Source organism: Dyella lutea, assembly GCF_024158035.1.
In the GTDB taxonomy this organism is placed as follows: Bacteria; Pseudomonadota; Gammaproteobacteria; order Xanthomonadales; family Rhodanobacteraceae; genus Dyella_A; species Dyella_A lutea.
In genome coordinates this window covers 725,029-840,371 of record NZ_JAMZEK010000002.1, presented here as the reverse complement: position 1 = coordinate 840,371, position 115,343 = coordinate 725,029, and the positions used below count along the sequence as shown (strand labels likewise).

Sequence of the window (115,343 nt, the reverse complement as noted above, 5' to 3'; positions counted from 1 at the left end):
TGCCGTCGGCCGCGCGGATCGGCACGGCGATCGAACACAGCCCATGTTCCAGCTCGCGCGACACCAGCGCGTAGCCCTGCTTGCGCACGCGCGCCAGCTCGGCCTTCAGCGCGCTGACCGTGTGCAGGGTCTGCGGCGTGTAGGCACGGAAGGTCTGGCCCTTCATCCACGCGGCGAGCGCGTCGTCGGCGAGGTCGGCCAGGATCGCCCGCCCCATCGAGGTGGCAAACGCCGGCAGCCGCGCGCCCACGCCCAGCGCCACGCTCATCACCCGACGCACCGGCACGCGCAGCACGTAGACAATGTCGGTGCCGTCGAGCACGGCCATCGAACAGCTTTCGCCGATGCGATGCGACAGCTGCTCCAGGCTCTGCTGCGCCAGCTCGGTGAGATCCAGCGAGGTGAGGTAGCTGTAGCCGAGCTCCAGCACCCGCGGTGTGAGGAAAAAGCTGCGCCCGCGGCTGCCTACGTAGCCCAGGTGCTGCAGCGTGAGCAGCAGCCGGCGCGCCACCGCGCGCGACAGTCCGGTGCGCTCGGCCACCTGCGACAGGCTGGGGCTGGGCAGCTCGCGATCGAACGCGCGCAGCACCTGCAGGCCGCGCGCCAGCGACTGCACGTAGTCGGGACTTTCCTCGAAGGATTCGGAGGCCATCGGCTCGCTTGGGTCCATTGACAGGTCGAGCGTAGAAGCATTCCAATGAGTTCGCAATACGAATTCTTGTTCGATTATCGAACATTTCTCCTGGGGGAGGATGCGCGTGAGCAACGAACGCGACAGCGTGCTGCACAGCTGGTGCGTGCCATCGACGTGGCAGGCGCCGACCGTGGTCGGCGGCCGCGGCGCCCACCTTGAGCTGGCCGACGGCCGGCGCGTGCTCGACATGAGCAGCCTGGCCGAGTGCAGCAACCTCGGTCACCAGCATCCGGCGGTGGTGCAGGCGATCCGCGAGCAGGCCGAGCAGCTCTGCTTCGTGACGGCCGCGTGGGGTGCCGAACCGCGCAAGGCACTGGCCGAGGCACTGCTGGAGAAATCCGGCTTCGAGGGCGGGCGGGTGTTCTTCACCCTGGCCGGCGCCGACGCCAACGAGAACGCGGTGAAGTTCGCGCGCCTGGCCCGCGGGCTGCCGCGCGGACGCATCGTGGCGCGCGATCGCTCCTACCACGGCGCCAGCTACGCCGGCATGGCGCTGTCCGGCGACGCCCGCACCAGCGACCAGGTCGACGCCGAGGCCTTCGGGGTGATCCGCGTGCCGGCGCCGTACGCCTATCGCTGCCCGTTCGGCAGCACCGACGACGACAGCTGCGGCCGGCTCGCCGCCGACGCCGTGGGCGAAGCGATCGATCGCGCCGGCGCGGACACCGTCGCCGCCGTGCTGATGGAGCCGAACGCCGGCACCAACGGCATCGTCGCCCCGGACAGCTACTGGCCCGCCCTGCGCGCAGCGACCCGCGAGCGCGGCGTCCATCTGATCGCCGACGAGGTGATGAGCGGCTTCGGCCGTTGCGGCGAATGGTTCGCCTGGCAGCGCCATGGCGAAGCCGGCCGGCCCGATCTGATGACGCTGGCCAAGGGCCTCACCGGCGCGCACCTGCCGCTGGGCGCGGTGGTGCTGTCGGCCGAGGTCTATGCCCGCCTCGCCGACCACATGCTCTACACCGGCCTCACCTACTGCGGCCATCCGCTCGCCTGCGCCGCCGGCCTCGCCGCCGTGCGCGCCTACGAGGACGAGCAGCTGATCGAACGCTCGCGCCGGCTCGGCGCCACGATGTTCGCCGAGCTCAAGGCGATGCAGGCACTCCACCCGGTGATCGGCGACGTGCGCGGCGGCCACGGCCTGTTCGCGGTGGTCGAACTGGTCGTCGACCGCGCCAGCCGCGCGCCGCTGGCGCCATGGCCGCAGTCGTCCGCCACGCTGGGCGCCCTGCTGCGCGAGGCGATGGACGAGGGCGTGTCGCTGGCCGCCCGCGGCAACCTCTTGATCCTCGCGCCGCCGCTGGTGATCGAGGAAACCGCACTGGCCGACGCGCTGGCGCTGATCGACCGACTGCTGGGGAAGCACTTCCCCACCCACGCCTAACGAGGTCCCCATGAGCTTCCGCCTGACCTACGCCACCATGTACGACCCGCCGGAAGCCATGCACGAACGCTTCGAGGCGGCGCTGGCCCGCGTCTCGGCCACGCTCGGCGCGCAGCACGGCCTGTTCATCGACGGCCGCGATGTCGAGGCGGAGCACTCGGCCGACCGCCGCGCCCCGTTCGACAACGCCCTGCACCTGGGCCACTTCGCGCTGGCCGACGAAGCCGATGCCGACCGTGCCATGCGCGCGGCCCAGGCGGCCTACCCCGCCTGGCGTGCCACGCCGGCGGCCGAACGCGTGCGGCTGATGCGCCGCGTCGGCGACCTGCTGGAGGAGCGCGTCTACGACATCGCCGCCGCGCTGTTGCTGGAGGTCGGCAAGAACCGCATGGAGGCGCTGGGCGAGGCGCAGGAGACGGTGGACTTCTTCCGCCACTACGCGGACGACTTCGAGAGCCACGCCGGCTACCACCACACGCTGCCCGACGACCCGATCGACGGCGTCGTCTCGCACAACGCCAGCGTGATGCGGCCGTACGGCGTGTGGGTGGTGATCGCGCCGTTCAACTTCCCGCTGGCGCTGGCCGGCGGCCCCACCGCCGCGGCCCTGGTCACCGGCAACACGGTGGTGGTGAAAGGCGCCAGCGACACGCCGTGGGCCGCGCGCCTGCTGGCCGACTGCATGCGCGATGCGGGCCTGCCGCCGGGCGTGTTCAATTACCTCTCCGGCAGCAGCCGCGAAGTCGGTGCGGCGCTGGCGCAACACCCGCGGGTCGCCGGCATCACCTTCACCGGCTCGGTGCCGGTCGGCCGCCAGTTGATGCAACAGATGGCCGGCGGCGCCTGGCCGCGGCCGTGCGTCGCCGAGATGGGCGGCAAGAACCCCTGCATCGTCACCGAGCATGCCGACCTCGACGACGCGGCCGCCGGCATCGTGCGCTCGGCCTACGGCATGAGCGGGCAGAAGTGCTCGGCGCTGTCGCGGCTGTACGTGCACGAGCGCGTCGCCGACGCACTGATCGAACGCCTGCGCCAGCGCATCGGCGCCCTGCGTATCGGCGACCCGCGCCAGCGCGATCACTGGATGGGCCCGGTGGTCAACGCCACCGCCTACGGCCATTACCGCCAGTACATCGACGAGCTGGAGGCCGGCGGCGCGACCGTGCTGGCCGGTGGCCGCCGGCTGGGCGAAGGCACCGGCGGCCCCGCGGAACTGGCCCGCGGCTTCTTCGTCGAACCGACCCTGGCCGAAGCGCCGCTGGCGCACCCGCTGTGGCAACAGGAAATGTTCCTGCCGATCCTCACCCTGCACCGCGTGCGCGACCGCGACGAGGCGATGCGCTTGGCCAACGACACCTCGATGGGCCTCACCGCCGGTTTCTACGGCGGCGCCGACGAAGTGCCGTGGTTCCACGAGCACATCGAGGCCGGCGTGACCTACGCCAATCGGCCGCAGGGTGCCACCACCGGCGCCTGGCCGGGCTACCAGCCGTTCGGCGGCTGGAAGGGTTCGGGCTCCACCGGCAAGGCGATCGCCTCGTTCTATTACCTGGCGCAGTACCTGCGCGAGCAGTCCCGCACGGTGGTCGAGTGAGCGCACACGGATGAGCTGCCAGCACCTGCAACTTGCCGAGGCCATCGAGCTGTTCGTGCACGACGGCGCCAGCGTCGCGCTGGAGGGCTTCACCCACCTGATCCCGTTCGCGGCCGGCCACGAGATCATCCGCCAGCGCAAGCGCGACCTGCACCTGATCCGCATGACGCCGGATCTCATCTACGACCAGCTGATCGGCATGGGCTGCGCGCGCATACTCACCTTCTCCTGGGGCGGCAACCCAGGCGTGGGCTCGCTGCACCGCCTGCGCGACGCGGTCGAGCATGGCTGGCCACGCCCGCTGGAGATCGACGAACACAGCCACGCCGGCATGGCCGCGGCATTCACCGCCGGCGCGTCGCGACTGCCGTTCGGCGTGCTGCGCGGCTACATCGGCACCGACCTGCCCGCGCACAACCCGAACATCCGCCGCGTCGCCTGCCCGTTCACCGGCGAGGCGCTGGCCGCGGTGCCCGCGCTCAATCCCGACGTCACCATCCTGCACGCACAGCGCGCCGACCGGGCCGGCAACGTCGCCATCGACGGCATCGTCGGTGCCGCGCGCGAGGCGGCACTGGCGGCGAAGATGCTGATCGTCACCGTCGAGGAGATCGTCGACGCGCTGCCGCCGGCCATGAACGCCATCGTGCTGCCGCACTGGACGGTGGGCGCGGTGGTGCATTGCCGCGGCGGCGCCTACCCGTCCTACGCGCAGGGCCACTACGCCCGCGACAACGCCTTCTACCAGCGCTGGGACGCGATCGCCCGCGATCGCCAGCGCTTCCTCGACTGGATGGACCACCACGTGCTCGGCACCCGCGACCACCGCGCCTTCCTGGCCTCGCTGCAGACGGAGGCCACCGCATGAGCGCCTGTACCCGCGACGAGTGGATGACCGTGGCCGCCGCACGCCTGCTGGCCAACGACAGCGTCTGCTTCGTCGGCATCGGCCTGCCCAGCGCCGCCTGCAACCTGGCCCGCCTCACCCACGCGCCGGAGATCGTGCTGATCTACGAGTCCGGCACCATCGGCACGCGGCCGGACGTGCTGCCGCTGTCGATCGGCGACGGCGAGTTGGCCGAGACCGCCGCCTGCGTGGTGCCGCTGCCGGAGATCTTCAGCTTCTACCTGCAGGCCGGGCGCGTGGACGTCGGCTTCCTCGGTGCCGCGCAGATCGACCGCTTCGGCAACCTCAACAGCACCGTGATCGGTCCGTACGAGCTGCCGTCCACGCGACTACCCGGCGCCGGCGGCGCACCGGAGATCGCGCTGCATGCCAGGCAGGTGTTCGTGATGGCGCGGGCCACGCCGCGCAGCTTCGTCGAGCAGCTGGATTTCCGCAGCAGCGCCGGCTACCTCGACGGCCACGGTGCCCGCGCCCGCACCGGTGCCCCCGGCGGTGGTCCGCGTGCGGTGATCACCGACTTCGGCATGCTCGCCCCGCACCCCGAGAGCGAGGAGCTGCAACTGGTCGCCCTGTTCGAGGGCGTCACCGTGGACGAAGCCCGCGCCGCCATCGGCTGGCCGCTGCTCGTCGCCGACCGGCTGGACACCATCGCCCCGCCCAGCGCGCACGAACTGGACACCCTGCGCGCGCTCAATACCCGCACCCGCGAGGCACACGCTCGCCCCGTGCACATTCCTCTCTGACAGCCAAAGGTTCTGCCGTGAACGCCCACATCAAGACCGCTCTCCCCGGACCCAAGGCGCAGGCGATGATCGCCCGCGACGCCGAAGTGATCTCGCCCTCGTATCCGCGCGACTACCCGTTCGTGATGTCGCACGGGCGCGGCACCGAGGTGTGGGACGTGGACGGCAACCGCTTCCTCGACTTCATGGCCGGCATCGCGGTGTGCGCCACCGGTCACGCGCACCCGCAGGTGGTCCAGGCGGTGCAGGGCGCGGCGGCGAAATTCCTGCATATCTCCAGCGATTACTGGCATGAGGAGATGACCGGCCTGGGCGAGCGCCTGGCCGCGGTCGCGCCGATGCAGACGCTGGCCGGCGAGCCGGCGATGAGCTTCATCTGCCAGTCCGGCACCGAGGCGGTGGAAGGCGCATTGAAGCTGGCCCGCTACGTCACCGGTCGGCCGCGCTTCATCGGTTTCCTCGGCGGCTTCCACGGCCGCACCTTCGGATCGCTGTCGTTCACCTCGAGCAAGTACACCCAGCAGAAGGGCTTCTCGCCCACCCTGGCCGGCGTCACCCACGTGCCCTACCCCAACCCGTACCGGCCGCTGTTCGCCGGCGACGACCAGGGCGCGGCGGTGCTCGACTACATCCGCATGCTGTTCCAGCGCAGCGTGCCGCCGAGCGAAGTGGCGGCGATCCTGGTCGAGCCGATGCAGGGCGAAGGCGGTTACCTCACGCCGCCGGACGGCTTCCTCGCCGGCCTGCGCGCGCTGTGCGACGAGCACGGCATCCTCTTGATCTTCGACGAGGTGCAGTCGGGCATCGGCCGCACCGGCAAGATGTTCGCCTGCGAGCACTGGGGCGTGGCGCCGGACATCCTCACCTCGGCCAAGGGGCTGGGCTCGGGCCTGCCGATCGGCGCGGTGATCGCGAAGAAATCCATCATGTCGCAGTGGAAGCGCGGCGCCCACGGCAACACCTACGGCGGCAACCCGGTCACCTGCGCCGCCGCCAACGCCACGCTCGACCTGGTACGCGGCGGCCTGATGGACAACGCGGCCCAAGTCGGCGCGCACTTCATCGCCCGCCTGCGCGAACTGCAGAAGGACTACCCGTGCATCGGCGAAGTGCGCGGCAAGGGCCTGTGGATCGGCATGGAGCTGGTCGAGAACGACGCGAAGAAGACCCCCGCCACCGCGCTGTGCGATGCGGTGATCACCCGCGCCTACCACAACGGCCTGTTGCTGCTCTCCTGCGGCACCAGCACGGTGCGCTTCATGCCGCCGCTCACGGTGAGCGCGGAGGAAGTGGACGAGGCGATCACCCTGCTGCACGCCAGCCTCGACCAGGCGCTGGCCGGGGCCTGAGCATGACGCGCCGCGCGAACGCCGCACCGATCGCTGCCGACCTGCCGGCGGCGATGTCCGGTGCGGCATCCGCGCAGGCCACCCCCGCCGGACGCCGGCTACGCGCCTGCGCTCCCATGCAAGGAGATCGCCGATGATCCGACGCCTGCCCGGATTCGCACTGCTGGCGCTGCTGGCACTGCCGCTGGCCGCACACGCCGCCGAGAAGACCCCGTTTACTCCGGCCGACATCAACCGGCTCGTCGCACTGTCCGACCCGGCCCTGTCGCCGGACGGCCGCTGGCTGCTCTACACCGTCACCACGAACAATCCCGACACCGACCAGCCGCAGTCGGACCTGTGGCGGGTCGGCTTCGACGGTCGCGGGCGCACCCAGCTCACCCACACGCCCGAGGCCGACGAATCGCAGGCGGAGTGGTCGGGCGACGGCAAGCTCATCGCCTTCCTCACCGACCGCAAGACCGGCACGGACAAGGACGACGAAGACAGCGGCTCGCAGGTCTGGACGATGCCCGCCGACGGCGGCGAGGCGCACCAGGTCACCCATCTCCCTGCCGGCGTGGAGGAGTTCGCGCTGTCGCCGGACGGCAAGCGGCTGGCGGTGATCGCCTTCGACCCCGAGCGTCCGCCGGGTGCGAAGAAGCCGAAGAACCCGCCGCCGATCGTCACCGAGCGCTTCCAGTTCAAGGACGACGACTCGGGCTGGCTGGGTACGCGCCACAAGCACCTGTACATGGTCGACATCGCCAGCGGCCAGGCCACCGAGCTCACTCCCGGCACGCACGACGAGCAGTTGCCGGCGTGGTCGCCGGACAGCCGCCGGATCGCCTACGTCACCAAGCGCGGTGCCGACCCCGATCGCCATCTCGACTACGACATCTACGTCATCGATGCCCGCGCCGGTGCCATGGAGCGCCAGCTCACCACCTTCCCCGGCGCCGACCTCGATCCGTACTGGGTCTCGCGCCCAGCCTGGTCGCCGGACGGCAAGCGCATCGCCTACCTGCAGGGCGGCGATGACCACTGGATCTACTACGCGCCCTGGCAGCTGGCAGTGATCGACGTGGCCAGCGGCAAGGCGACGATTCCCGCACCGATCGACCGCTGCTTCACCCATCCGACCTGGGCACCGGATGGGCGCAGCGTCTACGCACTGATCGAGCAGGCCGAGGTCACCCACCTGGCGCGCATCGACGTGGCCAGCGGCAAGGTCACCGAGCTGACCCACGGCGACCGGTTCGATGTCGACCTGTCGGTGTCGCGCAACGGCCGCATCGCCGTGCTCGGCGGCGACGACCTGCACCCCTACAACATCAGCGCACTCGACGGCGGCCACCTGCGCCTGCTGGCCGACCACAACGAGTGGCTGGCCGGTAAGCAACTGGCCGGCACCGAGACGCTGCACTTCACCGGCGCCGACGGCACCAAACTCGACGCGCTGCTGGTGAAGCCGATCGGCTACGTCAAGGGCCAGCGCTACCCCACCATCCTGCGCGTGCACGGTGGCCCGGTGTACCAGTTCAGCCATGAATTCATGGAGGACTGGCAGGTCTACGCGGCCAACGGCTTCGCCGTGCTGGCGGTGAACCCGCGCGGCAGCTCCGGCCGCGGCTTCGACTTCGCCAGGGCGATCTACGCCGACTGGGGCGACAAGGACATGCAGGACCTGATGGCCGGCGTGGACCATGCGATCAAGCTCGGCGTCGCCGATCCGGAGCACCTGGGTATCGGCGGCTGGAGCTACGGCGCCATCCTCACCGACCAGGTGATCGCCCGCACCACCCGCTTCAAGGCGGCGATCAGCGGTGCCGGCACCGGCAACATGTACGGCATGTACGGCGATGACGAATACGCCCGCGAGTACGAGCTGGAACTGGGCACGCCCTGGGACCACCGCGCCGCCTGGGACCGCGTCAGCTACCCGTTCCTGCACGCCGACCGGATCACCACGCCCACGCTGTTCCAGTGCGGCCAGGTCGACTTCAACGTGCCATGCATCGGCGCCGAGCAGATGTACCAGGCATTGCGTTCGCGCAACCTGCCGACCGAGCTGGTGGTCTATCCCGGCCAGCACCATGAGATCAGCGTGCCGAGCTACCTGCTCGACCGCATGCGCCGCAACCTCGCCTGGTATGAGCGCTTCCTCAAGCCCGGGGACAAGGCGCCGTGAACCGGGCTCCCTCAGTGCGGCGGCTGGTAGCGACCGAAGCGCTTGAGCAGCGCGACCAGCTCCGCATGGGGGATCGCCTTCACGCAGTGCCCGCCCTCGCCGCACATGTCCTTCGCCGCGATCATCGCGTTGACGATGGCCTCCTCCGCGGCCTGCACAGTGGCCTCGAACAACGGGTCGATGTGGTCGTTGCCGATGAAGCTGGCCTGCTGCAGCGGCCGGTCGTGCAGCGCATCGGCGTTGGCGGTGGAAAACGCCACGAAGATGTCGCCCGAGCCGTTGCCGGAGTAGCTGCCCATCCGCGCCAGCCCCATGCCGGCGCGCCGGGCTATGCGCTTCAACTGGTGCGGCAGCAGCGGCGCGTCGGTCGCCACCACGATGATGATCGAGCCGGTGTCCACCGCCGCCGGGTTGGTCGCGCTGTACAGGCGGTCCTCGCGCAGGTACTGGCCCACCGGCACGCCGGCGATGCGCAGGCTGTCGCGCAGCCCGTAGTTGGCCTGCACCAGCACGCCCAGGGTGTAGGTCGCCCCGCCGATGCGCACCCGCCGCGAGGCGGTGCCGATGCCGCACTTGAACTCGTGGCAGATCATGCCGGTGCCGCCGCCAACGTTGCCTTCGGCGACCGGCCCGCCCTTCGCCTCGTGCATTGCCTGCGCGGCGTCCGCGGCGTGCACGTGGAAACCGTTGATGTCGTTGAGCTCGCCGTCCCAGGTCTCGGCCACCACCGGCAGCGACCACCAGTAGCCCGAGGCGTCCGCGCCGCCGGCATGCACGCGCTCGGCGATCACCGCGTCGCGCACCACGCCCACGCTGTGGGTGTTGGTGAGCATCACCGGCCCCTCCAGCTGGCCGGACTCCTCCAGCCAGGTGGTGCCCGTCATTTCGCCATTGCCGTTGAGCGCGAACCAGCCGCCGAACGCGGGGATCTCGTAGCTGGCCCTGCCGCGTGGCAGGATCGCTGTCACGCCAGTGCGCACCTTGTGACCGTCGGGGAGGTCGCGGATCAAGGTGACCTGGCCCACGGTGACGCCGGCGACATCGGTGATGGCATTGAGCGGCCCGGGGGTGCCGTCGAACGGAATGCCCAGGTCGCGTGCGCGGGGACCGGCCGCCTGTGCCAGTCCGGCCAGCGCACACAGCGCCAGCGTCAGCTTGAAACGGAACATGAGGCCTCCCCCGAAGCGACCGTCGTCGTCGCGCCAGTCTATTCCGATCGCGGAGCACTGCATGCAAGCTGAGACGTATCCCCCCGGCCTCGACCACGCCACCGCCCTGCCCGCCCGCTACTACGTCGGCGAGGCGATGCTGGCGATGGAGCAACGCGCGGTGTTCGCCCGCAGCTGGCAGCTGGTGGCGCACCAGGGCCAGCTCGCCGAGCCGGGCGACTATGTGGTGGAGCAGGTCGGCCACGTGCCGGTGATCGTGGTGCGCGGGCAGGACGGCGTGCTGCGCGGCTTCGTCAACGTCTGCCGCCACCGCGCCGGCCCGCTGGCGCTGTGCAACGGCAAGGGCGCGCGCGCGCTGCACTGCAAGTACCACGGCTGGACCTACACGCTGGAAGGCCAGCTGCGCAGCGCGCCGGAGATGCAGGGCGCGGCGGACTTCGACGTGTCCGACATCCGCCTGCCGCCGATCCGCGTGCACGAATGGCAGGGCCTGGTGTTCGTGGCGCTGGACGAGGCCGTGCCGCCGTTCGGCGAGGTCTACGGCGGCATCGCCGAGCGCATCGCGCCGATCGATCTTTCGGCCATGCGCTACCTCCGCCGCGACAGCTACGAGATCGACTGCAACTGGAAGGTCTACGTCGACAACTTCCTCGAGGGCTACCACCTGCCGCACGTGCATCCGGGCCTGTCGAAGGTGCTGGACTACCGCGCCTACGACACCGAGCTGTTCGACTGGTATTCGCTGCAGTCCTCGCCGCTGCGCAACAGCACCGCGATCTACGGCGACGGCGAGGCGTTCTACTACTTCGTCTATCCCAACGTGATGCTCAACATCATGCCGGGGCGGCTGCAGACCAACCGCATCGTGCCGCTGGGGCCGGACCGCTGCCGCGTGGAGTTCGACTACTACTACGCGCAGGACGACGCCGCGCAGGCGCGCATCGCCGCCGACCAGGAATTCAGCGACGAGGTGCAGCAAGAGGACATCGACATCTGCGTCGCCGTGCAGCGCGGCCTCACCTCCGGCACCTACGAAGCCGGCCGGCTGTGCCCGAGGCGCGAGAGCGGCGTCTGGCATTTCCACAACCAGCTGCGCGCGGCCTACGCCGCCGCGGGAGAGCACGCATGAAGAAGGCCGTGACTGCATGGCTGCTCGCCGCGGCTGTCGTCGCCCCGGTGCATGCGGCCGAGCGCACCGTGGTGCATGCCGGCCACCTGCTCGACGTCGACAGCGGCAAGATGCTCACCGACCAGGCGGTGTCGATCGAGGCGGGCAAGGTGGTCGCGGTGCAGCCGTGGTCCGCCGACGCGGGCAAGGGCGCACGCGTGCTCGACTGGACCGCCTGGACCGTGGTCCCCGGCCTGATGGACATGCACACCCACATCTCCGAGGAAGCCGAGACCGCCGACATCGCCGCGCCGCTGAAGATCAGCCCCGCGCAGCAGGCCTTCATCGGCGCGATGAACGCGCGCAAGACGCTGCAGGCCGGCTTCACCACCGTGCGCGACGTCGGCGTATACCGCGGCTTCGCCGACATCGCCCTGCGCGACGCGATCAACGCCGGCGAGATTCCCGGCCCGCGCATGTTCGTCGCCGGCGCCTACATCACCGTGCCCGGCGGCGGCGGCGAGATCACCGGCCTGCCGCCCGGCACCGTGGTGCCGCCGGAGTTCCGCCAGGGCGTGTCCCGGGGCGTGGACCAGGTGCGCCACAACGTCGACAAGATCCTCGACCACGGCGCCGACCTGATCAAGGTGATCGCCACCGGCGCCGTGCTCGCCAACGGCACCGAGCCAGGCAAGCCGGAATTCACCGAGGCGGAGATCCACGCCGCCGTAGTCGAGGCGGCCAAGCACGGCAAGTTTGTCGCCGCCCACGCGCACGGCGCCGAAGGCATCAAGCGCGCCATCCGCGCCGGCGTGCGCTCGATCGAGCACGGCTCGCTGATCGACGACGAAGGCATCGCGCTGATGGTCAAGCACGGCACCTGGCTGGTCGCCGACATCTACGACGGCGACTACATCGAGGAAATCGGCACCCGCGACCACTGGTCGCCGGAGATCCTGCGCAAGAACGAGGAAACCACGCTGGCCCAGCGCGAAGGCTTCCGCAAGGCGGTGAAGGCCGGCGTGCACCTCGCCTTCGGCACCGACGCCGGCGTCTACCCGCACGGCCAGAACGCCCGCCAGTTCGCCTACATGGTGCGCTGGGGCATGACCCCGCTGCAGGCGATCCGCTCGGCCACCATCGACGCCGCCCGCCTGCTCGGCAAGGAAAAGGAACTCGGCTCGATCGCCCCCGGCAAGGCCGCCGACCTGGTCGCCGTCGCCTGCGACCCGCTGCACGACGTCGACTGCCTGCGCCAGATTCGCGGCGTGATCAAGGCCGGGCAGCCGGTGGCGCTGGAGTGATCGGCGTGTCGTTGAGGTTTCGTGACCCGTCTCGCCTGTTTCGCCCGGCTGTGGCGGGAGAGACACAAGTCCCCTCTCCGTCATCCCAGCGAAGGCTGGGATCCAGTGGCTTCAAGCTCTTGAAGTGCAAAGACGCTGGATCCCGGCTTTCGCCGGGATGACGCCGAGGAACCCCAAGCAACACAAGAACACCCACCCGTCGCACCGCCACGAGCGCACCCCATGACCCACGGCACCAAAATCGGCTTCTGGACCTGCACCGCGCTGGTGGTGGGCAACGTGATCGGCATGGGCATCTTCCTGCTGCCCGCTTCGCTCGCGCCGTACGGCTTCAACGCGCTGATCGGCTGGACCGCCACCCTGCTCGGCTGCCTCGCGCTGGCGCGGGTGTTCTCCTACCTGGCGCATGCCCTGCCCGACGCTGACGGCCCCTACGGCTACATCCGCCGCACGCTCGGCGACCTGCCCGCGTACATGGCGCTGTGGGCGTACTGGGTGTCGCTGTGGCTGACCAACGCGGCGCTGGCCACCGGCGCGGTGGGCTACATCACGGTGGTGTTTCCGGCGCTGCAGGCGATCCACCCGGCGGTGTTCGCGCTGGGGCTGCTGTGGCTGTTCGTGGGCATCAACCTGATGGGCGTGCGCGCCGGCGGCAGCGTGCAGATCGTCACCACCGCACTCAAGCTGCTGCCGATGATCGCCATCGCCGTGCTCGGTGCCTGGGTGTTGCTGCACGCGCCGGCCAGCTACAGCGCGCACCTGCCGACCACGCCGATCAGCCTGAAGGACACCATGGCCGCCGGCACCATCGCCCTGTTCGCCATGCTCGGCATCGAGTCGGCCAGCGTGCCGGCGGCGCGGGTGAACGACCCCGGCCGCACCATCCCGCGCGCCACCATGACCGGCACCGTGCTCACCGCGGTGATCTACATCATCGTCTCCACCGTGCCGCTGCTGCTGATCCCGCAGCAGGAGCTGGGCAACGCCAGCGCGCCGTTCGCGCTGCTGATGGACCGCTTCGGTGGCGCCGGCTTCGGCCGCTGGCTGTCGCTGTTCGTGGTGGTCAGCGGGCTGGGCGCGCTCAACGGCTGGACGCTGCTGGTGGGCGAGCTCACCCGCACCATGGCCGCGAACGGCGTGCTGCCCCGGGTATTCGTGCGCGACAACCGCCGCGGCGCACCCGCGGTGGCGCTGGTGGTTACCGGCGCGCTGGCCTCGGTAATGGTGTGGATGAGCTACAGCAAGTCGCTGGTGTCGGCCTTCACCTTCATCACCCGCGTAGTCACCGCCGCCAACCTGCCGCTGTACCTGTGCTGCTCGCTGGCGCTGATCGTGCTCTGGCGCCGCGGCGCGGTACGCGGCGCCGTGCTGCCGGCCGCCGTGCTCGGCGTGCTGTTCGTGGTGTTCGCCTTCATCGGCATCGGCCACGAACCGCTGGTGCTCGGCCTGGGCCTGATCGCCGCCGGCCTGCCGCTGTACGCCTTCATGCGCCTGCGCCGCAAGCCGCAGGCGGTCAAGGTGACGACAACGTAATCCCCATTCCCGTCATCCCGGCGAACGCCGGGATCACGACACATTCGAGGCCCCCATGCGCGATCCCCGCTACGACATCCTGTTCACCCCGGTGCAGATCGGCCCGGTCACCGCGAAGAACCGCTTCTTCCAGGTGCCGCACTGCAACGGCATGGGCCACGCCATGCCGCTGGCCCACGCGGCCATGCGCGAGGTGAAGGCCGAGGGCGGCTGGGCAGTGGTGTCCACCGAGGAATGCGAGATCCACCCCAGCAGCGACCTCACCCCTTACGTCGAGGCGCGACTGTGGGACGACCGCGACATCCCCGCCCTCGCGCTGATGTGCGACAAGGTGCACGCGCACGGCGCACTGGCCGCGGTGGAGCTGTCGCACAACGGCCCCACCGCGTCGAACCTGTATTCGCGCGAGGTGCTGATCGGCCCCTCGCACCAGCCGAGCAAGTACGGCTACCCCTCGCAGGCGCGCGCGATGTCGCTGAAGGACATCGCCGAGTACCGCCGCTGGCATCGCGAGGCCGCCGTGCGCGCGATGCGCGCCGGCATGGACATCGTCTACGTCTACGCCGCGCACGATCTCTCGCTGCCGATGCACTTCCTGCAGCGCCGTCGCAACCAGCGCAGCGACGCCTATGGCGGCTCGCTGGAAAACCGCGTGCGCCTGCTGCGTGAAGTGCTGGAAGACACCCGGAACGCCATCGGCCACCGCTGCGGCGTGGCGCTGCGCTTCGCCACCGAGGAACTGCTCGGTGGCGGCGGCGTGGAATTGAGCGAGGCGAAAGACATCGTGGCGATGCTCGCCGAGCTGCCCGACCTGTGGGACGTGAACGTGGCCGCCTGGTACAACGATTCGGTGCCCTCGCGCTTCGCCAGCGAGGGCGCGCAGGAGCCGTTCGTCGCCTTCGTCAAACAGGTCACCAGCAAGCCGGTGGTGGGCGTGGGTCGCTTCACCTCGCCGGACACCATGGTGTCGCAGATCAAGCGCGGCGTGCTCGACCTGATCGGCGCGGCACGCCCGTCCATCGCCGACCCGTTCCTGCCGGCCAAGGTGGAACAGGGCCGCGTGGACGACATCCGCGAATGCATCGGCTGCAACATCTGCGTCTCCGGCGACATGACCATCTCGCCGATCCGCTGCACGCAGAACCCCACCATGGGCGAGGAGTGGCGCAAGGACTGGCACCCCGAGCGCATCGCCCCGGCAAGCAAGCCCGGCCGCGTGCTGGTGGTCGGCGGCGGCCCCGCCGGGCTGGAGGCGGCGCGCGCGCTGGGCCAGCGCGGCTACGAGGTGAGCCTGGCCGAAGCACGCAGGGAACTCGGCGGCCGCGTCACCCGCGAGGCGCGCCTGCCCGGCCTGGCCGAATGGGCCCGCGTGCGCGACTGGCGCCTCGGCCAGATCAACAAGCTCACCAACGTCTCGGTCTATCTCGACTCCGCGCTCAGCGCGCAGGACGTGCTCGACTTCGGCGCCGAACACGTGGTGCTCGCCACCGGCTGCCACTGGCGCCGCGACGGCTTCGGCCGCAGCCACGGCGCCGCGATCCCCGGCTTCGTCGACAACCCGAAGGTCTACACGCTGGACGACCTGATGGACGGCCGCCTCCCCGCCGGCCGCGTCGCCGTGCTTGACGACGACGGCTTCTACTACGCCAGCATCGCCGCCGAACAACTGCACGCCCACGGCTGCGAGGTGGTCTACGTGACCCCGGAAGACACCCTCGCCCCGTGGAGCCAGAACACCCTCGACTACCGCCACATCCGCAAGCGCCTGGCCAAGCTCGGCATCGAAGTGATCGTCTCCCATACCGTCGCCGGCTACGACGGCAACACGCTCACCCTCGACCACGCCTGGGAAGACCGCCAACAGGCGCTCACCGTCGACGCCGTCCTCACCGTCACCGCCCGCCTGCCGAATGACGCGCTCTACCAGCAACTCCTCGAACGCGAAGCCGACTGGGCCGATGCAGCCGTCCAGAGCGTGCGCAACATCGGCGACTCCGACGCCCCCGGACTGATCGCCCACGCGGTGTATGCGGGGCATCGGTATGCGCGGGAACTGGGGGAGCCGGTGACGGGCGAGGTGGCGTTCAAGCGGCATTTTCACGTGGCCGGGGCGTAGTCACCCGGCGACTGGCCCCACGCCCCCGTTCCCGTTGGCGAATCCGATCCGTCCCGCCTATCGGTCACGAATCGCCCTCGCGATGCCGATCAACGGGACGCCTCCGGCTGGATGCGGGCGGAGCGCGTCACGTGCGCTTCGCGACTCGTTGCCAAGCGCCATACCATCCAACTCGATGCCCCGGTCAGGCCAGCTAGCCGACGGAGACCGCCGTCACCAGCATGTTCAGCCAGATCAGCGAGGAACCGAGGGCAAAGCCACCGAACGCCAGCAGCCGCACGAGCCGCGGCGGCGCCTGCACGCCGTCCCTGAACCAAGCCGCGTACCAGAACCCCAGCATCGCGTACCACAGCACCAGCGGTGGAAGAAGAACCAGCGTGCCCAACAGCGGGCCGGTGGAAAACGTCCGAACGCGAGCCAGGTAGAAGATCTCGGCCAGAAACACCAGCAGCGACGCCAGCGCCACGAAGATCAGCGTTCGCCGGTGTCGGAAGATGATCGTCGCAAGTGACATGGGCTCAACCCAGGGGAAAAGGGGGAAAAGGGGACGTGGCAAATTAAGCCTCATCCTCTGCGCTGGCCAGCCTTGCCTGCTTACACGGGCGGTTTGTCTCAAGATGGTTTGGTGTGGAGATATCGAGAGATATCAGAGATATCGATGCCAGGTTGACTTCGTCACGCCGCAGAAAATGAACCGAGTCCGCCCTGGATTATTGGAAAAATCACCGGACCACAAGGAGACAACCCTACGTGACCGCACCGATCCGTCGTCCACAAGTATGCATTCTGGGCAGCGCCGAGCCGGGATCGGCCGCCTATGAGCGAGCGGGAGAGGCCGGGGCACTGCTGGCGAAGCTGGGCGTCACGGTGGTCAGTGGCTGCGGAAGTCCCGCCACGCGATTTGCCGCTGAACGAGCCATTGAGGCGGGCGGGCTGGTGGTCAGCATCGTGCCACCGGACCAGATGCCTCCCGCCGACTGGCCTGCCACGGTGGTCGTCCCGTGCGGCATGGGGGATGCGCGAAACCTGCTGATGGCTCTTTCGGGCGATGCCTGCATCGTGATTGGTGGGCGCGCCGGCACGATCTCCGAAGTCTGCCTCGCCTGGCTGCACAAGCGCCCCCTGCTCCCGCTTGTGGGCTGCGGAGGCTGGTCCAACGAGCTGCCGTCGAATCCGCCCGATGAAAGAGAGAACTCGCCGATCCTGCCTTGGGGCTCGACTGCTGCACTTGAGGACCAGCTTCGCGGCCTCGGCCTGGTTCGTTAGACCGGTGCCGTGGTCAGTGCGCTCCCTCCCCTGCGACGTTGGGAAAATGGTTCACCGCTGCGCGCATCGACCAACAAACAGCCACCACCGCACTCGGAGTAGCCCATGTCCCTGCTCGCCGCACTTCGGGAAACGCCCACCCACCGCTCCACCGCCGCCAGATACACCTCGCTCAACGGCCTGCTCTACCTGGCCAGCGGCAGTTTGCTGATTGCGTGGCCGGGCGTGGTGCAGACGCTGTTGCGCGATGCGCCCTTTCAGGGACACGAGGCGGCACTGGTGCGCGTGCTGGGCATGGCGCTGGCGGTAATCGGCTGGCTGTATTTCTTCGGCGGTCGCTCCGGTGGCCGGCAGGTGGTGGCCGCCTCGGTGCTGGACCGGCTGATCCTGGTGCCGCTGGTGCTGGTGCCGACCGCGCTGGCCGGCGTGTTTCCGCACACCATGATCGCGTTTGCGATCCTCGACCCCGCGCTGGCGCTGGGCGCGTGGTGGCTGCTGGCACGCGAAGCGCGGGTCGGCGCGGGTCGACGGAACGCGAGCAAGCTGTAGCGGGATGAGCTGCGCGGTTGCGCGTGCTTGCCGTAGGAGCTCGCTTGCGGGCGATGCCCTTGCACCTGATGCACATCAAAGCCAAAAGAAAAGCATCGCCCGCGAGCGGGCTCCTACCGGCAGGTGGCGCCCATTGCGCGGGTCTTCATCGTTCGGTTGGACAAGGCCTCACAGGCACCGCTTGCTGGCCAGGACTCGCAAGGGCCATGTTCGGGAATGCATCGCCAGTCGGTCCCCACTCGACCACGATGTGACTGCGGCACTTGCCACGGATTACCTTGGAGTCTGACCAGCCACCCGGGACGGGTGGCTCCACCAGGGCTCTGTTCCAACTTTGAACAAAGGGGAGCATTTATGGATATCACTTGGGGAAAGGCGCTGCCGGTCTGGTGGAGTATTGCCTGGCGCGGGACGATCTACGGCGTTCTCGGGGGCTTCGTGCTGGGTTTTATCGGTGGTTTCATGGCGGCAATGATGCACTCGCCGGAGCGCGCCCCGGTGTACGGAATGATCGGCGGCTACATCGCCAGCATTCCCGCATCCATGCTGGCGGTGAAACAGGCGATCTCCAGGCACCTGCCGGCCTTGGCTGCCATCGCAAGAACCATGTGACCCATTATCGAAACGGTGATATCGGGTCCGCTCAAAATGCGGAAGGTGGTCCAGGACAGGGCCGATCCGCCTCGTCCGCCGGGGATCCAAGCCGTCGATGGGAGTCAACGCCGATGCTCATCCGCTTCGCCGCCGCGCTCTTGCTCCTGTGGTCGGCCGCTGCTGCGGCCGGTGAGTTCAAGGCGACGCACCTGTCCGCCGACAACACAACCCTGGCGCTGACCACAGCGCACGCCGCCACCGTATCGGCACCCTCGTTGCCCGACCAGGTCGAGTTCGGCAGTCCGCAGGTCTCGCCCGACCAATCGCATGTCGGCTGGCTGGCGCTCGAGGCGAACTGCTGCACGTCCTATGCCGTGCCCATGACCCTCGTGGTGATGGACGGACAGCATCGTGTCCGGAAGTTCGTTGGCAACGGCCTGCCCATCTTCGACTGGTGCTTCCTGCCGGACTCGAAGTCCGTCGCCTACATGCAGACGGTGCTCCACGGGACCAATTTCGAGCACTTCGAACGCCGCTCCCTGGACGATGGCCGCCTGCTGGCGGAGTACGACTATCCGGATGACCCCTCGGAAAACGCGTCGGCCCGCAGGAATGCCCCCGCATGGGTCGAGTGTGTTCCGCAGTGAGGCACTCGCCGCCGGCGCACGGACCCTCCACCCGCTCGACATGAACGGCCGTCATCGCCATGTCCAAACACGCCGCCACGCTGTCGATCACCCTCCTCCTGCTGCTGGTGTCGCTTTGCGCAGTCGTGGTGGCCGGTCAGAAACGCTATTTCCCGGAGGGGGCACTCGACGCCACCTCGGCCGGATCCGACGGCTTCCTTAACCGCTGGTTCTCCGGGCAGCTCGAGGCGATGTCCGAGCCTGCAATGAAGCCGGCTGCCGGCATCCGCACGTATCGCTTCACTTGGCTGCGCACCTTCAACCATCCAGTGGCGGTGAGGATCGTGATCGCGCGGGAGCACTGCATGCTCCACGCCACGGAGCTCGATGGTGCGGGCGGCTACGCGCCCGGCAAGGTCTACCGGCGAAAGGTCGAGGCCGTCGACCCCGGGACCTGCGCGAGGGTCGAGGCATTCATCCGGGCCAGCGGCTTCTGGGATCTTCCGCGATGCGGCCAGACCCAAGGAGAAGACGGTTCGGAATGGATCGTCGAGGCTGCCACCACGCGGTACCGCGTGGTGTCGCGCTGGACGCCCCGGGCCGGCCCCATCCGGATGATCGGCCAGCAGCTCCTTGCGCTGACCGGGTGGCAGTACCCGGCCGGGGAGATGTACTGATCCCGCCCGCATCAGATGAAATCGGGCGGCACGGTATCGATCATGGACAGGCCGGGCTTCGTCCGCTGCCCCCGGGAAGATCCTATGGCTCCCGCTGTCCGTCGCCCAACCGCACCCTACCAAGGACCCCAGGATGCATACCCCTGCTTCGTATGACGCGCATGCCATCCGGACTTTCGGTCTCTTCATGATGACGGCAGGCATCGTGTCGCTGGCCACCGGGAAGACCCGAGGCCGGGGATTCGCTGACAAGCGGGAGGACCCGGCTCACTACCGGGTCAGCATGATCGACTACCTGGTGATCGGCGCCATCTGCCTGCTGTTGCTCCTGCTCATCTGGAGCGTTGGCGACACGGTGTCGCGTGCGGACCGCGCAGCCCCGCGCCTTCTGCGCATGGGAAGGCCGTCGTGGCGCGCTGTGGGTCCGGTATGTTTTCGTTACCATGCGGGCCTGCCTCCCAGAACGTGGCGAACGGGGCAACCGGCCCGCAGGAAGCCCGACGATGAAAAGGAAAAGGACATGACCGGACTGAGCCCGTGGCATCTGCTGATCACCGTGATCGTTGTCAGCGGTTATTTCGTCCCGGTCTGGCGCATCGTGCGCAAGGCCGGCTATCCGGGAGTCCTTTCACTGCTGTTGCTGGTACCGATCGTCAACGTCGTCATGTTGTGGATGTTCGCCTTTTCGACCTGGCCGCTCGAGAAGCCCCTGCGCTGATCGCCTGCACGAGGCCGGACGAGACACGGGCCGATGCGGGACGGTCACTCAGACATCACGACGCGTCCGCACCGGCGCGTGCTTCGGGCGGCAGCGACGGTGAGCGATCTTCCGGAAGCCATGATCAGGCGCTCCTGTCATTCGCGGGCTTGCCGATCCGCATGCGCAGCGCATGAGGTGCCGCAGGCGCCGGCCGGGTAAGGCCCGCATCCGCGACCGCAAGTTGACCTATGTGACGCTGTCGCAGCTGTCCCAGCTGATGGCCTCGTCGCAGCAGGTCGAGCCGGCGGTGAGCTATGCCCGGCAGATGCAGCAGCTTGCCGAACCCGGGCAATCGCCATGCCGGCCGGATGTCTATCTGTTCGACGCGCTGAACGCCAACGACACGCTGCCTCCGACTGCCCCGATCTTTCGCCAGGCCATTGACGCCTGCAAGGCCGCCGGGGAGCTGATGTTCGCCGATGCCGTGGAGCCGGACCTGGCACGCCGGCTGGCGGAGACCGGCGACCCTGGGGCCGCCCTCGTGCTACTCAAGCAGATCGCGCCGACGATCGATGCGCAGGGGTTCCAGGTACACGGCTACGTGCTTCGCTCCACCGAGGGTTTCACCTACTGGAAGAACGGCGATGCGGCGAAGGCGAAGCACTGGGCGCTCGCCGCGCTGGCGATGGATCCAAAGGGCAACTTCGACGGCATGTCGGAATACGTCTGCAAGGTATAGTACGAGGTGGCTCACCAGGCCGGCGATGACTGTGCGGCACTGGACTACTACCGACACTACCGCGACGTGAAAGCGCGTTCGGTCAGCGATGCACAGGCCATCGCGACGGCCCACCACTCCGTGCAGCAACAGCTGTCCGTGCACCAGCTTCGGGTGGATGCGCGGGCAAACAGAACGGCGTACCGGAACTGCAGCAGGCGCTGGACCAGAAGCAGATCGAGACGACCCGGCTGCAGGTCCTGCTGCTGACGACCGTACCGGCGTCAGTGGGGATCTGGTTGGTGCGTACCAAGCGCTCGCAGTTGCGGTTCCGGCGGCTGGCGCGTCGCGACAGTCTTACCGGCATCCTCAACCACCAGAACTTCCTGGGCGAGGCCGATGCGGCCCTGCGCCAGGCCGAAAAATCCTCGCGCAGCGCCTGCCTGGCGCTGGTCGACCTGGATCCCTTCAAGCAGGTCAACGATACCTACGACCACGCCATCGGCGATGCGGCGATTGTCCGCGTGGTCGCGCTGTGTCAGGAGCACCTGCGCTCCTCCGACATTTTCGGCCGGCTGGTCGGTGAGGAGTTCGGCCTGCTGCTGCCGGATTGCTCGCTGGAACAGGGCGTCGACATGCTCGATCGCATCCGCCTGGCCCTGGCCGACACGCCGATCGACGAAAGGCACCCCGAGCTCGGCATCTCGGCCAGCTTCGGCCTGGCCTCGACAGAAACCGGGGGCTGCGAACTGTCCGAACTGATAGCGCAGGCCGATGCCGCGCTCTACCGCGCCAAGCGCGCCGGGCGCAACCGGGTGGAGGCCGTGACCGAAGGCGGATGAGACCGCCCCGGCACGCTCGCGGAAGGTCTTGCCTCCCATGGCGAACCGCCGGTCCGGTTGACCGTCACCGGCCCACGCATCACGCTTGCAGCGGCAACACCCTCGGGAGCTGCATGCCATGAAAAGGCGCGTCGCGGTACTGGTGATGGCGGCCGGCCTCGTCGGCCTGACCGGGTTCGTGATCCACGCAAGCAGGAAGAACCCGCCGCCGGCAACCCGGTCGGTCGAAGTCCCGGCAGCCGCCCTTTCGGCGGGAAGCCCGGGCACGCGGCGCCCTGGCGGAGCCCGGTCGCAAGCAGGCGCCGCCTCACCGGAAGACCGCGGCTACTTCATTCCCGTCACGGGCGGCAAGCCGCAGTTGCGCGATCCCATCGATCCGTTTCCCCGTGTGCCGAAGTCACGCAACAGCCTGCCGCTGGCCGGCGATCCCTTCGTCGCGGAGAGCCCCCAGGAACAGGCGTGGCTGGACCGCAACGGCTACCCGAATGCGCAGCAGCTGGCTGCCTATTCGGCCGCCTCCGATCTCGAACTGGAGCAGGCAGCCGCCCATGGCGACAGCGTGGCGGCAGTGGAGCTGGCCGCACGCCAGCTTGCCCGGGGCGACCCCAGCGCGAGCGGCAAACTGATGACCGCGGGCGCGAACGGCTCCAGCTATGCGCTGTCGCTGCTGGCGAGCTACATGGCCAGTGCCACGCACGGCAATCCCGAACTCGGCTACGCGCTGTCGCGGGTGCTGGAAATGCGGGGTGACTGGCGGGCACCGCTCACGCGGGACTTCATGTTCCGCGAGCCGCTGTCGCCGGTCGAGAAGATGCGCGCCGAAGTCGAGGCGCTGAAACTGTTCCAGCAACTCGACGGCGGCCCCGGAGGCCAGCCGCGCACCGACCCGCGGCCGCTGGACTGGAAGATCCAGGCCGCCGGCGGGACCACGGCGGCACCGGACGGCGGACCGCCCTGATCAGCCGCGGATCGGGGCACCACGCAGTGGAGACTCGCTGCACTGGCCGACTATGCTGAGGGCCTCCCGCCCCCATGTGTCGCGAATCCCCATGCAAGACCACACCAAGACGGACGTGCCCGCCGGCCAGCCGGCCACGACCCTGCACGATCCGGCCACCCTGCTGCAGGCGGTACGTCCGCAGCTCGCGCTGGAGGCCATCGCCCGGTTGCCACGGACCGAAGTGGAGGCTTCAGCTGCACTGCTGTGCACAAGTGGACAGGCGCGTCTGGACCTGGGTGACGCCGCCGGAGCAGCAGATGACTTTGCCGCCGCCGAGCGACTCGCTCCGAGCGACAGCCGCGCCGCACTGGGACTGGCGATGGCGCTGGGCGAATGCGGACGTCCGCACGAGGCCAGCGCCGCCGCGCAGCGTGCCATCGCGCATGGCGATCAGGGCACGATTGCCCGCTACGTGCTCGGCCGCGCCCAGCTCGATGCCGGCGAGCTGGACCGGGCGCAACAGACCTGGGAGGCGCTGCTCGCCTCGCATCCGACCCACGGCCCCACGCTGGAGAGCCTGAGTGGACTGCTGTGGATGCGCCACGCCGACGTGGACGTGGCGCGACGCCCCCTCGATCGGGCCATGCAGGCGGCTCCGGAACAGCCTGGCATCGTCGTGCAGCTGGCGCAGTTGCTCGACACTGCCGGCGATTCCGCGCAGGCGGTGCAACTGCTCGAAGCCGCCCTGGTCCGCACGCCCGGCCGGCCGGAACTGCACGCCGCGGCGGCCCGTGTCGCGCTGGCCGCCGATCCGGACCGCGCGCTGGCCCACGCTCGCCAGGCCGTGCAGGCCAGCGGCGGGCGCCGCAGCACCGTGGCCACCTATGCCGATGCGCTGCTCGCCGCCGGCCACGTAACGCAGGCGGCCGACGTGGCCGGACGCCTGTACCAGGCCGACCCGCGGGACAGCCACGCGCTGGCCCTGCTGGGCACGGCCGGACGACTGCTGCGCGACCCCGGCCACGATGCGCTGGTCGACTACGCCCGACGCATCTCGGCCGAACCGATCGACGTGCCGGATGGCTGGAGCGACCTGCCGGCCTACCTCGGCGACCTCGCCCGCGAACTGACTGCCCTGCACCGCTGGCAGGCACACCCGCTCGACCAGAGCCTGCTCGGCGGCAGCCAGGTCGCGCTGCACCCGGCGCAGGCCGAGGGCCCGGCACTGCGAGCATTCGTGCAGGCGATCGACGGTCCGATCCGTCGCCACCTGGCCCGGCTGGCCGAAATCCCCGACCCCACCGGCCACCAGGCGTCGACGGGCTATCGCTTCAGCGGCATGTGGTCGGTGCGGCTGAGGCCGGGCGGCCATCACCGCAACCACTTCCACGGTCAGGGCTGGATCTCCTCGGCGTGCTACATCGAGCTCCCCTCCGGCATGGATGCACCCGGCGGCGAGGGCTGGCTCGGCTTCGGCCAACCCGGCATACCCACCACGCCGGAGCTGACGCACGAGTACCTGGTGCAACCACAACCGGGCCTGCTCGTGCTGTTCCCCTCGTGGATGTGGCACGGCACGTTGCCGTTCCGCGGAGAGCCACAGGACAGCCGCCTGACCATCGCGTTCGACCTGCTGCCGGCCTGAGCACTCACCACGCCGTTGCCTCGACCTCGCGCGCTCCACTCAGCGGGCTGCGGCCGCACCCCGGTGCCACACCGACAGCCACCCACGAGGCAGCGGGCCCGCGACAGCAGTCCCGTTGATCGACCGCGCGATCGCCAAGGCACTGCGGCATCCGGACTACCGATAGCCGGTCGGGTCGAATGGTTGCGCCGGCATCGCAACGGACAAGGCGACGTGCCACCCGCGCAAGGAGAGACGGTTACCCTCGCGGCTGATGGATCGACCAGAGGGAGTACGTGGCATGAAGGTGGGCGATATCGAGGTGCATGTCGAAGGAGAGGGCCCCACCTCGGTCGTGATGATCCACGGCTGGCCGGATACGCATCGCCTGTGGGACGCCTCGATCGAGGCCCTGGGTGACCGCTACCGCTGCGTGCGCTTCGACCTGCCCGGCTTCGGCCCGGCCCAATCCCGCCGCGCCTATGCGATCGACGAGGTCATCGAGTCGATCCATCGCATGGTGGTCGAAACCTGCCCCGGCGAGCGCGTATGCCTGCTGCTGCACGACTGGGGCTGCTACTTCGGCTACAAGTTCGCGATGCGCTATCCCCACCTGGTGGCGCGGGTGATCGGCGTCGACATCGGCGACGCCGGCTCCGTCGACCATCGGCGGGAACTGGGACTGCCCGGCATCGCTGCGGTGGTCGCCTATCAGGTGTGGCTCGCCCTGGCTTGGCGCATCGGCGGGCGGATCGGCGATGCGATGGCCCGCGGCATGGCCCGCGTGCTGCACTGTCCGGGCGATTCCCGCACGGTGACGGCGCAGATGGGCTACCCGTATGCCGTGTCGTGGCTGGGCGTCGCCGGCGGCTCGCACGATCGACGCGTTTTCAGGCCGCACTGCCCCATGCTTTACGTCTACGGCGGACACAAGCCCTTCATGCTGCACTCGACCCGCTGGATCGAAGCGATCGCCGCCTTGCCCGGCAGTCGCGCACTCGGCCTGCCCGGTGGACACTGGGTGATGATCGACTGCAGGCGCGGGTTCCACGACGCCGTGCGGTCGTGGCTCGCCGCCACCGATACCTCCCCGGCCTGAGGCCGCGCGGTGCCCCGACCACCCGAGGCCGCCGTTTGCGGCAGTGCGTAATGGGCCATGCGCGAGGCGACGCTATCATTGCGATTTCCCTTTGCACGGCAGACTTGCCCATGAGCGTGATCGCCTCGCAGATCGACCCCCGGTCGCCCGAGTTCCAGGCCAACGCGGCGCAGCTGCGCACGGCGGTGGACGACCTGCACCGGGAACTGGCGCAGGCGGCGGAGGGCGGCGGCGAAAAGGCGCGCGACAAGCACACGGCACGCGGCAAGCTGTTGCCGCGCGAGCGCATCCGCGCCCTGCTCGATCCGGGCTCGCCGTTCCTGGAGCTGTCCGCGCTGGCCGCCCACGGCATGTACGACGACGCCGCGCCCGCGGCGGGCCTGATCACCGGCATCGGCCGGGTCAACGGCATCGAGGTGGTGGTGGTGGCCAACGACGCCACGGTGAAGGGCGGCACCTACTTCCCGATGACCGTGAAGAAGCACCTGCGCGCGCAGGAAGTGGCGCTGGAAAACCGCCTGCCCTGCGTCTACCTGGTCGATTCCGGCGGCGCGTTCCTGCCGCTGCAGGACGAGGTGTTTCCGGACAAGGAGCACTTCGGCCGGATCTTCTACAACCAGGCGCGGATGTCCTCGCTCAACATCCCGCAGATCGCCGTGGTGATGGGCAGCTGCACCGCCGGCGGCGCCTACGTGCCGGCAATGAGCGACGAGACGATCATCGTGCGCGAGCAGGGCACGATCTTCCTCGGCGGTCCGCCACTGGTGAAGGCCGCCACCGGCGAGGTGGTGGACGCCGAGACGCTGGGCGGCGCGGACGTCCATACGTCCATCTCCGGCGTGGCCGACCATTACGCCGAGAACGACGCGCACGCGCTGGCGATCGCCCGCGACATCGTCGGCCACCTCAACCGCACCAAGGACATGCCGCTGGCGCTGCGAACACCGATCGAGCCGAAGTACCCCGCCGACGAGCTGTACGGCGTGATCCCGCAGGACACCCGCCGCCCGTTCGACATCCGCGAGGTGATCGCGCGCATCGTCGACGGCTCGGAGTTCCACGAGTTCAAGGCGCGCTACGGCAAGACGCTGGTGTGCGGCTTTGCGCACATCCATGGCTACCCGGTGGGCATCGTCGCCAACAACGGCATCCTGTTCGCCGAGAGCGCGCTCAAGGGCGCGCACTTCATCGAGCTGTGCAACCAGCGCAACGTGCCGCTGGTGTTCCTGCAGAACATCACCGGCTTCATGGTCGGCAAGAAGTACGAACAGGCCGGCATCGCCAAGGACGGCGCCAAGATGGTCACCGCCGTCGCCTGCTCGCATGTGCCGAAGTTCACCGTGGTGATCGGCGGCAGCTTCGGCGCCGGCAACTACGCGATGTGCGGCCGCGCCTACGGCGCCCGCTTCCTGTGGATGTGGCCGAACGCGCGCATCAGCGTGATGGGCGGCGAGCAGGCGGCCAGCGTGCTGGCGACGGTGAAGCGCGATGGCATCGAAGCCGCCGGCAAGAGCTGGAGCGCGGACGAGGAAGAAAGCTTCAAGGCGCCGATCCGCGAGCAGTACGAGCGCCAGGGCCATCCCTACTACGCCAGCGCGCGGTTGTGGGACGACGGCATCATCGACCCCGCCGACACCCGCCGCGTGCTCGGCCTGGCGATCTCCGCCTCGATGAACGCACCGATCGAACCGCAGCGCTATGGCGTGTTCCGCATGTGACGGCCCGGCGGGCGAACTCGCCCGCCGCGTCGCATCATGAAGAGCGGCGGCGCGGATCGCGCGCCGTCGACTCAGAAGAACTCGTATTCCAGCTGTGCCACCCAGGTGTGGTGCGGCGCGGCGGCGTTGATGCCTAGCAGCACGCCGACGCGGTACTCGACATTGCCCATGGTGTGCGGGACATGCCACTCGCCGGCGACCACCGGACCGGCCTGGTAGGCGTGGTCGTCGGGCCGGCCGTAGGCCTCGATGCCCGGGCGGAAAGCCTTCGACACCGCGTAGGTGCCGGCGTAGCTGTAGCGGAATTCGGTCTTTGACTCCGCACCCGCGCCGATGTGCCGCTCCCAGATCAGGTTGACGCGGTGGTCGAAGCGGCCGACGGTCTTCTCGATCAGCGGTCCGACCTCGAGTTCACCCGGACCGCCGCCCTTCGGATGGCCATAGGACGCGAGCAGGCCAAGGTCGGCCCAGTACTGGCCCGGTTCGGTGAACTGGAAGGTGTTCTCGAACTCGTAGCCGACCAGCTTGCCGCCGGCGCCCGGCTCCTTCTCGTACTCGGCTAGGTACAGCTCCGGCTTCCACCAGCTGGTGAAGGCATGCGCCACCGACAGCTCGGCGGCGCGCTCGCCGTTGTAGTCGCTGCGACCGTCGGTGATGCCGTAGCCGCGCAGCTCGACCTCGCTCTGGCCGGCGATGACGTGCGGCGAGTAAACGATGAAGTCGTCGGCGCTCGCGCTGCCGGCAACGCCGAAGGCGGCTGCGGCGAACAGCGTCGCCAGGATGCCGGCGGTGGTTCGGGAGATGGAACGCATGCTCGGATTTCCTCGAGGTCGTTGTCTGCGGGCCGCAGGAAGCCGTCGCACGGGCAACGGGTGCCCCGCGACCAGGGAGTGCCTGCGATCAGGATTGCGGGATGGCGGCGGCCGGAGCTTCGCGGCGCGCGGCAGCCGGCCGCGCCGCCAGCCGCATGCCGCCGACCAGCAGCAACAGCGTCACCGCGTAGAACACCAGCTGGATACCGGCCGGCGAGGCGTCGTAGCCGACCAGGATGCCCAACGTCTTGCCCGCCAGCGAACCGTTGGAGAGCAGCCACGAGGTGTCCCACAGCTGCTCGCCCAGCGCCGGCAGCCGGTTGGCCTGCAGCAGGAAGCGCGCGGCGGTGGAGGCCAAACCCGCGGCCAGCAGCACCAGCATCACGTTGGTGGCGCCGAAGAAGTGCCTGAGCGGAATGCGCAGCAGGCCGAAGTACAGCGCGAAGCCCAGCGCCACGCCGCCGCTCACGCCCAGTGCGATGCCGCCGATCAGGCCAGCGGCGCCGATGCCGCCCATCGCCATCGAGTACAGGAACAGCACCACCTCGGAGCCTTCGCGCAGCACCGCCAGCGCGATCACCACCAGCAGCAGGGTCAGCGAGCTGGAACCGGCCTTCACCGCCTGCCCCACCGCGCTCATGTGCTGGGCCAGTTCGCGCGCGTGGCGCGACATCCAGACCACGTGCCAGCCGATCATCGCCACCGCGGCCAGCAGCACGCCGGCATTGAGCAGCTCCTGGCCCGCCCCGCTGGCGAGCCCGGCGATGAAGCCGGCGCCCAGCGCCACCAGCAGCGCGCCGGTCAGGCCCAGTCCGATGCCGCCGAGCACGAACAGGCCGCGCAGCCGCACGCCGCGTGTGGCGGCACAGACGATGGAGACGATCAGGGCCGCCTCCAGCACTTCGCGAAACACCAGCAGCGCTACACCGGGCACGGCATCACTCCACGATCAGCCGGCCCTGGGCCGTGTCCTGGTGGAAGTCGCCGAAGAACCGGTAGCTGCCGGGCTTCAGCGGCCCGACGTAGACGGTGATCGTGCTGTTCGGCAGCACGATCTTCTCGCGGTTGAACTCGGTGCTCTCGAACTCTTCCGGCGAGGCGTCGCGGTTCTCGATCACCAGCTTCACCTTGGTCCCGGCCGGCACCTTCAGTTCCGCCGGCTGGTAGGCGTGGTCCTGGATGGCGAGATGGAATTCGGGCACGTCCGTGGCCCGGGCGGCGAAGCTCCAGAGCAGCAGGACGGAGGCGAGGGCGAGGCGATTCACGGCAAGGCATCCAGATCAGTGGCTTGACGTTTATATGATAATTGTTCTCATTAGCAACAGCAAATGAGGCGTGCCGATGCCGGAATGGCTTCGCTGGCCAACCGGCCGGCACCAGGCAACGGGGAAACGCGCCCGTGGCAGCGCCGCAGCTCGTACGGTCGGCTCTACACCATCAGCGCAGGACTGTGGGACCATGAAGGCTTCGATCGGCCATAGCGCCGGGGACAGGACGCGGCCCTCGTCGCCATGTCCAGGGTCCCAGTCGAACCGCGGCGCTCCGGCGCCTTCCGCATGGAATCACCGGGCGGCTGACCGCCCGCCTTGGACACGGTCGTTAGGGGGACCGTCACGGAATGCTTGTTGGCATCGATCTCGGCACCACCCACTCGCTGATTGGCCGCTACGGCGACAACGGCCCCACCCTCTTCCCCAACGCGCTCGGCCAGTTGCTCACGCCCTCGGTGGTGAGCCTGGACGCCGACGGCCACGCGCTGGTCGGACAGGCCGCTCGCGACCGGCTGATCAGTCACCCGGGCAGCAGCGTGGCCAGCTTCAAGCGCTGGATGGGCAGCGACCGCGAGACCCGGCTGGGCCATCGCAGCTTCCGCCCGGAAGAGCTCTCCGCGCTGGTGCTGCGTGCGTTGATCGCCGATGCCGAGGCGGCCACCGGCGAGACGGTGACCGAGGCGGTGATCAGCGTTCCGGCGTATTTCTCCGACGCACAGCGCAAGGCCACCCAGGCCGCCGGCACGCTGGCCGGGATCAAGGTCGAGCGGCTGATCAACGAACCCACCGCGGCGGCACTGGCCTACGGCCTGCAGGAACGTCGCGACGGCTCGCGCTTCCTGGTGTTCGACCTGGGCGGCGGCACCTTCGACGTGTCGGTGCTGGAGATGTTCGAAGGCGTGGTGGAAGTGCATGCCAGCGCCGGCGACAACTTCCTCGGCGGCGAGGATTTCCTCGACGTGCTTGAAAAAACCTGCCTGGCCGACCTGGGGCTGCAGCGTTCGGCTCTCGACGCGGCCACCAGTGGCGTGCTGCGCCAGCGGCTGGAGACCGCCAAGCGCGCGCTCACCGGCCAGGCCTCGGCGACGGTGCAGCTCGCCGTGCGCGGCGAAACGCACGAGTGGTCGATCGACGAGGCGCGCTTCGCCCAGCTTGCCGACCCGCTGCTGCAGCGCATGCGCGCGCCGCTGGAACGCGCCATGCGTGACGCACGGCTGCAGGCGGAACAGCTCGACGAGATCGTGCTGGTCGGCGGCGCCAGCCGCATGCCGCTGGTGCCGCGGCTGGTCACCCGCATGTTCGGCCGGCTGCCGCTGCGCCACGTCAACCCGGACCAGGCCATCGCGCTGGGCGCCTGCGTCGCCTCGGGCCTGAAGTCGCGCGACCAGCGCCTGGACGAGGTGGTGCTGACCGACGTGTGCCCCTACTCGCTGGGCACCCAGGTGGTGCGCCGCGATGGCCAGGGCCGGATGCAGGGCGGCTTCTTCGAGCCGATCATCCATCGCAACAGTGTGGTGCCGGTGAGCCGCGAGCAGAGCTTCTTCCCGGTCAATCCGGGGCAGTCGAAGCTGCGGCTGGACGTGTTCCAGGGCGAGAGCCCGATGGTGGAACGCAACATCAAGCTGGGCGAGCTGGAAGTGGAGATCGACCCGGCCCGCCCGCCGCAGGAGAACGCGGTGAACCTGCGCTTCACCTACGACGTCAACGGCGTGCTGCAGGTGGAGGCGAACGTGTCCTCGACCGGCAAGCAGTACGAGCTGGTGCTGGAACAGAACCCCGGCGTGCTCAGCGCCGAGCAGATCCGCACCCGCCTCGCCGCGCTGGCCGAGATCAAGATCCACCCGCGCAGCAAGCAGGAGAACCTCGCCCTGCTCGCCCGCGCCGAGCGCATCTACGAAGAACACCTGGCCATGCGCGACCAGGTGCAGGCGTGGATCGCGCAGTTCCGCGCCGTGCTGGAAACCCAGGACGAGATGGTGATCCGCGAACACCGGCTCGAGCTGGGCCGCGCGCTGGATACGCTGGAATCGATCTGATGTGGCCGTACAGCGAGCTGGGCATCGAGGCCACCGCCGACGAGCGCGCGATCAAGCGCGCCTACGCGATCAAGCTCAAGCAGAACCGCCCGGACGAGAACCCGCAGGGCTTCCAGCGGCTGCACGAGGCGTATCAGGCAGCGCTGCAGCGCTGCCACGCCAATGCGCCGGCCGCGCCCGCCACGCCGGCGCCGACTGCGCCGCGACCGCTGCCGCCGCTGGCCCCGGTCGCCGCCCGGTCGATCGAGCCACCGGTGCGACCATCTGCGGCCGTGGCGCCCCCGATCACATTCGACGCCGACGCCTTCCTGCACGAAGCGGTAGCGTGCGCCGATGCCAACGAGCCCGGCCGGCTGCGGCAGTGGCTGGAGAGCCACGAGGCGCTGTGGTCGCTGAGCCTGAAGACGCGTGTCGGCCAGCGCTGGCTGGCCGTGGTCTTTCAGGCCGCTCCGCCGATGCCCGACGGCTGCTTCGATGAGATGCTGGCGTTCTTCCGCCTCGACCACGCCGGCGCCGTGCGCGACCAGCTGATGCTGCAACAGCAACGCAAGCGCATGCATCTCTCCTGGCATCTGACCCCAGGGCGCCATGGCGAACTGGCTGGAACCATGGGGCTAAAAGGAATAGAGCAGCGCAGGCGGGCAACCCAAGCATTGAAGCGCCTGCAGCAACCTTTCCGCTGGCGCACCGTTCTCACGCAGGCGGTCTGGCCGCAGCATGTGCGCTCTACGAACGAGACCATAGTGCGCCTGGCCGGGCAGCCACCGGTGGCGTTGCCGCCACCAGTTAACCCACGCCAGCAGGAGTTTTGGCTCAAGGCGGCAAGTAGCGGCCCATTCACCCGCATCGGCGCAGCCATCATTGGCGCGCGAATCGCTGGCGCGCTTTTGCTGGGCCTTCTGCTAGGCGTGGGTCTGGGTGCCATGGACATGGTCGATGCGGGCCGATTCGACTGGGCGTCTGTCGGCGCCATGGTGGCGATCGCCGGCAGCATAAGCACCGTCGTGCTGGGAGTCATCGCCTGGTCGCAGCTCACCCTTTGGCAACGCGGCTTCGTTCCACTCCGGGGCATGGTCGGCTGGCTTCACCTGACCCTGGTACCGGTGCTGGCAGGCAGTGCACTGCTCGTCGTCGATGCCAGCGATTCGCCCATGGCAGGATGGCTGCTGACCGTACCGGCGCTGTGGCTGGCCCTGGCCCGCGTGCTGCACGGCCGGCAGGTGGCGACTTCGCTGCGACCGTGGCTGCGGCTGGGCATCTTCCTGATCTATCCCGTCGCCAGCCTCGTCGCCAGCGCGGTGCAGGTACCGGTGATCATGGGCAACAGCCTGGCCGGCGCGGCCCTGCTGGCGTGGGCGATCGACGCATGGCGCCGCCTGCCCCGACGCCAGCGCGCGCTGGCCTGATCCGGAACGCGCTTATTTGCCGCGCGGACGGAAATGCAGCGGCTTGGAGCCGTCCGCCGCCGGCGGATGCGCGGCAGCGGGCGGCTTCGGGCCACAGGCACCACAGGTATCGCAGCCGTCGCTGCAATTGCCGGTGGTCTGCTTCGGTTGCAGGCGATGCGCAAGTGCACGCTTCCAGGCCGGCGCATCCGGACTATCCAGCCGCAGGGCGACAGCCGCCAGCCAGCGTGCGGTGAGTTTCGGCGCCAGCTTGCGCAGCACCACCAGCACGCTGACCAGCACGATGACGCCGATCACCACGTACTGCACGAGCAGGCCGGTGCTCACGACAGCCACACCGCCACGTGGTAGGTGATGAACGAGGCCACGTACGCCAGCGCGAACATGTAGCCGAACGAGATGGCCACGTTGCGCCAGGAGTCGGTCTCGCGACGGATCACCGCCAGCGTGGACATGCACTGTGGTGCGAAGGCGAACCACACCAGCAGCGACAGCGCGCTGGCCAGCGGGAAGTTCACCGCCAGCGCGTGGCCGAGCCCCGCGCCGCCCACCGCATCGCCACCCACCGCGTACACCGTGGCCAGCGCGGCCACCGCGGTCTCACGCGCAGCGAAGGCGGGGATCAGCGACAGGCTGATCTGCCAGTTGAAGCCGATCGGCGCAAAGATGTGCTGCAGGCCGCGGCCCAGGTAACCGGCGATGGAGTACTCGATGGCCGGCTCGGTGGCGCCGGGGGGTGGCCCCGGGAAGGTGGAGATGAACCACATGATCACGGTGAGCGCCAGGATCACGCCGGTGAGCCGCTTGACGAAGATCATGCCGCGCTCGTACAGGCCGATCGACACGTCGCGCAGCTTGGGCAGGCGGTAGGACGGCAACTCCATCAGCAGCGCGTGCTCGCTCTTGTCGCGGCGGATGCGCTTCATCACCCAGCCCACCAGCATCGCGCCGAGAATGCCGATGGCGTACAGCGCGAACAGCACCATGCCCTGCAGGTTGAACACGCCCAGCACGCGCCGCGAGGGAATGAACGCACCGATCAGCAGCGCGTACACCGGCAGGCGCGCCGAGCAGGTCATCAGCGGCGCCACCAGGATGGTGGCGAGGCGGTCGCGCGGATCGGTGATCGAGCGCGTGCCCATGATGCCGGGAATGGCGCAGGCAAAGCTCGACAGCAGCGGAATGAACGAGCGCCCGGTGAGCCCCACCGACACCATCAGCCGATCGAGCAGGAACGCCGCGCGCGGCAGGTAGCCGGATTCCTCCAGCGTGAGGATGAACACGAACAGCACCAGGATCTCGGGCAGGAAGCCGAGCACCGTGCCGATGCCGCCGAAGATGCCGTCGGTGACCAGGCTCTGCAGCGGCCCGGGCGGCATCCACGCAGCAACGTGCGTGCCCATCCAGTCGAAGCCGTCGGCGATCGCGTCGGTCATCGGCTTGCCCACCGAATACACCGCCTGGAACACCAGGAACATCACCAGCGCCAGGATCGCCAGCCCGAACACCGGATGCAGCGCCCAGCGGTCCAGCGCGTCGTCCAGCGCATCGGTGGCGCGCGGCATGGTGACGGTGGCGGCCATCAGCGCGCGCACCTGGGCATGCAGATCGGCGCGGCTGGCCGCGTCATCCGGCTGCACCGGCGCGGCGACCGGCATCGCGCCGTCCACACGCTCGATCAGCGCCTTCACGCCATCGCGCCGCACGGCCACCGTTTCCACCACCGGCATGCCCAGCCGGCGCGAGAGCTCGGCCACGTCGATGGTGACGCCGCGGCGGCGCGCCGCGTCCATCATGTTCAACGACAGCACCATCGGCCGGCCCAGGCGCTTCACCTCGAGCACGAAGCGCAGATGCAGGCGCAGGTTGGTGGCGTCGGCCACGCAGACGATCAGGTCCGGCGCCGGTTCGCCGGGGTAATTGCCGGCGCAGACGTCGTGGGTGATCTGTTCGTCCGGGCTGGTTGCATCGAGGCTGTAGGTGCCCGGCAGATCCAGCACGTGCAGCAGGCGGCCGGACGGCGCGGTGAAGCGGCCTTCCTTGCGCTCCACCGTCACGCCGGCATAGTTGGCGACCTTCTGCCGCCCGCCGGTGAGCTGGTTGAACAGCGCGGTCTTGCCGCAGTTGGGGTTGCCGACCAGGGCGATGCGCAGGGTGCTGGCGCTCACGCCGCCTCCTGCATGCACACCGTGACCCGTGCCGCCTCGCTGCGCCGCAGGGCGAAGCGGGTCGAGCCGATCTGGATCAGCAGCGGGTCGGCCCCCATCGGTCCACAGGCCACCAGGCGCACGGGCTCGCCCGCCACGAAACCGAGGTCGCGCAGGCGCTGCGCGATGACATCGTCGGCGTGGGCATCGTCCACGCGGTCCACCACGGCAGGCGAACCCTTGGGCAGATCGGACAGGCGCACAGGTAAAGACCTAAATGGGAATGGTTCGCATTGTATATCGTTCCCTTGCTGCCCGCATTCAAGACGACCGCCGGGTTTGCCGGCGTTTATCATCCCCGGTTTACCAAGGGATCCCGCCATGACGAGCCGCCTCTCGATCGCCGACCAGGACCGCGTGCGCCGCATCGCCCTGAACCGCCCGGAGGTGCACAACGCCTTCGATGACGCGCTGATCGCCGAACTGACGGCCGCCATCGACGATGCCGGCCGCGACGAAAGCGTGCGCGCGGTGGTGCTGACCGGCGAAGGCGAGAGCTTCTCGGCTGGTGCCGATCTGAACTGGATGCGCGGCATGGCCCAGGCCAGCGAACAGGAGAACCGCGACGATTCGTCGCGCCTGGCGCGGCTGATGCGCCGCCTGCAGTTCTGCCCCAAGCCGACCATCGCCCGCGTCAACGGCGCCGCGTTCGGCGGCGGCGTGGGGCTGATCGCCTGCTGCGACATCGCCATCGGCGTGGAGGGCGCGAAGTTCGGCCTCACCGAGGTCAAGCTCGGCCTGGTGCCGGCGGTGATCTCGCCCTACGTGATCGCTGCCATCGGCGTGCGCCAGGCACGCCGGCTGTTCCTTACCGGCGAATTCTTCGACGCGGCCGCGGCGGCGCGCATCGGCCTGCTGCACGAGGCGGTGCCGCGCGAGCAGTTGGACGAGGCGGTGCAGCGCGTGCTCGGCTTTCTCGGCAAGGCCGGGCCGGTGGCGCAGGCGGAGGCCAAGACGCTGGCACTGGGCATGGCCGGGCTGGATGAGGCCGCCGCCGAGCGGATCGACGAGGAGAACGCGGCGCTGATTGCGCGGCTGCGCGTGTCGGCCGAGGGGCAGGAGGGGCTGGGCGCGTTTCTGGGCAAGCGTGCGGCGGCTTGGGTGGTGTAGTCATCCGCTCTGCGTTGACAGAAGGGCAAGCTGGGTGCGGCCAGCCCTCGCCCTGAAGCTACACCTGTCGCTCACAGGGTGAGCTCCTACGAGACGAAGCCCTGTAGGAGCGCACCCTGTGCGCGACCACCCTCGCCCCACAACAACACCCGGTCCATCTCCACGACGCCCGCCTTGCTGCGCTGCGCATCGGCTGGAAACCGCCCTTCTGCTACCGTTTCGGGCTTTGCATCACGGCGCACGCCATTCAGGGACTTCGCATGTTCGAGCGCGTTTTGATTGCCAACCGCGGCGAGATCGCCTGCCGCGTGATCCGCACCTGCCGGCGCCTCGGCATCCGCACCATCGCGGTCTATTCCGAAGCCGATGCTGACGCCCAGCACGTGCGCCTGGCCGACGAAGCCTTCCCGATCGGCGGCCCACGCCCGGCCGACTCCTACCTGCGCGGCGACGCGATCCTGGCGGTGGCGAAGAAAGCCGGCGCGCAGGCAATCCACCCCGGCTACGGCTTCCTCTCGGAGAACACCGACTTCGCACGCGCCTGCAGCGACGCCGGCATCGCCTTCATCGGCCCGCGACCGGAGAGCATCGAGGCGATGGGCTCCAAGGCCGCGGCCAAGGCGCTGATGGAAACCCACGGCGTGCCGCTGGTGCCGGGCTACCACGGCGACAACCAGGACGGCGCGTTTCTCGCCAAACAGGCCGCGAAGACCGGCTTCCCGCTGATGATCAAGGCCGCGGCCGGCGGCGGCGGCAAGGGCATGCGCATCGTGCGCAAGGAGGCCGAGTTCGCCGACGCGCTGGCCTCGGCGCAGCGCGAAGCGCAGTCCTCGTTCGGCGACGCGCGGGTGATCCTGGAGCGCTACGTCGAGCATCCGCGGCATATCGAGTTCCAGGTGTTCGGTGACACACAGGGCCACGTGATCCACCTCAACGAGCGCGAGTGCTCGGCTCAGCGCCGCTACCAGAAGGTGCTGGAGGAAACCCCCTCGCCGTTCCTCGATGAGGCACGACGCGCGGCCATGGGCGAGGCCGCGGTGGCGGCCGCCAAGGCGGTGAACTACGTCGGCGCGGGCACGGTGGAATTCATCGTGGCACCGACCGGCGAGTTCTTCTTCATGGAGATGAACACGCGCCTGCAGGTCGAGCACCCGGTCACCGAGCTCACGCTGGGGCTGGACCTGGTGGAGTGGCAACTGCGCGTGGCCGCGGGCGAGCCGCTGCCGCTCACCCAGGATCAGATCCGCGCGCACGGCCACGCCATCGAGGTGCGCCTGTACGCCGAAGACCCGGAGCAGAACTTCCTGCCCGGCTCGGGCAAGCTGCTGCGCCTGCGCCTACCGGCGCCGTCCGAACACGTGCGACTGGACGGCGGCGTGATCGAGGGCGACACGGTCACCATCTTCTACGACCCGATGATCGCCAAGCTGATCGTGTTCGACGCCGATCGCCCGCGCGCCCTGCTGCGCCTGCGCGAGGCGCTGGCCGCGTGCGAGATCACCGGACCGAAGTCGAACATCGCCTTTCTCGAGCGGCTGACGCGCCATCCGGTGGTGGTCGAGGGCCACATCGACACGGGCTATCTCGACCGTCACCTCGACGAATTCCTCGTCGGCGACGTGGCACCGCCGGACTATGTGCTGTTCGCCGCCGCCACCGCCGCCCTGCTGCACGACGAATGCGCCGCGATGTCGGCCACGCGCGGCGGCAGCGATCCGCACTCGCCGTGGGCGCAGGCCGATGCCTGGCGCATCGGCCACGAAGGGCGCCGGCTGGTCGCGCTGGAACACCACGGCCGCCGCTACGAGGTGGAGGCCTACGGCCACGCCGGCCACTACCGCATGCGCCACGGCGACGACCGCTGCGAGGTCAGCGGCGCCCGCCACGACGGCGAGATCCTCAGTGCCCGCTTCGACGGCGACGCGCTGCGCCTGGCGGTGCGCGCCGATGCGTCGCGCGTGCTGCTGCACGACGTCGATGGCCAGCGCCATCATCTCGCCCGCGCGGCCGCCTATGCCTGGCAAAGCCGCGACGCCGCCGGGGGAGATAAGCTGGTGGCGCCGATGCCCGGCCGTATCGTGCTGGTGAAGGCCGCCGCCGGTGACGAAGTCGCCGAGGGCCAGGAGCTGCTGGTGATGGAGGCGATGAAGATGGAACTCGCCCTCAAAGCACCGCGCGCCGGCACCATCGAGAGCATCGGTGCGAGCCAGGGCGATTTCGTCGAGGCCGACGCCGTGCTGGTGCGCTTCGCCGAGTAAGGGGCGCAAGCGGCGGCGATGCCGCCGCTTGCGGATCAACGGGCCCGCTCGACTTCCGCCGGTGCCGCATCGCCGGCCGCGCGCGCCAGCGGCAGCGCATCGTCGACCAGGTGCATCAGGAACCGCCCAGGCTGCTCCTGCATCATCATGTGCGCCGAGTCGGCGAACACCACCAGCCGCTTGGACGGTGCCCGGATGTGCCCGAACCAGGTTTCGGCGAGCTGGTGTGGCGTGGTGTAGTCGTGCGCGCCGACAAACACCAGCACTGGGCAACCGAAGTGCGTGACGTGGTCGAAGTCGACGTCCAGCAGCGGCTTAAGCAGATGGTTCAGGGAAAACAGGCTGCCCTTATCGATGGCGTCGAGATCCTGCCGGCTGTAGTCGGGCGAGAGCTCTTCGGCATCCACGTCGAACTGGTAGTTGCTGCGCCCCCAGGCCAGGCCGCCGTAATACATCTCCCACTTGCTGCGGACACCAACGCGGTCGATGGTGAGCGCCTTGCCGGGATACGGCGCGATCGATCTCAGCTCCTTCACCGCTTCCTGGTTGTGGTGGGCGATCGCCTCGCGCAATGCGAACGCATAACCCTCGGCTTCGTTGGCGCGGCCGTTCACGACCTGCCCCACCGAAATATAGGCGTAGAACCAGTCCGGATGCCGCTGCGCCAGCTCGACGCCGAGCACCGAACCCCAGGAGTGGCCTAGCAGGAAGATCTTCCGCTTGCCGAAGCGCTGGCGCAGGTACTGCACCACCTGGGCCGCGTCGTCGGTCATGCCCTGCACGCTCATGCCCGGCGCCATCGCCTGTTCGGTGTTGGCTTCGTAGGTCTTGCCGGCGCCGCGCTGGTCCCACTGCACCACGGTGAAGTAGTCCTCCCATGGCGTCTGGAAGGTGTACGACTCGGGCATGGCCGGAGAAGCCGGGCCGCCGTGCAGGAACAGCAGCACCGGGTTGCGGCGGTCCTTGCCGCGGATCGAGATCCACTGGTCGATGCCATCGATGTGCAGCTTTACCTTTTCGTCCACGCCCTGCGGCGAGAGGATCGCGCGGTTGCTGTCGAGGATCGCGGCCACGCGGGCGCGGGGCATGGTGCAGGTCGACGCCGCGGCTGTCGGCGAGGCAGCGGCGCTGGGCGTATCCGCGGAGGACGCAAGGCTGTGACCGGAACAGCCGATGAAGGTCAGCACGGCGGCAAGGACGGAATGGATCGGTTTCAACGAAGCTCTCCTGCAACGGATGGACGCCAGCACACTGCCGGCGCAAGGGACCCGGCGAGGCGGCTGACCGCGACCAGGACGATGCAGGTCACTCAGCAATCGCCGTGCCAGCACCGCCCCGGCCGCACGGACCGGACCACGGCACGGTTTCCTGCCCGCCCGTCGAAGATCCTGCCCGTCCGCGGACAACGCGCCGGACGTCCGCCCAACGCGCGGGCCGGACACCGGGCGCGGTACCCTGTGGCTCTTTGGCCGTCAGCGCATCCGTCATGAACACTCCCAGCTCCGCCGCCAACCACGTCCGCATCGTCGAAGTCGGCGCCCGCGACGGCCTGCAGAACGAGAAGACCCTGCTGCCGGCCGAGGTGAAGATCGCGCTGATCGACCGGCTGTCCTCCACCGGCCTGACCACCATCGAGGCGACCAGTTTCGTCAGCCCGAAGTGGGTGCCGCAGCTGGCCGATGCGGCCGAGGTGTTCACCGGCATCCGCAAGGTGCCGGGCGTGAGCTACCCGGTGCTGGTGCCGAACCTGCAGGGCTACGAGCGCGCACGCGCCGTGGGCGCCACCGAGGTGGCGGTGTTTTCCGCCGCCAGCGAGGCGTTCAACCGCAAGAACATCAACGCCTCGATCGACGAATCGATCGAACGCTTTCTGCCGGTGCTCGAGCGCGCTCAGGCCGACGGCGTGAAGGTGCGCGGCTACGTCTCCACCGTGCTCGGCTGCCCGTACCAGGGCGAGGTGCCGGTGGCCGACGTGGTGCGCGTGGCACAGCGGCTGCACGCGGCCGGCTGCTACGAGGTATCGCTCGGCGACACCATCGGCGTCGGCACGCCAGCGAAGGCCCGCGCGATGCTGCGTGCGGTCGCCGCCGAAGTGCCGATGGATGCGCTGGCGGTGCACTTCCACGACACCTACGGCCAGGCGCTGGCGAACATCCTGGCCTGCCTGGAGGAAGGCGTGCGCGTGGTCGACAGCGCCGTCTCCGGCACCGGCGGCTGTCCGTATGCGAAAGGCGCCACCGGCAACGTCGCCAGCGAGGACGTGGTGTACATGCTGCACGGCATGGGCATGCACACCGGCGTGGACCTCGACCTGCTGGTCGCCACCGGCGCCTGGCTCGCCGCGCAGCTGCACAAGGAAACCGCCAGCCGGGTGACGCGCGCACGGACGGCGACCTAGGTCGCATCGCGACACGCCGACCCGCGCCGCTAGAATCGAACGCCTGCGGCCAGCCGATCCGCGCGCTGTGCCCGCTGCCGTGAACCACGATGCAGGGGAACCCGATGCGCGCACGACTCACCTCACGCCGGCTGGGCCTGGCCATGCTGCTGGCGCTGGCGCCGATGGTCGCCACGGCGACGGACGCGCCGACCCGCGACAGCCTGCTCTTGCCCGATCGCGTGTGGACCGCCGACGGCGACGCCGCGCACGCCGGCTGGGTCGTGCTGGTGCACGAGGGCAAGGTCGCTGCTGTCGGCCCAGCGGCATCCATCAAGGCGCCCGCCGATGCCGAGCGCATCGCCCTGCCCGGCACCACGCTCACGCCCGGCCTGATCGACCTGCACTCGCACCTGTTCCTGCATCCGTACAACGAGATGCTGTGGAACGACCAGGTGCTCACCGAGCCGCAGGACTACCGCACGCTGGAAGCGGCCGCCCACGCCAAGGCCACCCTGCTGGCCGGCTTCACCGCGCTGCGCGACCTCGGCACCGAGGGCGCCGGCTTCGCCGACGTGTCGATCAAGCGCGCCATCGACAACGGCCTGATCCCCGGGCCGCGCATGTTCGTCGCCACCCGCGCGATCGTGGCCACCGCCAGCTACGGGCCGGGGCCGCGCGGCTTCCGCCCCGACCTCGATTTGCCGCAGGGTGCGCAGCCGGTGACCGGCGTGGATGCCGCCGTCGCCGCCGTGCGCGAGCAGGCCGCGCGGGGCGCGGACTGGATCAAGCTCTACGCCGACTACCGCGTAGGCGACCACGGCGAGACGATGCCGACACTTTCGCCCGCCGAGATCAAGGCGATCGTCGACGCCGCCCACCAGATCGGCCGCCCCGTCGCGGCGCATGCCGCCAGCGAGGCTGGCGTGCGCAACGCGGTGGAGGCAGGCGTGGACACCATCGAGCACGGCTACGGCACCGACGAGGCCACCTTCCGCCTGATGAAGCAGAAAGGCATCGCCTATGAGCCCACGCTCACCGCAGTGGAAGCCACCTCGGAATACTTCCAGCACTACGTGCCCGGAAAGTCCGAGCCGACACCGGCGATGAAACTCGCCGAGCACGCCTTCCGCACCGCGCTGAAGGTTGGCGTCACCATCGGCAACGGCAGCGATGTGGGTGTGTTCGCGCACGGCGAGAACTGGCGCGAACCGGCCATGATGGTGGCCGACGGCATGACGCCGGTGCAGGCACTGCACGCCGCCACCAATGTCGCTGCGCACATCCTGCGCGCCGATGGACAGTTCGGCCGGATCGCTCCGGGCGCGTTCGCCGACATGGCCGCCTTTGCCGGCGACCCCAGCCATGACATCCAGGCGCTGCAGCATCCGGTCTTCGTGATGAAGGACGGCGTGGTCTATCGCCGGCCCTGAACACTCAGTCCAGCACGATGCGCAGCGCCTCGGACGGCGTGCGCTCGACGAACTCGCGACGCACGTGGGCCAGCAGGTCGCGCTGGCTGCCGAAGGGCAGCCGCGCGGCGGCCTCGCCCAGATCCACCCAGCATGACGCCGAGTGTTCGTGGTTGAGCTGCACCGTTGCAGGCCCATCCACGCGCGCCACGAAGGCCGGCACGATCTCGATGCCCTCCGGCTGCGCCCGGTAGAACTGCTCGCAGAAGCCGGTGGCGTAGAGCGCCTCCGGCACCAGTCCGGTTTCCTCGAACAACTCGCGTCGCGCCGCCTGCCAGCCGGTCTCGCCCCCCTGCACGTGGCCGGCGATGTAGCTCCAGACACCGTCGAGCCAGGCCCCGGAACGGCGCGCCAGCAGCATCCGGGTGGCCGTGCCCGCACCACGCAGCACCACCACGGAAACGATGCCGCAGCGGATCGGCAGGCCGGTGGCACGGACGGGCGGGTTCATCATCGCAGGCTCCCTGGCGGACCCGGCCGACTCTGCACCGGTGCGGCCAGCCCCCACAAGCGGCGGCCGGGCCCTGTGACGAAAGGCGGCTTTTCCTCGCCGCCGCGGTTACTGCAGACTGTCGGCTCCGTTCCCCGACCCACCCGACGCACGCCATGCCCTCCGGTTTCCTGATCCGCCCCATCACCCCCGAAGACAATCCGGCGGTGGCCGCGATCATACGCACCGTCATGCCCGAGTTCGGCGCCGACGGCCCCGGCTTCGCGATCCACGATCCCGAGGTGGACACGATGTACCAGGCCTACGCGCAACCGCGCAGCAGCTATTTCGTGGTGGAGCGCGACGGCCGGGTGATCGGCGGCGCCGGCATCGCGCCACTGGAAGGCGGCGACCCGGACGTGTGCGAGCTGCGCAAGATGTACTTCCTGCCGGAGGCGCGCGGCATCGGCGCCGGCACCGCGATGATGCAGCGCTGCCTGGACGCGGCACGCGAGCACGGCTTCGCCCGCTGCTACCTGGAGACGCTCACCGGCATGGACCAGGCGCAGGCGCTTTACCTGCGCAGCGGCTTCAGGCAACTGTGCGCGCCGCTCGGTGGCACCGGCCATTTCAGCTGCGACCGCTTCTTCCTGCGGGAACTCTAGACGGAGGCACGCCATGGGCACCGATCCTCGTGTGGACGACTACATCGCCGGCGCCGCGGCGTTCGCGCGGCCGGTACTCGAACACCTGCGATCGGTGGTGCATGCGGCGTGCCCCGAGGCAACCGAGACGCTGAAATGGCGCATGCCGTTCTTCGAGTACCGCGGACGGCCGTTGTGCATGATGGCGGCATTCAAGCAGCACTGCAGTTTCGGCTTCTGGCGTGCACGGGCGGACGCTGGCGCGGACGACACCGACGGCATGGGCCAGTACGGCAAGCTCACCGCGGTCGGCGACCTGCCGCCGAAGCGCGAGCTGGCCGCTGCGGTGAAGGCGGCCATGCAGCGGATCGACGATGGCGCAGCCGCGCCACCGGCGAAGGCGCCCAAAACCAAGGCGCCGCCGGCGATACCGGACGACCTGGCCTCCGCGCTTGCGCTGAAGAAGCACGCCTCCGCGAAGAAGCACTTCGACGCATTCAGCCCCAGCGCCCGGCGCGAATACACCGACTGGATCACCGACGCGAAAACCGACGCCACCCGCAGCAAGCGCCTCGCCACCACGCTGGAATGGCTGGCCGAGGGCAAGCACCGCAACTGGAAATACATCAAGTGAGCGACGAAGCCCTGCCGCCCCGTCTCGAATTCCGCGTCGACGATCCGAGCCTGCCCGTGCTGCGCCCGCTGATCGAACCGACCGACGGCTATCTGGCCGAACTGCACCCCACCGGCAACATCGAACCGGTGTCGCTGGCTGCGCTGCAGCGCCCCGGTATCAGCCTGCTCACCGCGCGGGTGGACGGCGAGCCGGTGGCCTGCGGCGCCTGCATCGACGGCGGCGACTACATGGAGGTCAAGCGCATGTACGTGCTGCCGGCCTGCCGTGGCCTGGGGCTGGGCAAGCAGTTGCTGGAGGCGATCGAGCACCACATCCGCCGCCTCGGTGGCCGGCTGGTGCGGCTGGAAGCGGGCACGGCGCAGGCCGAGGCACTGGAGCTTTACGAGCGCGCCGGCTACCGCCGCTGTCCGCCGTTCGGCGAGCACCACGCCAACCCGCGCAGCGTCTGCATGGAAAAGGCACTGGCATGATCCGCATCGCCACCGGCGCCGATGCCGACGCCTTCCACGCCATCTACGCCCCGCACGTGCTCGAGGGCGTGGCCACCTTCGAGACTGTGCTGCCGGGCGTCGAGGTCATGCGCGAACGCGTGCTCGGGCGGCTGGAGCAGTATCCGTGGCTGGTCTGGGAAGAGGCGGGCGAGGTGCTTGCCTACGCATATGCCAGCCGTTTCCGCGAACGTGCCGCCTACGACTGGATCGCCGAAACGTCGATCTACGTCCGCGCCGATGCGCAGCGCCGCGGCATCGCCCGGAAGCTCTACGGCACCCTGCTCGATGCGCTGCGCCTGCAGGGCATCTGCCAGGCGGTGGGCGTGATCACCCTGCCCGGTGTCACCAGCGTCGCCGCGCACGAGGCGATGGGCTTCACGCCCGCGGGCGTATGGCGGCAGGCCGGCTACAAGCTGGGGCGATGGTGGGACGTGGGCGTATGGCAGAAAACACTCGCCGAGCCGGCCAATCCGCCGGTGCCGGTGTTGCGGTTCCGTGAGCTGCGCGAACTGCCGGTCTGGCAGACACTGCTGGCCCGCGCGGGCTGATGCGGCCAGCGGCCGTCACGGCCGCATGTAGCGCAGCAAAAAAGCGCCCATGGCTGGTGCCCCGGCCGCTCGGCTAAAATCGCGGTTTTCCAACGTTTCGGGACATCTCCATGCAGCTCGATCAGGTCAAGGCCGTCATCACCGGCGGCGCCTCCGGACTCGGCCACGCCGTCGCCCAGCACCTCGTCGCGCACGGCGCGCAGGTCGCGCTGTTCGACGTCAACGAGGAGAAGGGCCAGCAGGCGGCGCAGGCGCTGGGCAACGGCGCGCGCTTCTACCGCACCGACGTCACCAGTGAGGACGGCGTGGCCGCCAACGTCGCCGCCGCCCGCGAGGCGATGGACGGGCTGAACATGGTGATGAACTGCGCCGGCATCCTCGGCGCCGGCCGCGTGCTGGGCAAGGAAGGCCCGATGGCACTGTCGCAGTTCCAGACCACGGTGATGGTCAACCTGGTCGGCAGCTTCAACGTGGCCAAGGCCGCCGCGACGCTGATGCAGGGCAACGAGGCGGGCGAGGACGGCGAGCGCGGGGTGATCATCAACACCGCCAGCGTGGCCGCCTACGAGGGCCAGATCGGCCAGGCCGCGTACTCGGCCTCCAAGGGCGGCGTGGTCGGCATGACCCTGCCGATGGCCCGCGAACTGGCCCGCTTCGGCATCCGTGTGGCGACCATCGCCCCGGGCATCTTCTGGACCCCGATGGTCGACGGCATGCCGCCGGCGGTGCAGGAGTCGCTGTCCGCCTCGATCCCGTTCCCCTCCCGCCTGGGCAAGCCGGAAGAGTTCGCCGCCACCGTCGCCTTCATCCTCACCAACCGCTACATCAACGGCGAGACGATTCGCCTGGATGGTGGCGTGCGGCTGCAGCCGAAGTAAGCGGACACTTCAACGCGTCGTCATTCCCGCGAATGCGGGAATCCATTTTCGCCTTTCCTTGCAAGAGCCAGGTGGATTCCCGCGTTCGCGGGAATGACGGCGAGGCAACTGATATCTACCTACTTTCCCATACCAAATCCCGGCCAAACCCATGAAAGCTTCCGACGTCAAGAAAGGCAACGTGGTCGAGCACGATGGCACCGTCTACCAGGTGCGCGACATCGAGCGCAGCTCGCCCACCGCGCGTGGCGGCAACGTCACCTTCCGCTTCACCATGTATTCGATCCCGGGCGGTCGCAAGTTCGACCTCAGCCTGCGTGCCGACGACGACCTGAAGGAGATGGACCTGGTGCGCCGCGCCGCGAACTTCTCCTACATGGACGGCGAGGCCTTCGTGTTCATGGACAACGAGGACTACACCCAGTACCTGCTCAGCCCCGAGCTGGTCGGAGACAACGCCGGCTACATCGTCGAGGAGCTGGAGGGCTACTACGTGCAGCTGATCGACGACGCGCCGGTCGGCCTGCAGGTGCCCACCAGCGTGATGCTGACCGTGGTCGACACCGCGCCGGAGCTAAAGGGCGCCAGTGCCACCAAGCGCACCAAGCCGGCCAAGCTCAACACCGGTATCGAGATCCAGGTGCCCGAGTACATCACCAACGACGAGAAGGTGTGGGTCAACACCACCACCGGCGAGTTCGGCGGTCGCGCCTGAGCGCGCGCTGACGCGGTCGCGGCGCCTGCCGCCGTGATCGCACCGCGTTGACCGGGGCTGGTGCAGAATCGGCACCCACCCCCGACGGACCCGGAAGCGGCATGACCGCCCGCAGCTATTCGCTTCGTGCCTCGCTCGTCGACAGCCTGACCCGTACGCGGCGTCCGGACGTGCCGCTGCGGGTGGTGCTGCGCAATACCGCCGCCGTGATCCTGCCGCTGGCGGTAGGCATGGCCACCGGCCATACCGAGATCGGCCTGGGCGTGGGCGCCGGCGCGCTCAACACGATGTTTTCCGATCAGCCCGGGCCTTACCGGCAGCGCATGTGGCGCCTGCTGATGGCCGCACTGGCGGCCGCGTTCGCCTCGCTGCTGGGCATGCTGGTCGGCGGCGAGTTCTGGCCAATGCTCGCCGCCACCGCCGGGCTGGGCTTCTTCGGCGGCCTGCTGGTGGTGTTCGGCGTGGACATCGCCCGCGTCGGCATGACCAGCATCATCCTGCTGGTGGTCACCGCCGCCACACCCGTTGCCCAGGCCGCGCAGGCCCTGGGCGCCGCGGCACTGATCTTCGCCGGCGGCCTGCTGCTCGGTCTGTTCTCGATCGCCGCCTGGCCATTGCAGCGCTACCGGCCTGAGCGCCAGGCACTGGCCGGGGTCTACCGCGGGCTGGCGCAACTGGCGCGACAGCAGGCCCATGACGACGCCGACGTCCCGGCCCTCACCGAGGCGATGACCACGCTGCAGACCACCCTGCTTGGACGCCATCACGCCCGCGGACGCGCCATGGAGGCCTTCGGGGTGCTGCTGGAACTGGCCGAGCGGATCCGCCTGGAACTCACCGCGATGGCCGAATTGCGCAGCCACCCGGCAATGCATGCGATCTTCCGCGAGGACGCGGCCCTAGTGCTGGCCGCGATTGCCGAGGCGCTGGAAACCGGCGACGCCCCGGAGCGCGCCGAGCAGTCGCTCAAGGGTTTGCGCGCCAGCGAACGCACCCTGCTCGACGACGAGCGCGCCAGCGGCGGCCTTACCGTGCACATCCACGCCCTGGCCGGCCAGCTGGCCGCCGCCGTGCGCAATGCCCACTGGGCCGGCAGCCGCGGCGAGCTGCGTGCGGCTGCCGCGGAGACGCCGTTGCCGGCGGCGCTGCGGGGGCACTCGCCACTGGCCACCCTGCGCGCCAATCTCACCCCACACTCGGTCGCCTTCCGCCATGCCGTGCGCAGTGCCGCCTGCCTGGGCGTGGCCTGGGCGGTTGCGCGCCACCTGCAGCTGCCGCACGGCTACTGGGTGCCGATGACCGCGGCGATCGTGCTGCGCCCGGACTTCGCCGCCACCTTCAACTTCGGCCTGCTGCGCGTGGTCGGTACCGTGCTCGGCCTGCTGCTGACCACCGCGCTGCTGTGGCTCGCGCCGGACGAACCGTGGGCGCACCTGGCGCTGATGGCGGTGTTGTGCATGGGCTTCCGCTACCTGGCTACCGCCCACTACGGGGCGGCGGTGGCGGCGCTCACCGGTACGGTGGTGATCCTGCTGTCGTTCGAGGGGGTCAGCCCGGCCGATGCGGTGATCGACCGCGTGATCAACACCGCGCTGGGCAGTGCGATGGCCCTGCTCGCTTACGTGCTCTGGCCAACCTGGGAGCGCGCCCGCGCCCGCGCCTCGTTGGCCGAGATGCTGGGAGCCTACGCCAACTACCTGCGCGCACTGGCCACGACCGAGCAACGCGACGCTCATCGCGAGGCACGCACGGCCGCGCGGATGGCACGCACCAACGCGCAGGCCTCGATCGAACGCATGCGCGGCGAGCCCGGTACGCCGGCGGCGCTGCTGGAGCTGGCCGAATCGCTGTTCGCCAACGGCAACCGGCTGGCGCGCACCGCGATGTCGCTGGAAGCGCTGATCGACAACCGCGCCACCCTGCCCGAGCAGATCGAGGCGTCCGGCTTCGTCGGTCAGGTCGCCGATGCCCTGCACGCGATCGCGGTGGGCTTGCGCGAGCAGCGCCCGGTGAAAACGCTGCCGCCTCTACGCGACCTGCAACGCAGCTTCGCCGCCCTGCTGGAACTGAGCGACGATGCCGCGACGGCCGAGCTGCTGGCGCGACTGTCCGACCGCCTGGTCGACAACGTGAACACCCTGGCCCACGTGGTCGAGCGCAGCCGCTACCCGCTGCCCGGGCCGACCCCGGACGAACGCCGACTGCCGCAGGACTGGGCCTCCTGACCGGATCGGGGGCGCTTTTGCGCACTACAGAGGGAGACGTCCGTCCCGACCGGCCGGACGACGCCATGGCCCACCCCCTGCGAGTCCGCCCATGTCCGACGACCTGCTGACGTCCTACCTCTCGCCCCTGGGCGAGGACGCCCCCTGCGGCACCGACCTGGAATACGACGCGGACTTCATGGCGCTGGAACGCGCCGCCGCGCCGCGCGCCGAGCGCGCCATGGGCGATTCGGTGAAGGCCGCCGAAGAGCCCGAGTGGGACAAGGTGATCGCCTTGTCCAACGGCCTGTTCGAGCGCACCCGCGACCTGCGCGTGGCCACCTACCTTGCCACCGCCTGGCTGCGCACCGAGGGCCTGGCCGGACTCGCCCGCGGCCTGGGCCTGGTGCACGGCCTGCTCGAGAACTTCTGGGAAGCGGTGCACCCGCAGCTCGATGCCGAGGACGACAACGATCCCACTGCGCGCGTCAACGCCGTGGTGCCGCTGGGCGACCCGCTGGCCGTACTGGCCTATCTGCGCAGCACCCCGTTCGTCGCCTCGCCGCGGATCGGCCGCTTCTCGCTGCGCGACCTGCGGGTGGCGCAGGGGACGCTGAAGGTCCCGGGCAACGAGAATGGCGAGGGCCTGCCGTCGATGGCCGACATCGAGGCCTGCTGCCTGGACTGCGACGAAGGCCAGCTCACCGGCTCGCTGCAGGCGGCGACGCAGATCCTCGACCTGGGCAAGGCGATCGATACCCTGTTCACCGACCGCATCGGCACGCTCGGGCCGGACCTCAAGCCGCTGCTCACCGACGCCTACGAACTGAAGAAATTCCTCGACGCGCAGGTCGCCCTGCGCACGCCCGAAGCGGCGGCTCCCGGCGAGGAAGGCGCGGCCGGCGACGAGACTGGCGAAGCGCCGGTCGCCGGTGGCGTGGCGGTGGCGGCCGGACGCATCCAGAGCCCGGAGGACGTGCGCCGCCGGCTGGACGAGCTGTGCGAGTACTACGCCAGGTACGAGCCGGCCAGCCCGCTGCCGATCCTGCTGCGTCGCGCCCAGCGACTGGTCGGACTGAGCTTTCCGGAGCTGCTGCAGGACCTGGCCCCCGGTGGCCTCAGCGAGCTGCGCACGATCTCCGGCACCGACGAGTTCTGACCTGCGTTCCGCCCTTGCGACGGAACGCTAGCGCACGCCCTTGCAGGTGTTCGCTCCGGCGCGGACGAACACCGACTGCACGGAAGGGTCCCAGCTCAACGTCAGTCCGCCGGGCAACCCGGCGGTGATCGATGCCTGCGCGGACTGGGTGAAAGGCCCGGCCGGAGACGGCGCGCCGCCGGACGCGCTGACCGAGGCGCTGAGGCGGTAGGCCGCCGGTTCCGCACACGCGGTGGTCGACACGTTCTGCGCGGCGCTCGCACCGCCGCCGGCCAGTTCCAGCGTGCCCTTGCCCAGCGCGACCACGCGGTTGGCGTCGCCCGGCGCCGGGCAGATCGCCTCCAGGGCGTAGTCGACGCGGTAATGCGTTGCCGGCACCACCGCGATCACGGCCGTGGCCTCGGGCAGGGCCTGACAGCCGAGCAGGAACACCGTGCGCTGCGCGACCACGTGCAGGACCACGGGGCCGACAGGCACCTGGCCGATATCCGCCCACTTCAGTTCCAGTCGCGCCGGCGAGGCGCCGGTGAGGATCGGCTGGTTGGCCAGCGCGATGCCGCCGGCGTCGGTGGCGCTGACCTGGGGGGACGGACACTGGCTGTCGAACAGGTCACTGCCGGCCAAGGCGAACGCCAGGGGGCCGCCACCCGCGCGGATCGCGAACAGCGACGAACCCGGCGCCGGCATCGACTGCACGTCCTCGACCGCCGGGACCACCTTGGCGCCGCCGTCGGCCGCAGCCAGCAGTTTCACGCTCTCGACCAACGCCGACTGCATCGCCGTGCGGTCCGCGCCCCGGCAGTCGGCCATGGCCTTCAGGTAGGCCTGCACCCGGATCGCCGCTGCGTGTGCCCGCACGATGCGACCGCGCAGCGTGTCGCCGACCAGGTCGGCCGGCTTGTCCGCATCCTTGCCCGCGTCCTGGCGCAGATTGTCGGCCATGCGCTGCAGCTGCGATCGCAGGGAGGCCAGCGCCGGATCCGCCGGCAACGCGGCGGTCGCGGTCGACAACTCGTCCAGCGACACCTGCGCGCTCAGCCTTGGAGCCAGCTGCGCGTGCAGCGGCGCCGGCGTGGCAGCGAGCATCCAGGCTGCCGCAAGCGGCACGCACCAGGCCGATCGGCTGAGCCTACTGGTCACCGCAATCCTCCACTCCCGGGTCGCAGGCCTGCTGGTCGGCCGGCAGCAGGATGCCCGAGGGCACGATGCCGAACGACCGGTAGTTGGCCGAGATCACGCTTGGGTCGATGTAGGCATCGCCCCGGCCATTGCCGTTCTGCGCCTTGCCGAAGAACAGCGAGGTCGGCACGTTGAAGCTGAGCTCGCCGGTCAGCGGCAGGATGTTGCCCTGGCGGTCCACCGCGTAGAAGTACGCCGGTGCCTCGCCAACGTGCGCGACCAGCTGCGCACCGTCGCCGATCACGTAGATCGGCGACGAGCCGGAGCCCATGTGGTCGGCCGAGGCGAACGTGCCGGTACCGTCGTAGAGCGGGGTCTTGCCCTGCTCCAGCAGGTCGCCCTGGGTCACCCCCAGGTACAGCTCGGCATGTCCGGCATCGACGGTGAACGCGCTGTTGTCCACCGAGGCCAGGGTCAGCGTCTTGCCGTTGGTCAGGCTGAAACCCGCGGTCGAGGAGAAATTGCCCAGCGTGTCGATCTGGTTGCCGATGGCCTGCGACCGGGTGCCCAGCGTGGTGAGTCCGCCGGACTGGCCGCTGAGCGTACTGGCGGTGATCACGCCGCCGCTGCCTTCGGTGATCGCACCGGCCGACTGCAGCCATACCGCGGTGGCACTCAGTTGCCCGTCCACGGCGAGGTCGCCGGAGGTCGTGGTGAGCGAGACGCTGGCGCCGCCGTTGACGGGCCCGCCGACGCTCAGGGCCTTGCCATTGGTCAGGCTCAGGCCGCTGGCGGAGAAGCTGCCGAGCGTATCGATGCTGTTGCTGCCGCCGAGCGTTGTGGTGCCGCTGGACTGGCCCGCAAGCGTGCCCGCCACGAGCCGGCCCGCGGAGCCTTCGGTGATCGCGCCAGCCGATACCAGGGTGGTGGTGGTGCCGCTGACCTGCCCGTTGATCGCCAGGTCGCCGGACGTGGCGGCCAACCGAGTCGAACTGCCGCCGTCGATCGGGCCGGTCACGCTGAGTGCTCCGGCATTGGTGAAGCGGAAGCCGGCAGCGCTGAAGCTGCCCAGCGACCCGACGTGATTGGCCCCATCCAGCGTGGTGCTGCCACCTGAGGTGCCGGTCAGGCTGCTGGCGGTGATCGCACCGCCGGACTGGGTGATGGCGCCCGCCGCCTGCAGGGCAAGCGTACTGGCGGACACGGTGCCGTCGATGGCCAGTGCCGAGGCGGAGGTCAGCCCGACCGCGCCACCCGTGACTGCACCGGTCACCCGCAGGTTGCCGGCCGTCGTCGACAGATCGAGCGCGCCGCTGCCGGTGCTCACCTGCCCCCCGACCACCAGCGCGCCGGCATTGCCGAAGGCGAGGCTGCCGGCACTGAAGTCGCCCAGGGTCCCGACGTGGTTGCTGCTGCCCAGCTGTGCCTGTCCTCCCGCACTGCCGGTCAGGGTCGTGGCGGTGATGCCTGACGAGGTGGTGATGTTGCGCCCGGCGGTGAGCGTCACCGTACCGCCGGCCAGACCGGTGCCGAGGATCAGGTCAGAGCTGGCGCCGCTCGTCGTCAGGTTGAGGTTGCCGCTGCCTCCGTGGATGTCAAGCGGGCTGTTCACGGTCAGCGTGCGTGCGTCGCGGAAACTGAAGTCGCCGCCGGTGGTGAAATTGCCCAGGGTCACCACCTGGTTGGCCCCGTCGAGCGTGGTACTGCCGCTGGATGTGCCGGAGAGGCTGCCCGCGGTCAGCACGCCGCCACTACCCTCGCTGATCGCGCCGGCGGCCGAGCCGAGCGTGATGTCGCCGGTGCCGGCGTTCACCGCACCGTCGATTGCCAACCCGCCCTGCCCGGCCAGCGCGATCGAGCTGCCACCGACGCTGCCACTGGTGGTCAGGCTGCCGGAGGTGGTGGTGAGGCTGGTCGAACTGCCGCCGTTCACCGCACCGCCGACGGTCAGTGCCTGGGCGTTGGTGATGCTCAGCCCGTTGCTCGCGCTGAAATTGCCCAGCGTGCCGATCTTGTTGGCCCTGGCCAACGTTGCGCTGCCGCCAGCCTGCCCGGTGAGGGTGCCGGTCTGGATGACGCCGGCGCTCTGCGCGATGTCGCCACCGGACACCAGATCGACCGAGCTGCCGGCCAGGTTGCCGGCCAGCGAGAGGTTGCCCGCTGAGTTCAGCATGATGGCGCCGCCGTTGAGATCGTGCTGGACGGTCAGGCCGCCGCTGGTGGTAGTCAGCGCGATCGATCCGGTGCCGCCGCCAACCACCAGGTTGCTGCCGATGGTCAGTGCCTGGGCGTTGGTGAGTGTGAAGTCCGCGGCGCTGAAGCTGCCCAGCGTGCCGATATGGTTCGCGTCACCGAGCGTGGTGTCTCCGGCGGAACTGCCGGTGAGCGTGCCCGCGGTGAGCACGCCACCGGTCTGGCTGATCGCGCCACTGCTGCTGGTCAGGGTCACCGTGCCGGCACTGGTCAGGTTGCTGCCCAGGGTGATCCCGTCGCGACCGCTCAGCGTCACGTTCGCGCCGCTGAGTGCCCCCGGCATCACCAGCGCGCCGCCGTTCGCCGCCAGCGTCAGGTTCGCCGTACCGGTGTCTATGCCCAGCGCCGGCAGCGTCAGCGAGCCACCTGCCGTGAGGTTCACCGTACCGTTGGTACCGCTGTTCAGCGAAGCGACCGTCAGGTTGCCCGAGTCCACCAGCGTCACGCCCTGCCCCGCAGCCGTCACCGCTCCGGTGAAATGGTTGCTGCCGTCGGTCAGGGTGATCGCGCCCGTGCCTGCCTGCAGGTTGCTGGTGCCCGTCACCTGCACCCCGCCACTGCCCCCGGTGATCGTGCCGTTGTTGCTGGTCGCGACGAGGTTGCCGCCCACGCTGCCATGCCCGAGGTTCAGCGCGCCATGACTGGTCGCCGTGAGCGCGCCGGTGGACAGCGTGCCCAGGGTCAGCGCGTTCTGGTCGGTGATCTGCGTCGTGCCGCCGGTGAGGTTCACCGTACCGCCGAAGTCGTTGCCGCTGTCGCTCAGCGTGATCGCATGGCTGCCAGCATTCACCGTGGTCGCACCGGTGACCGTCAGCGCCCCCGCGCTCTGGCTGATCGCACCGCCGGAGGTCAGCGACAATGTGGTCGCACCGATGTTGTTGGCCAGGCTCAGCGCTGCTGCCGAGGTCAGGTTCACCGTCGTCGCCGACAGGTCGGAGGCGAGGCTGAGCCCGCCGGCCGTCGTGGTCAGGCTGAGCGTGCCCGGCACGCTCAGCGGACCATTCACGGCCAGCGCCTGCGCATTGGTCAGCGCAAGGTTGGCGGCGGCGAAGCTGCCCAGCGTGGTCAGCCGGTTGCTGCCACCGAGCGTGGTATTGCCGCTGCTGCTGCCACTGAGCTGGTTGGCGGTGATCACACTGCCGCCGGACTGGGTCAGGTTGCCGGTGACTGCCATTGCCAGGTCGTTGCCGCTGGCGCTGCCGACATCGATCGCACCCGTCAGGTTCAGGCCAACGGCGTTGGTGAGGGACAAGCCGCCGCTGCCGGTATTGGTCACTGCGCCCAGGTTGGTGACGAGGTTGTTGCCGGAGAGGCTGGCGCCGCCGACCGAACCGAGGTTCAGCGTGGTGGCCGTGACGATGCCGGCGGTCTGGTCGATCGTGCCGCCGGCGCTCAAGGTCGTGGTGGTGCCGCTGACGTTGCCGCCCAGGCTCAGGTTGCCGGCGGTGTCGATCGTGGTGCTGCTGCCGCCGCTCACTGTCCCGTTGACGGTCAGCGCCTGCGCATTGGTCAGGCTGAAGCCGGCCGCGCTGAAGCTGCCCAGCGCCGTGACCAGGTTGGCTTCGCCCAGCGTGGTCGCGCCGGCCGAGCTGCCGGTGAGGGTACCGGCGGTGAGCACGCCGCTGGTCTGGCTGATCGCGCCACCACTGCTGGTCAGGGTTACCGTGCCGGCACTGGTCAGATCGCTGCCCAGGGTGATCCCGTCGCGACCGATCAGGGTGATGTTGGCCCCGCTCAACGCACCAGGCATCGACAAAGCACCGCCATTGGCCGCCAGCACCAGGTCGGCCGTGCCGGTATCGATGCCCGAGGCCGGCAGAGTCAGGGCACCGCCCGCCGTCAGGTTCACCGTGCCGTTGGTGCCACTGCTCAGCGACGCAATCGTGAGGTTGCCCGAATCCACCAGCGACACACCCTGCCCGGCCGCGGTCACAGCAAGGCCGAAATGGTTACCACCGTCGGTCAGCGTGATCGCTCCACCGACCGCCTGCAGGTTGCTGGTGCCCGTCACCTGCACGCCGCCGCTGCCCTCGGTGATCGTGCCGCCGTTGCTGGTCGCCAGCAGGGCGCCGCCCACCGTTCCGGTGCCCAGATTCAACGTGCCGGTGCTGGTCGCCGTCAGGTCGCCCGTCGACAGCGTACCCAGGGTCAGCGCGTTCTGGTTGGTGATCTTCGTCGTGCCGCCGGTGAGGTTCACCGTGCTCTGGAAGTCGTTGCCGCTGTCGGTCAGCGTGATCGCGTTGCTGCCGGCGTTCACCGTGGCCGTGCCGGTGACCGTCAGTGCACCACTCTGCAGCACCGCTCCGCTGGCGTTGACGGTCAGATCCGTGCCGGTCGAGAGCGTACCGAGCGTGGTGGTGCCGGCGCCGGTCGTAGTGATACCCAGCGAACCGGCGGTGGTGCCACTGACCCCGAGGTTGCTGCTGGCGGTGATCGAGGCGATGCCGCTGACCGTGCCACCGACGCCCGTGGTGCCGGCGCCGGACAGGTTGACGTTCACCGCCGTGCTGTAGCCGGTGTAGTCGATGCTGCCGCCTGAGCCAGCGTCCAGGTTGCCGGAAATGTCGCCATCGGCCCCCGAGTGCATCAGGAACGAACCGGTGCCAGTGTCGATCAGGTTGCCGATGCCACTGAACGCGCCGGACAGGTCGGTCACGCTGCCCTGGTTGTGCCCGGTGAGGCTCCAGCTCTGGTTGGCGGCCCGCAACGTACCGGTGCCGCTGTCGGCGATGTTCTCGAACGAGCTCCAACTCACCGTACCGTTGTTGCCCGCGTTGACGCCGGTCAGCGTGTAGGTCTGGTTGCTGCCGGCGATGGTGTCGCCCGCGCTGCTGCCGGTGACCGAGGTCACTCCGCTCCAGCTGCCGCCGATGCCGGTCGTCGTGCCACCGCCCGCAGACAGGTCGAAGTTCACTGCGCTGCCGTAGCTGCTGTAGTCCAGCGTCTGGACGGTGGCGCTGCCGCCCAGGCTGCCACCCGCGTCGAAAGCCACCGTACCGGCGGCGGTGTCGTCGATGTTCTCGAACGACGTCCAACTGACCGTACCGTTGTTGCCCGCGTTGGCGCCGGTCAGCGTGTAGGTCTGGTTGCTGCCGGCGATGGTGTCGCCCGCGCTGCTGCCGGTGACCGAGGTCACTCCGCTCCAGCTGCCGCCGATACCCGTCGTCGTGCCACCGCCCGCGGACAGGTCGAAGTTCACCGCGCTGCCGTAGCTGCCGTAGTCCAGCGTCTTGGCCGTGACGTTCCCGCTGAGGCTGCCACCGGCCCCGAACGCCACGGTGCCGGTGGCATCGTCGAGGTTGCCGATACCGCTGAAGCCTCCGGGCAGCAGGGTGGTCACCGTGCCCGAGTTGCCGCCGCTGAGGTTGAAGGTCGCCCCGGTCGCCTTGAGCGTGCCGGTGCCGCTGTCGGCAATGTTCTCGAACGACGTCCAGCTGACCGTACCGTTGTTGCCTGCGTTCGCGCCGGTCAGCGTATAGGTCTGGTTGTTGCCGGCGATGGTGTCTCCCACGCTGCTGCCGGTAACCGAGGTCACGCCGCTCCAGCTGCCACCGATGCCCGTCGTCGCGCCGCCGCCCGCGGACAGGTCGAAGTTCACGGCACTGCCGTAGCTGCCGTAGTCCAGCGTCTTGGCCGTGACGTTCCCGCTGAGGCTGCCACCGGCCCCGAACGCCACGGTGCCGGTGGCATCGTCGAGGTTGCCGATACCGCTGAAGCCTCCGGGCAGCAGGGTGGTCACCGTGCCCGAGTTGCCGCCGCTGAGGTTGAAGGTCGCCCCGGTCGCCTTGAGCGTGCCGGTGCCGCTGTCGGCGATGTTCTCGAACGAGGTCCAACTGACCGTACCGTTGTTGCCCGCATTGGCGCCGGTCAGCGTGTAGGTCTGGTTGCTGCCGGCGATGGTGTCTACCGCGCTGCTGCCGGTGACCGAGGTCACTCCGCTCCAGCTGCCACCGATGCCCGTCGTCGCGCCGCTGCCGGCGGACAGGTCGAAGTTCACGGCACTGCCGTAGCTGCTGTAGTCCAGCGTCTTGGCCGTGACGCTGCCGCCGAGGCTGCCGCCGGCGGAAAAGCCGATGGTGCCGGTGGCGTCGTCGATGTTCTCGAACGACGTCCAACTCACCGTACCGTTGTTGCCCGCGTTGGCGCCGGTCAGCGTGTAGGTCTGGCCGGTCCCGGCGAGCGTGTCGCCCTGGACGCTGCCGGTGACCGCAGTCACGCCGCTCCAGCTGCCGCTGATACCGGTCGTCGTGCCGGTGCCGGCGGACAGATCGAAGTTCACCGCGCTGCCGTAGCTGCTGTAGTCCAGCGTCTTGGCTGTGACGCTGCCGCTGAGGCTGCCGCCGGTACCGAAGACCACCGTACCGGTCGAGTCCTGGATGTTGCCGAAGCCGGTCCAGGCGATGCTGCCGTTGCTGCCCTTGTCGGCAGTCGCATTGTCCAGCGTGTAGGTCTGCCCACTGCCGACGAGCGTTGCACCGCTGCCGCTGCCGGCGACCGTTGCGAGGGTGAAGCCGCTGTAGTCCAGCCCCGAAGCCGACGACACCTGGGTGCCCAGGTTGAAGTTGCCGGTCACGCCGGTGACGTCTCCACCGGTGCCGGTCACCGCGCCGAAGCCGGTATAGGCGATGCCGCTCGTCGTAGAGGTTCCGGTGTCGTCGGCAAAGCTGCCACCGACGTTGGCGATGGTGCCGCTACCGGCAACGTGGGTGGCGGAAGCGAAGGTCATGCCCTCGCTGGTCAGGGCGGTATCGTCGAAGCCCGCCGCACCGCTGATGTGCGTGGCGTCGGCCGAGGTGAAGCCGCTGAAGGCGATGCCGCCGTAGGTGCCCGCATTGGCCCCGGTGAGCGCGAAGTTCGAGCTGCCCAGGCCGGTGATCGCCCCGGTCCCGGCGATGCTGCCGGTACCTGACAACGCAGCGGTGCTGAAGGCCGCATCACCCACGCCGGTGATCGCGCCATTGACGGTGATGGCGGTCACCGCGGTGGCGGTGAGACTGCCGCTGAGCGTGCTGTTGCCCAACACCAGCGAGTTCGCGTCCTCGATCTGCGCATTGCCCGCGGTGAGTCCCACGGTTCCGGTGAAATCGTTGGCGTTGCCGAGCGTGATGTTGCCGCTGCCGGCATCGAGCATGGTGGCGCCCGAGACGATGGTGTTGGAGCCGGCGACTTCGGTGATGCCGGTGGTATGCACGGTCAGCGCGCCGCCACCGGTATTGATGGTGCCAGTCTTGCTGCCGGTGCCGAGGGTCAGTGCGCCACCACCGGTGCCGGTGCGGATGTCGAGCGTGCCGCCGCCGGTGCTGATCGCTGCATTGGACGTGTCGCCCACCGTCACCACGCAGCTCACCGCGCAGGATGCGTTGCTGGTGTAGGTTGTGCCGGCGGCCGCGCCGCCGTAGTTCGACCACAGGTACAGGTTGAGCGTGTGCGACGTGTTGGCGGTGATGTTGGCGTTGAGGAAGATACTGCCGGCCGCTTCCAGGTAGAGCGAATTGTTGCCGGCGCTCGGTGTGATCGCGGCATTGACGGTGATGTCGCCGCCCTGCGTGGTACCTGTGGAACCCGTGAAAATGGTGACATTGGTGCCGTTGAGCGCAGCCTCCAGGTCACTGGCCTTGATCGTGGAGCTGTCCGCAGTCGCGGTGAACGGCGACGTGAGCGGAGTCGTCCCCGCGCCACTCTGGATCGTGATGTCGTGAGGATCGATCAGCCAGAGGCCGGCGGCGCCGTTTGCCGCGGAGGCGTCGACACTGCCCTGTGCGTTGAGGCCGTAGTGCGAGGAGGTCTCCACCCGGCCACCGCTGCCGCCGAGCACGCCACCGCGCGCGCTGATGCTGCCGTAGAAGTTGTTGCCGTTGTCACCCCACAGCACCACCGAGCCGCCGTTGCCCTGTTGCGTGGCATCGGCATCGAGCACGGCATCCGGGCCGAGGTAGGTAACGTTCGCTCGGGTCAGGCCTTCACCGCCCTGCCAGCCGCCGCCGACGCGGATCGTGCCGCCGCCGAGCGTGCCGGAGGCGTCGATGCTGCCGGTGACGCCGACATTGGTATCGGACAATACCTGCGCGGTGCCGCCATGCACGCCGGACACGTTGATGCTGCCGCTGTTGATCGCGTTGCCGCCAGCGGCGACCAGGCGCACAGTGCCACCGTCGGTGCTGATGCCACCGGCGCTGATCACGCCGGAGTTGTTCACCGCGTCGGTGAACAGGTCCTTCGCGGCCGAGGCCTGCAGCACCACGGTGCCGCCGTCGGCCTCGAGCGTGCCGCTGTTGGACACGGCGGCGCGGTCGTCCAGACGCTGCTTGAGTGCGCCGGTGACCTCGACGGTGATCAGGCCGTTGCCGTCGAAATCCAGCACCGCGCGGTCGGCGCCATCCAGGTTGATGTTGCCGTAGTTGGCCAGGATCAGGCCGTCGTTGGCCACGCTGCCGCCGACGAGGCTCACCGAGCCGCCGCTGGCCGCGGCGATGGTGCCGTGGTTGACCACGCCGGCGCTGCCGCCGTGCGCGTCCAGGTTGAAATGGTTGGCGAGGAAGTCGCTCGGTGTCAGGTCCAGCGTGCTGGCCACCAGCCCGCCGACGTTCACCTGCGCGCTGGTGCCGAAGATGATGCCGTGGGTGTTGATCAGGAACACCTGGCCGTTGGAGTTGATGCGGCCAAAGATCTGGCTGGGGTTCTGGTCGAGGATGCGGTTCAGCGCCACCGCCGTGAACGACGGCTGCTTGAACAGCACCGTGGCGTCCTTGCCCACGTTGAAGGTCTGCCAGTCCAGTGCCAGCTTGTTCGACAACTGGTTGATCACCGTGGTGCCGCCGCTCTGGCTGATCGAACCGACACCGCCGACCACGCTGCCGCCGGTCGGCGAGGTCAGTGCGGCGACCGACACCGTGCCGGCGTTCGCGCCGGGCACCGCGCTGCCGGCGCGCACGCCCGGAGACACCATGGCGCCGGCCGCCAGCGCCATCGACAGGCACAGCGGCAACGCCTTGCGCCGCGGCGGATGCGCCTCCTTGCGATGACTGCGGCGGGACGGACGATGCGGCGTATCAGTGTGGATGTGCATGGTCGTTGCCTGTTAGAGCCTGGTCATGGTCTCCAAGTCCCCCGCGCCGGGAACTGTTTGCGCGCAGGCCAAGGAAGAAGGAGGGAGTGGACGTCCGTCCACGACTGATGGATGACGCCGGCATGCGGGCAAACAGGCCCGGCCGCGTGGGTTGTCACCGAGTGGCCACCATGCGGCAGCGCGTGGCTTGAGCTGACCACCAGTCAGCCCGGCGCCTCGCACCACCACCTGGCGGCCACTCGATGACAACGCGGGGGGCTTGGAGATCATGATCAGGCTCTAGAACGTGAAGCCGAAGCGCGCGTAGATGTGGTAGCCCTTCTTGTCCGAGGCCTGCGGTCCGCCGATCGGCACCGCGCCGTCGAGGTGGAACTCGAAGCGATGGAATCGCGGCAGGCGGAAGATGAAGCCCGCGCCGACGCCCTTGAAGGTCAGCGCGCTTGAGCTCGCCCGGTCGGCTCCGGCCGGCATGCCGCGGGCGTAGTCGATGAAGGCCTCCAGCTCCAGCAACTCGCGCCAGGGCCTCGCGTAGAACGGCGAGATCTTGTTGCCGAAGCCCGGCGCGTCGACGTGGTATTCGAGCGAGGCGTAGTAGCCACGGTCGGTCAGGCCGTCGGCGATCGGGTAGGCGCGCACGCTGTCCGGGCCGCCGATCACGAACTGCTCCAGCGGCGCCAGCGCGGCGTTGGTCCACTGCCCGGCCAGCTTGAAGTAGGCGCGCTGCGACTTGGTCAGGAACTGCAGGCGCGTGTAGGAGAAGCGCAGGCTGGTGAAACTGCTGGCGTGGTTGGGACTGACCAGGTCCGGCTCGCGCGAGCGGTCCTTGATCGACTTGCGCAGGCTCACCTGCAGCAGGTCGATGCCGTGCAGGCGTTGGTCGGTGCGGTTCATCGCCCAGGCCAGCTCGGCCACGTCGAAGCTCTCGTCCGACAGCGGGATGCCGAGGCTGGTCAGGCGCGACTTCTCGCGGATGTAGTGCAGCGTGGCCTGCATCTGCATCGTGTCGGTATTGACGAACTTCCAGTCGGCACCGCCGTACTGCGAGGAACTCGGTCCCTTCACGTCCAACGCGGCGAGCTGGGTGGAATTGAGCTGCAGCTCGCTGCGGGTGGCGCCGATCACGCCGCTGAGGCCAGGCACCACCACCGTTGGCGCGCGGTACACCAGCGAGCCGTAGACGTTGTTGCGCGGATCCATCGCGTAGTCGACGTTGGCGGCGAAGGTGTCGCCGATGCCCAGTGGGCTGTTCCAGGTAAAGCCCAGCTGGGCGCGATAGCGGCCGGTGAGATCGGTGCCATAGTTGTTCGCGCCGGTGGTGATCGTGTACGGCCGCTTCGCCTCGTTGGCGACCATCAGCAGGTCGGTCTGACCAGTCTTCTCGCCCGGCTGGAAGGTCGAGCTCACCGACACGCCGGGCAGATCGCGGGCATAAAGCAGTGCCGAATCGACGTCGCCCTTGCGCAGCACCTTGCCCTTCAACGGCTCCACCGAGGCGGCGATCGCGCTGGCGCGGTAACGCTTGTTGCCCTTGACGATGACGCGCCCCAGCGTGCCCTCCAGCACCTGGATGCTGACCACGTGGTCCTGGCCGATGGTCTGCGCCGGCAGGAACGCCGTGCCGAAGATGAAGCCCGCCTTGCGGTAGGTATCGGTGAGCGCGTCGGCCACCTGCTGCAGCTGGGTGAAGGCGAGCTGCGCCGGCTGGCCCGGGCCGCCGCCGAGCTTGCGCAACTGCGCGTCGGCCAGCGCCTGCATCGATGCCGGGGTGATCCCGGCATCCGGGTGCGAACCCACGCCCTGTACGCGGAAGGCGCTGACCGCCACGGTCTGCGCCGGGGCCTGGTCGCGTTCGCGTACCGGCGGCACCACGTTGTCTGGCGCCAGCGGCTTGGGCGCCGGAGCCGGGACGGAGGCCGCGGCCACGGCCGCAGGCGGCGTTTGTGCCGGAGCCTGCTGCGCGACCTCGCCGGCCGGGGTGGCTGGCGTGTCCTGCACGGTGAAGGCCATCACCTGCTCGGCCAGATAGGCCCGTGCGTCCTTGAAGCCGGCCTTCTGCAACGCCGCCGTGATGGCATCGGCCGCAGCCTGCCACTGCACGGGACTCAGGCTTGCCGGATGACCGGCGGCGGCCATCGCCTGCCGGTAGCCGGCCTGCACGATCGCCTGGACCGACGCCGCATCGCTGCCGGCGGGAATCCCGCTGACCAGGATGCGCTGTGTCGGCGCAGACGCCGGGGTCGGTGAAGCCCCCGGGGTGGGCGATGCCGGAGGGACGGGGGTGTCCTGCGCCCACGCCTGGCCGCCAGCCAACGCCAGCGCCAGGGCTGCTGCCAGAGAAGCCATCCGCACGACATCTTTCCCCTTGCAATGAGGCTGCCCGCGACATGGACGGTGGATCCCCCCACGCCCGCAAGCGGAGTGCGCGCGCAGCCCCCGGGAACGGCACCCCTCCTGAGTAATGCGCAACTGCGTCACAAAACTGGTCAGTCGACGGCGATTCCTTGCGACTCAGCTCCCGCCCAGCCGCACCACCCCGTAGATCAGCAGCAACGCTAGGGCCAGCCCGGCCACGGCCAGCAGCCAGGTCTGCAGCATCCGGCGACGGCGGTCGGGAAACAGCGCGCCGGCCATGTCCGCGCTGGGCAGGGCCTGGCGCCGGGCATCCTCCCGTCGCCCTCCCCCCGAAGCGGGCGGGGTGATCGCGTTGCGCGCGGTCACCCCGGCGCTGTCGTTCAGCCCCTGCAGCAGGGCGCGCCGCCGGGCGCGGTAGTCCTCGCGGCCGAGCCGGCCGAGCCGGTGTGCCTCGTCCAGTGCCCGCAACCCCACATTGATGTGACGCTCCTGCTCGTTCATTTGAGCTCCCTCAGCACGCGGAATCCGACGTCGTTCTGGGCGCTGCCGCTGTCGGCGCGGTGCGCGTCCACGGTGCAGTCCGACCAATAGCTGGTGTAGCTGGCCCCGCGCACGCCCACCTGACCGCCGCTGACCACCCACTCCCACACGTTGCCCGTGAGGTTCACCAACCCCCAGGGATTCGGGCTGCGCCCCAGCGGCGAGATCGGCGCGCCGCTGCCGTCGTCGCCGTTGGCGTTGGGCGGCACGCAGTTGCTGTCCGGCGACTGCTTCCAGCCGCCCCCCGCCTTCGCCGCATGCAGCCATTCAGCATCGGTAGGCAAGCGGTAGGTGAACCCGCTGCCCTTGCTCAGCCATGCGGTGTAGGCGCGAGCCAGCGACAACGGAATGTTGCTGATCGGCTGGGTCGCGGTCAGCCGGTCGCCCGCCGGCCGTGGCGCGCACTGCCCGGTGGCACTGCAGAAACGGTTGAACTCGCTGACGCTGATCTCGTTGCGCGACATCGCATACGCCTTCCCGCCAGCCAGGCCGGGAATCACCACCAGCGGCGGGCCGCGCTTGCCGGCCACTTCATCAGCGCAGATCCGGCCCTTGCCGACCAGCGCCGGATCGCCGCAGGGATCGCTGCCGGCCGCGGCCGAGGCGGCGGTCGCTCCCGGCCTGGCGGTGCCGGGCCGGGTGGCGACAGCCCCCGGCGACGTCGGCGTCACGGTGGCCCCCGAATGCGTGGGGACAGCCGCGGGCGCCACCGGCGTCGTCCCGGGCGCGACGGCCGGCGGCGCGGCGACCGTGGCAGCCGCCGGCGACGCGGCGGCTGGCTGGCTCGGCTTGAGGCTGTCCAGCAACGCGGACAGGCTGCCCTGCTGCAGTTGCCCGCGCAGCTTCAGATCCGATTCCAGCGCTTTCAGGGCATCGGGGTCGTCCTTCTGCACGCGTGCCAGCTGCTGGCGCAGGCGCGACAGATCGGCGGAGGACACGCCGCTGGCGCGGGCCTTCATCGCATCGGCCACCAAGTCGTAGCGGGCCTTGGCCTGGCGCAGGTCGTCGCGGTTGCCCAGCGCCTTGAGTCCGCGCGCCAGGGTGTCGGCGGCCGACTGGAACCGGCCACGCCGCATCGCATCGGTCGCCTGGCCGAGGTAGGCATTGGCCAGCAGCTGCGGCCCCGTGCTGGCAAGGAAGGGATTGTCCGGCTGCAGCGTGCGGATGCGCGCCAGGGCTTCCTGCGCCTTGGCCACGTCGTTGGCGGCGGCGGCGCGCTTCATCGATTCGATGCGCGAGGTGACCTCGGCGGCTGCGCTCTCCTGCGCCAGCTGCGCCTGCACCTGCTGCTGCAGCGTGTCGATGCGACTACGCTGGGCCAGCAGGGGCGCCGACTTCGGTGCGTAGTGCAGACCCAGGTCGATCGCCCGCGAGGCCTGCGGCAGCTGCGACGGGTCGCTCTGCTGGGCGACCGCGCTTGCGATCGCCGCCGCCAGCGCCTCGACCTGCTTCGGCGTCTGCGCATCGTGGGCGGTTGCGAGCGTGCTCATCGCCCGGGCCACTGCCGCCTGCCAATCGGTGTCCAGGGTCGGCCGGGCGATCAGCGCGGCCAGTGCCGCGTGCGCCTGCGGAACGCTCTGGGCGGTCGCCGGTGCGGCTCTGGCCAGTGCCGGTGCAGCCATCTGCGCCAGCTCGTTCGCGCGCTGCTTCAGCCGCGCCGAATCCGGGAACACCGCCTGCGCCTGCTTCAGCTGCGCACGGGCCTCGTCGACGTGGTTCGCCGCCAGCGACTGGCCGATCGCGATGTCGTACTTCAGCTCCAGTTCGGCGTTCTTCAGCAATCCGCTGGTGGGATCGATGGCGCGGATCGTCGCCAGGATCTGCACCGCGTTGTCCGGCTGGTCGGCGAAGATCGCGCCGCTCTCGATCGCCTTGCTCAGGCGCGTGTCGAGCTGGTTGAGCAGGTCGTTGCGCTCCTGCTCGATGGCGGTGCGCTTGAGGTCGAGCTTGGGCGAGAACAGCTTGAGCTGGTCGCGCAGGGTGAACACGTGCTGCGCACCGGCATAGTCGTAACGCTGCTTGGCCGGATTCCAGTACGCGTCGACGCGATCGAGCAGGAAGGTCTGGATCAGGTCGCTCTGGTCGATCACCACGCGGGTGCGCTGGTCGGCCCCCAGCGCGTTCAGCGCCCCGAGCGCCTGGTCCTCGCTGACGAAATGCTGCGGGTCGGTCGGCGAGAAGCGCGCGACCACCTGGTCCACCTCGCGCTGCTGCAGGTAATGGCGCACGCCCCAGCCGCCGGCCACCAGGATCACCACGCCGATCGCGCCGACCACCACGAATGGCCCGGCGCGTTCGCGCAGACTGATGTCGCGCAGGCCCTCAACCAGGTCGGCGGCGTTCTTCAGGCGCTTGTCGCTGGTGAAGGCGATCGCATCGCACAGGGTCTGGTACTGGCGCTTGGTCAGGCCCGGCACCGGCGGCGGCTTGCGCCCCTCGCGCATCGCCACTTCGGCGCTGACCTTGTCGAACGGGTGCTTGCCGGTGAGCAGCTCGAAGGCCACACAGCCGAGCGCGTAGATGTCGTCGCTGGGCGTGGGCTCCTTGCCCTCGATCATCTCCAGGCTGGCGTAGGCCGGGGTCAGCGCGCCGAGCGTGCCTGCATCGAACACGGTCTGCTCGCCGGTGGCCTCGCCCATGTGCTTGCCGGCCCGGGCAATGCCGAAGTCGAACACCTTCGGCATGCCGTCGCGGGTGACCATGACATTGCCCGGCTTGAAGTCCGAGTGCACCACGCCCGCTGCATGCGCGCGCTTGAGCGCCCAGGCCATGCCCTCGATCAGCGGCCGCGCCTTGGCCAGCGGCATGCCGTTGTAGGCCTTCTCGCGGATCAGCGTCTTGAGGTCGGAGCCGTCGACGTACTCCATCGTCATGAAGACGATGGTGCCGTCCTTGTCGAAGTCGTAGACGCGCACGATGTTGTCGTGCGCCAGCGACTGCGAGCGGCGCGCCTCGCGCTGCAGCGCGATCAGCGAATCGGGATGGCGGCGGAACTCGTCGTTCAGCACTTTCACCGCGACGTAGGGATCGCGGTCGCGCGCCTCCACCTTGCGCTCGTCCAGGGCCAGGAACACCACACCCATGCCGCCGCGACCGATTTCCTTCTCCAGGTGGAAGCGGCCCTTGAGCACGCTGCCGACCGCCGCGTAGTCGCTTCCCTCGACGGACGCCATGCGCTGCCAGCTGTCCGAATTGAAGGTGCTGCTGGTGCCCGTGCCGGTGGCGCTGCCGGTCACTCCGGTGGTCTGGACATCACGCGGGACGGGCGTCGAGGCCGGTTTGACCTGGGTCGCCTCGTCGTCCACGCGCGCGGGACCCGAGGCCGGCTGCACCACGGTGGCATCGCCGTCGTGCGCCGCCGGCGCCGTCGACGCCCCACCCGGCTGGACCACCGTCGGATCGTCCGCGGCCGGTCGGCGCGAGGACTGGACCACGGTGGCGTCCTCGCCCGCGACTGGCGCCGCCGCTGCCGCGGCATCCTGCAGCGACCGGAGCGCCCCCAGCAGCGCCGCCGCCGTGTCCGGCGTCAACGCGCCCTCGGCCGCGAGCCGCTCGACCGTCGCGACCTCCTCACGATGCGCGTCAGCGGGCTGGGCGCCACGCGAACGCAGTACGTCGAGCAGGGTCGACAACTGCAGCTTGTCGGCCTGGAAAGCGGCGATCAGTTCGTTGAGGAAATTCATGAAGTGAGGGTCTTGGTCAATCCGGAAGCCGTACCGGGACGGCGAAGAAGTACTTGCGCGCGTCGGGGATCAGGTGCTTCTTCCCCTGCTCGACGCCCGTGCGCCGCGGACGTCGCGACGCTCGGAAAAAGGGGCCGGCGCGATTGCATGCGCCGGCAAGGACTCAGCTCACCACCAGCATCGGCACCTCGTTGGTGCGTACCTGCTTGCCGTCCATGAACAGGGTCGAGCGCATGGTGTAACGCCCCTCCTCGATGCCCTTGGGCAGGTTGAAGTTGAAGTTCGTTTCGTACTCGCCGGTGCCGTCGACGGCGGTGGCCGGCTTGCTCACCGTGGACAGCACCTTGCCCTCGGGCGAGTAGAGGGTGAGCTCCTCCTTCAGTTGCGGCGTCGCGTCGTGGGTTCCGCTGATCACGGTGACCCGCGACTGCATCTGCGCGGAGGTTCCCGAGCGCACCGTGTTCGACGGTGTCAGCTCGCTGCGGTAGTCGGCCACCGTGTTGCTGGCCGGTAACCCGCCGCGCTGGCGCGCGTACTCCTGCTCCACCGCCTTGGCGTCACGCACCTTGCGGACGTGGTAGTTGTACGCGATGCACGCGAACGCGCCGATGCCGGCGCCGATCGCCGCCCCCGCCAGATGCCCCTTGCCCTTGCCGAACATGGCACCGGCAAGCGCGCCGAGGGCACCGCCCACCACCGGATTGCATGAGCCGGCGGAGCTTCCGGAGCCCGCCGAGGTATCGCCCGACCCACTCTGGCTGGGCATCTGGGCGCAGCCCGCGGTGACGGTCAGCACCAGGCTGGTCAGCACGAGGCTGGCCGAACGAAATCCACCTGTGTTCATGTCCATGGCCCTCATTGGATGGAAATGCTGTTCATGGCCTGCCTCTGGGCCCGCTTGGCCTTGTCCAGCAGGCGTTGCGCCCGGGCGTCCCCCGGCTTCACCGCGAGTGCCGCCTGGGCATTGGCAATCGCCGCCGAATAGTTCTGCCGCGCGAAGTTGCGCTCGCCTTCACTGGTCAGCTTGAGCGCGACATCCTGCAGATGGCCGGAGTCCACCGCCGGCGCGGGCGCGGGCGCGGGGCTGCGACGGTCGCCCGGCGCGCGGTCCGTCGCCAAAGCCACGCAGCGACCGTCCTGCGGCGCCGTTCCCGCCGGGCAGGCGGGTGGTCCGGCTTGCGCGCCCGTGTCGGTGGCCGGGGCATTTGCGGCAGCCGCCTTCTTCTCCGCCGCCAGCTGGCGCTCGGCCCGTTCCTTCTCGATCGCCGCCCGCCGGAGGTCCACCTGCGGCAGGTAGAGCTGCAAACGCTCGCGCAACGCGAAAAGGTGCTGCACCCGCGAGTAATCGCTAAGGCCCTTGGCCGGGTTCCAGTACGCATCCAGCCGGGCCAGCAGGTAACGCTGGATCACGTCGCCGTGGGCCAGCATCAGCTGCTGGCGGTCGGACTCGTCCAGACTGCCGAGTGCGCCCAGTGCCAGGTCTTCATTGCCGTAATGGTGCGGGTCATCGAGGTTGAAGCGGGCGACGATCCGCTCCACGTGCCGGGCATGCAGGTAGCGCATGCCGGAGAAGGCTCCGATGGCCAGCACGGCGACCGCCAGCGCGCCGTAGGCCAGCAGCGGACCGAAGCGTTCGCGCAAGGTGATCTCGCGCAGCCCCTCCAGCAACTGGTCGGCGCTCTTCAGGCGCCCCTCCCCGCTGAATGCCACTGCATCGTTCAGGGCCTGGCACTGCCGCTTGGTCAGGCCCGGCACCGATGGCGGCTTGCGCCCCTGCTTCATCGCCACTTCAGCGCTGACCTTGTCGAACGGATGCTTGCCGGTGAGCAGCTCGAACGCCACGCAGCCCAGCGCGTAGATGTCGTCGCTGGGCGTGGGCTTCTTGCCCTGGATCATCTCCAGGCTAGCGTAGGCCGGAGTCAGCGCGCCGAGCGTGCCGGCGTCGAACACGGTCTGCTCGCCAACCTGGTCGCCCATGTGTTTGCCGGCCCGGGCGATGCCGAAATCGAACACCTTCGGCACCCCGTTGCGGGTCACCATCACGTTGCCCGGCTTGAAGTCCGAGTGCACCACACCGGCGTCATGCGCGCGCTTGAGCGCCAGTGCCATGCCCTCTATCAGCGGCCGCGCCTGCTTGAGCGGCATGCCGCCGTAGGCACGCTCGCGGATCAGTGTCTTGAGGTCGCTGCCGTCGACGTACTCCATGGTCATGAAGACCGTGGCGCCGTCCTTGTCGAAATCGTAGACGCGCACGATGTTGTCGTGCGCCAGCGACTGCGAGCGACGCGACTCGCGCTGCAACGCGATCAGCGAATCGGGATGGCGGCGGAATTCGTCATTCAGGACCTTGACCGCTACGTAGGGATCGCGGTCGCGCGCCTCCACCTTGCGCTCGTCGCGGGCCAGGAACACCACGCCCATGCCGCCACGACCGATCTCCTTCTCCAGCAGGAAGCGCCCTTTCAGCATGCGGCCGACCGAAACCTGGTCGGCCGGCCCGGCCTCCGCCACCCGTTTCCAGCTGTCGGCGCTGTCGCTCTGCGAGAGCGTTGGCTGGACGGTGCCGGTCCGGTCCGGCGGCGATGACGGCGCACGGGGCTGCACGCGGGTGACGTCATCGTCGCCGGGCGCGTCCGGTTGAGGACCCGGCTGCACCACGGTGGCGTCGGGATCGCGCCCGGCAGCTGCAGGCAGGCACGGGGAAGTGCGTAGCGGATGCACCACGGTGGCGTCATCCGGGTCGTCCGCCTGCGCGCCCTGCAACGCACGCAGGCGGGCCACCAGCAGATCCCCCAACGACGCCGCGAGCCGCCCATCCGCGACCCATCCGGCGATCGCCGCCAGCTCCTGCTGGTGAGCGTCCGCGGGGCGGGCACCCCGTGCGGCCAGCGCATCGAGCACCGTCTCCGGCGCGGGCTCGCCCGCCTGCAACGCCGCGGCGGCGTGCTCGAGCTCGCGCATGGGAGAGGTGCCCGGGTTCACGGCTGCAACTGCACGACCACGGCGGACACGTTGTCCCGCGCCGCCCGACCGAGCGCCAGCGCGAACAATCCCTCCAGCAGCTCCTGCGGCGCGCCCCGCTGACGGCACTCCGCCTCCAGCTCGGCGTCGGTCATTTCCTTGTTGATGCCGTCGGAGCACAGCACGAACTGCATGCCGGGCCGTCCGCCGGCCACCTGCCAGTCGACGAACAGCCGGTCCTCGGCGCCGATCGCGCGGGTCAGCACGCCGGCACCCGGCGACGGGGCCGCGGGCGCACCGCCGAACTGGGTGACGTCGTCCTTGGTGCCGTGCACGTGGTCGCGGGTCACCTGCTCGAGCACCCCGCCTTCGATGCAGTAGGCGCGGCTGTCACCGACCCAGCCGCACAGCATGTAGTCGTGGTGGTGCACCAGCACCACCACGGTGGAGCCGATGATGTCCACGCCGCGCGCACGCGCCATCGCGACCAGGTCGGTGTTGACCTGCTCGAGCGCATCCTCGATCGCCTCGATGAAATCGAACACGCTGCCGTTGCGGGTCAGTGCACCGAGTCGCTGCGCGATCAGCGCACTTGCATAGTCGCCGGCCGAATGGCCGCCCATGCCATCGGCCACCACCCAGAGCCCGAGGTCGTCGCGCACCAGGATGGCGTCCTCGTTGTGGCGCCTGACCTTGCCGGTCACCGTGAGTCCCGCCGAAACGTAACGATCGGTCATGCTGCCACCTCGATAACGGCCAGCGGCCATGGCGCGGGGTCGGTGCCGAGCGCCGCCGCCTGTGCGATGAGGGCGCGCGCATGCGACGGGTCGGGCATCGCCAGCGCCTGGGCGAGCAGCGCCTGGTCCAGCCCCATCAGCCGTCGCGTGGCGAGCAGCAGGAAGCGGTCGCCCGGCTCCACCGCGCAGACGATGTCCTCCGATTCCGGGGCGCCGGAACCGCCCAGCCCCACGGCAACGGCTCCGCGACGGGCGCCGAGCAGGGTGTCGACGCCGGCACCGGCCGACGCGGCATCGCCGGCGAACACCGGGCGCATCTGCCCGCGACGCCACTGCCAGACCTCGGCGGTACCCATGCGCAGCACCGCCGCCCAGCGGCCGGTGGTGTGCAGCGCGACCACGGCGGCATCCTCCATCACCGGGTCGATCAGGTCCTCGCTCGACGCCTGCAGCGCCGGATGTCGTGCCAGCAGCCGCTCGCGCAGCAGGTGCATGCCGCCGGAGAACTCGCCCGGCGCCATCGACGCGGCGACCGCCTGCGCCGTGGCGGCAGCGCAGCAGCGGGCGTCGTGTGCGCCGTCGTCGGCGGCCAGCACGGTGAGTGCACCGTCCATGCTGCGGTAGACCGCGCAGCGTGCCGGTGCGGTCGCCGACGCCGGCGACTCCAACTCCACTGCGGGCGCAGGTGCAGGTGCAGCCTCCGGCGTGCCGCGAGCGAATCCGGGCACGGTCACGTCGTCGGGTACCGGCGCGGTGGCACTGGCCAACACGCGCGATGCGGTGGTGTCGGCATCGACGTGCGCCGGTGCGCCTGGTGGGGGCTGCGGCGGCATCATGGCCGGTGCGGGTGCCGGTGCGGCTGGTGCAGGCGTCGCTGCGGCGCCCGCGTTCGCGCCCGGTGCGAACGAGCGCAAGGTGCGCCAGCCCTCCCCGTCCTGCCCCGCATCGAGGAACGCGGCGAAGCCCGACGGAGCCGGCAGCCCCTGGGTAGCCATCGCGCTGGCAGGCACCATCGCGGCCCCGTGCGTCCACCATAGGCACCAGGACGGACCGGAGGCCGCCAGTTGCGACCACAGCAACTCGAGAAAGCGCTCGTCGTGTCCGTGCACCCGCAATGGCATGCGCCACTGCGCAGCCCCGCGCCAGTCGATCCCCGCGAGCGCTGCAGACGGGTCGCTGCGGATGACCTCCTGCGGCCCCGGCAGCGCGGCCAGGCGGGCGTCGAACGCATCCGCCCCCCACGCCTGCCGGCGCGCTTCGGCATGCGCCACCTCGAGCACGTCGAACCAGCGCTGCGCCTCGCGCAGGGTGCGCGTGCAGGCCGCCGGATCCCTGCCCAGCGGCGCGGCCATCACCATCGGGAAGCAGCGACCGACGCGGTCGGCCGCCGGCGCCATCACGCCGGCCCAGGCGGAATCACCGCACACGCCCGGTGCCAGCACGAAGCGCCAGGCCGGACTGGCGAACCAGCGTTCCTGCCAGCCGGCCCCGAGCCGCTCGCGGCTGGCCGCCACCGCGTGCTCGAAGTGCCGGTCCCAGCGCTCGACGAAATCGCCGGGCAACCGCCGCTGCACGAAATCCCCGGCGCCCGCCAGCTTGCCGAAGAATCCCACCGATGCCGTCATCCCCCCTGTCGGATTCGGCATGGCCTCAACCCCCGCAGCGGAAGCGCTGTACGTCGGAATCGAGGAACGGGTTCTTCAGGTTGGCCGCCTGCAACGTCACGCGAGCGCTCTGGCTGCCGAAGCGGAAGGTGGCGGTGTAGCGCAGGTCCGACTGCTTCGTCAGATGCGCCGCCTGCAGTGCGCGGAAGAATGCCCAGTCGCCCTGGTAGTCCACGCTGCTGATCAGGTTGCCGGCAGTGTCGTAGGCGCTCACCGAGACCTGCCCCGGCTGCGGCCCTGGCCACTTCATCGTGGCGCTGGTCGGGCCGCCGGGCGCGTACTCGAATTTCTGCCCGTCGACCTGGATCACCAGCTTGCCGATGCCCGCGTCGAGCTGCGGCGCCATCCAGGTGAAACCGACCTCGGGTGTCGGACTGCCGTTGCGGAAGAACGACTGCTTGATCGAATCGGCCAGCTGCATCTGCGCCAGCATGCCGGGCGGACCGCTGACCGCACCCGGACCGTCCTTCCATTTCCAGGTGCGCCCACTGGCGTCGACCAGTTTCTCCAGCGTCTGCTTGTAGAAGCTGTCGAACTCGCCGCCATAGCCGAACAGCTCGGAGAAGTTCTGGATCGGGATCTCCGACCGGCCGTTCGCCGCGAACGGATAGCGCCCGCGGGTGAAGTCGGCGCAGTCCTTGGCCACCGCCTGCTGGAACTGGTCACCCAGCGCACCCTTGGTACCGCTGGCCACCAGCGCCTCGCTCTTGCCGGTGAGCGCAGCGACCCAGCCGGACACCGGCGGCGGCAATTGCGCCGCGGCCTGCTGCGCCAGCAGCAACTGCGGATTGGGCTGGCCGGCGGCATTGCTGAAGTCGGTCATCGTCAGCAGGGTCTTGCTCAGCTGGTCGAGCACGCCGAGCGTCTGGTCGATCGGTGCCGCGCCTGGTGCTCCCTCGCTGAGCTTGTCGAGCGTGTCGAAATGCGCGCTGATCGCATCGCCCGGCCTGGCCGTCGGCGCGGCCGGCGCCGAGCCGGCCGCCGCGGCCAGCGCCCGGCTCAGCGCGCTCTGCGTGGCCTTCTTCTCCGCCGCCTTCTTCGCCGCGGCCAGTGCCTTGTCGGCACCGTCCTCGGGTGGCGCACGCAGCAGGTCGTGGGTGTTGTCGCGGACCACCCCGAGCAGCGCCTTCAACGGCGAGCTGGGACCGGCCAGCTTGGCGGCGATCGCGCTGGCGTCCTGGATGCTGGCGATCGGCTGCAGCTCCAGGTCGTTGAGCAGGTCGTCCCAGGCCTTGATGTAGTCGGTCTGGTACAGGCCCAGCACCTGCTGCTGCAGGCGCGCCTTGCCGATCGCGTCGATGCCGCTGGCGCCGAACACCCAGTCGTCCTTGGTGAAGTTATCCACCGCCTGGGCGACCCCTTTGTTCACTTCCTCGGCGAACACCGGCTGGGTGAACAGCGCCGGCAGCGGGGCCGACAGCGGCGTGCCGCTCTTGCGACGGAACACATTGCCGAGCAGGCCCAGCGCCTTGTCCAGCTGCAGCGGCGGGGCGTCGGAGGCGGTAGCCGACAGCTTCATGCTGCCGTAGACCAGCGAGGACAGATCGGCGGTACGCAGGGTTGCACGCGCCTGCTCGACCAGGTCCTTGTCCAGCGAGATGGCGCGCATCCGGTCCGGCTCGTCCACCAGTGCCTTGAAGTGCTTGGCGATCGCCTGCTGCAGCACGGTGTCGCCGGGGAACACCTTGGGCCATTCCAGGTCGGTCAGCGCGACAAGCTGGCCGGGGTCGCGATGCTTCGGCTCGCCGAGCATCAGGTAACCCTTGAGGTAGTAGTACAGCGCCTGCGGGTCGCCGGCACTGGCGCTGAGCCCGGCACGGAACTGCGAGGCCACGCCGGGCAGCAGCAGGCCGTTGAGCTCGCGCAGGTAGGCGTCGTGCACCTCACCGCCGACGGCGTGGCCCTGGTACAGCCCGAAGCGCATCAGCCACGGCACGTGGCCGCGGTACTGCTCGGCCACGCCGCTGACCGCACCCAGCCCTTCCAGCCGTTCGAGCACCAGCGCGAAATAGGCCTTCTGGGTCGGCGCGTCATCCAGCGAGGTCTTCGCCGGATAGGCGGCCAGCGCCTTCTGCACGTTGTCCAGGTAGGTGCGGTTGCGGCCGTAGCTGATCGCCATGCCGGCGAACAGCAGGCCGGTGAGCAGCAGCACGCCGGTATACGCCGCCGCCTGCAGCAGGATCTTCTGGCGCTCCAGCTTGGGGTTGGTCCCGGCGAAGCCGGACTCCTTGAACAGCACGTCCTTGAGCAGTCGCTCGACGAAGAAGGTGCGCTGCTGCGCACCCTTGGCCTGCACGCGCGCCGCGTCCACGCCGAAAGTGCGTGCCACCGCGCTCATCATGCGGTCGATCGGCGTGCCTTCCTGCGTGCCGGAGGTGAGGTAGACGCCGCGCAGCAGGGTCGGGCTGCCGTAGGGGTTCGGCGCGAACACGCCCTCGACGAACTGCCGGGCAACGTCGCGCAGCGCCGCCAGCTGCTGCGGGAACGACAGGATCGCGGCACGCCGCATGCGGTCGGGCTCGGCATGCACGCGCTCGAGCACCCGCGTGTTGAGCCGGTCGAGCAACCGCTGGAACTCGTCGGCAAATGCCTTGGCGGCGCTGCCGTCCATGGTCTTGGCGACCGGGAAGGACATGCCCCAGACCTGGCTGCGCAGTTCCGGCGAGAAGTCGTCGAAGAACTCGCCGAAGCCGGCCACCAGGTCGCACTTGGTCAGCACCAGGTACACCGGCACGCCGATGCGCAGGTGCTCGGCCAGCTCGTCCAGGCGCCGGCGCACCGCCTGCACGTGTTCCTGCCGGGCGTTCTCGTCCAGCACCAGCAGGTCGGACATGCTCATCGCGATCAGCACGCCGTTGATCGGCCGGCGCTTGCGGTACTTGCGCAGCAGCTTGAGGAACTCGCCCCAGGCCGAGGCATCGGCCTGGCGGTCGGAATCCTGCGTGGTGTAGCGCCCCGCGGTGTCGAGGAAGACCGCTTCCTCGGTGAACCACCAGTCGCAGTTGCGGGTGCCGCCGATGCCGCGCAGCGCTTCCTTGCCGAAGCGGTCGGACAACGGGAAGTTCAGGCCCGAGTTCTGCAGCAGCGTGCTCTTGCCCGAGCCGGGCGGACCGATCACCACGTACCACGGCAGCGTGTACAGGTTGCCGCCGCCCTGGCGGCGCTTGCGCAGCGTGTCCACCGCCTCCTGGAAGCGCGAGGCCAGCTGGGCGCGCTCGCTCGCGCTGCGATCGTCGCCGGCCGGCGCCGGCGCGGCGGCACCGCCGTCCTGCTGGGCCAGGTCGCCGGACATCTGCGCGGTCTTGCTGCGCAGGCGCATCTGCTGGATCTGCAGCACCACGCCCCAGATCACCAGCAGCACGATGATCACCACCAGCCGCGCCACCGGGCTGGCCAGCGGCTGGCTGTCGCCGATGCCGAGATACGGACCGCCGAGCCAGATCAGCAGCGACAGCAGCAGCAGGCCGACCAGGGCGATGAACCAGCCGGACTTGAGCAGGGAAAGCACCTTCTTCACGAGCTCAGCCCTCCGGGATGTACTTGATTTCGACGCGGCGGTTGCGCGTGCGGTTGGCCGGCAGGTTCGGCGGCAGCGCGATCGGCTGCGACGAGCCGGCGCCGCTGGATTCCAGCCGCGCCGGGTTGTCCAGCCCCTGGGCGAGGATCTGCACCACCGCGCGGGCGCGTGCCGCGGACAGCTCGAAGTTGTCCTTGAAGCGCAGCGAGTGGATCGGCTGATCGTCGGTGTGGCCGACCACGATCACCCGCCCCGGCACCTGGTTGAGTGCGGCGGTGATCTGGTGCAGCAGCGGAATCTCCGCGGTGCTCACGTCCACGCCGCCGGAGGCGAACATGTCCGAGCCGCTCAGCCGCACCAGCTCGCTGCCGTCACCCTGGTCGATCACCTCGAGCCGGCCGGCCTGGGCCTCCGGTGCCAGCAGTTCCTTCAACGTCTTGTGTGGTGCCGGCGGCTTGGCCTGGTTCAGCCGCGTGGTGTCCGGTGGCATGGCGCTCTCCAGGCCGATCTGCGCGATCTGCGCACTGGCCGGGGCCGACAACATATTGAGCCGCGTGTAGAAGAACAGGAACGCCACCAGCAGCACGCAGGCCGCCGCGGCGACGATCACCCACAGCGGCACGTAGCGGATCAGCGGATTGCGCCGGTCCTCGATGCCGCGCCAGTGCGGCGCCAGCTCGTCGGCCGGCGCTGCGCGCTGCGCCTTGATGCGGCGGTAGAGGTCTTCCTGGATGTCGGCCAGCTTGGCGCGGCCGCCCGCCTCGATCTGGTAGCGTCCGCCGAAGCCCAGCGCCAGGCACAGGTACATCAGCTCGATCAGATCGATGTGCCGGCTGAAGTCGGCGCACAGCCGCTCGAGGATCTGGAAGAACTTGGCGCCGCCGTAGGACTCGCCGTGGAAGGTCACCAGCAGGGTCTTCTGCGCCCAGCCGCTCTGCTCGCCCCACGGCGCGTTGAGCACCGACTCGTCAAGCATCGCGCACAGCACGTAGCGCGCGGCGGTGACCGTCTGCACCGGCAGGCCGGCGGCATTGGCGTGGCTCTCGAAGCGGCGCACCTGGGTGGTCACCTGCTCGCGCAGGCGCGTGGCATCGGGCAGCGACACGCTGTGACGCAACTGCACGCCCAGCAGCAGCAGCGGCGCGGCAGCCTGCACCAGCGGATTCATGCCGCCGCCGAGGAACTCGCTGATGTCGGCCCGCGGTGCCGGTGCGGCCGGTGCGGGCGCATAGGCGGGAGCTGCCGGCGGTGGCGCGTAGGGCGCAGGTGCCGGAGCGGAGGGCTGGGTGCCGCGCGGACGCACGATGGTGGCGTCGTCGGGCACCGGCGGATAACCGGGCGGATGACCGGGACCGTTCGGCGTGTTCATGGCTGGGCCTGCGGGTGGCTTGCGGATGCCGCACGCCGCGGGCGACGGGCGCGTGGATCCATGAAGGAGGACGACATGGCGGGGCGTGCGACCGGAGGCCGTTCCGCCAGCGCAGGGTCGTGGCCGCTGAATGGAAGCGCAGTTCTTAAGGAAGCCATGATCCGACTCACCCTCCCCGGATCGCCCAGAGCTGCAGGTCCAGTCCGGCGAACTCGCTACCGAAATGGAAGGCGATGCCGCCGGAGGTCTTCAGCTCCCGCCACATCGGCGAGTGCCGGTCGAATTCGAAGTACAGGTAGCCCGCGTTGTAGGGAATCTGCCGCGGCGCCACCGGCATCGGCGTCAGCCCGATGCCCGGCAACTGCAGGTTCACCAGGTCGCGGATCTTCTCCACCGGACCGATCTTGGAGACCGCCGGCAACTGCCGGCGCAGCTCCTCGGACTTCAGGTCGGCCTTGGCCGCCAGCACGAAGGCGGCGGTGTCCAGCAGCGACAGATCCGGCACCACCGCCACCCACACGCCGAACTTGCGTTGTTGCAGCGGGATCGCCAGCGCGGTCTGCTCCATCACCGCGCTCAGGCTGGCGCGCAGCGCGGCGATCACTGGCTCGAAGCTCTCGCGCAGCGCCTCGTGGCGATACGCCGGGAACGCCGGCGGCCGCTTGCCCGGCGCGGTGAACGTGGCCAGCTCGCCGGCCATCGCCACCATCAGCCGGTACAGCTCCTCCGGATGCGCCAGCGGCGCCTCGGCCAGGTGGGCGACCAGCGGCTGGTAGCGGTTGACCACCTGCAGCAGCAGGAAGTCGGCGATCTCGGCCGCACCGCCGCGGTCGGTCAGCGCCACCCGGCTGGCCAGTGCCTCGCCGCGCTGGTGCAGCAGGCCGAGCAGTTCGATGAGGAAGGTCACCAGCCGCGGCACCGCCTCGCAGCGCAGGCCGGTCGGCATGAAGCCCTCGTCCAGCATCACCCGGCGATCCGAGCGGCATTCGACGATGCGCGCCAGCGGCAACCGGGTCAGGCCCTCCAGCGGCTGCGACTCGGGCAGCAGCCGGCTGGTCATGCCGCCGACTTCCAGCACCGCGGTGCCGTCGGTGCTGCCGGAGGCATCGCGCACCTCGGCCTCGCGCACGCGGAAGCGGAACAGCTTCTCCGCCGGCGCCTCGGGCCGGCCGCTGTCCGGCTGGGTCGGCGAGCGCAGCGGCAGCGTCAGGTAGATGGTCTGGTCACGCCAGTTGGCATCCACGTCCAGCGGCGGCGGCAGTGGATCGTCCGATGGCATCGCGAACGGCGTGCCGTCGGGCAGCACGCCGCGCGCCCGCTTGATGCCGAGCTTGCCGACCGCCAGCAGGTCGGCCTCCAGTTCCAGCTCGGTGAAGCCGAAGCTGTACGACCGCAGCGCACCGGCACGCAGCTCGACGAAGCGCTCCAGATAGCGCTCGTTCTGCTGCAGGTGCTGCGGCCGCAGGAACAGGCCTTCGCTCCAAACCACTTTGTTGTTTTGCGTCATCGGATCGATGCCCGTGTCTGAAATGTCATCGCCGCGTGGCGTTGCGGCGCGCCGACTTCAGGCGCGCCAGCTGTTCTTCGTAGGCCCGCGCGAACTCGTCGCCGAACAGCCGTCGGAAGCACTCGTCGGGGTTCTTGGCCAGCCCTTCGAAATGCTCGCGGTACTTCTCCCAGTAGCGCCCCTTGCCGGTGAACGCCGAGCGCTTGCCGCCATCGGCCTCCTGTTCGAAGCGGTCGGGGCTGAAGTGCGCCAGCAGCGATTCGAACGCGGCGCGCACGCCGGCGAGCATCGCCATCTGGTGGCAGCGGATATCGTCGAATGCGTCGTCGAACGCGGAAGGTCCGGACAGGAATGCCGCGTTCGGCGGCGAGAGGATCTTCTGCAGCGCTTCCTCCGCGTTCGGCGCGAACTTCAGCGGGTTGTTCTCCGAGCGCTGGATGATCGTCACCGGTAGGCGAAAGGTGTTCTTGATCTCGGCGCGTGCGCGCAGCACGTCCATCACGCCGTCGACCACGATCGACAGCATCTGCTCGATGTCCGCCGGCATCGCAGCACCGGCCGGCGCGGGCGCGGGAGCCGGTGCCGGCGTCGTCCAGGTGGCCGGCGGCGGTGCCGGCGCCGGGACAGGCGCAGGAGCGGGAACCGGCGTCGATGCCGCCGGCGCGCCGAAATCGCCCACGGTCAGGTCCCAGTTTTCCGGCAACACCTGGGCTGCCCGCTGGCCTTCCTGCAACGGCGGACGGAAGTGGTCGGAGACACCCGGCGTGTGGTTCCAGTCCGGCGACGGTGCGGCAGGAGACGGCGACGGCGCGAACGGCTCGTCGAGGAAACTCAACGGATCGAGCGAACCCCCGGCCGGCGCCACCGGATCGGGGATCAGCCCGGCATCGGCCGGCGGCCGGGATGCCGGGCCCAGGTCGAGGAAGTCGTCCAGCGGATCGCGCCCCATCGGCATCGGGGCGGCCGGCGGCAGCGGCGACGTGGAGAACACGTCCTGCGGCGCCGGTGGCGCAGGTGGAACGGCCGCCGCGCCGGCCGCCTGCACGCTCACCGATACCTCGAAGGTATCGATCTGCAGGCGGTCGCCATGCTTGAGCGCCGACGGGTCGCCCTTCACCAGCGGCACGCCGTTGAGCAGCATGCCGTTGGTGCTGCGGTCCTCGATGAAATAGATGCCGTTGAGGCAGCGGATCATCGCGTGCACCCGCGACACGCCCGACGCGCTGAGCACCCAGTCGCAATCCTCCGAGCGACCGATGCTGCCATCGCGCCCCTCGAAGGCCTTCTGCCCGCGCGCGCCGAACTGCGCCGCGTGCACGCCGGTGACCGCCAGGACCAGGGTGGGAATCGACGACACGCTCAGCGCTCCTCTTCGTGACGGAAGTCGGACCGGCGCGGGTGGACGGGGCAGCGGGTCATGCCTCCCCTCCTCCGGCCTGCAGCAGGCTGGTCGCGCGCTCGATGAAGGCCTTGCGCCGGGCATCGAACTCGGCCGGCTCCAGCGCCGCCAGCAGGTTGATCGCCGCCACGGTGGCGCGCGCGGTGAGATGCTCGGGCGGCGGCACCGGCGTCTCCTGCGCAGCCGGCGCCAGGCTGCCGCCGGACCAGCCGGCCGAGGCGGCGATCCATGCACCCAGCGACTTGTAGCCGCCGGCGTGGGCGAACTCGAACGCGGCGCGCCGATTGCTCTCGCTGGGCTCGCGCACCCACTGCTCGGCCAGCGAGGCGCCGGCGCGGTCTTCCTGGGTGAGCGCCTGCTCGCGCGCGCACTGGCAGACCCAGGCCACGGCGTAGCGCTTGGGCAGCAGGCGGGCCAACAGGGTGAGCGCGTCCTGCGGGCGACCGGCGGCGAGCAGCGCCTGCACCGCCGCCTGCGGGGTCATCTCCGCGCGAAGCACCGCATTGGCTTCCGCGGGAAGCTCCATCTGCACCGAGGCGTGAATGACTGCCGACATGTGCGTCCCCGTCAGCCGATCATGATGATGGCGCCGGAGACCTGGGTCATCGCGTCGCCCTTGATGGTGGTCATCGCTCCCTTGACCGTGGTCATCGCGCTGCCGGCCACTTCCAGCATCGCGTCCGAATGCGCCTTCAGGCTGGCGCCGGCGCCGATGTCCATGGTGGCGCCCGCCTTGATCCCGACCTCGACCTGCCCTTCGATCTTCACGCCGACATCGCCGGTGATCTTGATGTTGACGCCCTTGATCTCGATGGTGCCGTCGCTCTTCATGGTGATGCTGGATGCACCCGTGACCAGCTCGATCTCGGTACCGGCGCTCAGCTTGAACTTCTGCCCGATGCTGGTGGTGCCGTTGGCGGTGACGTCGAGCTTGTCGTCGTTCTGCACGGTGACCTTGCGGTCGTGCTTGATGGTTTCGGTCTGGTCGTTGCCGACCTCCAGCGCCTGGTCGTGCTTGATCGTGACCTTCTCGTCGTGGTCGATGGTGACGGTGTGGTCGTTCTCGACCTCCTCGAGCATGTCCTTCTGTGCGTGCATGAAGAACTGCTCTGAGCCCTTCTTGTCCTCGAAGCGCAGCTCGTTGGCGTCATCGGCGCCGCCGAGCAGGCTGCGCGATTTCACGCCGGACTGGGTCTTGTTGTCCGGCAGCGCGTACGGCGGCATGTTGTCGGCGTTGTAGACGCTGCCGATGATCAGCGGACGGTCCGGATCACCCTCCAGGAAACTCACCACCACCTCCTGGCCGACGCGCGGGATGCTGACCGCGCCCCAGGTCTTGCCGGCCCACGGCGAGGCCACGCGCACCGGGCAGGAGCTCTTGGCATTCGGCTTGTCCGGCTTGTTCCAGGGAAAGGTCACCTGCACGCGGCCGTACTTGTCCACCGCGATGTCCTCGTCGGTGTCGCTGCCGCAGACCACCGCGGTCTGCAGGCCGGCGATGCGCGGCTTGGCCGCCGTGGCCAGGCTGCGGAACGGCTGGCTGCTGGGGATCGCCTGCAGGTCGCAGCGGAACGGCTCCTGGCTCGCATCCGCGCCGCCGTAGTAGCCGGGATCGCACAGCTCGATGCGGGTTGCGGTGATCAGGTACTCACGATTGAGCGCCTGCAGCGGAAAATCCTGCAGCGTGAACAGCGCACCGCAGGCGATGCCGAAGGCGTCGGTCTGTCCGTGGCAGGCCTTGTGCAGCGCGTTGCGCGCCTCGACCTGCACCTGCGCGTAGCGGTTGCCGTCCGCCGGGGTTTCGTGCGGGCCGGGATAGTCGAACACGTCCAGGCCGCCGACGCCGTGGTATTCCGAGCCGCTAAGCGTCGCGGTGCCCAGCAGCGAGGTCTTCGGCGTGAGCGGGTTGTAATCGGTGAGCTGCACCTTGAGCGAACGCACCTGCTCGGCGGTGCGCCACTGGGTCATCGAACCGGCCTGGCGCCCGCCGCGCTGGGTCGGCGGGCAGTACGGCACATGCTCGAAACCGCTGGTGGCTGCGTGCGCGCCCAGCGCGTCGGCCAGCACCAGGGTGTGCGCGTTGGCCGCATGGGTGAAGAAGTAATAGATGCCTTCCTGCTCCAGCAGCCGGCTGATGAAGTTCAGGCCGCTCTCGCGGTACTGCACGCAGTAGTCGCGCTGCGGGTAGTTGCCGGTGAGGCTGAGCTTGACGTCGGCGTAACCGATGTCGCCGAGCACCGCCTTGACGATCGACGGCACGTCCATCTCGGTATAGATACGGCAGTCGATCTTCTGCGACAGCAGCCAGGGCTTGGGCACCAGCTGCACACGATAGGCGGCGTAGCGCACCTTGGAGATCGTCTCGAAGCCGGTCTGCTCGGCCTCCGCCACGATGCCATGGAAGTAGCGGGTGGTGCCGTCCTCGTCGACCAGCTTCACCGCCATCGGCGTGCCGAGCAGCTTGCGCAGGTCGACTTCGGCGTTCTCGCTGAGCAGGTGCAGTTCGAATGAGAACAGCTGCCCGAGTCCCTCGGTAGCGCTCATGCGGACGAACAGGAGGGTGCTCTCGACGTCGCTGGTTACGGTGATCGCATGTGCCATGGGCGGAGTCCGTCGTAGTGCGCTCAGGCGCCGTCGGGTGAGTGGCTGCGGCGCGCCCGGACGACCCAGCCGTGCACGGGCTTGCCCGCCTCGCGACGCAGGGTGTCTTCGCGCACGACGACGGCTTCGAACCCGCTGCCCGCGAGCAGGTGCTCCACGTAGGGGCGGGAGTGGCGGTAGCGGCCGCTTGAGGTGAGCTCGGCCACCTCGTCATCGCCCTCGACCGCCTCCAGGGTGAAACCCAGCCAGCCACCGGGACGCAGCGCCCCGGCGGCGGCGGCGAGCACCGGGCCGAGCTGGCCGAAATACACCAGCGTGTCGGCCGAGACGATCAGGTCGAATGCCTGCGGATGCGCCTCCAGCCAGGCGGTGAGTTCGGCCACTTCCAGCGCGTCGTAGCCTCCCCGCAGCCGGGCCTTGTCGACCATGCCGCCGGACAGGTCCACCCCGACCAGCCGGCGTGCGCGCGCGCGCAGCAACGGCGCGCACAGGCCGGTGCCGCAGCCGGCATCGAGCACGTCGAGCGAGGCGCCGTCGACGGGCGTCACCTCGTCGAGCATGCCGACCAGCACCTCCGGCGCCCGGTACCCCAGGTTCTGGATCAGCTGCTCGTCGAAACTCTCGGCGAAACCGTCGAAGACGTCACGCACATAGTCGTCGGCAGCGCGCGGCGGCGCCTCGGCGGCACCGCAGGAGGCCAGCATGTGGCGCGGCACCGGGTTGTCCGGCTCGCGTTCCAGCCACTGGCGATAGACATCGGCGGCCTCGTCATGCCGATGGAGCATGTACAGCGCCACGCCCACCCCTTCGAGCGCGCGCACGTTGGCCGGATCGTGCCGGTAGGACTCGCGGAAGCATTCGGCCGACTGCTGCAGATGCTCCTCGTTCTGAGCGTAGTTGCGCAGGAACAGGCCGAGCCGGTAGTAGCCATGGGCGTAGGTCGGCGCCTGCTGGATCAGCTTCGAGTACGCCTCGAACGCCTCGTCCAGCCGCTCCTGCGCCTCCAGTACCACGGCGAGATTGCTCTGCGCCTGGTAGTGCTCCGGCGCGCAGGCCAGCGCCCTGCGGTAGCAGCGCTCGGCATCGGCCAGCCGGCCGCACTCCTTGTGCACGTTGCCCAGGTTGTTGTGCGCGTCCGGGTGCTTCGGAATGATCTTCAGCGCCGAGCTGATCAGCAGCACCGCCTCGTCGCTGCGACCGCGCTGATGGGCCAGCACGCCGAGGAAATGCAGCGCATCGGGCTGCGCCGCATGCAGCTCGAGCACCTCACCGTACAGGCGCTCGGCCGCGTCCAGGTCGCCGGCCTGGTGTACCCGCATGGCTTCCTGTAGCTGGCTGGCAAATGCCCGGCCCGCCGGGGACAGCGGCTGGGCCTTGCGACGGGAAGGGATCGAGCGGGTCGCGGAACGCATGGAATTCCCCTCAACCGATCAGCACGGTGAAACAGCCCAGCACGATGGTGCCGCCATGCGAGCAGGTGTCACCCATCCGCGCGGCGGGCTGGCCGCCGATCAGCACGGTCGGCGCCCCCATCACGATGGTGTCCGGCGGCCCCACGCAGATGGCCATGTCGCCCATCCGGGCGGCGGGCAGACCGCCGATCAGCACGGTCGGCTTGCCGGGAGGGCTGACCGGGCCACCGACGTGCGGCACCACGCCAGTCACCATCGGGCAGACGTGCATATCGCTCACGCGGGCTGCGGGTTGCGGCATGGCTCAGCGCCCCGCATCCGCGTCACGACGCGCGGCGAATGCAAGCGAACGGCATGACTGGAACATCCGGCACCTCCCCCATGGCTGCGCGCCCGGGCCCGTCTGCGACGACCGGCCGGCATGGCGCTCCATGGTTAGGTGCGTAAAAGACCCGCGGAATTGATCACGCCGTCACGATCGCCCGCGGGCGAGAGCGGCCGCTCCGCGCCGGGGGCTGGCACGGCCGCGACCGGCAGCGGGGGGGCGAGCTCCCTGCGCCGGTCAAGGGCAGCTCCCCCCACCGATCCAATCTCATAACCGTCCAGCAGGCAGGAAAGCCTTACCGGGCATCCCGCGGGGGCGATGAGGTCTGGCGGATGCCTTGCCTGCCCCCTAATCCAGCACGGAGAGCGCGAGCCGGGCGACATTGCCCAGGCTGCTGTAGAGCAGGTCGAGCACCCAGCGCACGAAGGCCATCGTCATCGACGCGCCGGTCACCACGGCGCGGCCAAGGAAGCGGAAGATCGCGGCGATCAACGTGCCAACGTAGGAAGACACGCTGATCGACAGCTGTGCCGCCTGGCTGATCATCCAGGCCAGTTGGTCGAGCACCGTCATTCCCACCGTGGCCGCCGTTCCCAGCACGCCCACCAGGACATTCCGCACCTGCCGCAGCAACCAGCCCAGCGCGCGGCCGATCATCTGCAGGGCGCGGGCGCCGAACGGGACGATCCCGCCACCGCCCCCGGCGACCTGGTCGAGCCAGGATTGCGTGTGCGCGTCGGCCATGGCGTCCTGTCCCTGCCGGGCCAGCGCCAGCCAGCCCAGTTCGTCGACACCCGGCATGTAACTGCCCAGCATCGAATGCGCCTGGCTGTTGATCAGGCCCGTGTGCCGGCCGGTCAGCTCGTACATGGTCCCGTGGACGGGCGCATGCTGGAAGGGAAAAACCGGGATCATCGGCACCGGATCCGAACGGTGGTGGACACGGTACATGTGGGCAGCTCCGACCCGCCGGGTCAGCGCGCGGGCAAATGGCACCGTACCGGCACGTGGTGCACCGAAGGTGTACAGGCGCACGCTCCCCACACCCTTGCTGCTCAGGTAGTCGGCATTGAGATTGGCCAGGGCTCCGCCCAGGCTGTGCCCCACGCAGTGGATCACCGACGGATTGCGCCCGCGCAGGAATTCGGCGATGTCGGCGGCGAACGATTTCCAGATGTCGTGGAAGCCTGCATGAACCAGATGTCCGCCCGGTCCGATCTGTACGCCGATGTTGAAATTGCTGAGCCAGTCCAGCGGCATGTCGGTGCCGCGCGTCGCGATCAGCACCTCGCCCTGCCGGCGTCCCTCGCCGGCGGCGATGTAACCGAAGCCAGTGAGCTTCTTGCACACGACCAGGCCACCGGAGCGGCCGACAAAGCGCGAACTGTCGTCAACCGCGAACATGCCCTCGCAGCCTAGATCGCGATGATCTCGTGCCAGTCCCGATACGGTTTCGGTGCGCAGGCCGTAGACGCCCCTGGCGATGCGTGCTGCTTCTGTTGGCGTGAAGTCCGTCATGACAGTATCCATTTGTCCGGAGGTTGTTCAGGGCAGTTCGCAGATCCCGAAAATGTCGTGCTCGACATGGTCTTCCTTGAGCCGATGCCTGACCGGCTCGTTCTCGAGCGGGCAGCGCAGCTCCAGCGGACGCCCGAAGAGCTCGTCGTTCTCCTGATACGAGCCCTTCATGAAACTCCATGCCACGTAGCTCTTGCCGCCGTACTCGATGGATATCTGCTGTTCCACCACCGGTTCATGCGGCAGCAACGCTCCGAACAGCGAACTGCGCCATATCGCGGGCAATGCGAAATGCCCCTGTTCGTCGGTGGTCGCCTCGTCCGAGCCGCGCTCGCTCTTCCAGTGCCAGAAGAAGCCGCGCCGGATCACCGCGCCCTGCACCGGCTTGCCGTGCTCGGTCACCACACCTTGCACCGCGGAAAACATGCACATCTTTCCCATCGCCCGTACCTCTCCCATCGCAGCCAGTGCCAGCAACGCCAGCCATACCGGCGACCATCGCCGGAATCCCCGCCTGTCCGCTGATCTTCCCATCATCCGGCTCTCCCGATCCGGCGTGTCGCGCGCAGTCTGCGTAAGGCAGCCCGTGCTAGGCCATCGAGTGGTAGGTGAACGCACCGTTGTCCATTTCGAAGATCCACTGTCGCTGGGCGGCGTCGGCGACCGGATGTGCAAACGGGCCAACGCCCATGTAGGCATTCATGCCCAGGCCCTGAAGCCAGTCCTGGACACCCCCGCCGAAATACAGGATCGGCAGGTTCAGCTGGAAGCCTGCGGCGGCCATCGCCGCCGCGAACTGCGCCGTGTCGTAGGGCACGCCGGAAGCGAACATCGAGAAGTGCGCACCCCTCAGCATGCGGTTGTCGGCGATCTGGATGGCACCGAGGCATGAGTCGATCTTCGAAAAGGCGATGACGCGACCGGATGCGTACTCCCACTCGCGGATGATCGGAATCCGATTCGGGTCGGTTTCCTTCACCGCGCGCCGCCCACCGGCCGCGCAGCGCACACCGGGGTCGTCATGCGGATCGGCCGAATTTCGCGTCCCCCTTGCCACCTCGTATTCGAAGCTGTCTGCCGCCATGCGTTTTTCCCTCCCTGCTCCCTGGAACCACCTGCCCCCGAATCATCCCGCCCACGCCCGTCACGGATGTGGGCGGGTGCCTGCCGGGATGCCGGATACCGGCGCATGTCCCGAAACCCGCGGCGGATTCCTCACTGCGAGAATCCCGCCCTCTCCTCTCAGGCTTGGCGGATACGGTGCTGGCCGAGGCCGAATGCATCCACCATCACCGTAACCGGCGTCGTGTTGAGCTCGAAGATCTCCCCGCATTTCGTCGGGTCGGCAAAATCGATCATCACGAAATTTGGCAGGAACGCCTTCAGCCGCTGCCCTCCACCAAAGCCATTGATCTGCGCGTACTTGCCCGCGCGATCCTGGATCGCCTGTTCCAGCCCCTGGGACCACATGCGCTTGAGCTTGTCCACGTTGGGCTGCGCCCACATGCCATCGTTGCGGTCCTTGATGCTCTCGAACAGGCCCGTGCTGGTCCAGTACATCATGCCCATGACGGCGGGGTTGCCCTGGCCGCCCTTCTTCATCAGGTCGGATTGCTTGCTGACGTTCTGCTTGGTTTTCCTGAACGGGCTGAAGGGATTGGTGCCGCCCTTGCCGTAGTACTGGATGCCTTCGTAGCGGTCGTTGTAGCCGCCCTTGTCGTCCTTCATGTTCTTGATGCCGAGGATGCCGATACCCGGACCGTTGACGTTCGCTGAGCGAAGGGCCTGCATGCCGGACTCGACGAACAGCGGGACGACCTTGCCGCGCAGGTCGCGCAAGGTCTTGGTATTGAGATTGCCGCCCCCGGTGTACAGCGCACTGCCGAGATAGTTCACGCAGGCCTCGGCGATCAGCAGCCAGTTCGTCGACTTGTCGAACTTCAGCAACAGGAACTCGTTCGGATTTTCATCGACGAAGCGCTTGGCCTGACTGAGCATGTTGCTCAGGTTCATGCCGAAGGCGCCGCCTCGCAGCTTGCTCCGCTCAACCTGCTGGGTGGTGCCCAGGCTACCCACGTGGCGGGTGGTCGTCTTGTTCGACACCAGCTTCTTGTCGGCATGGAAGGCCTTCAGTTCGGCGAGCTTTGCGCCGTCGTGCGTTCCTCCTGTCGTCGCCAGCGCGATGCGCAGGTCAAAGATGCGAACGCCGGCCTTGGCCTGCTCGTAGATGTCCCGGTCCTGGGTCTGCACATTGCTCCCGCCGCCGGTGATGCCGGCGTCGTGGCTTCCGGCCATCACGATTTCGTTGAGCTTCTTGTCCGGTCCAAGGTCGTAGTATTCGATCACGGCTATCACCCCATGGTTGGCGTCTGCAGCAGGCATTCTGATCGCCCGCCCGACATGCATTGCTTGGTACCTCGCGCCAACAACCGCTGGCGTCGGCCCGAATCCCCTTGCTCTCTCCCGGCATCCAGGCCTTGGAGCACTCATTCCAGCAACCCTTCACGGGAAGCTCGGCTGGGTTGCCGCCAGGGGTTGCGGAACCAGGTGCATCCGCCCAGCTCCGACTCCTGATTCCCCCCCGGCACCGCGGTGGCGGGGCGTGCTGAAGGATGAACGCGGCCAGCGACCTCCCTGCACGCCACCGCCCGGTCACGATCCGAATGCGGCCTCGACGAAGAACTTGTAGCTGTCGGCATTGGCCAGGGCTTTGGCCGGATCGTTGATCGCCAGCTGCTTGCAGGGATCGTCGCGGTACTTGTGATCCTTCGTTCCGGCAAAGGTATGTGTGCACTCGTGCACGATGGTGCCGGCCTCGCTGGCAAGCCCCTCCTTCACCTTGGTGAAGAACTGCCCGCCGACATGGATCTTGGTGGGATTGGTTTTCCCGCTGACGTAGGCATACGTGCCGTCATCGATGCTGCGTCCACCGAAGTAGATGCGGATGGATTGCCGCACGAAGTTCCTGCAGACCCTGCGCATCACCTCCCGGACCACTTCGAGCCGCGTCTGATTCGACGGCGTCCACACCGGCTTCGACGCGTCGCTGAACGGAAGAGCCGACGTATCGACGACTGCCGCCGGATCCCCGAAGTACGCCCTGAAGGCCGTATCGAGGGGCCCCGTCAACGCGGTGCCGCCGACCAGGAAACGCATTTCGCACTGAAGGAGCATGCCGTGCGTCTTCTCATAGGCATCCTCGATCTCATGCTTCCAGATGCTTGCACGCGTACCGGCGCTGGAAAAATTCTTCATCTCCAGCCTGGGATGTTTCCGGGACTGGACCACGTCGCCCTTCTTGAGCGTCACGCGCAGCTCGGACAGCACGGCCGACTGGTTCAGCTTGCGCAGACGCGCGTACTGGCTGGTCAGTTCGTTTTCGCTCATGTCGCGAATGATCGACATCGCCATAAGCGCAGCGGCGCGGGCCCTGAGATCCGCGTTTTCCGGTGCATCCAGGGTTGAGGCCTGACTTGAGTTCCGCGGCCTGAGCCCGGCCACCCGCAGGGCCCGGTTCGCCATTTCCCTCACGTCACCGCGATCGTTCGACGGGTTGTCCAGCTTCTCGTGAAAATAGGTGTAGAGGTCGCGGGTCGACTCTCCCGGGGAGACCGGAGCGAGCAGCGCTTGGGCCTCGATAAACTTCATCAGCTTCTTGTAGTCGTTCATCGATCGTCCCTCGGGCGCAGCCTCCGCCTATGAAGATTCATCGCTTCCCGCATCCGGTCATCCATCAGCTGGCCCGCCGATACGCCCACGCCTCCATGCGCCCGAACTCTGTCCGGACCGATCCCGCCCGGAGCCCGGGAAAACTCAGAATGCATAGCTGAACTCCCCATCCTTCACACCCACGCTCGCCTTCTCGATCGGCTTGCCTTCGATCGTGCGGTTGAGGAACTCGCGGCTGATGTCCGGCAGCATCGAGTTGGTGAGGATGGCGTCGATCATGCGGCCGCCCGACTCGCTCTCGGTGCAGCGCTCGACCACCAGCTTGACCACGTCGTCGCCGTACTCGAACGGGATCCTGTAGCGCCCCTCGATGCGCTTCTTGATGCGGTTGAGCTGCAGCTTGACGATCTCGCCGAGCATGGTCGGGCTGAGCGGGTAGTACGGAATGGTGACCAGGCGGCCGAGCAGTGCCGGCGGGAAGATCTTCAGCAGCGGGTCGCGCAGCGCCTTGGCCATGCCTTCCGGGTCCGGCATCAGGTCCGGGTCGCTGCACATGCTGGCGATCATCTCGGTGCCGGCATTGGTGGTGAGCAGGATCAAGGTGTTTTTGAAGTCGATGCGGCGGCCTTCGCCGTCTTCCATCACGCCCTTGTCGAACACCTGGAAGAAGATCTCGTGCACGTCCGGATGGGCTTTCTCCACCTCGTCCAGCAGCACCACCGAATAAGGTTTGCGCCGCACCGCCTCGGTCAGCACGCCGCCTTCGCCATAGCCGACGTAGCCGGGAGGCGCACCCTTGAGCGTGGAGACGGTGTGCGCCTCCTGGAACTCGCTCATGTTGATGGTGATGACGTTCTGCTCGCCGCCGTACAGCGCCTCGGCCAGCGCCAGCGCGGTCTCGGTCTTGCCCACGCCGGAGGTCCCGGCAAGCATGAACACGCCGATCGGCTTGTTCGGGTTGTCCAGACCGGCGCGCGAGGTCTGGATGCGCTTGGCGATCATCTCCATCGCGTGGTCCTGGCCGATCACCCGCTTGCCCATCAGGCCGGCGAGATTCATCACGGTCTCGAGCTCGCTCTTGACCATGCGGCCGACCGGGATGCCGGTCCAGTCCGAGACCACCGCACCGACGGCAACCATGTCGACCGTGGGCAGGATCAGCGGGTTCTCGCCCTGCAGTTCGGTGAGCTGGGCCTGCAGGGTCTTCAGCTCCTCCAGCGCAGCGGCGCGGGCGGCATCGTCGAACTCGACGGCGGTGGCGGGATCCTCGGCTACGGCGGCCGCCTCGGCGGAAGCCTCCAGCTTGCTGCCGGTGCCTTCGACCGGCGCGCTGTCGCCGCGCAGCCTGGCACGGATGGCAAGGATCTGCTCCACCAGCACCTTCTCGGCAGCCCAATCGGCCTCTACCTTCTCCAGCCGTTCGCGCTGGACGGCCAGCTTCTGGTTGACCGAGGCCTCGCGCTCGGCCACGTCGACGCCGACGGTCTTCTCGCGATGGATGATCGCCAGCTCGGTCTCCAGCGCCTCGATGCGCTTGCGCGTGTCATCCACTTCCGGCGGCACCGCGTGCTGGCTCACCGCGACGCGGGCGCAGGCGGTGTCGAGCAGGCTGACCGCCTTGTCCGGCAGCTGGCGCGCGGGGATGTAGCGATGCGACAGCTTCACCGCCGCCTCCAGCGCCTCGTCCAGGATCTGCACCCGATGGTGCTTCTCCATCACGCTGGCGACGCCGCGCATCATCAGGATGCCCTTCTCCTCGCTCGGCTCGTCGACCTGCACGGTCTGGAAGCGGCGGGTCAGCGCGGGGTCCTTCTCGATGTGCTTCTTGTATTCGGCGAAGGTGGTGGCACCGATGGTGCGCAGGGTGCCGCGGGCCAGCGCCGGCTTGAGCAGGTTGGCCGCGTCGCCGGTGCCGGCCGCGCCGCCGGCGCCGACCAGGGTGTGGGTCTCGTCGACGAACAGGATGATCGGCTTCGGGCTGGCCTGCACTTCCTCGATCACCGAGCGCAGGCGCTGCTCGAACTCGCCCTTCATGCTGGCGCCGGCCTGCAGCAGGCCTACGTCGAGCACGCGCAGTTCCACCTCTTTCAGCGATGGCGGCACGTCGCCGCGCACGATGCGCTGGGCAAAGCCTTCCACCACCGCGGTCTTGCCCACGCCGGCCTCGCCGACCAGGATCGGGTTGTTCTGCCGGCGGCGCATCAGGATGTCGACCACCTGGCGGATCTCGTCGTCGCGGCCGACGATGGGATCGAGCTTGCCGCTGCGCGCCTGCTCGGTGAGGTCGACGGTGAACTGGCGCAGCGCCTCCTGCTTGCCCATCTGCGCCGGGCCCATCGCGCCGCTGGCCTCGCCGGGCACGGCGCCGCCCATCTTGAAGCCATCCGACGCACTCAAGCTGTCTTCCGGCGAGCCCGCAACCACCTCGGCGAACTTGTCGGTGAGCGTCTCCAGCTTGATCTTCTCGAACTCCTTCGAGATGCCCGCCAGCACATTGCGCAGGCTGCGCGTCTGCAGGATGCCGACGACCAGGTAACCGGTGCGCACCTGCGCCTCGCCGAACATCAGCGTGGCGAACACCCAGGCGCGCTCGACCGCCTCCTCCACGTTGCTGGAGATGTCCGAGATGCTGGTGGAGCCGCGCGGCAAGCGGTCCAGCGCGTCGGTGACATCGCGCACCAGGTTGGACGGATCGAGGTTGAACTGCTTGACGATGTGGTGCAGGTCCGAGTCCTGCAGCTGCAGGATCTGGTGGATCCAGTGCACCAGCTCGATATACGGGTTGCCGCGCAGTTTGCAGAAGACGGTGGCGCTCTCGATGCCCCGGTAGGCGAGCTTGTTGAGCTTGCCGAAGAGGGCGCTGCGGCTGATGTCGGCCATGGCGTGGATCCTTGCGAGGTTAGCGGTAGTCACCCGCGCGCGGGGCGCAGGGCAGGAATCGGAAATCGGTGGTGATCTTCGGCATGCGCGTCACCCTCAGCCCGCAGGACGCAACACGACGTCGTCGGCATCGGTAAGCTGGTCGCGCCGCCCAAGCCAGGTGGTCAGTCCCATGCGGCCGGACTGGCCAAGGCGGGTGACCGGCACGTCCTCGCGCCGAAGCACGAGCTGAACATCCCAGGCCTTTTCATCGCCGACGTAGGTCCTGACCGCGGCGACGAGCTGCTGCAAGGCCTCCTCCCCCGGGAGGAAGTGACGGAACTGAGCGGCATCGAGCGGCCCGATGCGCAGGCGGAAGCGCTGCTGCGCCTCCCATACCGCATCACCCAGCACCGCCGTGCGGCCCAGCCCGGCCACCTGCGGAGACAAGCCCAGCCGCAAGTGCGACTCGTCCGGTAGGCGCATCCACTCGGCGACGTACTCCAGCACCCGCACCGGCACGCGGAAGAAATCCTGCAGCAGCTGGCGCAACCCTTCCGGGCTGCGCGCCTGGGTCAGCAGGCGGCCGGCGAAGAAGCGCTTGAAGCGATCGGGCATCGCGTCGCGATCGCCGGCATGCGGGGTCGCCAGGCCGACCAGCGCGCCGATGTAGCCTCCAAAGCGGTCCTGCTTCGGCCGGTCGTACTGCACGGTGGGTTGCGCGTCCGCCCAGGTGCGGTAGAACAGGCTCATCATCCGGTGGTGGAAGATGTCGGCGAACGCACTCAACGTGCGGTCGCGCGCGTTGATCTGGCGATCGATGGTGTACTCGGTCAGGTGCAGCGGCAGCGGCGCGTTCGGACCGAACAGGCCGAGGAACAGGCCGTACAGGCGATGCGGCTGCTCGCTGGAGGCCGGCTCGAAGCGGTCGAGGGTGCGCGGCGAAAAGGCCAGCGAAGGCGTATGGCGCAGCCGCACCGGGTCTTCCGACGGCTTGGTCGACTCGCCCAGTCGCGGCTTGTCCGGGTGCGCGCACTCGATCCGCCGGACCGCGTCGAAGAAATCGAAGCGTTCCGGCTCGTCCCGCAGCGCCGCGAGCGGCGCTAGAGGGTCTGGCGCTTGCCCAGCTGTGCCGGCCATCGGGCCACCTCGTTGCGTTCCAGGGTGCGCAGCACGGTCTCGGTGAAGGAATTCACCGAGACGTAGCGCGCGAAGAAGTGCTGCATCACCGACGCGAGCAGGTAGGCACCGGTGCCTTCGAACGCGCTGTCGTCGCAGGTCAGCGTGATCTCCAGCCCGCGGCCGAAACTGATCGGTCCGGGCACCGGGATGCGTCGCACGATCGGCGCCGAGCGTACCGACTTCACGCCCTCGATCTGGCGGCGGGCGCCGGAGTCGAACTCGTCGCAATACAGCGTGAGCATCTCGCGCAGCGCGGTGGCGCCCTGGTCGGCACCCTCGCCGAGCAGCGAGGTGTAGTTGAGCTGCAGGTGGCTGAGCAGGCGCCAGGCGGTCTCGCCGGTCGCCGTCGGTGCGCGTGGCTTGGTCGGCCCGGCCACACAGCGGATCGCCTGGACCGGAGCCCCGGCTTCCATGGTGAAGTCGGTCGCACCCTTGCCTACCGGCATGTGCAGCGGCAGATCGCGGTTGGTGCACAGCAGTTGCATGCCGATCTGGCGCAGCGAGGTCGAGTAGGGCGCGTCGCGCGCATCGACCAGCGAGACGAACAGCTCGTGCCCGACGTAACTGGAGCGCGCACCGTGCAGTTGCTGACGCGAGGAGAGCAGGCGCGGCTCGCGGCGCACCGTGTAGAAGGCGGCCGTGCCACTGTGCCAGCTGCGCTCGTCGCAGCCGTAGAACGGCTGGAAGCGCAACTCGGGCTCCTGCCGGTCGCCGAAGCCGTCGACCTCGCTGATCGAGTGGATCTCGAAATCCATCGGCCGGGTGCGGTCGGCCAGTACGTGGTACTCGCTCTTGCCGGCCTGCAGATGGATACGGTCGGCGCGACGCGGGAACAGGTTGATCGCCGGCGTGCAGAACAGCCTGAAGTTGCCGGCATCCACGGCGTTGTGCAGGCGCGGCACGCTGCGGTCCAGCAGTACGTCGATCTCGAATTCGCTGCCCTGCGAGCGCGCCAGTACCTGGCGCAGCCCGGTGAACTCGGCGAACAGGAAACGCTCCGGGCAGGCGAAATATTCCTGCAGCAGGCGATAGCCACTGAACGAGCGCGCCGTGTACGGAATCAGTGCCTCCTCGTCGGCGAACCCGCGCGGCAGGATCGCCTCGGCCGGATAGCTGGCACTGACCGGACCGCTGGCGCCCGTGGCCCGCACCAGGTAGCCGACCGCATTGCCGAGCACCTGCTCGTACAGGCGCTTGGGCAGCTCGTCGGCGCCGGCGATGAAGATCGGCAGCCGGTCCAGCGCCAGCGCATGGGCCGGTACGCCGGCGGTGACGCGGAACTTCAGCCGCAGGCCGGCGCGGACCGGCTTGCCCTCGGGGATCGGGATGCCCGCCGCGGCGACCGCAGCCGGCGTCTCGAAATACTTCGCCTCGGCCAGCTCCAGCGGCCACAGCGTGACGTCGTGTGCGGTACGGTACTCGCAGGCAGTGCGGTCGTCGCGACCAGTCTGGCTGCGTAGTGCGGTGTGTCGCGCCACGACGTGGCCGCCGGCCAGCGCGGACTCCTTCAGGTCCGGCTGCAACTGCACCACCGCCATCGACGGCACCGGCGCGAGGTAGTGCGGGTAGACCATCTCCAGCAAGTGCTGGGTGAACACCGGGTACTGCGCGTCGAGCTTGAGCTGCACGCGCGCGGCGAGGAAAGCGAAGCCCTCCAGCAGGCGCTCGACGTAGGGGTCGGCGCACTCGAAGCCTTCCAGGCCCAGGCGACCGGCAATCTTCGGGTACTCGCGGGCAAACTCGCCGCCCATCTCCCGGACGTGTTGCAGCTCGCGGTTGTAGTAGCGGATCAGGCGGGGGTCCATGGCACGCTCAGCCGAAGCCCTCCGTCACGTGGAAGGTGCCGGTCTCCAGGTCGACCTCGGTCTTCAGATAAAGCTTCAGCGGGATCGGCTGCGCCCACATGTCGGACTCGATGTTGAACACCAGGGACTGACGGTCCATGCGATCGGTGTCCATGTTGACCGTGACCTGCAGCGTGCTGGCGATCAGCCGTGGCTCGAACGCCACGATCGCCGCGCGGATCTGCCGCTGCAGCACGGCGGCGTCGACGCCGGAGAGCGCCGAGCCGGTGAGATCGGGAATGCCGAAGTTGACCACCGAGCGGGTCACTTCCGGAAAGTCGGCGAGCTCCTCGTCGACACCGAGGTTCACGCAGTTGAGCAGCCAGGACATGTCGCGGGTGACGCACTCGCGCAGCCGGCTGGCGGAGATCACCCGCTTCTCGCGGCTCTCCTCGCGCTGGCCCGGTTCGTCGTCGGTAAGCCGGTCGAGCAGCGAGGGCTGCAACCGTTCCTGGGTGGTCAGTTCGGCCACGGCGGTCTCCCGCTCAGTCGTGGTCGAAGGTGATCGAGCGGACGTCCAGCAGCGGGTAGTCGCCTTCGTCGGTGGCCAGCATGCGCTGCCCCGCACCGATCTGCAGGTCGTGCCCGAGGTCGATCCAGTCGGTGCGCCGGCCCAGCGCCAGCGCCGGCTCGGATGCCGATTCGGCGCCCGGATAGCGGCATGGCACGAAGCCGATCGCCTGGCCGCCGTTGGTCCAGGTGATCTGCACCGGCGACCACACCTTGTCGCGCAGGTCGCTCGGCTCGTCGAACGACAGCGACTGGATGCGCGAGAACGGCGCCCAGGCGTAGCCGCCCTGGGTGATCAATTCCAGGCACGGACCGAAGCGAGGATCGGCGTCGGCGATCCATTCGAACGGCACGCCGTCGATGCTGCCAGCCGCCGTCGGCGCCTGCTCGAAAGCCTCGCCGCGCAACGCCTGCGCCTCGGCGATCCGGCCTTCCGCGGTCAACTTCAATGCCTGCAGCAGCAGGGCGATCCAGGGTTCGGGCTCGCCGATCATCACCGGCGAGCGCCGCCCGGCCATGACTTCGGCGCGCTGCATCTCGCCGGCCAGCGCCACGCGGTAGGCACCGACCATCAGCGTATTGGCCGGATCCAGTTCACCGGCCACTTTCAGCTGGTTCTGTGCCCGCTCCCACTGGCCGAGCACGGCCAGCAGCTGAAACATGAAAACGCGGTGCGGCGCATCGGAAGGATGCGACCGCACCTGGGTGGTGAGGGCCTGCAGCGCCTCGTCCAGCCGGCCGTCCCGGAGCAGGTTTTCCGCGGAATTTTCCACTTGAAGAACGCCTTGGTCAGCAGGAAGGACGCGTGCAGGCCCTGGCCGTCAGGCCGCGGCCACCGCCTGGATGTCGAAGGTGAAGTCCTTCGAACCGCCCTGTGCGGCACCCTTGTCGTCCTGCGGCTGGAACGAGTACTTGAACTTGCCGAAATGCAGGGTGATGTTCTCGGTAAGGCGATCTTCGCCGCCGCTGCCACCGGTGGAGTACGAGGTGACCAGGATGCCCTCGCTCAGCTCCATCGTGAGGAAGTCGGTCTGCTCGCCGGTCGCGTTGGTGACGTACAGCCAGGCCTGGTCGATACGACCGCCCGTGCACACCGCGTTGAGCAGCGCGCTGGAACTGGTGTCGACGTACTTGGTGACGGAGATGTCCTGCACATGGGCCTTGCCGCCGCTGGCGCCCGAACCGCCGTGCAGGTCGCCGGTGTTGCTGGCGCCCCACGACCACGCGAGGATCGGAATCTCGCCGGTGTGCTTCTTGTGCTTGGATGAGCCTTCGATCTTGACCTTGCCCGAGCCGAACTTGATGTGCATGTCGAATGCCATGGAACCTCTCCTCGATCACCTGTGATGGATGGATGACGCCGTTCGGGAACGCACCCGCACCGGTCGATCCGTGGTTGCTTGAAGGGAACGTCGCCGGCCTGTGGCCGCCGTGGGCACTGCAGGAAGCGACCGTTCCCCGTCGCATCCATGAACCGCTTCTGTCGCATACCGGCGCGGCGGGGGCGCCCCCCCGCGCCGGAGGATCAGGCCTTGGCCGCGGACGGCAGGCGCGATACCAGTCGCAGCGAGACGGTAAGTCCCTCGAGCTGATAGTGCGGCTTGAGGTAGAACTTGGAGGTGTAGTAGCCGGGTGCTCCCTCGACCTCCTCCACCACCACCTCGGCGGCCGACAGCGGCTTGCGCGCCTTGGTCTCCTCGCTGGAGTTGGCCGGGTCGCCGTCGACGTAGTTCATGACCCAGTTGGTCAGCCAGCTCTGCATCTGGTCGCGGCTGGAGAACGAACCGATCTTGTCGCGTACGATGCACTTCAGGTAATGCGCGAAGCGACTGGCGGCGAACAGGTACGGCAGGCGGCAGCTGAGCGCGGCGTTGGCGGTGGCGTCCGGATCGTCGTACTCCTCCGGCTTGGCCAGCGACTGCGCGGCGATGAACGCGGCCATGTCCGAGTTCTTGCGGTGGACCAGCGGCATTAGGCCCATCTTGTCCAGCTCGGCCGAGCGGCGGTCGGTGATCGCGATCTCGGTCGGGCACTTCATGTCCACGCCGCCGTCGTCGGTCGGGAAGGCATGCACCGGCAGACCTTCCACCGCGCCACCGGACTCGATGCCGCGGATGCGCGAGCACCAGCCGTATTCCTTGAACGAGCGGTTGATGTTCACCGCCATGGCGTAGGCCGCGTTCTGCCAGGTGTACTTGGACGAGTCGGCACCGGCGGTGTCTTCCTCGAAGTCGAACTCCTCCACCGGATTGGTCGAGGCGCCGTACGGCAGGCGCGCCAGCGTGCGCGGCATCGCCAGACCGAGGTACTTGGCATCCTCCGATTCGCGCAGCGAACGCCAGGAGGCGTAGTCCGGCGTGGAGAAGATCTTGGCCAGGTCGCGCGGGTTGGACAGCTCGTTCCAGCTCTCCATACCCATCAGGCTGGAGTTGGCCGCGGCGATGAACGGCGCGTGCGCGGCCGATGCGACCTGCGCAATACCGGCCAGCATCTCCACGTCCGGCGGGCTGTGGTCGAAGTAATAGTCGCCGACCAGGCAGCCATAGGGCTCGCCACCGAGCTGGCCGTACTCTTCCTCGTACACCTTCTTGAAGATCGGGCTCTGGTCCCAGGCGGTGCCCTTGTAGCGCTTGAGCGTCTTGCCCAGCTCCTTCTTGGAGATGTTCATGACGCGAATCTTCAGCAGCTGGTCGGTCTCGGTGTTGTTGACCAGGTAGTGCAGGCCGCGCCAGGCGCTCTCCAGCTTCTGGAAATCCTCGTGGTGCATGACATGGTTGAGCTGCTCGCTGATCTTGCGGTCGAGCTCGGCCACGTAGGCATTGATCGTCTGGGTCACATCGTCCGAGACGATGTCGGCCTTGCTCAGCACCTGCTCGGCGAGCGTGCGGACGGCGGACTCGACCTCTTCCTTGGCGCGCTCGCTCTTGGGCTTGAACTCCTTGTTGAGCAGCGCCGCGAAATCGCTCGCTTCGGCAGTGGCGGCAGCGCCCTGTTCGGCCAGTTTCTCGGTTGCCATGTCTGCTTACTCCCCGTCCTTGCCTTCGTCGCCGGGCTTGGGTGCCGACGCCAGTGATTGCAGCAGCGCCGGATCGTTGATCGCCTGGGCGATCAGCTTCTCGGCACCGGCCTTGCCGTCCATGTAGGTGGCCAGGTTGGCCAGCTGGGTACGCGCCTCGAGCAGCTTGGCGATCGGCGCGACCTTGCGGGCCACCGCGGCCGGCGAGAAGTCGTCCATGCTCTCGAAGGTGATGTCGACGTTGAGGCTGCCCTCGCCGGTCAGCGTGTTGGGCACGGCGAAGGAAACGCGCGGCTTCATCGACTGCAGGCGCTGGTCGAAATTGTCGACGTCGATCTCGAGCGCCTTGCGATCCTCGACCGGCGCCAGTTCGGCGTTGTTGGCACCGGACAGGTCGGACATCACGCCCATCACGAACGGCACCTGCACCTTCTTCTGCGCGCCGTAGACCTCGACGTCGTACTCGATCTGCACGCGCGGCGCGCGGTTTCTCGCGATGAATTTCTGACTGCTTTGCTTGGCCATGCGATGTCTCCTTCGAAGAGGGTCTACCGGTGATGAGGACGGACCCGGGCAGGCACGCACGACACGACCGGAACGCCGCGGAAACCCGCCGCATCTCCCGTACGTGACGCCATGCGATGCCCCCCTGGCTGCAGAAATGGAACCGACCGCCACCGGAGTCCCGCCGATCGATGCGGAACGTGCCCTAGCGAGCGTGTTCGTCGGGGCGTTGCGAGCCCCTCCACCGGGTTAGTGCGCGGCGGGACCGCGGTCTTGGTCAGCCCATCTCAGCCAATATTCAGGCTTCGTTCACTTTTTCGGCCTGGATTGCGAAGGGCACGCCGACGGAACCCTGCGCGTCGCACGCAAGGCAAAAGCTCGTTCGGGAAGAGCCCTCAGCCTTCGAGTTCGCGTTGCAGCCAGGCCCGGGCCATGCGCCATTCGCGCTGCACGGTGGCCGGGGAAATGCCCATCGCCGAGCCGATCTGCTCGGCGGTCAGACCCACGAAGAAGCGCATTGACACGATGCTGGCCTGACGCGGGTCGATCTGTTCCAGCGCCTCCATGCACTCCAGCAGCGCGGCGTAGTCGATCTGGTGCGCCAGCGCGCCGGAAATCTCCGACAGCTCGATGCGGTCGACCGACTGCGGCCGCTTGGACGCCTGTCGCCGACGGGCGGAATCGACCAGCACCTCGCGCATGGCGCGGGCGGCCACGCCCAGCAGGTGGCCTCGGTTCTCCCACTCCGGAGTGCCACTGCCACCGAACACCTTGAGGTAGGCCTCGTTCACCAGCGCGGTGGCGCTGAGCGTGCGCTCGCTGCTGTTCTGGCGGAGCTGGGCGCCGGCCAGTCGGTGCAGGGCCCCGTACATCTGCCGCAACGCCTCGTCCAGCGCATCCGGATCGCCGGCCTGTGCCGAATGCAGCAGACGGGTGACTTCGGCTTGCTTTTCCAGCGTATTCATCGGTCGATCAATCCGTTCATCGCAAGACAACGCGGGGCTCCACCCCGCACGAAAACCAGTCCGGAGAGGGCTTCCGGTGCCGGGACGCGCAACCAGTTCCCTTGCCATGCAGCAGCGGGCGCAGGCGCTGAAGGGGCGGGGGGCGGTCATGCACGGACGACGTCCGCTGTGATTCTCCGGACCGACCAGTGCGCGAGGCCACGATCACCGCTTCCAGCGGGATCGGCCCGGACTTGCAGAAATCGCCACCGCCGCGATCGCTCACGGATCCCCCCATCTCCAAAAACAGCCGGCCGAGTATACGCCGCGGCCGACATCCCTATCCTGCCCCGGACGGGCCTCCGGTTGTGACGGGCATCGGCACGCAGGGCGTCCCGCTGCGGCTATGCTGGGGGACACCCTTCCCGACCCGGCCGAACCCGGCCCCGCCCGGAGCCCGCATGCACCTGTCCCGCCTCGCCCTGATCGCCACTGCCCTGCTCGCCAGCGGCCCGTTGTTCGCCACCGACGTCACCATGGCCAATGGCACCGTCTCGTTCAGCACCCCGGACAACTGGATCGGGATCATGGAGACCCAGGGCGATCCCGAAGTCCGCGTGTTCCAGGTGCCCGATCCCTCGCCCACCGCGCGCAACACGCTCGCCCGTGTCTCGGTGACGGTCAAGCAGGTCGGCGACATGGGCGGCTTCCAGCAGTACGTCAGCCAGGCCAGCTCGAAGGCGCAAGGCCTGCCGGGTTACCAGGCGATCCGCAGCGTCAGCAACACCGGCGGTCCGGACAACTTCCTCTACACCGCCAACGAAGCCGGCTCAACCATGGCCTACGTGGAGCACTACTGGTACCGCGATGGTCATGCGATCCAGCTGCGTTGCCTGCGTCCGGCGTCCACCCAGGCCGGTGCGGCCTGGCAGGCGGCGTTTGACAAGGGCTGCCAGGGGATTGCCGACCGGCTGGGGAAATAGGCTTCGACGCGGTAACCTTCGGGGCTGTTTTTGCCGGAACCGCGTCATGCCCCCCACCTACGAAGCCGCGTCCGCCTGGGCGCAGGCACAGGATGCCGCCGACCCGCTGGCCGGCTTCCGCGACGAATTCCTGATCCCGCCGCACGAGGGCCGCGAAGGCCACTATTTCTGCGGCAACTCGCTAGGCCTGCAGCCGCGTGCGGTACGGCCGGCGCTCAGCGCCGAGCTCGATTACTGGGGTGAGCTGGCGGTCGAGGGCCACTTCAAGGGCCGCGCGCCCTGGCTGAACTACGAGGACTACCTGCGCGACGACCTCGCCGCCTTGGTCGGCGCCAGGCCGGTCGAAGTGGTCGCGATGAACACGCTGGGCGTGAACCTGCACCTGATGATGGTCAGCTTCTACCGCCCCACCGCCGAGCGCCCGGCGATCCTGATTGAAGCCGGCGCGTTTCCCACCGATCGCTACGCAGTGGAATCGCAGATCCGCTTCCATGGTTTCGATCCGGCCGATGCACTGATCGAGCTGGAGGGCGACGGCCCGCACGGCACGCTGACCATGGACGCCATCGAGCGTGCGCTGACCGAACACGGCCACCGCGTGGCGCTGGTGCTGCTGCCGGGCATCCAGTACCGCACCGGCCAGGCGTTCGACTTCAAGGCGATCACCGCGCTGGCGCATGCGCGCGGCTGCACGGTCGGCTTCGACCTGGCCCACGCGGTGGGCAACCTGCCGCTGGCACTGCACGACAGCGGCATGGATTTCGCCGTGTGGTGTCACTACAAGTACGTCAACTCCGGGCCGGGCGCGGTCGGCGGCGTGTTCGTGCACGAGCGCCACGCCACCGCCGAACTGCCGCGCTTCCACGGCTGGTGGGGCAACCGCCGCGACAACCGGTTCCAGATGGCGCCGAGCTTCGACCCCACTCCGGGCGCGGAGGGCTGGCAGCTGTCCAACCCGCCGATCCTGGCGATGGTGCCGCTGCGCATCTCGCTGGAGATCTTCCGCCGCGCCGGCATGGACCGGCTGCGCGCCAAGTCGCTGCAGCTCACCGGCTACCTGGAGTGGCTGGTGAACACGCAGCTGGCCGACCTGCTGGAGATCATTACCCCGGCCGATCCGACGCAGCGCGGCGCCCAGTTGTCGATCCGCGTGCGCGGCGGGCGCGAGCGCGGCCGCGCGCTGTTCGACTATCTGGTCGATCGCGGCATCATCGGCGACTGGCGCGAGCCCGACGTGATCCGCATCTCGCCGGCGCCGCTGTACAACCGCTTTGCCGACTGCCTCGCCTTCGCCGAGGCCGTGCGGACGTGGAGCGACGCGGGCTGAATCGAAGCAGCGACGTCCGGCCGCAAGGACGTCCCTGCCCGCAGGAATATCGCAGGAACGTGCAGGGATGCAGGCAGGGAGGCGCGCCGTGCCGGTGCCGGTTACCATCGGGAACCGGCACCCCGTCCCCACCACCTTCCGGAGCCATCGATGCGAAACACCTTGATCCACGGTCTGGCGGCGGCCCTGCTGCTGGCCGCGCCGCTGACCTGGGGCCAGTCCGCCGCCGTGCAGGACAACATCCCCAAGCAGGCACTCGACGCCACCGCCGCCCCGACCACCCTGGCCGACCTGTCGAAAGACCAGCCGGTCACCGCGAAGCACGCCATGGTCGTGTCCGCCCAGCACCTGGCGACCGAAGTCGGCGTGGACATCCTCAAGCGCGGCGGTAACGCCGTGGACGCTGCGGTGGCCGTGGGCTACGCGCTGGCGGTGGTGCATCCGTGCTGCGGCAACATCGGCGGTGGCGGCTTCATGCTGATCCACCTAGCGCACGGCAAGGACGTGTTCCTCGACTTCCGCGAGAAGGCCCCACTGAGGGCCGGCCCGACCCTGTTCCAGGACGACAAGGGCAACGTGGTGCCCGGCAAGAGCACCGGCACGTACCTTGGCGTGGGCGTGCCCGGCACCGTGATGGGCATGGACGAGGCGCTGAAGAAGTACGGTCGCCTCTCGCGCCAGCAGGTCATGGCCCCGGCGATCAAGCTGGCGAAGCAGGGCTTCGTGCTGCAGCAGGGTGACGTGAACATCCTCGGCGAGCGCACCAAAGACTTCCAGAAGTATCCGAACGTCGGCGCGATCTTCCTGAAGAACGGCCAGCCCTACCAGGTCGGCGACCACTTGGTGCAGCCGCAGCTGGCGAAGACCCTCGAGGAGATCAGCAAGGACGGCACCAAAGCGTTCTACCACGGCGACATCGCCCGCAAGGTGGTTGCCGCCAGTGAGGCCAACGGTGGCCTGCTGAGCATGAAGGACTTCGCCGACTACACCGTGCACTGGGACACCCCGATCAAGTGCGGCTACCGCGGCTACACCGTAGTGTCCGACCCGCCGCCCAGCTCCGGCGGCGTCACGGTGTGCCAGATCCTCAAGCTGCTCGCCCCCTACCCGCTGAAGGACTGGGGCTACGGCTCGGCCCGTGCGCTGCACTTCACCATCGAGGCCGAGCGCCGCGCCTTTGCCGACCGCAACAACTACCTGGGCGATCCGGCGTTCGTGAAGAACCCGATCGACGTGCTGCTCTCGGACAAGCACATCGACCAGCTACGCTCGACCATCGATCCGGACAAGGCCACGCCGTCGACCCAGGTCAAGGGCAGCCTCGGCGCCACCGAGGGCATGGACACCACCAGCTACGCCGTAGTCGACAAGGACGGCAACGCGGTGTCGGTCACCTACACCATCAACTACCTGTTCGGCGTCGGACAGATTGCCGGCGACACCGGCTTCTTCCTCAACAACGAGATGGATGACTTCACCTCCAAGCCCGGCGTGCCGAACACCTTCGGTCTGGTGCAGGGCAAGGCGAACCAGGTCGAAGGCGGCAAGCGCCCGCTGAGCTCGATGGCACCGACGATCGTGCTGAAGGACGGCAAGCTGTTCATGGTCACCGGCAGCCCCGGCGGCTCCACCATCATCACCACGGTGATGCAGAGCATCACCAACGTGATCGACTACGGCATGAACATGCAGCAGGCGGTGAACGCCCCGCGCATGCACCACCAGTGGTATCCCGACGCGGTCATCGTCGAACCGGGCCTGCTCACCGACGCGGTGAAGAAGGAGCTCGAGGACATGGGCTACAAGTTCAAGGAAGTGCAGTCCTGGGGCGCCGATGAGGCGATCCTGCGCAGTCCGAAGACCGGTCTGCTGGAAGGCGCCAACGATCGGCGGCGGCCGGCGGGGCTGGCGGCGGGTTACTGACCTTCATTGCAGGTGGAATACGGAGGGCGCCCGCTGGGGCGCCCTTCTTTTTTTGGCGGCCGGCCTGACCTCGCCAAACGCCTGCTCTATAACGTGCCCCCCCCCCTTCCGCAAACGGCGAACTCTCCAAGCCGTCATTCCCGCGAAAGCGGGAAGTGCTTTTCAACGGCGGATGCCGGTCATCCATTTTGATCTTGAGGCAAGAGCAAGGTGGATTCCCGCTTTCGCGGGAATGACGGCCGTGGGGGGACCTGAGGATTCCGCTTTCGCGGGAATCACGTCGGGTGGGAGGGGCGGTTACACCGAGTGCCGTGGCGCCGTCATGCCGGCGTGCGCACTCGGCCCCTGTGGAGCGCCCCCTGTGCGCGACCGGGCTGGCCGCCTCGTTTGGTCGCGCACAGGGTACGCTCCTACAAGGGTTTCAGCGACTACGGCTCTCCGCATGTCGCACCTGCCCTTGGCCGCGCACGATGAAGCGCTCGATGGTGAGCGACTCGGCACCCATCGGCCCGTAGGCGTGCAGGCGGGTGGTGGAGATGCCGATCTCTGCGCCCAGGCCCAGCTCGCCGCCATCGGAGAAGCGCGAGGAGGCGTTCACCATGATCACCGCCGAGCGCAGCGCATGGACGAACTTCGCCGCCGTGGCCTCGTTGCGGGTGGCGATCACCTCGGTGTGGTCCGAGCCGTAGCGGCGGATGTGGGCGATCGCTTCGTCCACGCTGTCGACCACGCGCACAGCGAGTATCAGGTCGAGGAACTCGGCGGCGTAGTCGTCCTCGGTGGCTGCCTTCATGTCGCCGGCCAGCGCGCGGCTGGCCTCGTCGCCGCGCAGCTCCACTCCCTTGGCGCGCAGCGCCTCGGCGGCGCGCGACAGGAAATCCGGCGCGATGTCCTTGTGCACCAGCAGCGTCTCCAGCGCATTGCACACGCCGGTGCGGGTGGTCTTGCCGTCCAGCAGCAGGTCCAGCGCCACGTCGGGATCGGCCTCGCGATCCACGTACAGGTGGCACACGCCCTTGTAGTGCTTGATCACCGGCACGCGCGCGTGCTCGGTGACGAAGCGGATCAGACCCTCGCCGCCGCGCGGGATCGCCAGGTCCACGATGTCGTTCAACTGCAGCAGCTCGACCATCGCCTCGCGGCGCAGGTCGTCCATGATGGTGAGCACCTCGCGCGGCACGCCGTGCTTGTCCATCGCCTCGTGCAGGGCGGCGGCGATGGCGAGGTTGGAATGCAGCGCCTCGGAGCCGCCGCGCAGGATCACCGCGTTGCCCGCCTTCATGCACAGCGCGGCGGCGTCGGCGGTGACGTTGGGGCGCGCCTCGTAGATCATCGCTACCACGCCCAGCGGAATGCGCACGCGCTCGATGGCCAGGCCGTTCGGACGGCTCTCGCACCGGGTAACCTGCCCAACCACGTCCGGCAGGTCGGCCACTTCGCGCACGGCGTTGGCGATGGCCGCGACGCGCGTCGCATCCAGCTTCAGACGGTCCAGCATGGCGCCCTGCACGCCCTTGTCGGCGGCACCGGCCATGTCCTTGGCGTTGGCGGCCAGGATGGCCTCGGCGTGCGCATCCACCGCTGCGGCCATGTCGCGCAGCAGGGCGCGGCGGGCCTCGGCATCCAGCATGGCGATCGCGGGAGCCGCGTCGCGGCAGGCCAGGGCTCGGGTTCGGATATCGCTCATGCTCAAAGGTCTCCTGTGGTCAGGTCCAGCTCGCGCACCAGGGCAAGGTCGTCGCGGTGGACGACGTTCTCGCCAAAGCTGTAGCCAAGCCGGGGCTTGATCTCGCGCGTGTGGCAGCGCGCGATGCGGTTGATTTCGGCGGCGTTGTATTGGCTGATGCCGCGGGCGAAGGACTGCAGCGCCCCGTGCTCGCCGGGGCCGACGATCTCCACCATGTCACCGCGCTGGAACTGGCCCTCGGCGGCGAGGATGCCCTTGGGCAGCAGCGAGGCGCCCTCCTCGTTCAGCGCGCGCATCGCGCCGGCATCCACCTCGATGTGGCCGGGCACCGCGGGCACGTGACGCAGCCAGTACTTGCGCGCCTGCAGACGGGTGGCTTTGGTGCGCAGCAACGTGCCGTGCAGCAGATCGCGCGAGAGCAGGCTCACTACCTCGCTGTCGCGGCCGTTGAACAGAATCGTTTCGATGCCTGCGGCGCCGGCCTTCTGCGCCGCTTCCAGCTTGGTGCGCATGCCGCCGGTGCCCACCGAGCTGCCCGCCGCACCGGCCATCGCCATGATCTCCGGAGTGAGCTCGGGCACTTCATTGACCGGCTCGGCCTCCGGGTTGCTGCGCGGGTCGGCGGTGTACAGGCCATCGATGTCGGTGGCGATCAGCAGCATGTCCGCATCGACCAGCGCGGCGATGATCGCCGCGAGGTTGTCGTTGTCGCCTAGCGTGAGTTCGTCCACCGCCACGGTGTCGTTCTCGTTCACCACCGGCATCACGCGATGGCGGAGCAATTCGCTCAGCGTGGCACGCGCGTTGAGGTAGCGGCGGCGGTTGCGCAGATCGTCGTGGGTGAGCAGCACCTGCGCCAGCGGAATATCGAGCAGGCGCTGCCACAGTCCGACGGTCTGCGTCTGGCCCAGCGCCGCCATCGCCTGGCGCGCGGCGCTGCTGGTGTCTTCGTGCGAATGATCCTTCAGCAGCAAGCGTCCCGCGGCCACCGCGCCGGACGAGACCAGCACGATCTCGCGCCCACTGGCGTGACACGCGGTGATGAACTGCGCCAGGCCCAGCGCATAACGGGTGCTCAGCCCGCCGCCATCGGCGGCGATCAGGCTGCTGCCCACCTTGAGCACGGCGCGGCGCCACGGCGGCACGGTCTGCTGGCGAAAGGCCCTGAGTTGCGTCATCTCCCCGGTTTCCTCGACTGCGACAACTGTTAGAGGGTCTGGGCAGACCATGTGATTTCAACCCCCGATGCGCCTATCGACCATGCGCGCCATGTCGTGAACAGCCATTTGGACGTCCAAACGCCTACACCGCAGTCAACGCGAGATCGTCGCGATGGACGACGGCCGGCCCGTAGCTGTAGCCCAGTACGCCGTCGATATCCCGGCTGTGGCGACCGGCCATTCGCCGCACATCGACTGCACCGTACTGGGTGAGGCCGCGCGCGACCATGCGCCCGGAAGGATCGATGACGTCCACCAGGTCGCCGCGATGAAACTCGCCCACCACGTCCACCACGCCACCGGGCAGCAGCGATGCGCCGCCCCCCGCCAGCGCGCTCGCTGCGCCCGCATCGACGCGGATCGCCGCCGCACTTGCGGGCGCATGCAGCAGCCAGTACTTGCGTGCCTGCATGCGGCTCTGTGCCGGCATGAACAGCGTGCCGCGCAGCCGGCCTTCGCCCAGCGCCTGCACCGTGGCCGCATCGCGCCCGTTGAACAGCGCCGTGGCGATACCGGCCGCGGCCGCCTTCTGCGCCGCTTGCAGCTTGGTCCGCATGCCGCCGGTGCCGACCGCACTGCCGCTACCGCCGGCCATCGCCAGCACCTGGGGCGTGATCTCGGCCACGTGCGGTATCGCCGCCGCGGTGGAATCGCGGCGCGGATCAGCGTTGTACAGCGCGTCGATATCCGAGGCGATCAACAGCAGGTCGGCATCGACCAGCGCCGCGACGATGGCAGCGAGGTTGTCGTTGTCGCCGAGCTTGAGCTCGTCCACCGCCACCGTGTCGTTCTCATTGACCACCGGCAGCACCTCGATCGCCAGCAACTGGCGCAACGTGGCGCGGGCGTTGAGGTAGCGACGACGGTTGCGCAGGTCGTCGTGGGTGAGCAGCACCTGCGCCACCGCACGGCTCGACAGCGACTGCCACAGCGCGATCATCGGCGCCTGGCCGAGCGCGGCCAGCGCCTGGCGTTCGGCGAGATCGGCAACGGGCAATGCACGTGCGCGCAGCAGGGCGCGGCCGGCGGCCACCGCGCCGGAAGACACCAGCACCAGCTCCCGGCCTTGCGCCTGGCTGTGGGCGATGAAGGCCGCGAGCGTCTGCGCATACGTGGGGGTCAGGCCGCCACCATCGGCGGCCAGCAGATTGCTGCCGACCTTGAGCACCGCCCGCCGCCACGCAGGCAGCGGCTGGAAGGCGAGCTCAGCCATCGACCGCCTCGCGATCGCCGTGGCTGCGTGGCGAGGAGATCACCAGGAAGCGCACGTCCTCGCCGGAGTCGTTGCGCATCTGGTGCGCCGCACCGGGCGGCACGTGCAGGCCCTGCCCCGCCTCGAGGCGGTGCGCAACGCCCCCCAGCTCCAGCACGGCGGTGCCGCCCAGCACGTAGAAAAACTGCCGCGAGCGCGCATGACGGTGGCGCACCTCGGCAGTACCGGGCGGCATGCGTTCCTCGATGACGCTGAGATCATCGCCGGCCAGCAGATGCCAGCCGTCGCACTGCTGGCCCCAGACATAGTGTGCTGCGTTGGCGGTGGTGACGGCGGACATGGTGCGTTACCTCACTGGCCCAGCGCGGCAAGCCGCGCGCGCAGTTCATCCAGCTTCAGCTGATCGCCGGCGCCGGGCGAGGTGCGCGCCGCCAGGCTGCCTTCCGGCGTGCGGCCCTCACCTGCAGACGCCGCGGTCTCAGCGGCGGCGCGGTAGGCATCGCGGAACGGCACGCCGGCCGCCGCCTGCTCGATCGCCACGTCGGTGGCATACATCGCCGGCTCGATCGACGCGCGCATGGTTGCCTCGTTCCAGGCCATCTGCGCCAGCAGGTCCGGCACCAGCTCCAGCGCCATCAGACCGTGACGCACGCCGTGGAAGATCGAGCCCTTGGAGAACTGCAGATCGCGCTGGTAGCCGGACGGCAGCGAGAGCAACTGCTCGATCTCGGTGCGCGCCGCCGCCACGGAGGCGTAGCTGGCGCGCAGCAGTTCCACCACATCCGGGTTGCGCTTGTTCGGCATGATCGAGCTGCCTGTGGTGTACTGCGCCGGCAGCTGCACGAAGCCGAATTCGGCGGTGGTGAACAGCGACAGATCCCAGGCCAGCCGGCGCACGTCGAGCATCGCCGCACCGATCGCCTCCAGCACCGCCATCTCGTACTTGCCGCGCGACAGCTGCGCGTAGATCGGGCTGACCTGCATGCGGGCGAACCCCAGCGCCTGCGTGGTGTGCGCGCGGTCCAGCGGCAGGTTGACGCCGTAGCCGGCGGCGGTGCCCAGCGGGTTGGCGTCGATCAGCGTGTGGGTCTGCCGGGCGCGCAGCGCGTTGTCGATGAAGCCCTCGGCGAAACCGGCGAACCACATCGCGGTGGACGAGACCACGGCACGCTGCAGGTGGGTGTAGCCCGGCATCGGCAGGGCCGGCTGCGCGGCGCGCTCCAGGCAGACTTCGGCCACGGCGCGGCAGTGCGCTTCCAGTTCGGCCAGCTTGTCCTTCAACCACAGCCGCGTGGCAACCAGGATCTGGTCGTTGCGACTGCGCCCGGTGTGCACGCGGCGACCGGCATCGCCCAGCCGCTCGGTGAGCCGCGCCTCGATGGCGGAATGGCAGTCCTCGAAACGCTCGTCCAGCACGAAGGCGCCGGAGCGGAAATCCTCGGCCAGCGCGTCCAGCTCGCGCTTGAGCGCGGCGGCCTCGTCAACGCTGACCAAGCCGATGTGCTGCAGGCCTTCGACGTGCGCCTTGCTGGCGGTGATGTCATGCAGGAAGAACTCGCGATCGAGGATCACGTCGTCACCGGCGAGGAACCGCATGATGCGCGGATCGATCTGGATGCCGGATTTCTGCCAGAGGGGTTGGGTCATCGCTGATGTCCTGGATCTCGTGTAGGAGCCCGCTCGCGGGCGATGCCTTTGGCTTTGATGCGGCACCAGAGCGAAAGCATCGCCCGCGAGCGGGCTCCTACGCCGTCATGGAGTGGTCGGGATGGCGGTGAGCTCGTCTACACCGATCGCCCGGTTGATGTTCTGCAGCGCCTGGGTGGCCGCGCCCTTGAGCAGGTTGTCCAGCGTGGCCACCACCACCACGCGCTTGCCGTCGGCCGAAAGCGTGAAGCCGCCGATGTCGACGTGATGCCGGCCGGCCACCGCGCTCACCCACGGCGCCTCGTCCACCACGTGCACCAATGGTTCGGCGTCGTAGGCGTGGTGGAAGCGCTGCATCACTTCCTCACGCGTCATCTTGCGTGCGAGGTAGAGGTTGGTGGTGACGGTGAGGCCGCGGAAGTGCGGCGCCACATGCGGCATGAACTCCACCGGTACGCCGAGGTGGCGGCTGGCTTCCTTCTCGTGGGTGTGGCCGGTGAGCGAGTACGGCATCAGGTTGTCGCGCAGCTTCTCGGGATCGTTCTTGTCCGAGGGCGTGGTGCCGGCGCCGGAATAGCCGGACACGCCGAAGCACACCGGCGGCGCGGCCAGCAGGTCTTTCAGCGGCGCGATCGAGAGCTGGATCGCGGTGGCGTAGCAGCCGGGGTTGCTGATCTTCTTCTCGCCGCGCCATTTCTCGCGGGTGAGCTCCGGCAGGCCGTAGTACCACGTGCTGTCGAAGCGGTAGTCGGCTGACAGGTCGAGGATCAGCGTGTCAGGCTTCGCCTTGTCGATCGCCTCGACATAGGGCGCCGCCTTGCTGTTGGGCAGGGCCAGCACCACCACGTCCGCGCCTTGCGCGGCGACGGCGTCGGCATCGAGGCTGGCGTAGCGCAGCTCGCCGGCGTAGCCCGCCACGTGGTCGGCCACGCGCTGGCCGTCCAGCTCGCGCGAGGAAACGAACACCAGCTCAAGCGCCGGGTGCGCGGCGACCAGGCGGATCAGCTCCGCGCCGGTGTGGCCGCGGGCGCCGACGATGCCGAGGGTTTTGTGTGCAGAAGTCATGTCGTGGCTCGTGGGGTCAGTCGACCAGCGTGGGCTGGCGGGTGGCGCAGTGCGCGACGCAGCGTTCGATGGTGTCGAACCCGTCCAGCCCGTACCAGAACACCTTCCAGCGCACCTGCTTGAGGCAACCGTCGGACTCGGCGTAGTAGAACGGGTTGACCGGATTGCCATGCCGCGAGCGCCAGAACAGCTGCGGATGCTGCTCGCGCATCACCTGCCATACCGCGCGGCCCAGGCCTTCGCCCTGCGCCTCGTCGAGCACGGCGAACTTGTCGAGATACGGCAGGCCTTCGTCCATGGTGAGGATCATCGCGGCACGGTAGTTCTCGCTCACGTAGACGCGGTACGGCGTGGTGCGCTCGAAATAATCCGGCACCACCTTGCGGCCGAAGCTGGACTCGATCAGTTCACGCAGCCGCGCCTGGTCCAAGCCGTCCCAGCTGTCGAAGGTCAGCACCTTCTCGCCGCGGCGAACCAGCGTGCCCGAGCCCTTGTGGGTGAACAGCTCCTTGGCCAGCTCCGACGGCCGGGTGATCGACACCGAGGACGACAGCGGCAGCTTGTCCAGCAGGTCGGCGATCTGCTCGATCTTCACCCGCATGCCGCCGTTGATCCACGGCTGCGCCATCAGGTGGTCGAACTCGGTGGACAGATTGATCGAGTCGATCAGCTTGCCCTGGTCGTCCAGCAGGCCGCCGGTGCCGGTGAGGAACACGATCTTGTACGGCTGCAGCACGCGCACCAGCTCGTTGGCGGCGAAATCGGCGTTGATGTTGAGGAACTGGCCTTCGTCCGTCTCGCCGAGGCTGGCGATCACCGGGATCGAGCCCGCGCGCAGGCTGGCCTCGATCGGCGCCAGGTTGATGCTGTCGACCTTGCCGACCATGCCGTAGGTGTCGCGGTCCAGGAAGCTGGCCATGAACACGCCCGAGGGCACCGAGGTGGCGCGCGTGTCCATCGACTGCAGCGCCTCGACCAGCTTGAGGTTCTGTTGCTGGAACACGCGGCGCACGATGCCCAGCGCCTTCGGGCTGGTGACGCGCAGGCCGTTCACCGTCTGCTTCTCGATGCCGGCGGCGGCGAGCTCCTCGTCCAGCTGCGGGCCGGCGCCGTGCAGCACGATCGGCGTGAGGCCGACCTGCTGCAGGAAGGTCAGCGAGGAGGTGAGATCGTTGAGCTCGTCGCGCAGCACCGCGCCGCCCACCTTCACCACCGCGAAACGGCTGGCGTCGAGCTGGGAGAAGCGCTTGAGGTACTGCTGGATCTCCTTCGCGCTGCCCATGGCCGAGAGCAGGCGAACGATAGTCTTGCGGGTGTGGGAACCGGTGGTCATGGTTTCAGTCGTTGGTGTGCTGGAAATCGCCGCGCGTCACGCGTTGCCGCGGGCGACGAGGCGATGGAGGGTGTCGGCGTAATGCTGCAGCTGGTCGAGCGCCACCCATTCGTCGGCAGTGTGCGCCTGGGCGATGTCGCCGGGGCCGTAGACGAAGGCGGTGTAGCCGGCGGCGGAGAACAGCGCCGCCTCGGTCCAGAAGTCCACGGCGTTGCCGATCGGGAGTTCCAGTTCGTCGGCCAGGTCGCGTGCGGCCAGCCGGCGCGCCTCGGCGGTGGCGGTGTCGCCGGCCGGCAACGAGTCGCCGCGGAAGGTCTCGGTGAACTCGGCCGGCACCGGCTCGACCAGGGTACGCAAGTTCTCCAGCATGCGCTCCGGATCCATCGTCGGCAGCGGCCGGAAGCCGAACCGCACCTCGGTGGTCGGCGCGATCATGTTGGCCTTGATGCCGCCCTCGATGCGGCCGATGTTGAAGCGCAGGCCGGTCAGCCCGCCGAAGCGTTCGTGCGACTGCGCCGCGGCGAAATCCAGCGCTGCATCGCCCCAGCGCACCGCCTGGTGCAGCGCGCTGTCGCTGGGCTTCTGCTCGCCCGAGGCGTGGCCGGCATGGCCGGCAAAGCGCATCAGCACCGAGTGGATGCCGCGATGGGCGAGCACGGCTTCACCCTTGGTGGGCTCAGCCACAATCACCGCGTCGTAGGCATAGCCCCTCTCCCCCCGGGAGAGGGGTTGGGGTGAGGGTTCGGTGTCACCGGTGATGCCCGCTTCGCCCGAACCCTCACCCCGACCCTCTCCCGGCGGGAGAGGGGGAAAAGCCTTGAGGAAGCCCGCGATGCAGCGCGCATCGTTGGCCTCCTCGTCGGTCGAGAACAGCATAGCCATCGGGCCGTCGGTGACGTTCGCCACGGCAAGCAGCGCCGCCGCGGCGCCCTTGATGTCGCAGGCGCCCAGGCCGATGGCACGATCGGCGGTGACGCGCAGCACGTGCGGGTCGGCGCTCCAGTGCGGCGAATCGGGCACCGTGTCCAGGTGCACGTTGAACAGCCGCTTGGGCGCACCACGCACGGCATGCAGCGTGACCGCACCAGCACCGTAGTCGGTCACCGTCACGTCGAATCCCGGCAGCTGCGCGCGCAGGTAGTCGAAAATGCCGCCGGTACCGATCTCCCGCGGCGGATTGCGCGTGTCGAAACCGACCAGCGCCTTGAGGTGTTCCAGGGTGGATTGCAGAAGAGGTGTCATGGCCTGCCTGGCTGTCGGGTATAGATGTCCGGGTCGAGCTTTTCCATCAGGTTCTGCGGCCGGCTCGGTGCAGTGAACCCGAATCCGGCATACAGCGTGTGCGCATCGCTGGTGGCCAGGCTGAAGCGCCGCAGGCCCTGCAGCTGCGGGTGCCCCATCACCGCCGCCATCAGCGCCTTGGCATAGCCGCGTCCGCGGTGCTCCGGCAGCACGAAGACGTCCGCCAGGTAACCGAAGGTGGCCCCGTCGGTGACCACCCGCGCGAAGGCCACCTGGCGTCCATCGACGTAACCGCCAAAGCACAGCGAGCCGGCGATGGCCTGTTCCACCGTGGCGCGCGGGATGCCCCGGCTCCAGTAGGCCTCGTCGGCGAGGAACCGATGGATCAGTTCCACGTCCAGCTCGTCCCGGTCGGTGCTGATGCGCAGCACGGCGTTCGTCGCGATCGTCATGGCTGCCCGGCGAAGTAGAACCACGCGGCGCGGATCAGGCCGTCGTCGGCCACCTCGAACGCTGCCATGCTCTCCAGCGGCTGATCGCCGAGACCATGGATGCGCTCGTGGTCGAACACGCGCCGCCCGACCACCGTGCGCCCCAGCAACTCGGCGCGCAGCGCCGGGTTGTTGAAACGATGCTCGGCATAGAACGCCGCCAGCGCCGCCTTGCCGACCAGGGTCGGCGTCTCGGCGGGCATGCGGTAGCTGCGGAAGTCCTCGGCGAAGCAGGCGAGGAAAGCCGGCAGGTCATGCCGGTTGTAGGCCTCGAACTGCGCGGCGACAGGGGTCAAGGGATCGGTCATGAGCGGCTCAGCGGTTAATCTCGGCCCACAGCGTCGAGCTCATGCCGAACAGCTTGATGAAGCCTTCGGCCTCTTCCACGCCCCAGTCGGCGGACTGTGCGTAGGTGGCGCCCTTGGCGTTGAGGATGTGCGGCGAGCGGATCTCCACCGCAGTCACCATGGCACCGGTGGTCTGCAGCACCACTTCACCGTTGACCTGCGACTGGCTCGAGGCGAGGAAGGCTTCCAGGTCGGTCTTCACCGGATCGTGGAAGAAGCCCTCGTAGACCACCTC

91 protein-coding genes and 1 pseudogene (2 of these 92 only partly in view) are annotated in these 115,343 nt (G+C 68.9%); 39 read left to right on the top strand and 53 right to left on the bottom strand.

Going from position 1 to position 115,343, the window contains the following annotated elements; genetic code table 11:
- Window positions 1-652 carry the 5' portion of an IclR family transcriptional regulator domain-containing protein gene (locus NC595_RS11255; RefSeq protein ID WP_253566455.1) on the bottom strand. It extends 167 nt beyond the left edge of the window, so the window shows 652 of its 819 coding nt (coding positions 1-652); its start codon is at window positions 650-652; its stop codon lies beyond the left edge, outside the window.
- A gap of 100 nt (window positions 653-752) precedes the next feature.
- On the opposite strand from NC595_RS11255, the gene NC595_RS11250 reads away from it, so the two are divergent.
- From NC595_RS11250 to NC595_RS11225, 6 genes are all read left to right on the top strand, one after another.
- Window positions 753-2,078 (top strand): aminotransferase family protein, encoded by a 1,326-nt coding sequence (locus NC595_RS11250; protein WP_253566453.1) that lies wholly within the window; start codon window positions 753-755, stop codon window positions 2,076-2,078.
- Window positions 2,079-2,088: 10 nt separating this feature from the next.
- Window positions 2,089-3,672 (top strand): aldehyde dehydrogenase family protein, encoded by a 1,584-nt coding sequence (locus NC595_RS11245; protein WP_253566451.1) that lies wholly within the window; start codon window positions 2,089-2,091, stop codon window positions 3,670-3,672.
- Between the two features lie 10 nt (window positions 3,673-3,682).
- Window positions 3,683-4,540: a CoA transferase subunit A gene (locus NC595_RS11240; protein WP_253566449.1), complete on the top strand. Its 858-nt coding sequence runs from the start codon at window positions 3,683-3,685 to the stop codon at window positions 4,538-4,540.
- A complete protein-coding gene (locus NC595_RS11235; RefSeq protein ID WP_253566447.1) occupies window positions 4,537-5,322 on the top strand; it encodes a CoA-transferase subunit beta in 786 nt (261 codons plus the stop codon). The genes NC595_RS11240 and NC595_RS11235 overlap by 4 nt, the downstream gene beginning before the upstream one ends.
- Before the next feature lie 17 nt (window positions 5,323-5,339).
- A complete protein-coding gene (locus NC595_RS11230; protein WP_253566445.1) occupies window positions 5,340-6,671 on the top strand; it encodes an acetyl ornithine aminotransferase family protein in 1,332 nt (443 codons plus the stop codon).
- 133 nt (window positions 6,672-6,804) lie between these two features.
- Entirely contained in the window at window positions 6,805-8,841 is a 2,037-nt protein-coding gene (locus NC595_RS11225) for a S9 family peptidase (protein WP_253566443.1), read from the top strand.
- An 11-nt stretch (window positions 8,842-8,852) separates the two neighbouring features.
- Here the strand turns inward: NC595_RS11225 and NC595_RS11220 are convergent, their stop codons facing one another.
- The gene (locus NC595_RS11220) at window positions 8,853-10,010 is read right to left on the bottom strand and encodes a DmpA family aminopeptidase (protein ID WP_253566441.1); all 1,158 of its coding nucleotides are present in this window, start codon (window positions 10,008-10,010) and stop codon (window positions 8,853-8,855) included.
- A gap of 61 nt (window positions 10,011-10,071) precedes the next feature.
- On the opposite strand from NC595_RS11220, the gene NC595_RS11215 reads away from it, so the two are divergent.
- The 4 genes from NC595_RS11215 to NC595_RS11200 all read left to right on the top strand — a co-directional run bounded on the left by NC595_RS11215 (window position 10,072) and on the right by NC595_RS11200 (window position 16,071).
- A complete protein-coding gene (locus NC595_RS11215; RefSeq protein ID WP_253566439.1) occupies window positions 10,072-11,139 on the top strand; it encodes an aromatic ring-hydroxylating oxygenase subunit alpha in 1,068 nt (355 codons plus the stop codon).
- Complete coding sequence (locus tag NC595_RS11210; RefSeq protein ID WP_253566437.1) at window positions 11,136-12,422, top strand: Xaa-Pro dipeptidase; 1,287 nt, start codon at window positions 11,136-11,138, stop codon at window positions 12,420-12,422. The genes NC595_RS11215 and NC595_RS11210 overlap by 4 nt, the downstream gene beginning before the upstream one ends.
- A gap of 222 nt (window positions 12,423-12,644) precedes the next feature.
- On the top strand, window positions 12,645-13,955 hold the full coding sequence (locus NC595_RS11205) for an amino acid permease (RefSeq protein ID WP_253566435.1): 1,311 nt from the start codon (window positions 12,645-12,647) through the stop codon (window positions 13,953-13,955).
- A 55-nt stretch (window positions 13,956-14,010) separates the two neighbouring features.
- The gene (locus NC595_RS11200) at window positions 14,011-16,071 is read left to right on the top strand and encodes an oxidoreductase (RefSeq protein WP_253566433.1); all 2,061 of its coding nucleotides are present in this window, start codon (window positions 14,011-14,013) and stop codon (window positions 16,069-16,071) included.
- A 193-nt stretch (window positions 16,072-16,264) separates the two neighbouring features.
- On the opposite strand, the gene NC595_RS11195 is transcribed toward NC595_RS11200, so the two are convergent.
- Entirely contained in the window at window positions 16,265-16,585 is a 321-nt protein-coding gene (locus NC595_RS11195; protein ID WP_253566431.1) for a hypothetical protein, read from the bottom strand.
- Between the two features lie 236 nt (window positions 16,586-16,821).
- Here NC595_RS11195 and NC595_RS11190 point away from each other — a divergent pair, with 236 nt between their 5' ends.
- The 12 genes from NC595_RS11190 to NC595_RS11135 all read left to right on the top strand — a co-directional run bounded on the left by NC595_RS11190 (window position 16,822) and on the right by NC595_RS11135 (window position 27,424).
- Window positions 16,822-17,337, top strand: a complete 516-nt coding sequence (locus NC595_RS11190; protein WP_253566429.1) for an SLOG cluster 4 domain-containing protein — start codon at window positions 16,822-16,824, stop codon at window positions 17,335-17,337.
- Between the two features lie 105 nt (window positions 17,338-17,442).
- The gene (locus NC595_RS11185; protein WP_253566427.1) at window positions 17,443-17,886 is read left to right on the top strand and encodes a hypothetical protein; all 444 of its coding nucleotides are present in this window, start codon (window positions 17,443-17,445) and stop codon (window positions 17,884-17,886) included.
- A gap of 354 nt (window positions 17,887-18,240) precedes the next feature.
- Window positions 18,241-18,498, top strand: a complete 258-nt coding sequence (locus NC595_RS11180; RefSeq protein WP_253566425.1) for a hypothetical protein — start codon at window positions 18,241-18,243, stop codon at window positions 18,496-18,498.
- Window positions 18,499-18,611: 113 nt separating this feature from the next.
- Window positions 18,612-19,127 (top strand): hypothetical protein, encoded by a 516-nt coding sequence (locus NC595_RS11175; protein ID WP_253566423.1) that lies wholly within the window; start codon window positions 18,612-18,614, stop codon window positions 19,125-19,127.
- A gap of 59 nt (window positions 19,128-19,186) precedes the next feature.
- Entirely contained in the window at window positions 19,187-19,783 is a 597-nt protein-coding gene (locus NC595_RS11170) for a hypothetical protein (protein ID WP_253566422.1), read from the top strand.
- Between the two features lie 133 nt (window positions 19,784-19,916).
- Window positions 19,917-20,501: a hypothetical protein gene (locus NC595_RS11165; protein WP_253566420.1), complete on the top strand. Its 585-nt coding sequence runs from the start codon at window positions 19,917-19,919 to the stop codon at window positions 20,499-20,501.
- Between the two features lie 172 nt (window positions 20,502-20,673).
- A complete protein-coding gene (locus NC595_RS11160) occupies window positions 20,674-21,222 on the top strand; it encodes a hypothetical protein (RefSeq protein ID WP_253566418.1) in 549 nt (182 codons plus the stop codon).
- Window positions 21,223-21,503: 281 nt separating this feature from the next.
- Window positions 21,504-22,043, top strand: a complete 540-nt coding sequence (locus tag NC595_RS11155; protein ID WP_253566416.1) for a GGDEF domain-containing protein — start codon at window positions 21,504-21,506, stop codon at window positions 22,041-22,043.
- Window positions 22,044-22,188: 145 nt separating this feature from the next.
- Entirely contained in the window at window positions 22,189-23,001 is an 813-nt protein-coding gene (locus NC595_RS11150; RefSeq protein ID WP_253566414.1) for a hypothetical protein, read from the top strand.
- Between the two features lie 91 nt (window positions 23,002-23,092).
- On the top strand, window positions 23,093-24,628 hold the full coding sequence (locus tag NC595_RS11145; RefSeq protein ID WP_253566412.1) for a 2OG-Fe(II) oxygenase family protein: 1,536 nt from the start codon (window positions 23,093-23,095) through the stop codon (window positions 24,626-24,628).
- Between the two features lie 280 nt (window positions 24,629-24,908).
- The gene (locus NC595_RS11140; protein WP_253566410.1) at window positions 24,909-25,706 is read left to right on the top strand and encodes an alpha/beta fold hydrolase; all 798 of its coding nucleotides are present in this window, start codon (window positions 24,909-24,911) and stop codon (window positions 25,704-25,706) included.
- 110 nt (window positions 25,707-25,816) lie between these two features.
- Window positions 25,817-27,424: a carboxyl transferase domain-containing protein gene (locus NC595_RS11135; RefSeq protein WP_253566408.1), complete on the top strand. Its 1,608-nt coding sequence runs from the start codon at window positions 25,817-25,819 to the stop codon at window positions 27,422-27,424.
- Window positions 27,425-27,495: 71 nt separating this feature from the next.
- On the opposite strand, the gene NC595_RS11130 is transcribed toward NC595_RS11135, so the two are convergent.
- From NC595_RS11130 to NC595_RS11120, 3 genes are all read right to left on the bottom strand, one after another.
- Window positions 27,496-28,236, bottom strand: coding sequence for a hypothetical protein (locus NC595_RS11130; RefSeq protein WP_253566406.1), 741 nt, complete (start codon window positions 28,234-28,236; stop codon window positions 27,496-27,498).
- 88 nt (window positions 28,237-28,324) lie between these two features.
- The gene (locus NC595_RS11125; protein ID WP_253566404.1) at window positions 28,325-29,170 is read right to left on the bottom strand and encodes an FTR1 family iron permease; all 846 of its coding nucleotides are present in this window, start codon (window positions 29,168-29,170) and stop codon (window positions 28,325-28,327) included.
- A gap of 4 nt (window positions 29,171-29,174) precedes the next feature.
- Complete coding sequence (locus NC595_RS11120) at window positions 29,175-29,501, bottom strand: cupredoxin domain-containing protein (RefSeq protein ID WP_253566402.1); 327 nt, start codon at window positions 29,499-29,501, stop codon at window positions 29,175-29,177.
- Between the two features lie 353 nt (window positions 29,502-29,854).
- Between NC595_RS11120 and NC595_RS11115 the strand changes: the two genes are divergently transcribed.
- Both NC595_RS11115 and NC595_RS11110 read left to right on the top strand, forming a co-directional pair.
- Window positions 29,855-31,543: a molecular chaperone HscC gene (locus NC595_RS11115; RefSeq protein ID WP_253566399.1), complete on the top strand. Its 1,689-nt coding sequence runs from the start codon at window positions 29,855-29,857 to the stop codon at window positions 31,541-31,543.
- Window positions 31,543-32,949, top strand: a complete 1,407-nt coding sequence (locus NC595_RS11110; RefSeq protein WP_253566397.1) for a J domain-containing protein — start codon at window positions 31,543-31,545, stop codon at window positions 32,947-32,949. The genes NC595_RS11115 and NC595_RS11110 overlap by 1 nt, the downstream gene beginning before the upstream one ends.
- 12 nt (window positions 32,950-32,961) lie before the next feature.
- Here the strand turns inward: NC595_RS11110 and NC595_RS11105 are convergent, their stop codons facing one another.
- The 3 genes from NC595_RS11105 to NC595_RS11095 are packed head-to-tail and all read right to left on the bottom strand — an operon-like array spanning window position 32,962 to window position 35,359.
- Complete coding sequence (locus NC595_RS11105; RefSeq protein ID WP_253566395.1) at window positions 32,962-33,276, bottom strand: DUF6587 family protein; 315 nt, start codon at window positions 33,274-33,276, stop codon at window positions 32,962-32,964.
- On the bottom strand, window positions 33,273-35,117 hold the full coding sequence (gene feoB, locus NC595_RS11100) for a ferrous iron transporter B (RefSeq protein ID WP_253566393.1): 1,845 nt from the start codon (window positions 35,115-35,117) through the stop codon (window positions 33,273-33,275). Before feoB ends, NC595_RS11105 begins: the two co-directional genes overlap by 4 nt.
- On the bottom strand, window positions 35,114-35,359 hold the full coding sequence (locus tag NC595_RS11095; RefSeq protein ID WP_253566391.1) for a FeoA family protein: 246 nt from the start codon (window positions 35,357-35,359) through the stop codon (window positions 35,114-35,116). Before NC595_RS11095 ends, feoB begins: the two co-directional genes overlap by 4 nt.
- 118 nt (window positions 35,360-35,477) lie before the next feature.
- Here NC595_RS11095 and NC595_RS11090 point away from each other — a divergent pair, with 118 nt between their 5' ends.
- Window positions 35,478-36,266: an enoyl-CoA hydratase-related protein gene (locus NC595_RS11090; protein WP_253566383.1), complete on the top strand. Its 789-nt coding sequence runs from the start codon at window positions 35,478-35,480 to the stop codon at window positions 36,264-36,266.
- A gap of 260 nt (window positions 36,267-36,526) precedes the next feature.
- Complete coding sequence (locus tag NC595_RS11085) at window positions 36,527-38,524, top strand: acetyl/propionyl/methylcrotonyl-CoA carboxylase subunit alpha (protein ID WP_253566381.1); 1,998 nt, start codon at window positions 36,527-36,529, stop codon at window positions 38,522-38,524.
- A gap of 35 nt (window positions 38,525-38,559) precedes the next feature.
- Here NC595_RS11085 and NC595_RS11080 read toward each other — a convergent pair whose 3' ends face one another.
- Window positions 38,560-39,741, bottom strand: a complete 1,182-nt coding sequence (locus NC595_RS11080; protein WP_253566380.1) for an alpha/beta fold hydrolase — start codon at window positions 39,739-39,741, stop codon at window positions 38,560-38,562.
- Between the two features lie 269 nt (window positions 39,742-40,010).
- Here NC595_RS11080 and NC595_RS11075 point away from each other — a divergent pair, with 269 nt between their 5' ends.
- Both NC595_RS11075 and NC595_RS11070 read left to right on the top strand, forming a co-directional pair.
- Window positions 40,011-40,922, top strand: a complete 912-nt coding sequence (locus tag NC595_RS11075; RefSeq protein ID WP_253566379.1) for a hydroxymethylglutaryl-CoA lyase — start codon at window positions 40,011-40,013, stop codon at window positions 40,920-40,922.
- Window positions 40,923-41,026: 104 nt separating this feature from the next.
- Complete coding sequence (locus NC595_RS11070; protein ID WP_425493108.1) at window positions 41,027-42,334, top strand: metal-dependent hydrolase family protein; 1,308 nt, start codon at window positions 41,027-41,029, stop codon at window positions 42,332-42,334.
- A 4-nt stretch (window positions 42,335-42,338) separates the two neighbouring features.
- Here NC595_RS11070 and NC595_RS11065 read toward each other — a convergent pair whose 3' ends face one another.
- Window positions 42,339-42,824: an NUDIX hydrolase gene (locus NC595_RS11065; RefSeq protein ID WP_253566378.1), complete on the bottom strand. Its 486-nt coding sequence runs from the start codon at window positions 42,822-42,824 to the stop codon at window positions 42,339-42,341.
- A 155-nt stretch (window positions 42,825-42,979) separates the two neighbouring features.
- Here NC595_RS11065 and NC595_RS11060 point away from each other — a divergent pair, with 155 nt between their 5' ends.
- The 8 genes from NC595_RS11060 to tssA all read left to right on the top strand — a co-directional run bounded on the left by NC595_RS11060 (window position 42,980) and on the right by tssA (window position 50,079).
- A complete protein-coding gene (locus tag NC595_RS11060; RefSeq protein WP_253566377.1) occupies window positions 42,980-43,468 on the top strand; it encodes a GNAT family N-acetyltransferase in 489 nt (162 codons plus the stop codon).
- A 13-nt stretch (window positions 43,469-43,481) separates the two neighbouring features.
- Entirely contained in the window at window positions 43,482-44,081 is a 600-nt protein-coding gene (locus tag NC595_RS11055; RefSeq protein WP_253566376.1) for a YdeI/OmpD-associated family protein, read from the top strand.
- On the top strand, window positions 44,078-44,554 hold the full coding sequence (locus tag NC595_RS11050; protein WP_253566375.1) for a GNAT family N-acetyltransferase: 477 nt from the start codon (window positions 44,078-44,080) through the stop codon (window positions 44,552-44,554). The genes NC595_RS11055 and NC595_RS11050 overlap by 4 nt, the downstream gene beginning before the upstream one ends.
- Window positions 44,551-45,123 (top strand): GNAT family N-acetyltransferase, encoded by a 573-nt coding sequence (locus tag NC595_RS11045; protein ID WP_253566374.1) that lies wholly within the window; start codon window positions 44,551-44,553, stop codon window positions 45,121-45,123. Before NC595_RS11050 ends, NC595_RS11045 begins: the two co-directional genes overlap by 4 nt.
- A gap of 110 nt (window positions 45,124-45,233) precedes the next feature.
- Window positions 45,234-46,001, top strand: a complete 768-nt coding sequence (locus NC595_RS11040) for an SDR family oxidoreductase (protein ID WP_253566372.1) — start codon at window positions 45,234-45,236, stop codon at window positions 45,999-46,001.
- 151 nt (window positions 46,002-46,152) lie between these two features.
- The gene (gene efpL, locus NC595_RS11035) at window positions 46,153-46,716 is read left to right on the top strand and encodes an elongation factor P-like protein EfpL (RefSeq protein WP_253566370.1); all 564 of its coding nucleotides are present in this window, start codon (window positions 46,153-46,155) and stop codon (window positions 46,714-46,716) included.
- A gap of 101 nt (window positions 46,717-46,817) precedes the next feature.
- Window positions 46,818-48,941 (top strand): FUSC family protein, encoded by a 2,124-nt coding sequence (locus NC595_RS11030; RefSeq protein ID WP_253566368.1) that lies wholly within the window; start codon window positions 46,818-46,820, stop codon window positions 48,939-48,941.
- Between the two features lie 91 nt (window positions 48,942-49,032).
- Entirely contained in the window at window positions 49,033-50,079 is a 1,047-nt protein-coding gene (gene tssA / locus NC595_RS11025; RefSeq protein WP_253566366.1) for a type VI secretion system protein TssA, read from the top strand.
- A 27-nt stretch (window positions 50,080-50,106) separates the two neighbouring features.
- Here the strand turns inward: tssA and NC595_RS11020 are convergent, their stop codons facing one another.
- The 31 genes and pseudogenes from NC595_RS11020 to NC595_RS10870 all read right to left on the bottom strand — a co-directional run bounded on the left by NC595_RS11020 (window position 50,107) and on the right by NC595_RS10870 (window position 100,651).
- The gene (locus tag NC595_RS11020) at window positions 50,107-51,219 is read right to left on the bottom strand and encodes a hypothetical protein (RefSeq protein ID WP_253566364.1); all 1,113 of its coding nucleotides are present in this window, start codon (window positions 51,217-51,219) and stop codon (window positions 50,107-50,109) included.
- Window positions 51,209-60,517, bottom strand: a complete 9,309-nt coding sequence (locus NC595_RS11015; protein ID WP_253566362.1) for a filamentous hemagglutinin N-terminal domain-containing protein — start codon at window positions 60,515-60,517, stop codon at window positions 51,209-51,211. The genes NC595_RS11020 and NC595_RS11015 overlap by 11 nt, the downstream gene beginning before the upstream one ends.
- Window positions 60,518-60,796: 279 nt before the next feature.
- Window positions 60,797-62,524, bottom strand: a complete 1,728-nt coding sequence (locus tag NC595_RS11010) for a ShlB/FhaC/HecB family hemolysin secretion/activation protein (protein ID WP_425493117.1) — start codon at window positions 62,522-62,524, stop codon at window positions 60,797-60,799.
- Window positions 62,525-63,025: 501 nt separating this feature from the next.
- Window positions 63,026-63,370: a hypothetical protein gene (locus tag NC595_RS11005; RefSeq protein ID WP_253566358.1), complete on the bottom strand. Its 345-nt coding sequence runs from the start codon at window positions 63,368-63,370 to the stop codon at window positions 63,026-63,028.
- Window positions 63,367-67,092 carry a protein kinase domain-containing protein gene (locus NC595_RS11000; RefSeq protein WP_253566357.1) on the bottom strand — a complete coding sequence of 1,242 codons (3,726 nt, stop codon included), beginning with the start codon at window positions 67,090-67,092 and terminating at the stop codon, window positions 63,367-63,369. The genes NC595_RS11005 and NC595_RS11000 overlap by 4 nt, the downstream gene beginning before the upstream one ends.
- A gap of 163 nt (window positions 67,093-67,255) precedes the next feature.
- Entirely contained in the window at window positions 67,256-67,942 is a 687-nt protein-coding gene (locus tag NC595_RS10995) for a glycine zipper domain-containing protein (protein WP_253566355.1), read from the bottom strand.
- 389 nt (window positions 67,943-68,331) lie between these two features.
- Window positions 68,332-70,053 (bottom strand): annotated as a pseudogene (locus tag NC595_RS10990) (serine/threonine-protein kinase); the annotation flags it as partial.
- A 17-nt stretch (window positions 70,054-70,070) separates the two neighbouring features.
- The gene (locus NC595_RS10985) at window positions 70,071-70,790 is read right to left on the bottom strand and encodes a PP2C family protein-serine/threonine phosphatase (protein ID WP_253566353.1); all 720 of its coding nucleotides are present in this window, start codon (window positions 70,788-70,790) and stop codon (window positions 70,071-70,073) included.
- A complete protein-coding gene (tagF, locus tag NC595_RS10980; protein WP_253566351.1) occupies window positions 70,787-72,436 on the bottom strand; it encodes a type VI secretion system-associated protein TagF in 1,650 nt (549 codons plus the stop codon). The genes NC595_RS10985 and tagF overlap by 4 nt, the downstream gene beginning before the upstream one ends.
- A 4-nt stretch (window positions 72,437-72,440) precedes the next feature.
- Window positions 72,441-75,971, bottom strand: coding sequence for a type VI secretion system membrane subunit TssM (tssM, locus tag NC595_RS10975; protein WP_253566349.1), 3,531 nt, complete (start codon window positions 75,969-75,971; stop codon window positions 72,441-72,443).
- A 4-nt stretch (window positions 75,972-75,975) separates the two neighbouring features.
- Window positions 75,976-77,340: a type IVB secretion system protein IcmH/DotU gene (gene icmH / locus NC595_RS10970; RefSeq protein ID WP_253566347.1), complete on the bottom strand. Its 1,365-nt coding sequence runs from the start codon at window positions 77,338-77,340 to the stop codon at window positions 75,976-75,978.
- A gap of 166 nt (window positions 77,341-77,506) precedes the next feature.
- Window positions 77,507-78,847, bottom strand: coding sequence for a type VI secretion system baseplate subunit TssK (gene tssK / locus NC595_RS10965; RefSeq protein ID WP_253566345.1), 1,341 nt, complete (start codon window positions 78,845-78,847; stop codon window positions 77,507-77,509).
- 25 nt (window positions 78,848-78,872) lie between these two features.
- On the bottom strand, window positions 78,873-80,204 hold the full coding sequence (tagH, locus tag NC595_RS10960) for a type VI secretion system-associated FHA domain protein TagH (RefSeq protein WP_253566343.1): 1,332 nt from the start codon (window positions 80,202-80,204) through the stop codon (window positions 78,873-78,875).
- A gap of 58 nt (window positions 80,205-80,262) precedes the next feature.
- Window positions 80,263-80,802 (bottom strand): DUF6931 family protein, encoded by a 540-nt coding sequence (locus NC595_RS10955; RefSeq protein WP_253566341.1) that lies wholly within the window; start codon window positions 80,800-80,802, stop codon window positions 80,263-80,265.
- A gap of 11 nt (window positions 80,803-80,813) precedes the next feature.
- Window positions 80,814-82,847, bottom strand: a complete 2,034-nt coding sequence (locus tag NC595_RS10950; RefSeq protein WP_253566339.1) for a type VI secretion system Vgr family protein — start codon at window positions 82,845-82,847, stop codon at window positions 80,814-80,816.
- A gap of 23 nt (window positions 82,848-82,870) precedes the next feature.
- The gene (locus NC595_RS10945; protein ID WP_253566821.1) at window positions 82,871-84,166 is read right to left on the bottom strand and encodes a tetratricopeptide repeat protein; all 1,296 of its coding nucleotides are present in this window, start codon (window positions 84,164-84,166) and stop codon (window positions 82,871-82,873) included.
- 103 nt (window positions 84,167-84,269) lie between these two features.
- Window positions 84,270-84,560: a PAAR domain-containing protein gene (locus NC595_RS10940; RefSeq protein ID WP_017462846.1), complete on the bottom strand. Its 291-nt coding sequence runs from the start codon at window positions 84,558-84,560 to the stop codon at window positions 84,270-84,272.
- A gap of 372 nt (window positions 84,561-84,932) precedes the next feature.
- On the bottom strand, window positions 84,933-86,102 hold the full coding sequence (locus NC595_RS10935) for a lipase family protein (protein WP_253566337.1): 1,170 nt from the start codon (window positions 86,100-86,102) through the stop codon (window positions 84,933-84,935).
- Between the two features lie 27 nt (window positions 86,103-86,129).
- Window positions 86,130-86,528: a DUF6795 domain-containing protein gene (locus NC595_RS10930; RefSeq protein ID WP_253566335.1), complete on the bottom strand. Its 399-nt coding sequence runs from the start codon at window positions 86,526-86,528 to the stop codon at window positions 86,130-86,132.
- 163 nt (window positions 86,529-86,691) lie between these two features.
- Entirely contained in the window at window positions 86,692-87,186 is a 495-nt protein-coding gene (locus tag NC595_RS10925) for a hypothetical protein (RefSeq protein ID WP_253566334.1), read from the bottom strand.
- Window positions 87,187-87,344: 158 nt separating this feature from the next.
- On the bottom strand, window positions 87,345-88,508 hold the full coding sequence (locus NC595_RS10920) for a phosphatidylinositol-specific phospholipase C domain-containing protein (RefSeq protein WP_253566333.1): 1,164 nt from the start codon (window positions 88,506-88,508) through the stop codon (window positions 87,345-87,347).
- A gap of 246 nt (window positions 88,509-88,754) precedes the next feature.
- Window positions 88,755-89,771 carry a M35 family metallo-endopeptidase gene (locus NC595_RS10915; RefSeq protein WP_253566332.1) on the bottom strand — a complete coding sequence of 339 codons (1,017 nt, stop codon included), beginning with the start codon at window positions 89,769-89,771 and terminating at the stop codon, window positions 88,755-88,757.
- Between the two features lie 144 nt (window positions 89,772-89,915).
- Complete coding sequence (tssH, locus tag NC595_RS10910) at window positions 89,916-92,651, bottom strand: type VI secretion system ATPase TssH (protein ID WP_253566331.1); 2,736 nt, start codon at window positions 92,649-92,651, stop codon at window positions 89,916-89,918.
- 96 nt (window positions 92,652-92,747) lie between these two features.
- On the bottom strand, window positions 92,748-93,770 hold the full coding sequence (gene tssG / locus NC595_RS10905) for a type VI secretion system baseplate subunit TssG (RefSeq protein ID WP_253566330.1): 1,023 nt from the start codon (window positions 93,768-93,770) through the stop codon (window positions 92,748-92,750).
- On the bottom strand, window positions 93,734-95,617 hold the full coding sequence (tssF, locus tag NC595_RS10900) for a type VI secretion system baseplate subunit TssF (RefSeq protein WP_253566329.1): 1,884 nt from the start codon (window positions 95,615-95,617) through the stop codon (window positions 93,734-93,736). The genes tssG and tssF overlap by 37 nt, the downstream gene beginning before the upstream one ends.
- Before the next feature lie 7 nt (window positions 95,618-95,624).
- The gene (gene tssE, locus NC595_RS10895; RefSeq protein WP_253566328.1) at window positions 95,625-96,128 is read right to left on the bottom strand and encodes a type VI secretion system baseplate subunit TssE; all 504 of its coding nucleotides are present in this window, start codon (window positions 96,126-96,128) and stop codon (window positions 95,625-95,627) included.
- Window positions 96,129-96,141: 13 nt separating this feature from the next.
- Window positions 96,142-96,939 (bottom strand): type VI secretion system accessory protein TagJ, encoded by a 798-nt coding sequence (locus tag NC595_RS10890; protein ID WP_253566327.1) that lies wholly within the window; start codon window positions 96,937-96,939, stop codon window positions 96,142-96,144.
- A gap of 48 nt (window positions 96,940-96,987) precedes the next feature.
- On the bottom strand, window positions 96,988-97,488 hold the full coding sequence (locus NC595_RS10885; protein ID WP_017462835.1) for an Hcp family type VI secretion system effector: 501 nt from the start codon (window positions 97,486-97,488) through the stop codon (window positions 96,988-96,990).
- Between the two features lie 203 nt (window positions 97,489-97,691).
- Complete coding sequence (gene tssC, locus NC595_RS10880; RefSeq protein WP_063671875.1) at window positions 97,692-99,182, bottom strand: type VI secretion system contractile sheath large subunit; 1,491 nt, start codon at window positions 99,180-99,182, stop codon at window positions 97,692-97,694.
- Window positions 99,183-99,188: 6 nt separating this feature from the next.
- Window positions 99,189-99,707: a type VI secretion system contractile sheath small subunit gene (gene tssB / locus NC595_RS10875; protein WP_253566326.1), complete on the bottom strand. Its 519-nt coding sequence runs from the start codon at window positions 99,705-99,707 to the stop codon at window positions 99,189-99,191.
- Window positions 99,708-100,081: 374 nt separating this feature from the next.
- Window positions 100,082-100,651 (bottom strand): ECF-type sigma factor, encoded by a 570-nt coding sequence (locus NC595_RS10870; protein ID WP_253566325.1) that lies wholly within the window; start codon window positions 100,649-100,651, stop codon window positions 100,082-100,084.
- Window positions 100,652-101,091: 440 nt separating this feature from the next.
- On the opposite strand from NC595_RS10870, the gene NC595_RS10865 reads away from it, so the two are divergent.
- From NC595_RS10865 to ggt, 3 genes are all read left to right on the top strand, one after another.
- The gene (locus tag NC595_RS10865; protein WP_253566324.1) at window positions 101,092-101,613 is read left to right on the top strand and encodes a hypothetical protein; all 522 of its coding nucleotides are present in this window, start codon (window positions 101,092-101,094) and stop codon (window positions 101,611-101,613) included.
- A 46-nt stretch (window positions 101,614-101,659) separates the two neighbouring features.
- Entirely contained in the window at window positions 101,660-102,940 is a 1,281-nt protein-coding gene (kynU, locus tag NC595_RS10860) for a kynureninase (protein WP_253566323.1), read from the top strand.
- Between the two features lie 150 nt (window positions 102,941-103,090).
- Entirely contained in the window at window positions 103,091-104,863 is a 1,773-nt protein-coding gene (ggt, locus tag NC595_RS10855; protein ID WP_253566322.1) for a gamma-glutamyltransferase, read from the top strand.
- A gap of 421 nt (window positions 104,864-105,284) precedes the next feature.
- Here ggt and NC595_RS10850 read toward each other — a convergent pair whose 3' ends face one another.
- From NC595_RS10850 to NC595_RS10800, 11 genes are all read right to left on the bottom strand, one after another.
- Complete coding sequence (locus NC595_RS10850) at window positions 105,285-106,550, bottom strand: glutamate-5-semialdehyde dehydrogenase (RefSeq protein WP_253566321.1); 1,266 nt, start codon at window positions 106,548-106,550, stop codon at window positions 105,285-105,287.
- A gap of 2 nt (window positions 106,551-106,552) precedes the next feature.
- Window positions 106,553-107,728: a glutamate 5-kinase gene (gene proB / locus NC595_RS10845; protein WP_253566320.1), complete on the bottom strand. Its 1,176-nt coding sequence runs from the start codon at window positions 107,726-107,728 to the stop codon at window positions 106,553-106,555.
- 124 nt (window positions 107,729-107,852) lie between these two features.
- Window positions 107,853-108,983: a glutamate 5-kinase gene (gene proB, locus NC595_RS10840; RefSeq protein ID WP_253566319.1), complete on the bottom strand. Its 1,131-nt coding sequence runs from the start codon at window positions 108,981-108,983 to the stop codon at window positions 107,853-107,855.
- Entirely contained in the window at window positions 108,976-109,323 is a 348-nt protein-coding gene (locus NC595_RS10835; protein ID WP_253566318.1) for a cupin domain-containing protein, read from the bottom strand. The genes proB (NC595_RS10840) and NC595_RS10835 overlap by 8 nt, the downstream gene beginning before the upstream one ends.
- Window positions 109,324-109,334: 11 nt before the next feature.
- A complete protein-coding gene (gene argH, locus NC595_RS10830; protein WP_253566317.1) occupies window positions 109,335-110,630 on the bottom strand; it encodes an argininosuccinate lyase in 1,296 nt (431 codons plus the stop codon).
- Between the two features lie 105 nt (window positions 110,631-110,735).
- Entirely contained in the window at window positions 110,736-111,695 is a 960-nt protein-coding gene (gene argC, locus NC595_RS10825; protein ID WP_253566316.1) for an N-acetyl-gamma-glutamyl-phosphate reductase, read from the bottom strand.
- 16 nt (window positions 111,696-111,711) lie between these two features.
- Entirely contained in the window at window positions 111,712-113,028 is a 1,317-nt protein-coding gene (locus NC595_RS10820) for an acetylglutamate kinase (protein ID WP_253566315.1), read from the bottom strand.
- 36 nt (window positions 113,029-113,064) lie between these two features.
- Window positions 113,065-114,270 (bottom strand): acetylornithine deacetylase, encoded by a 1,206-nt coding sequence (locus NC595_RS10815; RefSeq protein ID WP_253566314.1) that lies wholly within the window; start codon window positions 114,268-114,270, stop codon window positions 113,065-113,067.
- The gene (locus NC595_RS10810; RefSeq protein ID WP_253566313.1) at window positions 114,267-114,722 is read right to left on the bottom strand and encodes a GNAT family N-acetyltransferase; all 456 of its coding nucleotides are present in this window, start codon (window positions 114,720-114,722) and stop codon (window positions 114,267-114,269) included. The genes NC595_RS10815 and NC595_RS10810 overlap by 4 nt, the downstream gene beginning before the upstream one ends.
- A complete protein-coding gene (locus tag NC595_RS10805) occupies window positions 114,719-115,069 on the bottom strand; it encodes a nuclear transport factor 2 family protein (RefSeq protein ID WP_253566312.1) in 351 nt (116 codons plus the stop codon). The genes NC595_RS10810 and NC595_RS10805 overlap by 4 nt, the downstream gene beginning before the upstream one ends.
- Before the next feature lie 7 nt (window positions 115,070-115,076).
- A protein-coding gene (locus NC595_RS10800; RefSeq protein WP_253566311.1) for an argininosuccinate synthase crosses the window boundary here: on the bottom strand, window positions 115,077-115,343 show its 3' portion. 924 nt of this gene lie beyond the right edge of the window; the window shows 267 of its 1,191 coding nt (coding positions 925-1,191); its start codon lies beyond the right edge, outside the window — the gene reads right to left on this strand; its stop codon occupies window positions 115,077-115,079.

Excerpts from the sequence above, each read along its gene's own strand:
- argH (WP_253566317.1), bottom strand. The coding sequence starts at position 110,630 with ATGACCCAACCCCTCTGGCAGAAATCCGGCATCCAGATCGATCCGCGC.
- tssF (WP_253566329.1), bottom strand. The coding sequence starts at position 95,617 with ATGGACCCCCGCCTGATCCGCTACTACAACCGCGAGCTGCAACACGTC.
- NC595_RS11115 (WP_253566399.1), top strand. The coding sequence starts at position 29,855 with ATGCTTGTTGGCATCGATCTCGGCACCACCCACTCGCTGATTGGCCGC.
- proB (WP_253566320.1), bottom strand. The coding sequence starts at position 107,728 with ATGACGCAACTCAGGGCCTTTCGCCAGCAGACCGTGCCGCCGTGGCGC.
- NC595_RS11250 (WP_253566453.1), top strand. The coding sequence starts at position 753 with ATGCGCGTGAGCAACGAACGCGACAGCGTGCTGCACAGCTGGTGCGTG.
- NC595_RS11140 (WP_253566410.1), top strand. The coding sequence starts at position 24,909 with ATGAAGGTGGGCGATATCGAGGTGCATGTCGAAGGAGAGGGCCCCACC.
- NC595_RS11195 (WP_253566431.1), bottom strand. The coding sequence starts at position 16,585 with ATGTCACTTGCGACGATCATCTTCCGACACCGGCGAACGCTGATCTTC.
- NC595_RS10995 (WP_253566355.1), bottom strand. The coding sequence starts at position 67,942 with ATGGACATGAACACAGGTGGATTTCGTTCGGCCAGCCTCGTGCTGACC.
- NC595_RS11090 (WP_253566383.1), top strand. The coding sequence starts at position 35,478 with ATGACGAGCCGCCTCTCGATCGCCGACCAGGACCGCGTGCGCCGCATC.
- NC595_RS11075 (WP_253566379.1), top strand. The coding sequence starts at position 40,011 with ATGAACACTCCCAGCTCCGCCGCCAACCACGTCCGCATCGTCGAAGTC.
- NC595_RS11000 (WP_253566357.1), bottom strand. The coding sequence starts at position 67,092 with ATGAATTTCCTCAACGAACTGATCGCCGCTTTCCAGGCCGACAAGCTG.
- NC595_RS11065 (WP_253566378.1), bottom strand. The coding sequence starts at position 42,824 with ATGAACCCGCCCGTCCGTGCCACCGGCCTGCCGATCCGCTGCGGCATC.
- NC595_RS10810 (WP_253566313.1), bottom strand. The coding sequence starts at position 114,722 with ATGACGATCGCGACGAACGCCGTGCTGCGCATCAGCACCGACCGGGAC.
- NC595_RS11240 (WP_253566449.1), top strand. The coding sequence starts at position 3,683 with ATGAGCTGCCAGCACCTGCAACTTGCCGAGGCCATCGAGCTGTTCGTG.
- icmH (WP_253566347.1), bottom strand. The coding sequence starts at position 77,340 with ATGAACACGCCGAACGGTCCCGGTCATCCGCCCGGTTATCCGCCGGTG.
- NC595_RS11135 (WP_253566408.1), top strand. The coding sequence starts at position 25,817 with ATGAGCGTGATCGCCTCGCAGATCGACCCCCGGTCGCCCGAGTTCCAG.
- ggt (WP_253566322.1), top strand. The coding sequence starts at position 103,091 with ATGCGAAACACCTTGATCCACGGTCTGGCGGCGGCCCTGCTGCTGGCC.
- NC595_RS10885 (WP_017462835.1), bottom strand. The coding sequence starts at position 97,488 with ATGGCATTCGACATGCACATCAAGTTCGGCTCGGGCAAGGTCAAGATC.
- NC595_RS11165 (WP_253566420.1), top strand. The coding sequence starts at position 19,917 with ATGCATACCCCTGCTTCGTATGACGCGCATGCCATCCGGACTTTCGGT.
- NC595_RS10865 (WP_253566324.1), top strand. The coding sequence starts at position 101,092 with ATGCACCTGTCCCGCCTCGCCCTGATCGCCACTGCCCTGCTCGCCAGC.
- NC595_RS11185 (WP_253566427.1), top strand. The coding sequence starts at position 17,443 with ATGTCCCTGCTCGCCGCACTTCGGGAAACGCCCACCCACCGCTCCACC.
- NC595_RS11130 (WP_253566406.1), bottom strand. The coding sequence starts at position 28,236 with ATGCGTTCCATCTCCCGAACCACCGCCGGCATCCTGGCGACGCTGTTC.
- NC595_RS11060 (WP_253566377.1), top strand. The coding sequence starts at position 42,980 with ATGCCCTCCGGTTTCCTGATCCGCCCCATCACCCCCGAAGACAATCCG.
- tssC (WP_063671875.1), bottom strand. The coding sequence starts at position 99,182 with ATGGCAACCGAGAAACTGGCCGAACAGGGCGCTGCCGCCACTGCCGAA.
- NC595_RS11045 (WP_253566374.1), top strand. The coding sequence starts at position 44,551 with ATGATCCGCATCGCCACCGGCGCCGATGCCGACGCCTTCCACGCCATC.
- NC595_RS10820 (WP_253566315.1), bottom strand. The coding sequence starts at position 113,028 with ATGACCACCGGTTCCCACACCCGCAAGACTATCGTTCGCCTGCTCTCG.
- NC595_RS10945 (WP_253566821.1), bottom strand. The coding sequence starts at position 84,166 with ATGCGGGTACACCAGGCCGGCGACCTGGACGCGGCCGAGCGCCTGTAC.
- NC595_RS11005 (WP_253566358.1), bottom strand. The coding sequence starts at position 63,370 with ATGAACGAGCAGGAGCGTCACATCAATGTGGGGTTGCGGGCACTGGAC.
- NC595_RS11145 (WP_253566412.1), top strand. The coding sequence starts at position 23,093 with ATGCAAGACCACACCAAGACGGACGTGCCCGCCGGCCAGCCGGCCACG.
- NC595_RS11010 (WP_425493117.1), bottom strand. The coding sequence starts at position 62,524 with ATGGCCTTCACCGTGCAGGACACGCCAGCCACCCCGGCCGGCGAGGTC.
- NC595_RS10835 (WP_253566318.1), bottom strand. The coding sequence starts at position 109,323 with ATGTCCGCCGTCACCACCGCCAACGCAGCACACTATGTCTGGGGCCAG.
- NC595_RS10815 (WP_253566314.1), bottom strand. The coding sequence starts at position 114,270 with ATGACACCTCTTCTGCAATCCACCCTGGAACACCTCAAGGCGCTGGTC.
- NC595_RS10940 (WP_017462846.1), bottom strand. The coding sequence starts at position 84,560 with ATGCCGCAACCCGCAGCCCGCGTGAGCGATATGCACGTCTGCCCGATG.
- NC595_RS11015 (WP_253566362.1), bottom strand. The coding sequence starts at position 60,517 with ATGCACATCCACACTGATACGCCGCATCGTCCGTCCCGCCGCAGTCAT.
- NC595_RS11175 (WP_253566423.1), top strand. The coding sequence starts at position 18,612 with ATGCTCATCCGCTTCGCCGCCGCGCTCTTGCTCCTGTGGTCGGCCGCT.
- NC595_RS11245 (WP_253566451.1), top strand. The coding sequence starts at position 2,089 with ATGAGCTTCCGCCTGACCTACGCCACCATGTACGACCCGCCGGAAGCC.
- tssA (WP_253566366.1), top strand. The coding sequence starts at position 49,033 with ATGTCCGACGACCTGCTGACGTCCTACCTCTCGCCCCTGGGCGAGGAC.
- NC595_RS10805 (WP_253566312.1), bottom strand. The coding sequence starts at position 115,069 with ATGACCGATCCCTTGACCCCTGTCGCCGCGCAGTTCGAGGCCTACAAC.
- NC595_RS11215 (WP_253566439.1), top strand. The coding sequence starts at position 10,072 with ATGCAAGCTGAGACGTATCCCCCCGGCCTCGACCACGCCACCGCCCTG.
- NC595_RS10955 (WP_253566341.1), bottom strand. The coding sequence starts at position 80,802 with ATGTCGGCAGTCATTCACGCCTCGGTGCAGATGGAGCTTCCCGCGGAA.
- NC595_RS10925 (WP_253566334.1), bottom strand. The coding sequence starts at position 87,186 with ATGGCGGCAGACAGCTTCGAATACGAGGTGGCAAGGGGGACGCGAAAT.
- NC595_RS11170 (WP_253566422.1), top strand. The coding sequence starts at position 19,187 with ATGTCCAAACACGCCGCCACGCTGTCGATCACCCTCCTCCTGCTGCTG.
- NC595_RS10985 (WP_253566353.1), bottom strand. The coding sequence starts at position 70,790 with ATGACCGATCGTTACGTTTCGGCGGGACTCACGGTGACCGGCAAGGTC.
- NC595_RS10930 (WP_253566335.1), bottom strand. The coding sequence starts at position 86,528 with ATGTTTTCCGCGGTGCAAGGTGTGGTGACCGAGCACGGCAAGCCGGTG.
- NC595_RS11070 (WP_425493108.1), top strand. The coding sequence starts at position 41,027 with ATGCGCGCACGACTCACCTCACGCCGGCTGGGCCTGGCCATGCTGCTG.
- proB (WP_253566319.1), bottom strand. The coding sequence starts at position 108,983 with ATGGCTGAGCTCGCCTTCCAGCCGCTGCCTGCGTGGCGGCGGGCGGTG.
- NC595_RS10915 (WP_253566332.1), bottom strand. The coding sequence starts at position 89,771 with ATGAACGACTACAAGAAGCTGATGAAGTTTATCGAGGCCCAAGCGCTG.
- NC595_RS10935 (WP_253566337.1), bottom strand. The coding sequence starts at position 86,102 with ATGACGGACTTCACGCCAACAGAAGCAGCACGCATCGCCAGGGGCGTC.
- NC595_RS10950 (WP_253566339.1), bottom strand. The coding sequence starts at position 82,847 with ATGGCACATGCGATCACCGTAACCAGCGACGTCGAGAGCACCCTCCTG.
- NC595_RS10870 (WP_253566325.1), bottom strand. The coding sequence starts at position 100,651 with ATGAATACGCTGGAAAAGCAAGCCGAAGTCACCCGTCTGCTGCATTCG.
- NC595_RS11040 (WP_253566372.1), top strand. The coding sequence starts at position 45,234 with ATGCAGCTCGATCAGGTCAAGGCCGTCATCACCGGCGGCGCCTCCGGA.
- NC595_RS11030 (WP_253566368.1), top strand. The coding sequence starts at position 46,818 with ATGACCGCCCGCAGCTATTCGCTTCGTGCCTCGCTCGTCGACAGCCTG.
- argC (WP_253566316.1), bottom strand. The coding sequence starts at position 111,695 with ATGACTTCTGCACACAAAACCCTCGGCATCGTCGGCGCCCGCGGCCAC.
- NC595_RS11205 (WP_253566435.1), top strand. The coding sequence starts at position 12,645 with ATGACCCACGGCACCAAAATCGGCTTCTGGACCTGCACCGCGCTGGTG.
- NC595_RS11085 (WP_253566381.1), top strand. The coding sequence starts at position 36,527 with ATGTTCGAGCGCGTTTTGATTGCCAACCGCGGCGAGATCGCCTGCCGC.
- NC595_RS11160 (WP_253566418.1), top strand. The coding sequence starts at position 20,674 with ATGAGGTGCCGCAGGCGCCGGCCGGGTAAGGCCCGCATCCGCGACCGC.
- efpL (WP_253566370.1), top strand. The coding sequence starts at position 46,153 with ATGAAAGCTTCCGACGTCAAGAAAGGCAACGTGGTCGAGCACGATGGC.
- NC595_RS10920 (WP_253566333.1), bottom strand. The coding sequence starts at position 88,508 with ATGCATGTCGGGCGGGCGATCAGAATGCCTGCTGCAGACGCCAACCAT.
- NC595_RS11180 (WP_253566425.1), top strand. The coding sequence starts at position 18,241 with ATGGATATCACTTGGGGAAAGGCGCTGCCGGTCTGGTGGAGTATTGCC.
- NC595_RS11235 (WP_253566447.1), top strand. The coding sequence starts at position 4,537 with ATGAGCGCCTGTACCCGCGACGAGTGGATGACCGTGGCCGCCGCACGC.
- tssH (WP_253566331.1), bottom strand. The coding sequence starts at position 92,651 with ATGGCCGACATCAGCCGCAGCGCCCTCTTCGGCAAGCTCAACAAGCTC.
- tssG (WP_253566330.1), bottom strand. The coding sequence starts at position 93,770 with ATGGCCGGCACAGCTGGGCAAGCGCCAGACCCTCTAGCGCCGCTCGCG.
- NC595_RS11210 (WP_253566437.1), top strand. The coding sequence starts at position 11,136 with ATGAAGAAGGCCGTGACTGCATGGCTGCTCGCCGCGGCTGTCGTCGCC.
- NC595_RS11150 (WP_253566414.1), top strand. The coding sequence starts at position 22,189 with ATGGCGGCCGGCCTCGTCGGCCTGACCGGGTTCGTGATCCACGCAAGC.
- NC595_RS11225 (WP_253566443.1), top strand. The coding sequence starts at position 6,805 with ATGATCCGACGCCTGCCCGGATTCGCACTGCTGGCGCTGCTGGCACTG.
- NC595_RS10850 (WP_253566321.1), bottom strand. The coding sequence starts at position 106,550 with ATGAGCGATATCCGAACCCGAGCCCTGGCCTGCCGCGACGCGGCTCCC.
- NC595_RS11110 (WP_253566397.1), top strand. The coding sequence starts at position 31,543 with ATGTGGCCGTACAGCGAGCTGGGCATCGAGGCCACCGCCGACGAGCGC.
- NC595_RS11055 (WP_253566376.1), top strand. The coding sequence starts at position 43,482 with ATGGGCACCGATCCTCGTGTGGACGACTACATCGCCGGCGCCGCGGCG.
- tagF (WP_253566351.1), bottom strand. The coding sequence starts at position 72,436 with ATGCCGAATCCGACAGGGGGGATGACGGCATCGGTGGGATTCTTCGGC.
- NC595_RS11200 (WP_253566433.1), top strand. The coding sequence starts at position 14,011 with ATGCGCGATCCCCGCTACGACATCCTGTTCACCCCGGTGCAGATCGGC.
- NC595_RS11220 (WP_253566441.1), bottom strand. The coding sequence starts at position 10,010 with ATGTTCCGTTTCAAGCTGACGCTGGCGCTGTGTGCGCTGGCCGGACTG.
- tssB (WP_253566326.1), bottom strand. The coding sequence starts at position 99,707 with ATGGCCAAGCAAAGCAGTCAGAAATTCATCGCGAGAAACCGCGCGCCG.
- tssK (WP_253566345.1), bottom strand. The coding sequence starts at position 78,847 with ATGACGCAAAACAACAAAGTGGTTTGGAGCGAAGGCCTGTTCCTGCGG.
- kynU (WP_253566323.1), top strand. The coding sequence starts at position 101,660 with ATGCCCCCCACCTACGAAGCCGCGTCCGCCTGGGCGCAGGCACAGGAT.